Raw genomic sequence first — 115,343 nt, 5'->3', positions numbered from 1 at the left:
GCTGAAGCGGCTTAACGACGACGCTGCTGTGGGATCCTTCAGTTTAAGTTGATAAATATCGTCTTGTATGTGAGAATATAATCAGGACGGCACTGCTAGTGGGCCATCCAGTAAGGTCCTACCCGGTCACGTAGCGAGTCTCACGGCAGACACGAGGAGGGGAGCACTCCGCTGCCAAGAGTCGCCCCCATCTATCAGTTCCCTAACTGGGTGCGGATTGACTGGATCGTCCACTAGGGACGAAGTATCGAAAAGTGAATCGTCACTGCTCCCTTGACGGAAGGGTTACACGGAGTTCGTCATCGACCACGTAGAAGTATCCACGTTCAAGCAGGCGTGTGATCGCGTAGTTTGCATCCTCTGGTTCGAGCGCCAGCTCGTCTGACGCATTGAGTACGTCTACCGCCTTCTCACGGCTGATGGTTGGAACGCGACACTGGCTGTCACCGGTCTCCGTGTCTGCCATGTGGGTGGAGAGGATGGTGTCGGCATCGGTCACCCAGTCGGGAAGTGGGGGCGTGGATCGTCGACCAATGGCATCTATCATTTCATCCGTATGTCTATAGCTCAATACCATACTGCTTAATTGTATCCCCGAGAGGAGGTCGCAGTCTGCCTAGAGTCAGGCGATTAGTAAGTACGATTAGTCAGCCGATTGACTATGACTGGACGAAGTTGAATGGTCTTCCGTTCGGAAGTCGGTCATGAGTCGGCGGACTCGCCGGGAGAGATCGTTGAGGAAGTGCGGGATGTTGACGGGCCGTCGTGTGGGCTGGGCGAGCGGTAGCAGACTATCAGCGACCACATGATGGCGACGGCGGCCGAGCCGAGCACCGAGAACCGCATCCTCAGCGTGGCGGACGTGATAGTATAGAGACTGCCGATGGTCATGGACGGCATACTCGAGCCAAGCGGGATCTGTGCTGTTTTGTCTCGCAGTGTCGGAGCGAGGAAGACGATCGAGAGAACACTTCCACCAAGGAAGACGAGATCTTGCCACATCACCAGAATAGGGTACTCGAAAGTGAGTGGAAATCAACCAGTATCCAGACTGTATTCCGCATAACACCAAACTTTGCGAGGTACTGATAGTGGGTTCGGGCGGTACCCGACACGGAACGTCGGCGAAAGGTGAGAGACAAGCGCGAGAGGAATTAAAGATCGTTGCCCTGACTACTGGGTAGACACGGACGCCACGGGTCAGCCGACCCGTGGTACTTCACGAGTCTTTCCCGTGTATGTGTTCTTCTGAATACTCAGAGACTCGCTCATCACCCGCTTGCATCATCTCCTTCGTCGGATCATTTTCCTGCGAAAGATAACTGATCTCACGTTGCGGGAATGGAATATCGATATCGGCTTCGTCGAACTCTTCGTACACGAGACGGTTGATCTGATCGACGGCGCGGGGCTCGCTGAAGGGATGAGCAACGAAGGCCCAGAGCTCGAATACGAGTGCGGAATCGCCAAATTCCCGAAACAGCACTTGTGGTGCCGGATTGTCCAGTATTAGCGCGACTTCGTCACAGATCTTTAGAAGAATTTCTTCGACATCCTCATGGTCCGTTCCATAAGCAACCGTAACTGACACCCGAATTCGCTTTCGCCGCTGCGGAGCGGATTCGTTGATCACAGATGCAGAATTCAACACTGAGTTCGGGACCGTAATCAGGATGTTGTCGCGTGTGAGAACCGTCGTACTTCGTATCCCGATATCGGTGACCGTCCCACGACGACCGTCTTCAAGGAGGATAACGTCGCCCGTTTTATACGTATCGTCGAAGTAGAGCGAGACACCGCCGATCAAATTCCCGATTGTGTCCTGTGCGGCCAGGCCGAGTATAATACTAAGGACTCCTGCAGAGGCGAAAATCGGTGTAACGTTGATTTCCCAGATGACAAGGACGAATAGTAATGTTAGAATGAGAGAGGTGATAGTTAAAAAATTCTTGAATACAGGCGAGAATTCATACTCACTTTCGTTCGCATTCACGACTTCGATCCATTGAGATCCGAATCCGATAGTTGCCCTCATCCATAATATGATGAGTATAGAGAGGATCCCATTGACAAGATAATAGCTCGACTGGATAACTCCTAACGTATTCAGGCTAAGGTAGACGCCACCAAGGATGATAGAGGCGTGTAGCGGTGTGTGTAATTCGTTCAAAAAGACCTGACTCATTGAATCGTCCGGCCATCGATCCGACTGACTCAAGAAGTGATGTCCGATCCACTCTATGAACCGAGAGAGAAGATACGAGCCGACGAGAATGCCACCGACGAGTATCCATGGATGTTCAGTCAGCGGAATCTCCGGAATGTTTAGCGCGAAGATTATTTCCATATGGAGTGTATTAATCATGGATTGAACAATTATTCTGCGTTGATTTCAGACACTACGGTGAACAGGGGTAGCATCGATGTCAATCTTCATATTCTACGTCGAGCCCCCGCGAGGACGCCACTGTCTAGATGAACACCTCCTCGGCAGGAGTTCGTTCATCTAATGCCAAATTCGGACGTTCACGGTTACGACGTGGATCGATCGGTTCCATCAGATGTGGATAGTGGTGAGCCAGCGCTGGCTCGCCGCTTCGTCTACTATTCCAGTACACGACGACCGAATCAGACGCTCGACAACCGCACTCCCGCCGAGGAAGTGGTGAAACGATGACTAGACACTACCGTTGATTGGAATATATTACTCTGGCTTCCAGTCCATTTTAACTGTGATTGTTTCACGATTTCCTCGCAAAATTGAGGAGCTTTCCCTGACTCCGACTTCATACGCAATAGTTGATGGTGGAGAGAGGGAGACAGTCTTATTCCCTATTTGGACATCTGCTGGTCCGTCCCCTTCAATTTCATCGGCAAGTGTTCTGAGTTCTTCTGCAGCCTCATCTCGCGCCAGTTTTTCCTCCTTGAGTGTTTTCTCTGCCATCGTCAGATCACAATTTCGAGGGAATATATAAAATGTCGGCTTGATATTTCAATTATATTGCTAGGTTCGCGACCAGCGACGTAATCGGGATCAAGGGCTTTGCAGCGCTCAAAGAACACGACGTGAAGGCACTGACGCAGTACCTTCATCATCCTGAACAGTATCGGTCGTGTGAAGGGCTCTGTCGTCCTCTATCTGGTCGTGAGCCAGGGCGGGAAGAAGTATATGGTGGTCCTCCAAGGGGTAGAGACGAGCAATATGGGGAGGAGCATCTCGAGGAGTTGAAAACCGATGAAATGGAGGAAGTTCGGTGACCGCGTTCAAAGAACTGGAGCGAGGCGACATTGTCTGGGGGGCTGATCCGCTCTCGGATAAAGGTCGCCCGATGCTCGTTCTGGAAACACCTCAGTCCGAACCACGGCGTGCAACTCATCTCGGTCCTGATCTCCACGAGGACCTACTACGAAGAATCACTCCCGCTTCGAGACGACGACTACGAGGGCGACCCACTCGGAGAACGCAGTGACGTCCTTCCGTGGTCGCTCGCGACCCTCAATAGTGCTGCAGAGGTCGATCTCCATATGACCTCCCTCGTCGACGAACGCGCCGAGGACGTGGCAAGACAATCGATCGGCTACATCTCCTCCTGAGCAACCCTTGCTAGTGTCAACGATGATACCGGATCCGGTACAGCGCAAACCGGGGAACAGAACAACCCCGTCTCCCGCTCGATTTGCGTTGCCTGTGCCGTCCAGGCGTGCCTGGATCTCGACTATCGCGACCATCACGTCTGCGACGCGGCTGTGGACTCGTCGTTGACGCGCTCACGGCATCGCGGGCGTTTCACGCCGGCTTCTAGCGGACCGAAGGTCCCGCCCGGCTCACGCGGTTTCGGGTGGAACTCGGTCACTTCGAATGGGGTGAGCGAATCGCGAACACACCTCGTTTAGCGTATCGTCTTCGGACAGGTCGCTATTCGATGACCGCCACGTCGAACTTCCCTCGCCACCGGTATCGCCGGCCGCCCCAGACGAACGTCCGGCGGGCGAGCGCGTAGAAGAGAAGTGGGACGAACACGAACAGCGACGGATACGCCAGCACGGCCGTCCACCGGCGGATGCCCAGGACCTCGTAGACGGCGAAATGTGCCACCGTGAGGATTGCCGCCGCAGGGAGCGGGGCCAGAACCGCCCCTGCGAGTACGAGCAGCGAGACGAGACAGATCCCGGCGACGGTACCGGGGAAGTGCCACCGAAGGATCTGCGTCCAGCGAACCGGGCGCTCAACCGCCTCGCGAACGCTCCCTCCGATGGGGACGATTCGCGTCCGGCCGACCGTCGTCACCTCGAGGTACTCCATGAGGAGGCCGTCGTCGCTGACGGTGCGCCGGAGTTCGTCGAGGAACGCTGCCTCGTCGATGTCCCCTCGCTCGAACACGACCGAACCACCCCAGATTTGGTCGCCGAGGTAGAGGCCGAGCGAGCCCCCCGAAGCGTACAGCGGTTCGAGCACCACCGAGAGGGGGTCCTGGCCGACAAAGTACGGCACCTCCGACACCGGGCCGTGTTCCTCGTAGTCCGCGTTCATCGTCGCCAGCCAGTCCGGGGGATGGTGGTAGTCGTCGTCCGTCCAGACGATGCGGTCGTGGCGCGCGGCCTCCATCCCGGCGACGATGGCGTTGGCCTTCCCCGAGCAGCCCTCGGGTTCACCGGCGGCGATGAGCCTGACGCCCTCGTGGCTCTCTTTCTGCTCGGTGACGGGGTCCTCCGCGCCGTCGTGGATGACCAATAACTCGTCGCCGTCTCCGAGCTGGACAGTGACCTCCGCGCATGCGTCGGTCCACTTCGTCGTCGGGAGGAGAATACTCGTCGGCGGCCGCTCAGACATGGGTATCCCTCCTCTCCCGGGGGCGATGAGCGCGCTGCCGGTGATCCATGGACGCTTATGGTCAACGTCTTTGTCGGTCGCAGTCAATCACGAACGTATGCGTTACGTCACATTCGTGGGCTATCCCGAGGACGGTGGGATCAACCGGCTCGACCGGCAGGTCAACGAACTCGGCCTGGCGTACCGAGCCATCCACCGAATGGAACTCCTCGACGACGACACCGTCGCGATGTTCGCCGAGGGTCGTGGCGACGTGGAGGAACTCCGCGGAATCCTGTCGGAGTCGCCCGACGTCTTCGAGTTCTCGATCACCGGCGACGATTCCGGGTTCTTCTCATATACGCGCTATGCGGTGGACGATCTGAGCCGGATGCTCATGGAGAACCGGCGCGAGTCGTCCTCCCTGATCGACATGCCGATCGAGTACACCGAAGACGGTGGCCTCCGGGTGACCTACATCGGGACGGAGGCAGCCTTCGCTGACACCCTCTTCGAGCAGCCGGAGGGCATCAGGGTCGAGATCGAACGGACTGGCCCGTACACGCCCGGCCCCCGCCACGTCGTCTCTCGGCTGACCGAGCGCCAGCGCGAGGTGCTGGAAGCGGCGGTCGACCTCGGGTACTACCAGGAGCCCCGCGAGGCGACCCACGACGAGATCGGGGCGGCGATCGGCCTGGCCGAGACGACCGTCGGCGAGCACCTCCGGAAGATCGAGGCGACCGTGTTCTCGTCGCTCCACGTCGGCGCCACCAGTCGCTGAATCTATGCAGCATAAGCGGGCGGCCCGACTCCGAACACAACCGCACGACGGTGGAGATCCGTTGCCTAGGCAAATTGACGGTAACGAGAAGTCTGTTGATGTAATCGAGAAGGCATCTTATATATCTCGACGTTCGAACAGGATCTGACTCACGATGAGTAAGCTCAGGAACGTAGCAATCAAAATCCCTATATCAACCAGTTCGTACGACCCATCAATGAGAACCGGCGTCGGAGAGTAATAGTGGGTCGGACTAATATTTTGTATCCACGCGAAGCCCTCTGCCGCACCAACAGCAGACTCAACGAGCCAGAGCACGAATATCAGCCCGATGGCAGCTCGTTCTGCAACTGCTGCCCGATCCACAAGAACGGAGAGAACCATACCAATTGCTGCACAGACGAGGAGATACGGAATCGAGAGGAGGTGAGCCAACGCGAGATGCATCGGATCAATCGTCTCACCGATCGCCAACACGAGGCCGTACGTGACACCGCCCACAACCACGTTTAGCGAAATTACCGGGAGGAGAAACGATGCAAACTTCTCGGCGAGTAACTGGCTTCGAGAAACGGGGAACGAAAGCAACAGATCCATTCGATCACTCTCAATATCACCCGCGATCACTCCCGCCGATGCGTACGCGAAGTATATCCCGAGTCCCAGCAACCACAGGAACGTATAGATCTGTCCTCCGAGCCACCCCTCAATGGAACCGATTGACTGCATACCGAATGCATCTAACATCGCTGGCGGCAACGACTCCGCTATCTGCTCATATGCTGACGGGTCCAAGAGGGAGAAGTACCAGATGATGAAGGCCACGTAGAGACTGAGACCGACAGTCAGAATTACTGTTCCACGGACTCGACGGCTCATCTCATACCTGGTGGTTTCAAACATCGGATTGCACCCCCTGACTGGTTTCGACTGCACCGTCTGTCCCGTAGTAGTGCATAAAGATATCCTCCAGCGGTGGTTCGCTAATTTCTATCTCACGGACATCATGGGTCGCAAGCTCACGGAGCAGCGCGTTATATTCTCCAGTGTAGATGAACTGGATTCCCTCCGCGAACGTCTGAACGTCTATTACCCCGTCGATCTCTGCGAGATCCGCTCTGGCCCCGTCCGTCGTCTGGAGTTGCACCCGCTTTCCGCCTTGCTGAAGCAGCGTCTCGATGTCTTCCAGACCAACAAGCGTCCCTTCACGGAGGATACCAACGCGGTCACACACGCGGCGAACTTCGCTCAGCACGTGTGATGAAAAGAATAGCGTCTTGCCACGCTCGCGCTCGTTCCTGATGAACTCGTTGAACTCTTCTTGTTTGAGGGGGTCGAGGCCGGAGGTTGGCTCGTCCATGATTACGAGTTCGGGATCGTGCATAAATGCCTGGACGATACCAAGCATACGCTTGTTCCCGGTTGAATACTCGCGGATCCGACGCTCAACTGGAGGGGTAAATATCTCGAGGAGTTCGTCCCGACGGGACCCCCCTTTCACTGATTCGTGATAGTCGAGGACGCCTTCACCCGTCTCTTCCTCGTCGAATCCGAGATGCGCAGGCAGATATCCGATTCGTTGTTTTGCCCCGATGAGCGCGCCCTCATCATGGATATCTGCGCCGAGGACGGACGCAGTGCCAGCTGTTGGTTCGAGTAACCCGAGAAGCGATCGAATCGTCGTTGTCTTGCCGGCTCCGTTTGGACCGAGAAAGCCGAATACCTCCCCGCTTTCTACGGTGAACGAAAGGGAGTCTACCGCACGGACACTCCCGTAGTCTTTTGTTAGGTCGTTCACTTCGATTGTCGCCATACTCTAACGTACATACTATGACTAAATATCTATTTTGGTTATGGAGTAATAACCGAAAACCAATTTAGTTATGAGTTTTCAAGCCCGACGGATAGATATGCGAAAGTTCAGTGATGAAGACCGGGAGCGGATACGAGCGGAACTTCTTGAAACTGCGCGTGAGCTGTTGTTGAAGTACGGGCCTGCGAAGACAACGGTGAAGGATATTACTGAACCAGTTGGTATTGCTAAACCCACATTCTACCAATTTTTCGACGCCAAGTCTGATCTCTATGTGGAGATATTCGAACAGGAATTAGACGAGTTTGCGAAGACACTGCAGTCGGAACTGGAGGGGAGTAACGATGCCCAAGAACGGCTTGAGCAATTCTTCTGCTGTTATGTTGAATTTGGTGAAGGAAATGAGTTCATCCAGGAGGTGTTCATTAAACGGGACTATCAAGAGGTTCTTGGGAATGTCTCGTCTGATCAGCTTACCGAGATAGAGCGGAAAGAGATGGAAGTATTGGTTCCCCCTATCAAAGATATCCAAGCACGAAGCGAAGGCCCGATCTCAGAGATGGAGCCAATAACCGTACTTGGGCTTATGGGATCGTCTCTCGGTTTGCTAATCCTTCATAAGGACGAGTACGACGAAATCGGTGCTAATCTTGAGGAGATCCAAGACGGGATCTATTATCATCTGCAAGAGGAAATGATAGCTACCCTTTCGAGAGGCCTCACCGTAGAAAACTAACGACCGTCACGCTGAGCACAGTTGGTGTGTGGAACGTTCTACGACACCCTCTGATTGGTCGGCCTGAAGTTCAAGTGCCGGTACCGCCGACGATGAGCGTCCTCCCCTCTCCGCGGTTAGATTCCATGCACGCTACTGATAGCACCGGTGTCGGAAATCGGCATGAGCATTTCCCCCGGATGTCGATAGCGCTGTGAAACGACACGGCGATCGGTCCGATAACCGACTCCCGCTTCGCACGGCCGTGCCGCGTCTCCTGCGAACTCCTATATATGTCTACGGGCACAGTCGTCGGCCGAGCGACTCGCGGATACGGATTACCTGCGGCGCCGACCTCTGGATTCACGAACAGTATGAGTCAACTCCGTGCGAAACGCGTCCCGAACGCCGTACGTTCGACCAGAAACTGGCAGCTCGGCTCGCTTCTCGGCGGCTTCGCCCTCGTCATGCCGCTTCTGAGCGTCTTCGGCGTTTCAGATGGCCGGCCCTGGGTACCGGTTCTAACGATGGTCGTGATCACGATCCTCTGGATCGGCGTCGTCGTCCTGGTCGGCGACCGACGACCTATCCCGACGCTGGCGATTGCGGGCGGGACGTACGGCGTCCTCGCGATCGGCGTGAGTATCGTTCTCCAGGGCGGGCTCTCGGCCCCCGTCTTTGCGATCCCGGCTATCATCCTAACCAACGCCGTGTGGGGTGTGCTCGCCGGTATCGCCGCTGCTGGAATCGACCGATCGCGAGCCGACTGACGTCCGAACGTGACGCGTCCACCGATGACACTCAACCTCGAACGCCGTCGGTTCCGGCCACTCCCTCCGGCCACTGACGACCGCTCCCGTCATCAGGTATCTCATCGTCAGCGCTTCGGACGAGCGATCGGACCCGAAACTCCGCGAGCGAAATCGCGTTTCGCGGATTGGGAGTACGCACCGATGCCGATCGCGGTGTTTACAACGCTCGTTTTATGTCCGCCGCGGATCGATACTGCACATCGCATGGCCGCCTCGATCACCGCACGGAGCACTCCCGAGGGCACCGATCGATTTCGGCACCGACGTGCGGAATGACCGGGGACAGTGATGTTCGAGAGATCGCCGCCCTCCTGGAGGACGAATACGCCCACGACATACTCATCCAGACCAGCGAACGAGAAATGTCCGTACCTGAACTGAGCGAAGCGTGCGATGCGTCCGTGTCCACGATCTACCGGCGCATCGAACGCCTCCAGAAGCACGATCTCGTCGATGAGCGGTTGCAAATCGATCAGGACGGCCACCACTATCACACGTACGCCGCACGGCTCGAACGGATCGAGATCGAACTTGTCGACGGGTCGTTCGAGCTCCGAGTCACGTACCGAGAGGAAACCGCCGCCGACCGATTCACCGATCTCTTCGAGGGGTTGCGCTAACATGCGTTCGTTCGTGCTCCTTCAAGTGACGACGGGCGGCCAGAGGATCCTCGTCCTCCTCACGCTCCTTGGGTTGGTCGTCACCGCCGTTCTGTCGCTCGGGATAGCATATCTGGTCGCTCGTCGATACAGCGACTCCCGAGATCGGGGACGGCTCTACCTGGCGCTCGGGCTCGTCCTTCTCACGACCGGACCGATCTTGATCCAGTTCGTGCTCGCGAACCTGACCGACGTCTCCGCGCTCGGTCGGTCGGCAGCCGCGAATACGAGTAAACTCCTCGGACTCGCTGCCACGCTGTACGCGATATATGGGGTTTCGCGCAACCGAGCGTCCGGCGATTCTCCGCGATCGAAACGGGTGAGAAAATGATCGGCCTACTCCTGTACGGCGTCGGCCCGATCGCGAACGCGGAAGCGACGATCGCCGCGTTCGCGGCAGCGGTCGCCATCGTCGGATCGTTCGTCGCGTTCCTCGCCTACCACGGCTACCGGCGCAACGGGAGCCGACCGATGCTGTACCTCGCCGTCGGCATCGCCTTCCTGACCGCGGTTCCGGTCGTCATTGACTACGGGGTGGGGGCGCTGCTTCCGGCGACGGACGCGGAGATCCTCTTCGCCATCACCATCGCCCACCTCGCTGGCGTGCTCGCGATCCTGTACGCACTGACGAAGGCGTAGGCGCCGTCGCCGCGGCCGATACTCGAACTTCGACCACGGTTAGTCCGCTAACCGCCGCCAGTATCGCGGAACGGTGAGCATGACCCGGGCGTACCGGCCCCACACCGAGGCGAGTACGTTGACGAGCGGCAACGTCACGAGAAACAGGAGGGCGAGTCCGAGACAGGCGACGAACAGCGCACCGGGAAGGGTGTCTACCTGCCACGAACCGAGGCGAAACGTCGTTCGCAGTCCGACCAGTAACGTATCCCAGCCGAACAGGATGTCGAGCGCAAAATCGCCGCGCGGAATCGGCCCGTACGCGACGACTGGCGCGTCCTCGTAGTATAGCGGCGCGGAGAGAAAGCTCCACGATGTCGCCACCAGCGACGCGATCACGCCGAACGCGACGGACCCGAATACGAACACGCTGACGAGATACGCGACGGCCATCCACGTTCGGAGATCGGTTACGAGCCGTTTTACGATCGTCCACAGCCCCCGGTCGTTCGGAACGCGTTCGACGGGAACCTCGACGTCCAACAAGACGCGGACGAGCGTCCGTTCGAAGCCGGCCAACCCGGTCGCGACCGCGAGCACGCCGACGACTATTGGGACGCCGACGAGAACGATCGTGAGTCCGAGCCCGGTGGTGAACCCGATAATGAGAACGTTGAAATACGCGATACCCAGCGGGAACATCGACAGTACGTACAGGAGGTTTCGATACGTCTGGAGCCTCGCGGGGGCGCCGATCCAGCGGCCGAGGAATCCGCCGAGAGAGTGTGTTTCCGGGGGGTTTTTCGTAGACATGAGTACGACGGTTACGTCTGCGATGGGAGAGACCCGCGCGTTACGGTACGCGTCTCCGTCGGTTGCACCTCCCTGCGGACGGACGCCGCGACGGCTGCGAACCGCGAGAGGATCGGGGCCTCGTTCGGGACATACGTCGATACCCCGTGGGAGCGGTATAAACATTTACGCACGGTCGCCGCTCCAGCGACTGTGCTATCCGGATTAATCCCCCACCGTTCCTCCGGGTCGCCTAGTGACCATGGTTCCGATTACTGCGATCGATGGAACGGCGCTGACAACTCGAATTCCGACGGGTGCAGCGAGTACAGCAGGGGAGAACTACTTTCTGTACGCGTGGACCGACGGGGTGATCGGATGACGGCGTCCGAACGGCCGTGGGGACGCTACGGCTACTGCACTTTGGCGGGACTGTTCGCCGCGTGCGTCCTCGTCCAGACCTACATCGCCGGCATGGCGATCTTCGTCGATCCGGCGAACTGGGGACTTCACAGGACGTTCATCCACCTCTTCGAGATCGTTCCTATTCTCATGGTACTCGTCGCCTTTCTGGGGCGGCTCTCCTGGCCGTTGCGGCTGTTCCCCATCGGGCTGTTCGCGCTCATCAGTGTCCAGTACGCGACGGCCCACGCGTTCGGGTCGATGGCCACCGCGATTCACCCGGTCGTCGCCGTCGTAATCTTCTGGCTCGCGGTCGTCGCGACGAAGCGCTCGTGGCCCCGATCGGACGGTGCGGTGAGTCGGGCGGTGCGGCGAACCGCTGACTGATACCGAATGGATTCCGCTGTAGTCGTTCAACGACGAACGCGCTCGTTTCGATCGCGTCAGCACGATTTCGTATCGACGCATAATTGCTGCCGACGAGGCTCGGTGACGGTGCAGCCACTTCCCCTTATAATCGTTTCGCACGAATGCCGCCCTGGAGATCGTGCTGGACGTCTTATTCTCGTCTCACTCCTCCGTTTCCTCGTGAAGCTACGATGACGACTGTACGAACCAGCGTGCCGTGGATGGCCCAGACGCGGACGTTCGCGCGCCGACAGTTACAGCAACTGCGTCGAAACAAGATGATCGTCTTCCTCACCGTCGCGTGGCCGGTCTTGTGGTACTTCCTGACGATCGAATTTTTCGTCGACCTCCCGCCGGGAACCGATCTCGGGCCGATGAAAGCGGTAAACGGGATCAACTACGGGCTGTTCGGTGCCTTCACCGTCACCGTCGCCGTTTTCGCGGGCGCGTTCGCCCGCGACCTCGAGGGGAACCGGTATCGAAAACTCCGTTCGATGCCGATCGCACCGACGGCCGATCTCGCCGGTCGGTTCGTTGCTGGCGCGGTACTCGGCGTCGCGTCGTACCTCGTGACGATCCTCGTCGCGTACGCCCACGGCGGGGCGTTCGGACCGCTGACGATCGAGACGGTGGCAATCCTCGCGCTGACGCTCGGTTCCTTCTGCCTGATCGCGATGGCGCTCGCGATGATGATCGCGCTCGTCGTCACGAAACCCGAACAGATGACGACGATCGCCATCGTGATGGCGCTGATGGCTTACTTCGTGACCGGCTTCAACGGCTCGTCGCCGGAGATGCTCGCCGAGGGCGCGGAGATGGTGAACTACCTGCCGAACTCGCTCGCGACGCGGCTGCAGATCGCCCACTGGGTCGGCGCCGAAAACTTCGGGTCGATGACGCCGCCGGAAGCGCCCGACTCGATCGAGTACGTCGGAATTCTCCTCGGCTACGCCACCGCCTCGCTGGCGGTCTCGATCGCGGTCATTCGACGAATCGCGTACGGAGGTGACTGACGATGGCGCAATCCGTACGCGAAACGACGGCGTCGACGTCGATCGTCGACGCGTCGAACGTGACGAAACGCTTCGGGAGCCACGAGGTCCTCACCGGAATCGACCTATCGATCGCGGAGGGCGAGATACTGCTCCTGATGGGGCCGAACGGCGCGGGCAAATCCGTGTTCCTGTCGTGTCTCTCGGGCAGCGCTCATCCGAGCAGCGGCGAGATTCGACTCTTCGATGGACTACCCCCCGTCGACGCCCAGTCTTCGATGAGCGTGATGTTTCAGGGCGCGATGGCCGATCCGGAACTCACCGGTGAGGAGAACCTGCGGTTCTACGAGGACCTCCATCCCAACGGAACGAATCGGTGGCGCGATCTCGTAGAACGGCTCGAAATCGGGGACGAGATCGATCGACTCGTCGGGGAGTACTCGGGCGGAATGCGCCGGAAAATCGAGATCGCGATCACGCTCACGATCGACGTCCCGTTCTACGTTCTCGACGAACCGACCGTCGAACTCGACCTCGCGACCATTCGAGAACTTCACGATATCCTCCTGGAACTGCGCGCCGACGGGAAAACGTTCCTCGTCACGAGTCACGCGCCGCTTGACGCGCAGATAGCCGATCGGATCGCGTTCCTTCGGGACGGGGACATCATCGCGAACGGCTATCCCGACGACCTCTTCGAGCGACTCCCGCCGGTGTTGCGAGTGCGCGGCGCGGTTCCTTCCGAAAACCTCCTCGTTGGAAACAGACTGTTTCGACGTGGAGACGAGATCCGCGGATTTCTCCCGGCCGACGTCGACGTGAAGCGTGTAGAGTTGGCGCTACGAGACCGATCGGGAACGCCGCTCGTCGACACGGATGAACCGTCGTACACGGATCTGTTCAACTACTACACCTACATCCACCCGCTCGACGGGAGCGAGTAATGCTTTGCGCGACGAACGCATTGCAGTGTCTCACACCTCGTCGTCCGATGTGACCGGTCAGAGCCGTATTTGACCGATCAGATACCGACCGTTTCCGACATGGAGTTGCTGCATGAGCCCACTCAAATCCGGACGCGTCAATGCCGGTGACACCGTTGACCGGCAAATCCGCGAGCGAGACGTTCAGTAACACCCGCCAGACAGCCATCTCCAAACGGTCGAACGCCTTACAGAGTGTCGAGGGTGCAGGGATCGAGTCAAGATCAAGGACGCCACGGATACGAGGCATCTTGATGAGTTCGTCAACGAGGCCACTCGCTTGCAAACCTCGAATTTGAGATCGATCATCCCGGTGGGAGGCGCTGTTCAGAGTAGGGTTTGAAGGTATGAGGCGAGGTCAATGCAATCGGAACGACATGGAGAAAAACGCTACTACGAGACGATGACGACCGAAGATCATCAACACGAGACGTACCTCGAGCAGGTCACTGAAACGGTTTCATCGTGGCCGGGAATCGTAACGGATGAAGGTCGGTTCAGCTCGACGACCTTCCGGGTGGAGGACAGAGACATCGGCCACATTCACTCGTGGGGCCCGGTGGACATCGGGTATCCACAAGCACTCCGAAAGCAGTTGATTGCAGAAGGTGAAACCGGGGAACACCACGTCGTGTCGGACCGCGCGACCACCTTCCACGTCGAAGCAGCGGCCGATGTCGAGCAGGCAGTCACACTGTTTCGGCTCTCATATCTCTACCAAGTGTTGGTGCTCCAGAGCCACGGCGGCGTTGACGCCGAACTCGCCGCAATCGACGTGAGCGACGAGCTTGCGAGCATGGATGTGAGTGAGGATATCCGAGCGATTCTCGAGGACATCCGCAGCCGATAACGAGCAAAGAAGACGCAGCAGTCGCTCGAGTCGACTGAGAGGCGTTTACATCGATAGATTATGGGACTATACTGGACGGGGTCACCACGAATCAGACCGACGATCCCTCACAGCCGTCGTTTGTTGTTCTCATCGTATACTGTCAGATTTTGCGCCGCGAGTTCTACAGTCCGCTCGATTCGTCTCTCTTTCGTCTCGGCCGTTTTCGCGTCCTCGACCGCCGCGATGAACGCATGCTGATCCGAGTTCGAGAAGTTCTGGAAGTTTTCCCAGGCATCCTCGTTTTCGTTCAGCGCAGCCTCCAGTTCGTCGGGAATCTCGTGGTCGTCGCCCAGTCGGTACGCCTCGTTCCACTCACCGGATGCCTTCGCGGCCTCCACCAGCTCCATCCCGGCCGGGGTCATCTGCCCCGTTTCGATCATCGTCAGGGCACGCTCTCTGTTGGCCTTCGACCACTTGCTATCCGGGTTGCGGGGAGTGAACCGGCGCTTGTACGTCTCGTCGTCGATCCCGTTGATCAGGCCGTCAATCCAGCCGAAGCAGATCGCCTGTTCGACCGATTCACCGTAGCTGATACCTGTTTCCTCGGCGTCTTTCTTGTAATAGCCGACCCACAGCTCTTCGGTCGTGTCGTGGTTCTCCTCGAGCCACGAGCGGAAGGCATCCATCGACGTGAAGAACGTCGGTTCCATCTCGTTCATATCATTCACTGTTTCGCGGAGGACCACTAATAGCCGTCCGGTCAGGTGACGAGTGGCGCTCCGTTCTGAATATCCCTCATCGGAGGAGTGGCGACCGATTTCAAATGTGGGATGACGAACGACGAAACGTGAGACCACCGTAACTTATCCACATTCACTGATCGTGGCGAGAGCGCTAACAGGATCCGTCATCGATTCGCGCGTCGCAGACCCGCCCGGACAGTGACGATTCCCACCAATAGGGCTATCACACCGATGACCGTCCACTGCACCGATCTTCCAGTGATCGGTTCGCAGTCTGCGACGCACAAGATGGGATCAATCTGGATGATTCCAAGGCCTTGCACTATCCATAACATTCCGAGAAGCGCCACGAGGACGCCGAGGATCATCGATACGGTCGATCTCGCGTTCATGTTTCAGGACACCTCCTGAAATCTGTCATCACTCGAGGATCTCACGATGGCCGAAGAGACGGACGTCCTCCTCTCGATTTGGTCGTCAGTCTCGGTATGACCCACTGGCGTAGCAATTCCCCGCACGAATGGTCTGACAGGGGTAATACCGAAACTCAGCGTTTCGATTTCGTCGAGAGCGAAGGGACCTGCTGCGATCCAGTCGTCCGTTCGACGGTCGAGATGGCAGCCGTTATCGACCCGTTTCCAGAGTGGTGTCAATGCGTCCTGGACGTAGCCACGTAGTCCGTCCGACCGAACGTGTTCGAAAAATCGGAATTCACCATCCGGCTTCACGACGCGATGGACTTCCTCGAGGGCACGAGAGGGATCCTGTACCGTACAGAACACCGCGGAGGCGATGACCACGTCGAACGTATCGTCCGCATAGGGAAGGGATTCAACCCGTCCTGATCGCAGATCTACATCTAACTCGTGCGTGCTGGCTGTTTGCTTCGCCTGCCGCCGCCTGTCGGGATCTGGTTCGATTGCATGCAGATGAAGCGCTGGTTGCTGTTGAGCGGCTGTTCGTAGGTATGGAAACATCGCACCGCTCCCCGCGCCGAGATCCAGTATCACCCCTTCGAGGTCGCGCGCGAGATACCGCCGGTGCTCGGCAAGGTCGAAGCGCTCATCGAGCGCGGCGATGACCCGATGACAGGGAGTTGATGGTCTCGATTCCGTCCGGTTCGCGTTGGGTTTTTCAGCTTTTCTGTTCGACATGCGTTGGTGATATAGACGGTCCGCCGATGCATGCGAACAGCGCCATACATCTGAGGCGGGTTTAAATACGTATACCGCGTACTCTTCCAGTGATGCACCACTGCCATCAGAGCCAACCCGATCAACTCGTCACTAGACGGAGCGACCGGATACAGTCATCCGAGGGCCCTGTGGACAAAAAGGCGGATCGATAGTGTGAGATATATTACGTTCGTCATTCCGCAGGTCGACGATGAACGCTGTCCTAGCGGTGAGTCCGCCACCGATCAAGCAGTGAAAGGGGAAGCGATTCACTACATCAATCTCCTGGATGACGGAACCGGCGTCGCATTGTATCAACTCCGTGGTGACCTGAAACAGAGTACGGAAGTATTAGAGGCGGATCCAGAGGTGCTATCAGTTGAGCGGTCTGAGGCATCGGAAGGGCTAGTCTACCTCCATTTTCGAGCAAATGCCCTCATGACCGACCTCCTCAGTATATTCCGACGATATGAGATCGTTGTGGACTGGCCGATGGAATACACCGCTCAGGGTGGGCTTCGGGTAACAATGATCGGAGAGGACAAGAAGATCCGAGAGGCGATCACGGAAATCCCAGACGAGATTCGGATTACGCTCGAAGCGATCGGCGAGTATCACCCAGACATGCGCCAGCTTGCGTCGCTACTGACGGATCGGCAACAAGAACTGTTGGAACTAGCGATCAATGAGGGCTATTACGAGATGCCGCGGCGTGCGACCCTCCGCGACCTCGCAGAGCGCGCGAATATCTCTGCCGGGACGGTTGGTGAACACCTGCGGAAAATCGAATCGAAGGTCATCATGGAACTCGTTTGATACCGCCCATTGTTCAACTAGGTATCAAAAATTATTGGTAGTAACGTCGAGCACGAGTGGACGTTCACGCCCGCCATCTCACTGTACGTGAACTGTGAGACGGAAGCGGAGAGAGGCGAGCTCTTCGCCGAACTATCCGACGGCGGAGACGTCTTCATACCACTCGACTCGTATCCGTTCAGCGAGAAATTCGGCTGGGTTGCCGACGAGTTCGGGGTTTCCTGGCAGTTGAACCTCGATGACGACCACCAAGCATAATAGCTCCCGTCTATCCCGAGCTCCGCTGACGTTCGCGCCACTCGAGAGGACCGCGTCGTGCGAGACAGTGATACCCCCTAAGAAGCGGGCGCCGAGTACGTTCTCGGAAGCCGAGAAACGCCGTGAGAACGAACGTCTGAACCGACCGGCCGTTCTCGAGCAACTTCGGCTTCGGTCAACTGTGTACTTGCTTGTAACTGCGAGAACGGTACGACCCGATCGAATCGGAACGGGTAAACTACGAGTAAGCCATTCTCGCGTATGAGCCAAGTCGTACTCTATATCGCCGCCAGTCTCGACGGGTACATCGCCGACGAAGACGGTGGCATCAAGTGGTTAGAGACGTTCGAGGACACGTACGACGCCGGCGAACCTGGCGGGAGCTTCGAGGGATTTTTCGAGGGCGTCGACTGCATCGTCATGGGTGCGAACACGTACGAGCAAGTGCTGGGGTTCGAAGCGTGGCCGTATGGAGACACACCCACGGTCGTCACGACGCACCGAGACCTGCCCCGCGTGACCGAACACGTCGAGTTCGATGAGAGGGAGGTCGAGCAACTCGTCCAGGACGTAACCGGCAGGCACGATTTCGTCTGGCTCGTCGGTGGGGCGGCGCTGGCACGAAGCTTTCTGAGCGAGGACTTGATCGACGAAGTCCGGTTATCGATTATCCCGACACTGCTGGGTACCGGCATCGAGCTGTTCGGCGGATCAGGTATCGAACGGGCGCTTCATCTGCGGAACGAAACCGCCTACGACAACGGAATCGTCGAGCTCCAGTACGAGATTCGATCGGCGTGAGTGGAAATCACGTGAGAGTGAAAGAAGTACTGTTCCGGATCCAGCCTCGTCGACCGTCCTGATCGGACTCATTGCCGAGCTCTTCTTCGCCTCCTCTGTGAGCGTGGTGCTGGCGCTCGCTGTCGCGGATCACCGTTAGACCGAGCGATCCTCGGGGATGGCAGCTGATCGGTTTCGGAACCGCTCCCAGTTTCTATCGGCCCTTCCGAGCAAATACGCGACGACAAGCAGAATTGCGAGTCCGGCGTCGAGGGCGGCCGTGGCTGCTGCTTCCGGAACATCGCTGGTAACGGCAAATAGGTACGTCGCCGTTGCGGCCTTATGGAAGATTGCGAGTTCCCAAATGCCCGGGTACAGTTTCGGACGAGCGGCGAGCAATAGAAAAATCCCGGCAAAAACGAGGAGTCCGAAGAGTCGCCAGCTTTCGGCGATCACCGTCCCGGGACCCGCTGTTCTGACTGCTGTGAGAGACGTCGCGAATGCGAACACTGCACCGAGCGAGGCGAAGAGTAAGAGGCCACTGGCGGTCCACCGCCGCCAACGGCTCACTCCATTTGAAGCACTTTTATTGGGCATGAATCATACGTGAATTCGACGGCAGATGCGAAATACTTCCTGAACGGCGAGGAATTACCGGTGAACTTGAAAACATCTCCGTCGCACCTCTGTAGACTCCGCGAGACGTGATTCCAGACGTTCGCGTTCGTCCGAAACCAGTTACTCGAAACGATGCCACGAGTGCGAGAAATATTTCAAAAACACCTCGTGCTCACTCAGAACAACCCAGCCACCGACAGGTATACGTGGCATAGAAATCATCTTCGTACGTCGATTCGAGAATCTCGAACCCGACCCGCTCGAGAAGGGCTTCGAGCACGAACCCGTACGTACTGTACTCCTCTCGAAAGTGAACGTACAGCTCTTCGTCGGTAAATGTCGTCGATCGCTTCTTCTCCTCGAGCCACGACTCGATTTCGGGCCGGCTCTCGTGTGGATCGAACGAGAAGACGAAGTCGCGCAAGCGAAAGATTCCGCCCGATTCGAGCGTCCGCCCGACGTTTTTCAACGCTTCGGCTTTCCAGAAATCGGGGAGGTGGTGGAGAGCGTCCTTCGAGAAGACGAACGACGCAGGCTCGCCCCGATGGTCGTAGCTCAGGAATCCATCGTGGACGGTCTCGACGTTCCGGATGCCACGCGCTTCGGCCTTCTCGTCGACCGCCGCGAGCATGGTTTCGGAGATGTCGACGGCCACGACGCGATCACAGTGTTCGGCGACGGCGAGTGGAACCACCCCCGTTCCGGCCCCGAAATCGACGACTGTATCCTCACGACAGAGACCGGACTCCCGTAGCACGCCGATCTCCCCGGCGGGATCGAACGGCATCTTCTCGTCGAAGCGGGCAACCTCCTCGGGATCCAGGTGTTCCGTGCCTGCGTGTCGTTTTTCGTCTATCGTCCAGTTCGGTTCCATACTGCTAGTACCGACGAGTCACGCTGTCAATATCCTACCGGTGGTGTGAGAAGCCGTATACGAGCCGTGGAACGCACGACTCCTCGCCGAAGAACGTGACCGCCAACCCGTCAGCAGTCTCCCAACACGGCCAGTCGATACGGAAGGCTTTCGTATCGATCAACTCGAGCAAGGCTCGCTGTAACCCGTCGGATTCGTAACGAAGGGACGCCAGCCAGTCTCCCCTCCCGTCACCGACACGATTTGATCTCCGGAAATTCGTCCTCGATGATCGCGAGCCGATCGGAATCCTCTCAGAATCGTGCGATCCCAACGGCGCTCCCGTCGGCGAGCAGATTGACGTTCTGGACCTCTTCCTATGTCGCGACGAGCGTGTCGTCGATCCAGATTTCCCTCGGATCGGGAAATCGTCGGCCAGCATCTGTCCACGTGCGTACAACCGAGGGCTTCTCGACAGAGGCGGCAGTCACATCGACAGTCGTCAATCCGTGACTTCGCGCGTGAACGCCGACGCGGCTTGCGCGGGTGCTTGGGCCTGCACTCCGACGCCGTTGTGGGCAACGTCCTCGACAGTTCTCGCGGTTCCACGGCGGCCATCGAGACCAGCCCGCGTTCCGATTAATGTCGTTCCGACCAGTATCGAGTGGCTGCTTGCGAGAGGAGCAGCTATCACTTTCAGTCTGCTAGGCGAACGTACTTGCTGGTACGCGGCGTCGGTACAGGTGGAGGAAATCGTGATCGAAAAGCTCCGTCTTACCACCCGTTTCGTCGATGACCAGGACGAAGCACTGCGCTTCTACACTGAGAAGCTCGGCCTCGTGAAGAAAGCGGACGAATCGTTCGGACCCGATAACCGCTGGGTCACTGTCGCCCCCGAACAGGACGAGACCGTGGAAATCGTCCTCGAACTCCCCGACTGGTCCGAGGACGAGGAAGAGGCAGACCGTCGAGCCGCGTTGGTCGGTGAACAACCGGCACTCGCCTTTACCGTGGACGATTGCCACGCGACCTACGAAATCCTGCGCGAGCGCGGGGTTGAGTTCACGTCCGAGCCCCAAGAACAGCCCTACGGTATCGAGGCCGTCGCACGTGACCTCTATGGGAACGGCGTCGTCCTCGTCGAACGCCCATCAGAGACAGAAACAACGTAATCAAGTGACTTACCCCGCCCTACTCGCCTGCTTCGCAGGCTCCGTGAGAGCGGGGCTTCCTGTTTATGTGTCATGCACGTTCTCTCCCGTTCGCAACTGAACACAACCGAGCCGGTCATTCTGGCTCTACTTCGTCCAAAAACTGGCGCAGTTCCTGCAGGTAAGTCTGGAACGTTGAGACACCGCTCGAGGTGATTCGATAGCGGGTTTCGAAGCCACTCTGGGTCCATGCTCGACGGGTTTCGATGTACCCTGCATCTTCGAGGTTCTCCGCGTGAGAGGCGAGGTTACCATCAGTTAGGTCCAACAAATCACGGATTCGCGTATACGAGACGTCACGATGCCTGTACAGAAATCCCATGATTCGAAGTCGGGTGGGTTGGTGGACGAGTGCAAGATCCGGTGGAAGGTCCATGTGTCACCCTCTAATTGAGATAGCCCAGCCAGTGATAAAATACACTGTTCCCTGGAGGAATCCGGTCGTAAAGCCCGCACCGGTGGGGGTGAGGTCGATAGTAGAAAGAAAGATATTACCGAGAACGATCGCACTACCGGCCACAACCAAGGGAAGCAATACCCATTTTGCTTGGTATATGTGGGAGAAAATGACACCGAGAAGAATCGTGAAGAGCCCTCCCGAAACCCCCATCACAATGAAGATGGTAATGTTGGAGCCGAGTGCAATCAAGACAACAGTTGCAATCAGAAAGAACACAATCGTAAATCCGATGCCCAGTAACCAATCATCGGCGGTCGTAGAGTTCCTTCCAAGGGAAATCGAATGAGTGGTCCAGATTGCCGATGTAACAGCGACAGCCGCTACAATCCAGGGCAGCCAGAGAACCGACAGCACGAACGAGCCATACTCGTGTGCAGTGAGCCACGAATCGGCTGCCGCATAGGAAATCGGAATCGCTGCAATAGCGAACGCGAACACCATGAGAGTGAGACCAAACGTCCGAGCAGTCAGTTTTTCGTCGTACCCCTCAATCTCTGTGAGAGCCTGTACAGCCTCGATAGGGGGCAAGTCATCAGTCGTATCTTTTGTCATCGGTTTTCATTGGCGCTATGTAGATATATTCGATTCGACCCTTTGCCCTGCAAAGGGCCATGCCTAGCCGTCTCTGACTAACCGACCGCAGACACCGTTGGTTTCATCACGTGCTACATGATTCGAGGGGTAGCGAGCATGCGGAATCCTTCAAGGGCGCCCACACGCTCCGGGCCGTCGATCGACTGTTCGAGGATTGATCGACGTATCGGGAGAGAGTGCGTGGAAGACCCGTCGAGGTCCAGATCGCCTGGCTTCTGTGCAACCATCCGGTTGAGTATACGACCTCTCTTAGTTGACTTTCTGGTTAAGTGTCCGTTCAAAGTAGTATGAAGCGAGGTGTAAGGATCTGCGGCCACAGCGGCAAGGATCGCTTGGCGAGTAAGCTCCCGTGAAGCCCCGTTATCCTTTCCCAGAGGAGGAATTCGGCTCGTCGCACCCTTGAGGACCGCAGAAATATTGATGCACCTATACCGCATATTGGTGAGTGATTATGAGTGTGTCCGGCTCACTTACGACCCAGCGGGTCTCCGAACTCGTGATGGCGAACCGAACAATCAGAGCACCCTACTACCACACCGAGCATGACGAGGGGGTTCGTTTCACGGATCTGGAACGGGGGCTCCAGTGGGGTGCCGACGCCATTCCGGCCTTGCAGGGTCTGTTCCGGGTCGAGCAAGACAACCGGGATGACCACCCCGACGGCTGGGTGGGCTTTGCTCGCCACTGGCGAGGAGAGACGTTGCGGCTGGACTTCGAGCTGTTTTCTGAACCCGAAGAGCCAGACCCGATCTTGGTCGTGACTTCGATATCAGGCCGAGAGGGGGAGAATACAATCGGGGACGAGGACTTCGGGGAAATCGAACTGTCGGACCAGGTTCCGACGGAGGAAGAATGGGAGGAACGAAGTAAACGATACCAGTCGGCGCGGAGGAATGATGATACTGATGGATCGACAGCGGTGAAGGCGTACATTGCAGCGCTGCCGGGGTGGAAGCGTGAGGTTGCGACACGATTCGACGAGATCATTCAAGACGAAGTGCACCAGGTGCGCCGTGCCGTGAAGTATCACCAGCCGTTCTATGGCGTCGAGGACCAGGGATGGTTCGCGTCATTCAGCGCGTTCTCGAAACACGTGAAACTGACATTTGTGTGCGAATCGTACCTTGAGCCAGAGCCGCCCAGCGGGACAGGTCCTAACAGACAGGCACTGGACGTGGAGGAGACGGACACGCTGGATGAGGAGCAGGTCGCTTCTTGGGTCCGGCAAGCCGCCAACGATCCGGGGATGGGCTGGTGAGGAAACCCGAACCAGTGCGATAGCCGTAAGCGGCCCCGAACCTACCCGCGGGCGTACATGATAGCTGCCACCTCTGTACTGACCGATGTTAGGAAGCAAGTTCGACATTTCTCACAGCTGCTTTCAGAACGAGTTCTCGGAACTGACCGAACCACGTCCGTGTCCGGAGCGTGTCACCGTACCGTTGCTCGAGTGCGAAGAACACAGCTTCGATGATTGACCGTCGGTGATAGGTGTCCTCGTCATGGCGAGCGGTATGTGCCACATCCGGCGGGTAGAACACTCGGTGTTTGATTACTGCAAAGCGCGTCTTAGAAACAGGAAGCCTCGTCCTCAGCGAGGCCGTCAGGTCGAGCAGGGCGGGGTAGTTCACCGATCTGAAGGTGAGTCTGTCCGGTTTGCGTACTGGCGTCTGACAGAGTGTCGGTCGAAGCCAGTCGCGGCGATGACCTGTACATCACCAGTATCGTGATCAAGGAGCCGTCGATCTGGAAGGTCACGGTACTCGCGGAGCCCGTGGACTTCCAATGATCACCCAGTCAGAGTAGCCACCGTCGATTTTCTTGGTTGATGGTTCAGGATTGCCAGAGACAGACCGTCTCGCCACCGTTATGAGGTTATCCGTGAATTGAAAGAATCGACTATTGATAGCGGGAAGAAACGGCTGAAAACACTTCGATAGAGGTGCGCGGACACTTCGATAGAGGTGTGGTGATTACCGCGTGGGATTGCAGTTTCTGAGAGATTCAATAGGATATATACGGGATGATGGGTGAAAGAAGCACTCCAAACGTCGGTATGGATACAACTCCATAAATTCCGCACTACACACCCTCTTTCGATCGATCACACATCGATAGAGGTGTGTGGTGTAGTATCCAAACGGATAACTCTCGATAGTACCGGAAGCTCAGTTCTCGTTTCGAACCTGTGCTTTGACGACGGTCGATACTTCGTCCCCGGAGACCATGTCGATACGCGAGTCCTCGCGAAGCGTTTCGAGGATCGTCTCGGGGCGCTCGCCGAACTGGAACTCGAGGAACATTCCCGAACTCGGTCCGTGGCTTCGTCGTTCGAAGTCGACGAGGGAATACGTCGTCATCTCCTTCATCTTGTTCACGTAGGTCTCCTGGTGATATTGGTCGGCCTCGATCGCGTCAGTGAGGAACTGATACACCCTGTAGCCGGTCGTGCTACGTGCAGATTCATCGTCCGTTTCGGCAGCGACAGCTGCTGTCGCATAGAGACAGAGCTTCTTCTGTGTGCTGATTCCTCGAACGACCTCGAGGACGCGGTTTTTCTCGACTTTGTCCTGCGCTTCGCGAACGTGCGCTTCACGAACACCCCCGTCGCCTTCGCGTTCAGCGAGTTCACCGGCGACGCGCATTAGATCGATCGCTTTGCGAGCATCGCCGTGGGTCTGCGCTGCGAAGGCAGCCGCCAGCGGAATGACGTCCTCGTCGAGAACGTCGTCGTAGAAGGCGTCCTGTCGACGACGAAGAATCGACTGCAACTGATTCGCATCGTAATCGTCGAAGTGGACGTCTTCGGGGGTGAAGGAGCTCAGGGCCCGACTCCCCACGGATTCCATCATCTTCGTATCGTTAGAGATCGCGACGACTGAGACGTGCGCAGTGAGTTCATTATTTGCGCCGGCTCGAGACAGTTGATAGAGGAGGCGGGAGAACGCCGGCTCCTGTTTGTCTCGTCGACCGACGAGCATATCGAGTTCATCGAGGACGAACACTGCTGAATCGAAGTTCTCGTTGACGATCCGATAGAGCTCGTCCCACTTTTCCTTCGTCGCAACGCCGTGTTTCGGAACCTCGACCTCGACGAGAGCTTCGTCCGCAGCGCGATTCGCTAGTTCGTAGACTGCAACGCCGAGGGTGTCGAGATCCTGGCAGTTGACTTCGATCGTCCCGAACCGGATATCACGCGATTCGCAGATCGCGCTAATGTTCTTGCAGACAGCTTTGGTGATGAGGGATTTACCGGTCCCCGAGGGACCATAGAGAAAGAGATTCGGCGGACGGTTGTCACCGAGGGCGACGCGGAGCATCTTCGTAACTTCTTGGAGTTGCTTGTCGCGACCGACGATTCGATCCTCTTCGACGATGTGATTCGGGTCGAGGAGCGACCGATCACGAATGAGCCCTTCTTGCTGGTCGAATTCCAGCAACATATCTTCGATCGACTGTGAATCATTGGACGACTGCGGGTCACTCGAGGATGAAGATGTCTCAGGCGCAGAAGACTCGAATGAGGAAATGTCCTCCTCCATCGTTTCGTCCTTCGATGTCCCCGCCTCATCTCGAGGATCCTCGAAGTCATCCATACGGTGACCCATACAGGGCGGGACCAAAAGTGTTGCCCACCTTTGTCGATGTGTATTTCTCCGATTAGACGGATGATCCTCAACGATTTAACCCGGTTCGGACAGCGAACCCTCGAAATAGTAAAAACGACCGACGATGTGTTATGAGAAAGGGGAGTGTTGAGACAGACACCCCTCTATCGATGTGTTTGACGCCTCGAAGGGGAGGGGGTCGATCGACGGAATAGAATCAGCGAGAACAGTAATACAGCGCAATATCACGGGAGAGAGCCGATTACCGGGCTACTCAATGGAATGTAAATGGGTGTTTTTCTTTCTCTTCTTCTAGCTTTCTAGAACACACACTCACACACACCCCTATCGAAGTGTTCGATGTGTTCTGAACTCCACTCGTATGATCTGTGGATCTTTCTCGAGGGAGAGACCACCAAATCCCCTCTATGATACGGTCTATAGTCGGAAATTCACGTCCATGCTCTCTTCCTTTCCAATCTCTCGTCTTTTTTTATCAGCCCTTTCCCAGAGAGAACACATCGATAGAGGGGTGTCTGTGCCGTGACGGCCGTACTCCTTCGTGGATACACTTGAATACACTTGGAAATATCATTCCTTCCAGTAGAGAGTACGTAGTGTCGAAGCAGACCGTGGAAGACACTTCGATAACGGTGTGTCTTGTCACGAACTTCTTGGTCAACTTGTCTCGAAGCGGTTTTCCCGCGGTGAAAGTGACCATTTCCCACAAACACTTCGATAGAGGGGTGTCCGGAACCGACTCACCAGAACGAACGGTCGATCGAATTATCTGAATTGCAGGCGCTAAAATCCCGCCCTCGAGGGCGGGGATACAGTGCCGTCATCGACTGTTTTTCGCGTAAATCGGCATGAATACAGTCCAACGCGGTGTACCGAGGACTGTACGTGGAAAACTGGGAGTTGATCCGGTGTTTGTCACGGCGAGAGCCGAAATCAAAGACATGAGCCGACCGCGCGGACCGATATAAAACAAAATACCTCGAAGGCCCACACGGGGTACGAGTACCGGCTTCGGGGCAGAGCCAGCGCCATCGGTCGCAACCCGTAGATCCCCACCCTTCCGAATTGACGGGGACCGCCACCTGTGTGGTCCGGGAGGTAGTGTTCAGATAGCTGGTTCCATGCGAAGGCGAACGATCTTACCCACTCGTCGGCAGTTTCTGCTTTGGGGTTGCTAAAACAACTCGAGAAAGAGATAACTCGTCACTTTCCCTCTCGGAAAATACGCTCTACGCTATTCCGATCTCCGTGGCGTTCGTCTCTGAAATCGAGACCGTGTCGAGAGCAGGCGTCTTGGAGTGGTGTCGCTCCATCGACGAGAAACACGACGTCGATGACGCCGTGCTTCTCGCGTCGCTCGGCGAAGAACGCGCGAGGAAAAGCGTTCGTTCTCACCGGTTCGAGCATTGTATGGTACAAATCGTTTTTGGCTCAATCGACTCGACACCGACGAGCCGTTTGGGCAGGCTGTTATTGATGCTCACCGATCTGGGAGAAAACGAAAAATACCAGAAAAGAGAAACAAGAATTCGAAGAAACTGTCCACGAATCGTCCGGAGGTACTGTCCTCACCCGTCGCAACTTCTCTGATTTCCATCGCCGCATCGGCGAGTCGTTTTTCGTTCCGTCCGTTGATGACGACGTTAACGCCTTCCCGTGCGAGTGCCTTGGCCGATGCCTTGCCCAGTCCACTGCTCGATGTAGTGATCAGTGCTGCGTTCCCATCGATCTGTAGGTTCATACCGATCACTCTATGCTGAGATATCTTAAGAGTCGGTCGGATACACGCGTGAGTGTATCCATGTTTCGCCACAGAATAGCTTCGAGTGACACCCCTCGGTACGGCCCCCTCAGTACGGCCGTGTTCAGAGTAGCTGATTCCATGCGTACGCGTCGCTCTGGAGCCAGATTTCGGCAGTGTTCTGTTCGGCGTTTCTGAAGCAAATTCTACACTGGTAGGTTCGTCATTTTACTTCCTAAAAGACACGTTCGACGGCGTTCCGATTTCCGTGTGTCTCGTGTCGAAATCGGAGGCCGTATCGGTGGAGCGCAGCTTTCAGCCAGGGTCCGGAATCGACGAGAACCACGGCATCATCGACATCGTGTTTCTCGGTGAGTTCGGAGCGGAAGATCGAAGTAACACTCTCGTTCCGCGTCGAAAACAGCCTGACATCGAGGAATCCGTTCGTTTCGGGATGACAGCAGCGTACAGCCAGTAGCGCTGATCGTCGAGGTTGATCACGGTCTCGTCAAGTGCGATGTGATCCGGCCGGGCACCGTCTGTCGGTTGTAAGCGGCTTTCTGGATCCAGTTATGAACAGTCGAGCGCGCCCGTTCGATACCGAACCATCCAAAATAGATACAGTATATAAAAATGATAATCCGAACAACTGGAGCGGGATACTGAGCGCCAGTAGTTCGCGCGGTGTCTGCTCGCGCTCCACAAAATCCAACTCGATTCCGCTGCTCGCTCCGTCGAGGCGGTTGGATTCGTGCAGACCCACCTCGAACTCTACTGCCTCACTCTTTCAAACCCTGCTCTGAACAGCGTCTGAGCGGACGGCGAACGCCCTGACGCAATCGCCGTCCGCTCGTTTTCCCAAGATTCTTCTAAATTCATCCTCAATCTGGTTCAACTAGACGGTACCTGATAGTCGATGTTTTTGATTCGCTCGAGGTACCGTTCGACGCGGTTTCGGTCATCATTCGAGAGTTCGACGAGGGGAACGCGGACGGGGCCGCCGTACAATCCCTGAAGATCCATCCCGCGTTTTACGACCGGGACGTTTTTCGCCGATGCAAATGCTGCCCCACCCCCGGCCTCCTCGCGGAACGCTTCGTACGGTCGGAGCGCATCTCGAATCTCTTTTGCGCGAGACCAGTCGTCGGCCGACAAGGCGCGCGATAGCGCCAGAACCGGTCGTGGAACGAAGTTCCCGATGCCCGTCGTGAATCCGTCTGCGCCTTCGAGGGCATAGGAGAGGGCGTAGCGTTCGGCGACGCCGTTGAGCCAGACGACATCCGCCGAGACGGTTTCGGTCAATCGTGAGAACTCCTTTACGTCGTTGACGGCGTACTTAACGGCCACGACGTTTTCGAATGCTGTAACGGTATCGAGGACAGCCTCGCTAAGAAGTGGACCGCGTTTGTAGACGACGATGCCGAGATCAGTTGCGTCTGCGAGCGTTTGATAATAGTCGATCAGCCCCTGTTCGTGGACGTACGTGTGCCGAGGGTACATGATCATTGCCGCGTCCGCGCCGATATCCTCGTACGCTTCGAGCAGTTCGATCGCGTTCTTAGTGCTCCCTCCGGCCCCGCCGACAACCGTGGCATCGTCGGGGACGGCGTTGACCGTCGAGCGGACGACGTCGATCCGTTCCTTCTGTGACAGCGAATAGTATTCGCCCGTATTTCCACACGGGATGAAGACGCGTGCGCCTTCATCATATATCGCTTTGATATTGGCTTCGAGTTTCTCGTGTCGGATCTGGTCGCAATTGTCGTTGAACGGCGTCGTCGTCGTGAAGGCAACGCTTCGCAGACTTTCGGATACCTTGTCGTGTCCCATCGTCTCTACAACCACTGTTCACAGGCACCAAGCATTATAGTTTTGGGTAGCTGCTCTCGGTAAAGCGAAAACGCGGTGAAACCCGACGACGGTAGCCGTGGCTGTTCGGTACGAGATACCGTACTCAGTTTCTCACCGCAACGACGGACGGCGAGTTCCTACTCTTGTCACACTGGCTCGACGGACAGGGAACAAATCGAGACGTCGAATTCACCCACTTACGGGCCACCGAACGGCGATCGAAGTAGCCAGATCCTGCTGACCGTCGTTTCACTCTCCCAAACCTCTGAGCCTCGATCTCGAACGCTCGTGACGGTATCGGTGCTGCGTGAGCGATATTTTTACATTTGTAGCGTTGTAATGGCATCCTGATCGCTGTCGGTTGCGCATAACGGGTCTTGCAGTATACCTTGGGAGCGGCCGACTCTCGAGCGAATGCTGTTTCGTTTTGCAGTACAAAACAAATTTCTCCCGTATTACCGTCGTTCGAGGGTAACGAGAAGCGCTCTTCTCTCAGATCGGTTACTGACGAGAATGCGTTTCATGCGCCCAAACGAACGCTCGCGGTCGGTCACGCCGTAGTTTTCACTGCGCCAGTCGATATGAGGGTGGATACCTCATCACAAATTACATAATGAACGGGCTCGTTAGGGATACCTAGTACCATGGTAATTCGTCGTGCGAACCGTAGAGGGGTGAATTCGCCGTGAAGTTCGGTGTATTCTTGAATCAATACTACACGCCTGATAGTGAGTTCGAAGTGACAGACGTATACGAACAAGTCGACCTGCTGGAGCGGCTCGGATTTGACGGTGTGGCTCTCGGCGAGCGACACGTCCATGAGGAGGGTTTCATCGAACCGATCACTGCGCTCTCCGCGATCGCCGCACGAACGGAGACGCTCGATCTGGCGACCATGGCCGTGTTGCCGATGCTCCGCAATCCACTCTCTCTCGCGGAGCAGGTTTCGATGATTGATCGTCTCTCCAACGGACGAATGCACTTCGGTGCAGCGATCGGCTATCGGGAGCGAGAACTCGAACCGTTCGATGTCGCGATGGACGAACGGTCGAAGGCATTTATCGAATCGATCACCGTTCTCGAGCGCCTTTGGAACGAAGACAGCGTCACTCACGACGGCGAACGCTGGTCGTTCGACGACGTGTTCGTCAGTCCGCGGCCCGAAAACGACCTCCCGATCTGGATCGGTGGCCACGCCGATATCGCCATCAAGCGGGCCGCCTACCGCGGGAACGGCTGGATCGCCAGCGCCTCCTCGACGTCGGACGATCTCGAACAGCAGATCACCGTCTACGAGGATGCACTCGAGGAGTTCGGCGAGGATCGTTCCGAGCACGATATCGTCCTGATGCGCGATTGCTTCGTCGCCGACTCCGTCGAGGAGGCACGCGAGACCATCGAACCGCACCTCCTGCAGCTGTACGAGTGGTACGCCCGCTGGGGCCAGACATACCTGGACGAACACGAGGTAGAAGTCGACTACGACGCACTCGAGGAGAAGTTCGTGCTCGGGTCGCCCGACGAGTGCATCGAGCAGCTCCGCGAGTACGAGGATCTCGGCGTCGATCAGATCTATCTACGGTGTCAGTTTCCCGGTCAACCGCAGGACGTGACGCTCGAGACCCTCGAACGGTTCGGCGAGGAAGTCATGCCACCGTTTTCGAACCAATGACGGATCGAAATATCGGCTACGTCGGGCTGGATCACCACCACGCGGAGCCGTACTTGCGCACGCTCGAGACGGTATCGGGGACGGTAACGAGCGCGTGCGAGCCGAATCCGGAATTCGACGCAGCGTCGGTATCCGCCCTCGGAGACGTGCCGGTGTACGGCAATCTCGAGGAATTGTTATCGTCGGAACCGCTCGACGCCGTGTTCGTGACGCTCTCGAACCGGGAAACGCCAGCGGCCATCGAACGGGCACTCGATGCGGGGATCGACGTGTATACCGAGAAGCCGGCCGCTCGTACCGCCGCCGACCTCGAACCCCTCGTATCGCGCGCCGAGCGGTCAGATTCGACCGTCTGCGTGTCCTATCCGTGGCAGTTTCATCCGATCACGGACGAACTCCGAACGCTCATCGACGATGGATTCTTCGGTGACGTTCGATCGTTCGACGCGCGGTACGTCGCGTCCCAACTTCGCTTCCGGGACACGTCCCACTTCCTCTTCGACGAGGACGCGAGCCGCGGCGGCATTCTGCAGTGGCTTGGCATCCACTGGCTCCAGTTGTTCGCCTGGCTCCTCGACGAACGCATTACTCGCGTCAACGCCAGTACGACCGCGGGGACCGACGGCGTCGAGGTCGAAGACGCGGCGACGCTCCAGCTGGAGACTGCAGCCGGTGCCCTCGGGTCGCTTCAGTGCGGGTACTACCTCGGCGAGGGTCTCTACGATACACACCTCGAGATTTACGGAAGCGATGGCCGGAGTAGCTGGGATCCGATGGGGCGGGAGTTCGGATTCAACGACGAGACGACACTCGAACTCGACGACGCGAGCGGTGACTGGGCCAGTACGCCCCATCGGACGATCACGCACGAGTACGAGTCGGAAACGGGATACGGCGGCTCGTGGGGGAAGGAGTTCGTCGAGGCGTTCTTCGACGCCTGCAACAGTGATGGCGAGGCGCCGGTCACGCTCGGCGATGCACTCGGCGTGCTTCACATCCTCGATGCCGCCTACGAATCGGCGGAAACCGGCGAGTGGGTCACCGTCGACGGTGTTAATCGCTGCTAGTTCCGCTCGTTCGCGCCTCCGTCTCGAGCACGGTCCCTGCGCTCGGATGCGCCTCGTTCACCGGCAGTATTATGGTTGATTCACGACAACTCCGCATCAACTCAACATGAGTGATCGTACAGTCGGAATCGTCGGCACGGGACCACACCCTGATAAATCGGATCACGAGGGGTTCTCCATGGGATACCGCCATGCGCGGAGTTACGAAACCGTCGACGGGTGTCGGCTGACCGCGTGTTCGGACGTCGATCCCGAACGCGCCGCCGACTTCGGTGACGCGTTCGATCTTCCGAACGATCGCGTCTTTACGGATCTCGAGGCGATGCTCGATGCTGCCGCGCCCGACATCGTCAGCATCTGTACGCCGCCGTCCGCACACGTCGACCTGATCGAGACCTGCGCCAGCCACGATGTCGTGCATGCGATTCACTGCGAGAAGCCGATGGCACCGACGCTCGCGGCGAGTCGGCGTCTCGTCGATGTGTGCGATGACTGTGGCGTCCAGTTGACGATCAACCTACAGAACCGCTGTCGCGATACCGCCGCCGAGATCAAATCGGTCATCGACGATGGCGCTATCGGCGACCTCGAACGAATCGAATTCGGGCGTCGAGACCTGCTTCAGACGGGCCTTCACCATATTGACCTCGCGAATTATATAATGGACGACGAACCGGTCGAGTGGGTACTGGGCCAGATCGACTATCCGGAAGAACACGTCTGGTACACGAACATGCACGTGGAGGCACAGAGCCTCGGTACGTGGGCGTACGAATCGGGGGTTCATGCGCTCTGTTCGACCGGGGCGGCGATGGACATGGTCGGGGCGCAGACGAATCGATTCGTTGGAACCGACGGCGAGATCGAGTACCAACTCGCCGACGAGTACCGGATCCGAACCGACGAGACGGGCGAGTGGCGGACGGTCGACGTCGGCGACGATCCCGCACAGGACAGGGCGATGGCGAACGTCGTGAGCGCTCTCTCGAACGGCGAAGAACCAATCAGCAGCGGCGAGACGGCGCTCGCGGCCACCGAAATCGTTTTCGGTATCTGGGAGTCAGCTCGTCGCCGCGGTCGCGTGGAACTGCCGCTAGAGCTCGAGGATAACCCACTGGAAGCGCTGGTCGAATCCGGTGAACTGCCGCCGGACTCTCGATAACAGCAGACGACTCGTCCCGCTGGGGCCTGGCGCCTCGAGCGATCGATCGGTGGCCGCCACGAGCGTCGGACCGCGAGCCTCGAGGATCCACACAGGACGATGGCGGCGAACGGCAAAACGTTGATGCCGTTGGTGCTGACATAGGGAGTATGGACGCGTTCGATGAGAACCTCGACGGGTTCTACGATGTCGAGAACCAGTTGCCGCGCTACCTCCGGAAACGGGCGACCGACCACTTCGATGCGGAGCGAGCACACAAAGAGACGATCCGGACGGTCGGCGGTCACGAACGCCACGTCGAGAACGTGCGCGAGGCGTTCCTCGACGGGCTCGGCGGACTGCCGGACGACCGGACGCCGCTAAACGCGCGGACGACCGGAACGCTCGAGCGCGACGGGTACTCGATAGAGAAGGTCGTCTTCGAGAGCCTGCCGGCGTTCCACGTGACGGGAAATCTCTACCAACCGGCGGGCGAGGGTCCGTTTCCGGCCGTCCTCTTCCTGTGTGGACATACTGCTACCGGGAAGGCTGCGGCGGGATACCAGCGGGCCTGCGTCGAACTCGCTCGAAACGGGTTCGTCGCGCTCTCGATCGATCCGATCGGCCAAGGTGAGCGGATCCAGAGTTACGACCCCGAAACGGGCGACGTCGATCGATTGAGCGTCATCGAACACACGTACCTCGGTCAGCAGTGCGCGGTCGCGGGGACGAATCTGGCACGGTATTTCGTCTGGGACATGATCCGCGCGCTCGACTACCTGGAGGGACGATCCGACGTCGACGACTCGCGTCTCGGTGCCACTGGGAACTCGGGGGGCGGCATGCAGACCGGGTTCTTGATGCTGGTCGACGACCGACTCGACGCGGCGGTGCCGTGCTGCTTCGTCACCTCCCGTGAGGAGTACATGAAGACCGGGCAGGCCCAGGACGGCGAACAGATCGTCTACCGCGCGATCGAACGCGGTCTCAACTACGACGACTTCGTCTCGTCGTTCGCGCCGAAACCCGTACTCGTCGGCGCAGCTCAGTCGGACTTCCTCTGTATCGAGGGGAGTCGAAAGAGCGTCGAACGGGCGCGATCCGTCTACGAACTGTACGACCGGCCCGAGAACGTCGATCTCGCGGTGGCCGAGCGGACGCACGGGCTGACGCCGCCGCTCCGAGAAGCAATGATCAACTGGTTCCGGGAGCACCTCCGCGGCGTCGATCCGACGTTCGAGACCGGCGACCCGCCCGTCGAAGACGAGGCCGACCTCCTGTGTACCGACGCCGGACAGGTCCACGGCGAGTACCCCGACGAAACGCACGTCGTCGACCGCAACCGAGCGTACGTTCACGATCGATACGACGCCGCGGGACGTGTGCCTTCGGTCGAGGACACGGATGCGTACGCGAACTCGATCCGCGAGACGGTGATCGACGAACTTTCTCTTGGGAAACCCCGTCAGGAACTCCACCCACGTCGAATCGAGACGGACATCGACGAGGCGGCGGGTGTTCGCTGGGAGAAGGTGTTCTTCTTCAGCGAACCCGATATCGTCGTCGCCGGGATCCTCGCTCGCTCGCTCGAGCGACCGACGCGATCTCTTCCGACGGTCGTGTTGCCGGATCACGGGACCGACGACTTCGACGAGTGCAACGATCGGATCGCGGCGCTCGCCCGTGAGCGCGGTGCGGCGATGGCGTTCGATCCCCGCGGCGTCGGCGCCGTTCGGGCACGGGACGTGAACACACCGCTGGCCAACGGCGGAACGTACTTCGACTATCACGGGACGGAGTACAAACTCGGCAGCGACGCGCTCATGCTCGGCACCTCGCTGTTCGGGATGCGGGTATACGACGTCCTCCGCGCACGTGAATATCTCGCACACCGCGTCGAGGACGCCGACGCGTTCGCGCTCGAGGGAACCGGCGCCGGCGCGCTCCACGCACTGTACGCCGCCGTAGCGGAACCACAGTTTCGCTCGATCCGCCTCAAGGAGCTTCCGTATTCGTTCCACGAGGTCGCCACGAACCGCGAGTTCGAGATCGACTTCAGGTTACGGGTTCACGGCCTCGTCGGTGTCTGCGATGTTCCGCAGTTGCTCCCTGCACTCGCCGACCGTGACGTCGTGTGGGACGGGACCGATCCGAACCGGTTCCGGTAGTCGTCACGTGCGAGGGTTCTGCCGTATCCCCCATCGCTTTACCGCTGAAGCGACAGGACGAATACATGGAGCACCGACGACTCGGCGCGATAGCCCTGAGCCTGAGAGTCCCATCTCTCTCTCATATCGAAGTGGAGAACGACGAATGAACGTCGGACTGTGTACCGTTTCCGCCAAAGAGCGTCCCGTCGAGGAAATCGTCGAACTCGCGAGCGAGGTCGGGTACGACGGCGTCGAGATCTGGGGACGAGACCACGTCGGCGACGGCTCCGAGCCAGTCTGCACCCGAATCGTCGAGGCGGCGGCCGCACACGGGATTGACATCGCCGCCTACGGCTCCTACCTACGGTGCGGAACCGAGGCCTTCGACGACGAGCTCGAGCACGAACTCGCGATCGCGGATCGGCTCGGAACCGAGACGATTCGCGTCTGGGCGGGGAACCAGGAGTACGACGGCCGCGACGATGAACACTGGGAGCGGGTCGTCGCCGACCTCCGACGGGTGACCGACAGGGCGGCCGACCACGAAATCGAGGTTACCGTCGAGAAGCACGATAACACGGTGACAAACTGTCTCGAGGGCGCGAAAGCCCTGATCGAGGCGATAGGAGACGAGCGTTGCGGACTCAACTACCAGCCGGGATTCTCGATCCCCGCGGCGGAACTCGAGCGCGAGGCGGCGGCCCTCGCTCCGCTCTCGAACCAGTTACACCTGCAGACGACGCGCGAGCGGACCGGACGCGATCGGGCGGCGCTCGCCGAGTCGTACTACGACCTCGCGGCGATCCTCAACCCGTTCCTCGAGCACGGGTTCGACGGCTACGCGAACGTCGAATTCGTGTCCGACGAGCGGCCGTACCGCGAGGCCATCGAGGCTGACGTAGCGTGCGTCCGATCGATCCTCGAGTAGCGGACTCACGAGACCCCTGAGGTGCATCCATTTTCCGCGAACGAGGGCGACGTTCTCGACGGGTGCGACCGGGCGACCGCGGGACGGACCACCCGCGGAAAAGACCTGCTCGGCGACTGCATCTGCGATGTGCCAAACGTCCCAGCGGACTGCGAACCCCGTCGCGATCCGTCGGTGGATTTAGGGTGGCGGCCGGGAACGGATAGGTCATGAGCCTCGACTTGCTCGTCGAGAATGCGCGCATCGTCGACGGTACGGGAGCGCCCTGGTTTCGCGGCGCAGTCGGTGTCACCGACGGCACGATACGCCGCGTCTGTCGGGCCCCCGATCACGGACTCGACGCGGCGACGACGATAGACGCCGACGGCAGTGTCGTCTGTCCGGGGTTTATCGACGCGCACTCGCACTCGGACCTCGAGTTGTTCGCCGATCCCGCGCTCGCGCCGAAAACGCGGCAGGGGATCACCACGGAAATCCTCGGTCAGGACGGGTTTTCGATGGCACCGCTCTACTGCGGGGATGACATCGAATCGTGGCAGGAATATCTCAGCGGCCTGGCGGGCCGACTCGAGCGCGAGTGGACGTGGTCCTCCGTCGATGAGTACCTAGACGAGATCGACGCCGCGGGAATCGCGCCGAACGTCGCGACGCTCGTCGGCCACGGCACTGCCAGATACGAGGTGCTCGGGATGGAAGACGTCGAACCGACCGATCGCGAACTCGAGGAGATGGCGGCGCTCGTCGCGGAGGGACTCGAGGACGGTGCGATCGGCTTCTCGACGGGTCTCGTCTATACGCCACAGGTGTACTCGAGTACCGAAGAAGTGTCCCGACTCGCGGCCGAACTCGAGCCCTACGGCCGCCCCTTCGTCGCGCACATCCGGAGCGAAGGGCGGTGGATCTGGGAGGCACTCGACGAATTCATCGATATCGGTGCCGAACGCGGGATCCCGCTACACATCTCCCACTTCAAACTCACCGGCGGCGAACAGCGGGGGAAGGCCGATCGTCTGCTCGCACAGGTCGAGATCGCCCGCGAACGCGGCGTCGACGTGACCGCCGACCAGTACCCCTATACTGCGGGAAGCAGCATGCTGACGTCGTTGTTGCCTCCGTGGGTGCAGTCGGACGACGCCGACGCGGTTCGGGAGCTACTCGCCGATCCCGAACAGCGCGAGACGGTCCGCAAGGACATCGAAGAGTGGCGAATCGACGGCTGGGAGAACGTCGGCGGGAAGACCGGTTGGGACCGGATCGACGTGACGAACCTCACGTCCGACGAATTCCGCGACCAGGAGGGTCGGGACATCGCGACGATCGCGAGCGAGCGAGACAGCACGCCCGTCGACGTCCTCTGTGACGTGTTGCTGGCGGAGGATCTCGACGCGTCGATGATCGCCCACGGGTTGATCGAGTCCGACGTCCGGACGATCATGGGGAGCGACCGCGTCGCGGTCGGCACGGACGGACTGTTCGGTTCACGACCCCACCCCCGCGTCTACGGGTCGTTCCCCCGCGTGCTCGCTCGGTACGTCCGCGAGGAGAACCTGCTCTCGCTCGAGGAGGCCGTCCAAAAGATGACGTCGCTGCCCGCTCGAGCGATGGGGTTCGACTCGAAGGGCGTGCTCCGGCCCGGACTCGACGCTGATCTAGTCGTCTTCGATCCCGCTGTCGTCACCGACCGTGCGACGTTCGACGAGCCGCAGCGTCACCCGATCGGTATTGAACACGTGTTCGTCGACGGAACGGCCATCGTCCGCGACGGGGAGGACACCAACGCGCGTCCGGGAACCGCGATCCGGGCCTGAGAGCGGGTCCGCCAGTCGAGGATGAGCGGCTGTCACCGAACCGGTGGGGAGAGGCGAGTGTAACGAGACGACCGAAAGAACGTTATCGTCTCGCGAAAACAGTTGGGGCGTAATGCGAATGGTACGATTCAGCGACTCCACCGGATACACTCGACGCGGCGAGTGGACCGATGACGGAATCGTTGCGAACGAGCGGACGTATAATCCCGACGAGGTGGACGTTCTCCCGCCGACCGACCCGACGAAAATCGTCTGTCAGGCGGGCGGATACACGGACCACCGGGAAGAGTCCGGGTTCGAAGAGCGACCCGAGCGCCCCGAACTGTTCCTGAAGACGCCGAACTGCGTCGTCGGCCACGGCGACACCATCGAACTGCCGCCGGGACGGGATGTCGTCGAGTTCGAAGCGGAGTTCGGGATCGTCATCGGCGAACAGTGTCGCAGCGTTCCGGAGGCGGACGCCATGGACGTCGTCGCCGGGTTCACGTGCGTCAACGATATCTCGAACCGCGACGATCAGGAGCGAGAGCGCAACTGGGTGCGCGGCAAAGCCTTCGACGCCTCGCTTCCGATGGGGCCGGTCGTCGCGGCCCCTGACGAAGTTCCCGCCGACGCGACGCTCACGCTCCGCCTGAACGGCGAGACGAAACAGGAGACCACCCGCGAGCGCATGATTTTCTCCGTCCCCGAACTCGTCGCGGACGTCACGGAGTTGATCACGCTCGAACCGGGTGACGTCATCGCGACCGGCACGCCGTTCGGTCCCGATCGACTCAGCGACGGCGACACCGTCGAGGTCGAGTTCGACGGCGTCGGCTCCCTCAAAAATCACGTGATCGCCCGATGACGGCGGATCGAGACACGATCTACGACGACCTCGGGATACCGTCAGTGATCAACGCGACCGGGACCAAGACCCGGATCGGCGGGACTCTCGTCCGCGAGGAAGCCCTCGAGGCGATGAACCGCGCCGCCGAGGCGTTCGTCCGCATCTCGGATCTGCAGGCGGCCGCCTCGGAACGGATCGCGGCGGTAACCGGCGCCGAGTCGGGATACGTTACCAACGGCGCGAGCTCGGCGCTCACGCTTGCTGCGGCGGCGTGCATCGCTGGTGACGACCTCGGCGTTATGGCACGACTCCCCGATACCGACGGGATTCCGAGCGAAATCGTCATGCCGCGCACCCATCGGAACGGGTACGATCATGCGCTCCGGGCTGCGGGCGCCGACATCGTCGACGTCGGCGGCAACGACTACCACCTCGGAACCGGTTCGGAGAACACGCAACCGTGGCAGATCGCGGACGCGATCACCGAGGAGACGATCGCGGTTGCATACATGGAGAAACCCTTCACGCAACCGCCGTTACCGAAAGTCGTCGAAATCGCCCACGAACACGATGTGCCAGTCATCGTCGACGCTGCGGCCGAGCTGCCGCCGACGGAGAACCTCTCGAAATACGTCGACCAAGGTGTGGATCTCGTCGCGTTCAGTGGCGGCAAGGCGATCCGAGGGCCGCAGTCGTCGGGCATTCTCGCGGGTCGCGAAGACCTGATCACGTCCGTCGCGCGTCAGCACCTCGACATGCACGCCGCTGAACCGGTGTACGAGCCGCCCGAGGACCTCGTCGACGTTGCGACTCTCCCTGGCGTCCCCCTTCAGGGGATCGGTCGATCGATGAAAGTCGGCAAGGAGGAACTTGCCGGCCTCATCGCGGCGCTCGACGCGTTCGTCGAGCAGGACGACGAGGCCGTTCTCGCGGAGTGGCACGGCCGTGCCGAACGGATTGCCGCCGACCTCGAGGGGGTCGACGGCCTCGACGCGGAACTCGAGAACGCCGGGAAGACCGACGCCGTCACGACGGTCGCCGTCACGGTAGACGAGACACGGTCACCGGTCGACGCCGGGGAACTCGTGCTGGCGCTGCGCCGAGAGAACCCGCGGGTGTTCGTCGGTGCCGACGACGTTCACCGCTCGCAGTTCACGATTAATCCTCGATGTCTTCCCGACGATGAGGTCGACTACGTCATCGAGCGGATCGCGGCGCAGGTCGACACCGAATAGGCACCGTTTCGGGTTTCTCGGTCCGAGCCGAGTTTCGACGCACGTGTTCGAGCGGCTCGTTCCCACTCGGCGAGCGACTCGTACTCGGCAGAACTGTTATGATCGGTGAGCAAGACCTGTTAGAATATGCGGATACTGTACATCGACTGCGACTCGTTGCGACCGGACCATCTCGGCTGCTACGGGTATCATCGGGACACGTCGCCGAGCATCGACGAGATCGCTGCGGACGGACGCCGATTCACGAACGTCTATACGTCGGATGCACCGTGTCTCCCGTCGAGAACGGCGTTTTACACGGGCCGGTTCGGGATCCACACCGGCGTCGTCAACCATGGCGGCCGCAACGCGGATCCGCGTCGATACGGCGCCACCCGCGGCGAGCGCTACCCGCGTCGCTTCAGGACTCTCGCGACGATCCTCGACGAACAGGGGTTCGACACTGCAATGATCAGTCCGTTTCCCGCCCGCCACGACGCCTGGCAGGTCGTCGAGGGATTCGGCGAACTGCACGACACCGGCGGCGGTGGTACCGAAACCGCCGACGAGGTGTATTCCTACGCCCGCGATTGGCTCGTCGAGCACGCCGCCGAGGACGATTGGTACCTCCACGTCAACTTCTGGGACCCGCACACGGAGTACACGACACCGCTCGAGTACGGCACCCCGTTCGAAGACGATCCCGCTCCGGAGTGGGTGACCGACGACCTGATCGATCGGCACTACCAGGAAACCGGAGCACAAAGCGCACAGGACCTGTGCGGATGGGGCGGCAAGCGAGATGCGCCCCGGATGCCGCCCGACATCTCCTCTCGTGACGACTTCGTGACGATGATCGACGGCTACGACGCGGGTATCCACTATATGGACGCTCACATCGGGAAGCTGTTCGACCGCCTGCGCGAGGCGGGCGTCTTCGAGGAGACGCTGATCATCGTGAGCGCCGACCACGGCGAGAACCTCGGCGAGTTCAACGTCTACGGTGACCACCAGACGGCCGACGACAAGACCTGCAACGTCCCGCTGATCGTCCGCGGTCCCACCGTCGAACCGGGCGTAGACGAGGCCCTCCGGTACCAGCTCGATCTGCCGCCGACCCTCGTCGATCTCGCCGGCGGCGACGCCCCTGAGGGCTGGGACGGACGGTCGTTCGCCGAGACGGTCACCGACGGAACCGAGAGTGGCCGTGATCACCTGGTGCTCAGTCACGCCGCCTGGACGTGCCAGCGGGCGGTTCGCTGGAACGACTGGCTGCTGCTCAAGACCTACCACGACGCGTTCAAGAGTAATCTCGAGGAGGTCATGCTGTTCGATCTCGCAGACGATCCACACGAGGCGACGGACCTCGCCGACGAACGACCCGAGATCGTGCGCGAAGGGCTGAGCACGCTCCAGCGGTGGGTCGACGAGCGACTGCTCGAGGCCGCTCGCGGTGAGCGCGGCGGAAACCCCGATGCCGAGAACGGCGTTACCGACCCGATGTGGGAGGTCCTCCGCGAGAACGGACCGTACTACACGTGGGACGCGCTCGAGGAGTACGTCGAGCACCTCCGGCACACGGGCCGGAGCGAGCACGCGGCGGAGCTGCTCGAGCGACACGGGTGACAGCACCAGTAGTCGCGTTCGGCGCGGTCTCGAGGTTTAGCGAGACCGAGTCGAAAAGAACGATGCGAAATCGATCGGGCCGTCACAGAACCGACGATCAGGGCGCAAAGAGACCCCCAGCGAGCTCGGACGTGAGATCGCCACCGTACTCGGAGACTTCGAACGCTTCGGCGTACTCGATTTCTCGGCCGCGTTTCACTCCGTATCGTTCGATCAACTGCTCGCGGAACCGATCGGCCGTGTTCCCCATCTCTTCGAGCCCCGAAATCGGATCCGTCGTCAACCACTCGCGGTGCTCGTCAGGATCGTCGGGAACCGCCGCGAGTTTGTCCTCGGTGTACGGCAGCCACTCGTACATCTGAGACTCGTGGCAATCAAGCATATCGTACTTCCGTTCGAGCATCTCCTCGTCGATCGGGACGATTATGTCCGGCGAGAACGGATACGGTCGCTTGAAGGTATCCAGTAGATAGGCGAAAACGGGGTTGGAGTCGAGGGCCGGAGCGTCAGGACAGACGTTTGGGACGGTGACCATGTACGCCGCGTCGCGAACGAGTTGCGAAGTGTACCGATGGTCGGGATGGTAATCGTTCGGCCGGTGGGTTAGCACGACGTCGGGGTTGTACTCACGGATCAGTCGAATCACCTCCACTCGGTTCTCCAGCGTCGGTCTGAGTCGGCCGTCCGGATTCTCGAGGATCCGGTACTCGATCCCGCCAGCCGCCGCCGCTGCAGCAGCCTCTTCGCGACGCCGGTCGACGAGTTCCGGTCCGTGTTGTTCGTGGTGCCCCCCGCGCCCGTCGGTTAGCGAGACGAATCGGACGTCGTGGCCGGCCGCCGCACACGAGCACGCGAGTCCGCCGGCTCGAATGTCGGGGTCGTCGGGGTGTGCACCGATTACTAACAGTCTGTGCGACACGAGCGCACATTGATTTCGGTCGCGCAAAAACGTTCCGCCCGCTTGCATTCCCGTACAACGCGAGATTCGATGTCTTTCGGTCGTCGGTCCGCGTCACTCCGCTCGAGCGACCACAGAGCGACGATCACGCCAGCGCGTCCGCGATCCACTCGAGGTGCGTTTCGGTCGCCAGCGAATGGTGGTAGATCGAGAGGGAGCCGTCGGTAACCGATCGAACGCCGTCGACGAGGTCGCACAGCTGTTCGCGTCGATCGACGACGTTCGGATCGAGCGTGATGCCGGTATCGACTGGGAGGTCACCGGTGTGGTCGAGGGTCCGGATCCGCTCGCGAGCGAGTTCGGGATCGGAGACGTAACAAATCGCCGTCACCCGGTCGAGATGCTCCTCGAGGTCCGCAAGTCGCACACCGGAGAGAGCCAGATCGGACGGGTCCGAGCCGTACGCTTCCATCGCGTAATAGTTGAGCGGCGCTGAGCCCGCGGCGTCGGCGAGGCGTTCGAGCAGTCGTTCGACGACGGTCGCTCGAAAGTCGAAGAGATTGCCGAGCACCGGCTCGCGTTCGACGATGGCATCGAAAGAGGACGGCGACGCGGTCGGATCGGCGAGCGATCTGCGAACGAGCGCCCGCACGCTCGTCTGGGCCCGCTCGAGGTCGACCGGGTGTGACGCCGCCGCCGCTCGACAGCCGTCACAGAAGCACTGCGAGAGGAGCGCCGCTTCGACGTCGGTCGTCACCGTCTGGTGTTTGTCGTGACCGAACTGCGAACCGTGATCGTGATAGGCGCTCGGAAACCCGATCGACTCGAGCTGAATTTCGTCGACGCCGCGCTCGCGAATCGAGTCGACGACCGCGGCGAAGTACGCCCGGACCTCGGGATGGGACGGACAAAGCGAGTGATCGTGCGCATCGCCGAACGCGCTTTCGATCCGATATTCGGGATTCGTCGCTCCGAGCCGAGAGTTGTGCAAACAGACCGTCCACGCATTAACGGCCATGCCGCGATCGTGGACACCGTCGACGATTTCGGCCAGCGGATCGTCCCACGATCCGACGCGATTGACGGTGGGGTCGATCGGGAGGCGATCGAACGCCTCGTCCGGTTCGAAGTAACAACCGCCGGCGTAGGTCCGAAACAGGTCGGCCGGAAACCGGGGCTGCATCGACCGAACCGAGTGGTAGTGACTGGCGACGTTCACCGCGTCGATGCCGCATTCCGTGAGACGCTCGCACGCGTCAGCGATTCCTTCGCGGGAGAGCGTCCACGGGTACGTCCACACTGCAGGCATACGAGTACAGTCACTGATGAACGGTAAAAGTATTCGGTCCCCGAACAATCGGAAATGAAGACGACAGTTCATCGTTTACCACTATGAAACACGAAGGGAATTAAATCGGATACCCGCTTCGAGAAGGCGAATAGGGGTCGTGGTTCTTCGATGGTGGCCACTGAAACGATTCACACGCTGATCGCACAGCTGTCGTGCGGTCAGGTGTTCAGTGACTTTCAGCGGCCGCTAGAGCCCGAGACTGTTTTCCGATAGATCGGACGGCGATTGATTCGAATTTCCGTCGATCGAACCGTGGTTCGTTTTACCATTCCAAAACAGTACCGTGACGTTTGCAGCAGTCGTTCATCCCCCCGGGGCGCTCGAGTTCGATACGCGAAAACGGGATTGATCGGCTTTCGAGCCAGATATCGGCCGATTCCGTGAAGTGAGTAAGCGATTTCGGAACGAAAATACGATCACTCGACGAGAGTCAATTACGTGCCTATGGGTGTAATCAAAGAGAGCGGGTTTGGTTTTACGGTGGAGGGCAACGGCGCCGATGCGTTCTCGCAGCTATCATCGTTTGACAGCACAAAACGACTGTGCAGCAGGCCCGCTGCCGCGTACTCGTCCCGAAAACGCGGACAACGTCATTGTTCCCAGGGACGATCGATCACGCCCCGTCCGTCGCGTTCGGCCACCTCGACGAGCCACTCGAGACAGTCGACGTACGCGTCGGCGGTTTCCGGATACACCGTCTCTTCGGCCTCGCGGAGCGCGGAGAGCGTCTCGATCGCCGCCTCGTACTCGGCCACCGCCTCTCGTGGCGTTCGATCGCCAAGCGAGCGATTCGCGTGTGCGGGCAGACTGGGGTCGGACCGCTTCCAGTCCGTCGGCAGAATCGTTCCGCCGAGTTCGCGGTAGATATCGAATCCGTCGGGCAGGTATGGCCCAAGTGTATGTCGCGTCAACGCCCGTGAGAACGACGAGTGGTCCGTGATCGGAGCCCCGTTCCAGAGCCGATCGGCAAAGACGGGAATTGCCGACGGAAGTGCGCGCTCGAAGTACTCGCGAGCCGGTTCGTCGGACGGTTCCCAGGCGAGGAGCTCGCCGCCCAGAACCCGTTCCTCGCGGTTCTCGGGAACCGACGGTCGCCGTTTCGGTTCCCAGCCGAGGACGTACTCCTCGGTGATCCACCCGTTGACGTAGGCCGCGTGAACGTACGAGTTGACGACATCGAACTCTTCCTCCAGAAATCGCGCCATGCTACACCCCTCGATTGGACCGCGACCCGGTCCCGCGACGCGCCAAAACTGGATCGTGACGTCTCGCGGCAGGTCCGGTGATTCGGAGATGTCGATCTGGTCGTTCCAGAGCGTCGTCCGCCGGTCGTGCTCCTCGAGGAACTCGTGAATGTGGCGAACGAACGCGTAGAAGTGTTCGGTGGCCGTCTCGGACCCATCCGCTGCCATCTTCGCTCGACAGTCGACGCACTCGTCCCACGAGTGGCCCAGCATCTCCCACTCGTCGCCGCCGATGTGGACCACGTCGAACGGGAACCGTTCGATCACCTCCTCGAGTAACGTTTCGACGAACTCGATCGTCTCGCGGTTGCCGAGACATATCGTCCGCTCGCTGGCGTCGCCGTCCTCGACGGTACACTGGAGTTCGGGATACGTCTCGAGGATGTGGCGCGCGTGGGCCGGCATGTCGATTTCGGGGACGATTTTAATTCCGCGACGCCCCGCGTAGTCGACCAGTTCGGCGACGTCCGCCGACGAGTACGCCGGATGTTCGGTTCCGTCCGAATCCCGATTCAACTCGGGATGTGCCTCGGACTCGAGCGCGTAGGACTCGTCGTCGAGCAGGTGGAGATGAAGCCGGTTCAGTTTCGCCCGCGCGGCCTGATCGATCCGGCGCTTCACCCGGTCGACCGGCAGAAAGCCACGCGCCGGGTCGAGCATGAATCCCCGCCAGCTCGTCGCCGGCCAGTCGTGGATCTCGCCGGCCGGGAACACTGGTCGATCGTGGTCGTCTCGAACCGTGAGCGCTGTGACGACCGTCTGGCAGCCGTATCGGAGCCCGTCGACAGTCGACGCGCGAATCGTGACGGTATCGTCGTCGGTTTCGAGGACGTACCCCTCGGGGTCGTCGAACTCCGAAGAGGGACGGTCGTCGATCGTGAGCCGAACGTCCGGCTCCGTGCCCTCATCGGCCCGGACGACCCGATCGTCGATCTCTCGCTCGAGGAGCGTCTCGAACAGACCGACCACCGGTGTCGCTTTCTCTTCAGTCGTCCCGATCACGACGGGAGCGTCGAACTGGACGACACCCTCCGTCGTGTCGACTCGGCGCGGTCGCGGAACGGCGCGTCGCTCTGTCGCTGTCATGCGTTATCGGGCACCAATACGGGCGGTCGTCTTAATCGTTTTCACCGCTTCGGAATCGACGCCACGCTCGAGTCGCCGTCACGGACTCGCGTCGTGGGGTACCGCCCACCAGTATTTATGATGTTCCGCAGAGAGAATACGACAAATGGTGATCCAGTCAGTGTTATTCGGCGAGGATTCGACCAACTCGACGATGCCACCGGCCGACTCGCGTTGCGGCCGCGAACGGAAGACGGGGAGCAAAGCATGACCGACCCCGACGGACCGCGGCTCGCAACGCCGGACGAGTTCCCGGAGCTGATGGCGCTCCTGGATCGGTACTTCTCCAACGAGCGCGGTGGCATGGCGGCACGACTCCCGTTCGCCTACGATCGAGATCACAGCGACCGGCATGCGATTATCGTCGAAGACGGGCGGATCGTAAGTCACATCGCGGCAATCCCCCAGACGCTCTCGATCGGAACGGGAACGATCGAGTGTTGGGGCATCGGCGGCGTCGCGACTGACCGACGGTATCGGGGCAACGGCTACATGAGTCAACTCCTCGAGTTCTGGTTCGACAGGATGGATGAACGCGGCGTTCCGCTCTCGGATCTCAGTGGGAACCGACAGCGCTACGGTCACTTCGGCTACGAGCTGTCGGGGAACGAGCACCGGTACGTTCTCGATGACCGGTCGTTCGACGGCGAACCGATCGCCTCCGAATCGGTTGTCGGCTACGACACTGACGAACAGCTCGAGACGCTCCACGGGATCCACGAGGCTGAACCGTATCGCGTCGTCCGTGACCGGACGGACGCTCGGACCGTCTTCGGTCAGCGCGGTCTGGAGACGCTCGTCTACGAGGATGACGGCGGTGACGACGACCCGGCGTACGTGAGCTTCACTCGCGAGAGTCCGAAGCGAACGATCGAAGAGTTCGGTGGTTCGGAAGCCGGCCTCGAGGCGCTGCTCTCGCACGTGCTGGCTGTGTACGACCTGACCGAACTGACAGCTCGCGTGCCACCGTGGCACCCCCTCGAGCCCGTGTTCGCTCGCCACAGTAGAATCTGGTCGGCCCATCCGCATCGGAAGCTCCGCATCTGTGACCTCCACGGGCTCCTCGAAGCGTTCCGCGGTCAGCTCGAAGACCGGTGGATCCAGAGCGGTCGAACGGAACAGGGATCGATTGAGTTCGGGATCGTGGACGGCGAGTCGGTCCGCGTCGCCTACGGACCTGCGTCGGTGTCGATCGAACCGGAGACGGGAGCGCCGGATCTCGAACTCGAGCGGACGACGCTGACGTCGCTGTTGTTCGGCCTGCCGAACCGGTGTGAAGCCCTGCGAGCGACCGATCCGTTCCTCGAGACGGTCCTCCCGCTCAGGTTCTTCGTGTGGGCGACGGAGCACGTCTGATAAGGGGGGACCCGCCCTCTCTCTGACGGAAATGCGCTCACCGCTTGCTGGGCCGAGTCGGCCGTTCCTCGCTCTGGAAGATCTGGCGTTGGAAGCTCCAGTCCAGTCCGGCTGTCAGTCCGCCGTCGACGACGAGGCTGGTTCCGTTGACGAACGAGGACATCTCGGAGGCGAGAAAGAGCGCCGCAGCAGCCACTTCGTCCGGGGTCCCGAATCGCCCGGCGGGATACTGGTCGATCCACTGATCGCGCTGGGTCCACTCGCCGTCGTGTTCGGCGGAATCACGGCTCTCACCGACCTCGTTCATGGCTCTGTCGCGGCGATCCGTCTCGATGGTTCCCGGACAGACGACGTTCGAACGGATGCCGTGATGACCGTACTGCGTCGCGATGAGCCGCGAGAGGCCGAGGACGCCGCTCCGGGCCGACGAATAGGCGATCTGGCCGATACCGTCGATGCCGTTAACCGAGGACATGTGGACGATCGAACCGCCGCCGCTTTCGACCATCGCCGGGGCTACCTCGCGCGACACCAGAAACAGCGATTTGAGATTGAGTTCGACGGTTCGGTCCCACGCTTCCTCGTCGATCCGGTGAAGGTTGTCGTCGTCGATCGAGCCGCCGGCATTACTGACGAGGACGTCGATGCCGTCGAACCGCTCGAGAGTTGCGTCGACCATCGCTTCGATCTCGTCGGTGGCTGTGACGTCGCACGGAAGGCCGATAGCGTCGACGCCGTGGTCGACACGCAACTGTTCTGCGACCGTCGTTACGTCGTCTTCGCTTCGCGAGCAGACGACGAGGTTCGCGCGCTCCGCTGCGAACCGCTCGGCGATCGCTCTCCCGATTCCGCGAGTGGCACCGGTGACGATCACCGTTTTCTCCGTGAGCAATGCGGACATTACGCTCGGGATATACGTGGCTTTCGTCTTAATTGATCGGGTTACCGATCACGATGCGACGAGAATCGAGTACGGTCGTCGTACGGGGGCAGAATTATATGGGATGCCAAATCACTTATCATAGATGATCGAGACCGGAATGCTCGGGTTAGACACCAGTCATCCCAAAAAGTTTGCGTCGGTTCTCACTGACCGCGACGATACCACCGTCGGCGCAGTCTGGGATAGCGGGGACAGACGAAACGATACGTACATAGACGAGTTTTGTACCGATCACGATGCGACCCGGTACGACGACTCCCGCGCGATGATCGACGCGGTCGACGCCGTGATGGTCCTGACCGTCGACTGGTGTACGCATCGGCCGCTCGCCGTCCCCTTCCTCGAGGCGGGCGTGCCGACGATGATCGACAAACCACTCGCTGGTTCCGTTTCCGACGTCGACGCGATCGCCGCCGCGGCCAAGCGGGGAGACGCCCCGTTGTACGGCGGTTCGGCGGTTCCGTTTCATCCGGCCGTTTCGGCGTTGCCCGAGACGAATCCGGAGACGCTGTTCTGTTCGGGCTACGGCGATCCGTTTTACTACGGCGTCCACCTGATCGACGCCGCTCGATCGGTGCTCGGCGTCGACTGGATCCGGATCGAACCGGTCGACAGCGACGGTCACGTGACGGCGGTCCACTTCGAGGACGGATCGACCGTCACGTTCGATTTCGACGGGTCAGAACAGGACGGCACGTTCGCCTTCCTTTCCGTCGGTGACAGGACGGATACCGTGACGATCGAGAGTACAGTTCCGGAACTCGAGCGGATGTACGACCCGTTCCTCGACGGGTTCGTCGCGGCGGCGCGCGGTGAGCGCGACGATCGGCATCGACTGATCGACGGTGCGCGGATGCATCTCGGTGTGCAGACGGCCATCGAGGAGGGGACGCCGGTCTCGTCCGAGGCGGACGTGATACCCGCGGCGACATCGGTCGACAGTACACCGTTTCTGGCCGACTACGAACCGTACTACTGAGCCGGACCGACGTGCGCGAGTTCGATTCGCTCGAGAGTCACTCGGCTCGTCGCTGCTCGCGACTCCTACAGTCGAGGACGCCGATAGTCCGGACGACGTCACCGGACCACCGCCGCGGAGGTCGTGGGAATCACGAACGAAACCCCGCGCAAGCGAGGGAGATCACGCTCGACCGCACACCGTCTCTCACAGCGCTCTCTACGGTCCGATCGGCTCACGCGACCGGTAGAATATTGACACCACACCGCACAGGAAGACTATGGACGATTCGACAGCGACGATCGAAGCGTTATCGCTGGAAGCGAAGGTGGGACAGTTGCTCCACGTGGGAATCGGCCTCGGTCACCTCGAGACGGAAACGGGGTGGCCCGACGAGGAGATGAAAACCGTCATCGAGGAGATTCAGCCTGGAGCGGTCCGGGTGTACGGTTCGCACGCGGTGACTCCGCACTTCATGGCGCAGTACGCGAACCGGCTCCAGCAGTGGGCGACGCGGACATCCCACGGAATCCCTCTGTTACTCTCCTGTGACTGCGAGTACGGGGCCGTGGACATCGTCGAACACGGTACTCGAGCGTATCCGGCACTCATGGGTCGAACCGCGGCGGGCGATCTCGACCTCGCGAGAGACGTTTCCGCCGCCGTCGCGCGCGATATGCTGGCGATGGGACTGAACACGAGCCACCAACCGGTCGTCGACGTCAACACGAACCCCGACAACCCGGTGATCGGCGTCCGATCGCCCGGGAGTGATCCCGAGACGGTCTCCGAGTACGCAACGGCGGCGCTCGACGGAATTCACGCCACGAACCAGATCGCGGTGGCGAAACACTTCCCCGGCCACGGCGACACCGCCGAGGACTCCCACCACGAGTTGCCCCACGTCACCTACGACCGGGAAACGCTGGAACGGGTACACCTCCCGCCGTTCGAGACGATGATCGAGGAAGGCGTCGACTGTCTCATGACCTCGCACATCGTCGTCGACTGTCTTGATCCGGATCTGCCGGCGACTCTCTCTCGGCCGGTTCTCACGGACCTGCTTCGGGATGACCTCGGCTTCGACGGCGTCGTCATCACCGACGCGATGATGATGGACGCGATCGCCGACAACTACGGCGTCGGCGAGGCCGCGGTCCGAGCCCTCGACGCCGGCGTCGATCTCCTCCTCACCGGGTACGTCCCCGCCACCGACCTCCGCGAGATGCGCGACGCGATCGTCGACGCGGTCACGTCCGGCGACATCCGCGAGTCGCGCATCGACGAGTCGGTCGAGCGGATCCTGGCGCTAAAGGACGCGTATGACCTCTCCGAGCGGCGGCGCGTCGATCCGCTCGAGGCGCTTGAAACGACCGGAAGCCGTGCGCACGAATCGATCGCTGCGGCCGCGTACGAACGGTCCTACACTGTTCTCGACGGCGGGGACGTCCTGCCGCTGCCCGACGACGTGGACGTCCTCCTGACCGGTATCAGGGGCGTTCGCTCACTCGAACCGCGGTTCGACGCCGCGTTCGGCGACGTCGTCGGCCGTTCGCTCGCTCCGAGCGACGGACGGACGCTCGCCGATCCAAAACCCCCGATCGAACCCGAATCGCTCGATACCCGCCTCGAAACCCTTCGATCGATCGCCGATACCGTCGACATCGCGGTCGTCACGACGTACACCCGGGAGGAATTCCCGGACGGACAGCGACGAGTCGTCGACACGCTGTCCGACGCGCTTCCGGTCGTCGTCGTCTCGCTCGGGCTGCCCAACGAGTACGAGCGGTTGCCCGACGACATCGCGTACGTCGCGACATACGTCCAGGACAGACTCGGCATGCCAGAACCGATCCCTGAAACGGCCGGCCGGGCTCTCGTAACGGTTCTCGGTCGGGAGACGAAACCGCTCGAGTCGCTCCCTCTCGAACGCCAGATCGAGTGAGTTGATCACACGAAACCGACGGGATCGAATCGCATTTACTCGCGAGACCAGGTCGCCGTCAACGGGATCCTGACATCGTCGTCCTCGTCGATAATGTAATTATAACCGCCCGCTTCGAGTTGTTCGGAATCGACGAAGTCGCGGGTGAAGGTTTTATCGCCGACGTCGACCGTTACGATGTTCCCCCCGCCGTCGCCGATCGCTTCGATCGGATACGCGCCGTTGCCTCGGCCGCGCTGGTCGCGACCTTCGATCGGGTTCGTCGGGTCAGGCTCGCCGCGCCAGGGATCCGAGTTGTCGTTGTCGACGTAGACGAAGCCGGCGTGCCGCTCGAGTTCCGGTGGGTGGCCGCTGCCGATCCGAACCGCGAGTTCGTTCTCGAGCGACATTCCCTCCGTGAAGTCCTCGACGAACCCCTTGATTTCGCTGTACGCCTCCTGGACTATCGGCCCGCTACCGAGGGGAGCCAGCCGTCTGCCGTCGTGGACGTAGGCGTATTCGGGGTCGTCGTCTTCGACCGAGTAGACGCCGAAGAACCCCTTGAACTCGAACGTCTCGTCGACGACGAGGGTGGCGTTCTCGTCGAACGCACAGACGATGTAGTCGGTCCGCCCGCTCGTGAGTTCCACCCTGACCGCGTGGGCCTCGCCGCCGGTGACGTCGACTTTCTCGACGGAGTCGACGACGCGTTCACCCTCGTAGTGCTCGATCGTCGAAACGAACGTGCTCTCGAGGTCCGACCCGCTGCGGTTGAGGAACGCGTACCGGATGCTGGGCTCGGGCTCAGCGCTGCTGGAGCTCTGTGGCGGATAGCCGTCCGCGAGTGCGACATCGTCGAAGTCGCCGAAGGAGGTCAGCCGCATGCGGACGGCCTCGGCGTCGTCGTCGCGGACATCGAAGTGATCCTCCACGTCCCATTCCACCGCGATTTTTTCGCCGGGATCGCGATCGCGTTCGACGTTGTCGAAGTAGTTGAAGCCAGCACCCGCCGTGCGCGCGCCGTCCGCATCGTACATCGCTTCGTCGTACGTGCCGTCCCCGAAGGGGACGTCCTCGCCGGCCAGAGTACCGCCCTCCTGGGCGACGAGATGGAGCCCCTCGGTCGACACGTCCGCCTTCGTTCCGTGGAAGCTAAAGCGGTGATCGTCACCGCCCTCGACCGTGAAGAAGTCGACCGCGTAGGAGTGCTCGTCGTCGACGGTGATCATGGCGGTCGTCCGGCGGTATTCGTCGGTTTGGTCGTAGACGTTCGGTGCCTCGACGTCGATCAGGTTCACGCGCTCGTCGTTCCCCTCGAAGTGTCGCGGCTCACCGACCCAGTGGTGTTTCTGGCCCCCTTCGTCGACCACGACCGTGTTGTGACTGAGCGTGTTGTCCGTGAAGAACTGCCGGGGCGCGTAGGTTCCGGTCCGTTCGGGGTATCCGAGGTCCCGCGCGAGTTCCATCTCGTTGGCCGCGATCCCGATGTTCAGCGCGTCGCGGTGGCCGTGTGGGGTACCGCCGCCGCCGATCCCGTTCCGTCCGTAGTACAGCCAGACCGCGCGTTTGGCGTTGCCCAGTTCGGCGGCGTCGTCTCTCCGGGCCCGGTCTTCCTCGTCGAGCAACGTAAGGGAGTACAGGGCCATTTTGTAGCCGCTCGAGTCCGCGTTCTTGCCGACGTTCACCCACCGTATTGTGTTCGTGCCTTCCGGCAGCGCTTCGACGGACGACAGGACGTCGCGACCGCTCCCACCGGCCATGAAATCGACAGTATCGACGTGTTCGCCGTTGAGGTACAGCTCGTAGATGCCGTAGCTGGAGGTGAACAGCGCCTCGTGTTCGAGTTCGTACTCACCGGCCACGTCGACATCGAACGTGAAGGACCACTGTTCACCTTCCTGCTCGGCCTCGAGCTGGATCGCCTCCTCGAAGCTATCGTTGATCGCTGTCGAGGCATCGTTGAATAGTATGGACGTGTCGAAGACCGTCCCGAACTGCTGATTCATGTAGTTCTCTCCGTCGCGAAGCGCCGCGAATCCGTAGCCCGCGAGGTTCTGACTCGGCAGATCCAGCGGCCCTTCGGCGTTGACGATCGACTGGATTTCGTCACCGAGTCGATCGGGATCGGCGTCGTAGATGGAGCCGCGGATCCCCGTCGTCGAGTACCCGTTCACGAAGTGCCATAACTGTGCGAATCGGGAATCCCCGGTCACTTCGTAGCCGTCTTCGATCCCCGACTGGCTTACCCAGTTGTCACCGCTGTAGGCGTGGGTGTCGCCGATCTCGGGGACCAGAGTATCGAGCAGAATGAGGTCGGAATTGATCCCGAGCGCCTGTTGCATCTTCGGGTGTTGGTAGAGATCCGCCCCGTCGAAGCCGTCGTAGCCCTTGAGAACCTCGGCCACCTGGCGGATCGACGCCATCTGGATCCGGTTGTACAGCGGCGCAGCCTCGTGCCAGTATCCGTCTCGATCACACTGATTGATCAGCGGGGTCAGGACCTCGCCACCGGTCGTGACCCAGTTCTCCGGCTCTTCGTTCCAGACGTCGCCGACGAACTGCTCGCCGCCGGGCTGGAAGAGCCACTCGAGCGCCTCTCGAGTGTATCCGTTTTCTCGGACATCGTCTTGAACACGTGCCGAGAGGGCGACCGCCGGGCGCTGTCCTCTGGACGGGACGAGATCGGACTCTTTCGCGGCCGGAAGCATCTCCTGGATGAAGTTCTCCTCGATGTTCTCGCGGATCTGTCGGACCGAGCCCTTGCCGTCCAATCCCGGAAACTCTTCGGTCTTCCGTTCGAGGAACCCGATCACCTCGTTGCTGACCTCGTCGTCCTCGAGCGCGGGGAAGAACGCGTCGTAGGCAGGCATGAGATCGCGGACGAGGTTCGTCTCCCACGACCCCCCGAGGATGCGTCCGGTCTGGCGGCCGCCGTGGTTATTCATGAAGCCGTCGCTCTGTTTATACTCCCAGATCGACATCTCCGGGTAGACGTCCGCGATGCGATCGAGTACGACCAGACCGGCAACGGCGTATGTCGGATCGCCGGTCAACAAGTACGCGTCCTGAAGTGCGACGACGAGTCGACGGACTCCACCGGGTCGCCAGACGAACCAGTGGTTGTAGTAGGCGACGAAGTTCCAGCGGTTGCCCTCGCCGGCGCCGAGATCGTCGTCTTCGTCGACCCACCCCCAGCCGTCGTCGACGCCCCATCCGTCGCCCATCTCGGGGTGTTCCTCGTTGACCAGCAGCGAGTCGTCGGCTAGTTCGGGATCGAACATGCCCCGTTCGTCCAGACCGCTCTGGCGATAGGCTCCGAAGTCGTTCGTCGGGACGACCAAGTTCCCGTCCCCGTTCGGGTTCTCGACCGTCGTCTCGATCTTCCAGCGTCGGTCAGTGCCGGGATCGGAATAGCCACCCAGGATATTGCGTTCGGCCGAGACGCCTCCTCCTCGAGGGATGTCCTGGGACGTGATCAGGCTCCAGAGACTGTCGAGATCCGGCCCCCACCGATCCAGGAGCCCATTTGCCGTCTCGACAGCGGAGTCTCGTCTGCTTTCAGCCCAGTCGTACTCAGTGACGTTTTGACGGGCGTTCTGGCGCATCTCCGCCGTCCAGACCGTTGGCCGAGTCTTCCGGTGAGACGCGTCGTCTTCGGCGGCTCGCGTCGTTTCGGATCCGGCGAGCAGCCCGCCGACGATTCCCGCTCCCGTTGTGGCGAGAAACGACCGACGGAGAACGTCGATATCCGGTGATCGATCAATTACGGTACAGAGACCGTCGTGTTGCCACCTGGGTGTGCTAGTAGTTGGATTGTCACTCGCCATCACCATGCATAACAGTATCCGCGAACATATATGCTTGGTTGAGTATCACTGACCGATTACTATCCAAACTACAATCGTCTCGAGAAGGAGAGAAATCGGGAGGTGCCGTCGTCGAAGACGAAGCGCAGCGGGGCGTGACAGCAACCGACGCGAGCGTTCGACCGTACGATGCGCACAGCACAGTCGGTTCCATCGATTTCCGGGTTCGATCGGACGGACGTCGCATTCAATCGTGGAGCGAATGCGTGCTCGTGGCCGGCGTTACTTCGGTGAGATATACCCTCGCTTCGCGGCGCGGAACCCGCCGCGGTACGCTTTCCACTCGTCATTGACGTCGAACTCCCAGTTATTGGTGTTCCCCCACGAACCGCCCATCATCTCGAACAGGTCGATCCCCGGCAGATAGAAGTTCCAGTACCGGGCGAACGTCTGTACGAGTTCTTGATTCCGTTCTTCGGACTGCGTGGTCATCCACTCCTGATAGAGTTCGTAGAGATTGACTTCTTCTGTCGACCCGGAGAGGTCCTCTTGACCGATTTCCGTCGGAATCTCGACGATCAACTCTTTGCCGTTGTACGGCGACCGGTCCTGACCGTCTTCGAGCGCACCCTCGATGACGTTCGCATCGCCGAGATCGTTGCCGTGTTTGTGAGTGGGCCGGAAATAGTAGGACGGATGTGCGATCAGCGCTCCGTGATTGCCCATCGTCAGGTCGAAATCGACGCTATCCTCCGTCCGATCGTTGTATGTCGCACCCTCTAGAACGGATAGATCCACTTCGAATCCGAACTGTGAGAGCTGGTCCGTAACGGTCCGAGCGGGATTGTCGGCCCACTGTGGGACGGCTATCTCGAGCCCGACCGTGTCCCCGCCGTCGTCCAGCCAGCTCTCACCGTCGTGTTCGTATCCCGCCGATTCCATCAGTTCGGTCGCCCCCTCTTCGTCCGCTTCCGTGGGGTAATCGATGAAGTCGTCGACGGAGTCACCGAGCTTGTCTTCCGTCACGAGCTCCGGAAGTCCGGTCTGTCGGGATCGGACCGTACTCTCCGGAGTGAAGTTCGTGGAGACGTGCTCGAGATTAATCACGTGAGCGATCGCGCGACGGACTTCCAACGTGCGCATGTGCTCGGCGGCAGGCCCTTGCATCATGAACTCGAGCTTGCGCATGAACGTATCCTGGTACGGGGCGAGCATTTCCACGTTGTTCGTATTCTGATCGCCGATCCAGTTTGATAACCGACCGAACCCGAAGTCGAGATCGCCGCCCATGATCTGCTGGGCAACCGCCTCGTCCGCCGCGAGAACGTACTCGAGCTTGTCGATATTTATCTGGTCGGCGTACGGGTGCTCGTCGTACAGTTCGCAGTGGATCCCCTGTTCGTCGAAGTCGACGATTTCGAACGGACCCATACCGAGGCCCTCGTCGGCGACCGTCGAAATGTGTAGCGGCATTTCCTCGACCATCCGTTTCTCTATATCGACTCGTTCCTCTTCTGTCGAAGCGTCTTGGAGTTCCTCGGCCCACGGGCGGAACTTGTCGCGGTGACCACGCATCATTGCGCCGAGATACCCGCCAAGATTGTACTCGACGAGCTGTGGATTCTGCGGCTCCTTGTACTCCCGAATGATCGTTTGACCGTTGTTTTCGAGGGAAAGCTGTTCGTAGTTGCTGGACCCGGGGTTGAGGAGGCGGGCGACTTCACCGTACCAGTACTTGTCCGCGGCGTTGACCACGTCACCGTTCCACCAGTAGAACTCGTCGTTGTGGTGGACCGTTAGTTCCTGTGAATTCTCGTCGTACTCCCAGTCTTCAATCATCTCGTGCGAGATCGATCCGTCGGAGTAGTACCGAAGAACTGGCTCGAGTAGTAACCACGTCGGGTTCCACGGGTAGCTGGGGGCCCACGTGTTGAAATTCATCTCGGTCGGGATCGACGAGTGGAACGTCGTGATTGTGCCGTCGTTATCGGAGCTCCCACCGAGACAGCCGGCGACTCCACCCGTCACCGCCGCCGCGCCCGCGGCCATCATCTTCCGCCGTGTGATGAACTCACTGGCCGAATCGATGGAGTCATGTCTGTTATAATCTGGCATACGCTAACTGTATTCACATGCAGAGAATAAATACCATTTTATATTAAATCCGATAATACTGTTCCCTGATCATACTCTCCCTGCTCTAGATTGCCGCTACGAGCGGAAGAACTGAAACGGTTTCCACATCGATTGCACAGTCCGCGGTTCTCGCTCACTCTGTTCGCTCCGAACCGCGCCGCTCCGAACCGCGCTCCCGTCGTGCGATCGGTGCGCACTGACTATCAGCGGCTACTCGAGAGAATTTGTCTCGTCGAACGATTGGTGAGCGTGAGGGGATCGCACACGTCTAGTAGCGACTGATGAGTACCAGGAGGACATAGAATGTACCCCCGAGAGCGATCGCTGAGAGACCGAATACGCCGAGCATCCCGGCAATGACCCCGTCCTGTTGTGTGAGCGAGATGCTATCGAAGATCCCCCCCACGAGCAACATCACAACGCCTATCACCACGATCGATAGCAGGAACGATCCCCGGAGCATCGTGAGGACACGATAGAGGCGTTCGCTCGATGTATTCGGATCTGAATCAGTTTGTGTTGACAGCACGCTTTATCCGTAGATCACTGGCTAATACCATAAATGTTGGCCTCAGTCCCCTGCTGGATCGGATTCCAGCCGCAATCGAATCGGATGAACGCCGAGCAACAACCCACGCATCGATCGGGACTGTTGACCGTTCAGCGGTGACTAGCGGTGAATGCGTCAGCAATAGAATTACACCGAATTGGAGGAAGTGCGTCAACAGACGGGACGGCAACTGCGGAGTCAGTTAGGTATCTCCTCCTCGTCAGCACCGGCTTTCTTCGCGTGCCGTGCCCTGATACGGGGATTGAAGACTCGATCCATCCCCTGTGAAAACAGGATGAACCCGAACGAAATGACGATGATCGCCGTCATCGGCCACAACAGCTGGTAGAAGTTACTGAGATTGACGAGGGCGTATCCGTCGGTATAGGCAGTGTCCATCATGATCCCCCAGTTAGCAGTGGTGAACGGGAGTACCCCGAGGAAGTACAGCGCGACGGACTCGAAGATTACCTTTCTCCCGGCCTGCGCCGCGTTAATGAGGATGTACGGCATCAGTTGCGGCGTGATATCTCGTGAGAGGATCGTCCTCGAGGGGAGTCCCATTGTTCGCGAGGCCTCGACGTACGACTCCTCGCGAAGCGTCAGGACTTGTGACCGCAGTGCGCGCGCGAGGCCCGGCCACGCGTCGATTGCGAGGACGACCCCGACCAACCACGCTTGGCGCGGCGGATAAATCGCCGCGATGACGATGACCAGCGGGAGTCCAGGCATCGTCATTACGATGTCCGTGACGGACATGAGGACCGAATCTACTTTCCCGCCCTTGTACCCGGCCGTGACTCCGATGAGAACCGCGAATCCGACGGAAACGATCGCACCGGCGATGACCAACTCGAGCATATCCGGCGTCGCATGGACGAGTTGGCGTCCGATCGGCGAGCCGTAGTTGTCGGCCCCCAGCGGATACTGGAACGAGAGCCACGGGATCGAAATGTATCCGAACGACGCTTGCGTGACGTCGATCCATCCGCCCTGCTCGGTGATGGCGGAGAGACCGCCGTAAAACGGTGGATGATTCACCGGTGCCTGGTTCGTGGCCGGGCTCTTCACTAGCTGCGGTGCCACGGTCCCGGTAAAGGCGAACAGCGCGATGACCACGATTCCGAACCGCGTTCGCCAGTCGTTCCACGCAACGCGCCCGGGAGCGAGCACATAGGCATCCAGCGTGCGATCGAAACGCTCCCACTTCGAGAGGTGGACGCTGTCGGCCTCTGCAAGTTGCCCGAACAACTGGTCGTCGCTGAGTTGTGCGCCACCATCCGTGGATGTTTCGTCAGTATGACTCACTTTGACCACCTGACCCTGCTCGCGGGTCGACGATTCCGTACGTGAACTCGGCGAGGAGAATACCAATGAGTGTGATAATGGTGAAAAACAGGAACGAGCCCATTAGGAGGGGATAATCGCGCATGTTGATCGCGTCGAACGTATACCAGCCGACGCCCGGATACGTGAAGATGTATTCGAGGACGACGCTGCTCGAGAACACGGCGGCGATGCCGATCATCATCTGTGTGTACAGCGGCAGGATGGCATTCCGAGCGACATATCTCGTCGCAATTCGGGTCGAACTGATCCCTCGGAGCCGGGCGACACGGAGGTAATCCTCCCCCAGAATCCGAACGGAGTTTCCGCGCATTGCGAGCGCACCGCCACCGAACCCGACGATGAAACTCGACATGATCGGCAGCGTGCCGTGGTGAACGATGCTCGACATGAACTCGATAGTGAGCCCCGGCTCGAGGCTCGTATCGTATCGACCGCCGCCGGGGAACCATCTGAGCTCGTACGCGAAGAAGGCGAGAAAGAGGATGGCACCGACGTAGTACGGGATCGAGTTCAGAAACGTTGCGACGACGGTCATGGAGTTGTCGAACCGAGACCCCTCTGTGTACGCCATCGCGGCACCGAGGAGAATGTTTGCCGTATATCCCAGTGCCAAACCGTAGACGCTGATGAACACTGACCACGGCATCGCCGCGAACAAGATGTCGAACACCGGTTCGCCGTACTGGATCGACTGACCGAAGTCCTGGTACAGGATGATATCTCTCATATATTCAAAGTACTGTAGGTACATCGGTTGATTCGGATCGAAGCCGGTGTGGACCTGTACCATCTGATCGATAACTTCGGGGTCGGCGGCCTGTCCACGTCCCCCCAGCTGTTCCTCGAACTGCGCGCGCATCGCCTGCGCCGGGTTTCCCGGCATCATCCGAAACAGGACGAACGTGATCGTTGTCACGCTAATGAGCGTTACGAACGCGTGTCCGATTCGTTTCCAGTAGTACCCGAATCCGGCCAAAACCCCGATCAGGGTGACTATTACGTTCCAAGATCGTGCTACATACTGTCGCATTAGATGATATTGAATGCTTTCCCATTCCTCATATAGTTTATCCCGTTGGTGGGCTGGCATCGTTCGGAGTAGCTGTTTCCAGTTGCGTACATAATCCTGACAGGTACCCCGTAGTTGAGAACATCGTCACTGTTCCGACCGTCTCCGAACGGTACCGAGCGATCGGAGAACCACGGACTCGAACCCGTTTGAATCCCCGCGATGGCGACTGGACCGCTCGCTCATCTGCACCGAGAGAGGACGAATCCGCTGACGAGGGCGAGAACGGTGAGACCGAACAGGTTCAGTATCGTGACGACGTACGCCGCGGACCCGGTATCGAGAGAGACGAACCACAGCAACGAGAGGCCCAGAAACCCCACGGAAAACGTAAACAGCAACTGCCATCCCTGCTCGTAGTCGCAAAGGTGATCGAGGTAACTTTTATCGTATTTGCCAGCCATGTCTCTCTCCACTCCCTCGGTCGCAAAAATCCTTTGGTACCCATTCTCGAGGTAGCAACCGGCGAGTCCGTCACAGTCGAAGAGTAGACCATCGAACGTCCCAAATCGTGGATCGGTGCCCTGCTATCAGGCCAGCTCGTCGATAGAAGCGGTTTCTTCGGCGTCGTCAAGCGGCTCGCTCTCCCAGTATTCGTGGGACTCGTCCTCCCGGAAGCAGGCGACGAACGAGCCATCGTCCGTATCGACCATGGACGGCATCTCTCGTCGACAGACGTCGCGGGCCTCCGGACACCGAGTATGGAACGGACAGCCGCTCGGCGGATCCGTCGGGTCCGGGATGTCAATCTCCCGAACCGGCGGTTTCGTCTTCTGGGCTTCCCTCGCCGCGTCCGGATCGAGCGGCGGCGTCGCCCACCGCAGCACCTTCGTGTAGGGATGTTTCGGATCGTGGATAATCTCCTTCGCTGGCCCGATCTCGACGAGATTGCCCAGGTACATGATTCCGATACGACCCCCGGACTTTTCGGCGAGATACCGTGCGTTCGCGAAGTCGTGAGAGATAAACAGGTACGACGTATCGAACATCTCCTGCAAGTTGAGCATGAGATCCATCATCTCGACACGCAACGAGACGTCGAGCGCGCTGACCGCCTCGTCCGCGAGGATGAGGTCCGGACTCATCAGCAGCGATCGCAGGAGGACGACGCGTTGTTTTTCGCCGCCGGACAGCTGGTGCGGAAACCGAACCGCGTAGTCCTCAGCGGGTTTCATCCCGACCCGCTCGAGGAGATTTGAGATCACCGTTTCGCGGTCGCTGGAGTTCAGATCCGGGCGCCATCGCTTGAGCGGGGCGGCAAGACTCGTCCGCACGGTTCGACTCGGGTTCAGGGAACTGCCCGGATCCTGATGAACGATCTGTAAGGCTCGGCGGACCTCGTCAGGGTCGATGTCGGCGTTCCCCCGTTTCGCCTCCCAGATGTCCATTCCTCGGTAGGTCACCGTCCCCGATGTCGGCTCCTGGATACCGATCGCGGTTTTGCCGAGGGTCGTTTTTCCGCAGCCGGATTCGCCGACGAGCGCGATGACCTCGTTCTCTTTGATGTCGAGCGAAACATCGTCGACCGCGCGAACCGTCATGTCCTTGTTGAATACCTTGTCGATGAAACTGGCCTGATCGAAGTGGACGTCGACATTGGTCAACGACATGAGAGTCTCGGTATCGGAACGGTCGGCTGGCGACATCGACTCCGATTCGAGCTCTTCGACACCGAGGTCGTACTGGACGGCATCGGCCGATTCCTCCCAGTGGAAACACGTGACTTCTTGTCCGTCGTCAACGCTGTGATACCCGGGGTCTTCCTGGACGCACTTCTCGGTCGATATCGGACATCGGGGATGATACGAACAACCGGACGGCGTGTCGACCGGGTCCGGACTTTCGCCGTCGATCGGATTCATATTCTCTAGCGGAGCGTCGACGCTCGGCACCGACTTCAACAACGCCCTCGTATACGGATGGGACGCGTTCCGGACGACGTGATCGCTGGGACCAAACTCGACGAATTCGAACGCGTACATCACCGCGAGACGGTCGGCCAATCCCGCAACCAGCGGTAGATCGTGCGTGATGAAAACGATCGTGAGATCGTACTCGTTCTGGAGGGTCTCGAGAAGGTTCATAATCGACCGCTGCATGAGCAAGTCGAGTGCGGCCGTCGGCTCGTCCATGACGAGCACCTCGGGGTCGAGAACGAGGCTCAGCGCGATCAGCGCTCGCTGTTTCATACCGCCGGAGAGCTCGTGCGGGTACGAGGAGAGCACCCGGTCTGGATCGAGATAGAGGTCGGTGAGGAGCTGACGAGCGTGGGCCATTCGCTCGTCCATGTCTTTCCCGTGGGCCCGGATCGTCTCCTCGAAGTGTTCCCTGATCTTCATTGTCGGATTGAACGAACTCATCGCCCCCTGGAACACCATCGAAATCTCTTCCCAGCGGAACTGCTCGAGTTGGTCGTCGGTCAGCGAGAGAACGTCGACGGGATCACCATCTGTGGGGTGAAACCATATTTCACCCGACGCTTCGCCGGGATCGACGACCGCGTTGAGCAACGACGCCGCAAACATGGACTTCCCGCTGCCGCTCTCGCCGACGATTCCGAGCATCTCATTGCGGTTAACGTCGAAGCTCACGCTGTCGAGGACGCGTGACGTGCCGCGGTCCATATCAAAGGTTACACTCACGTCGCGGACCTCGAGGATCGTCTGCTGATTGTTCTCGGTATAGGATTCGTACTCCTGTTTACTCTGTGTCATTCTACTGTCATAGATCTTCGTTTGCTTGGCGGTAATTCACGCGCCATCCGGTCGTTCGCTTCGTAAGGTACGTGTTGACACACGGTCATATAAACCTTTTCGGCGGGAGCCCGGGACGGACGCGTCGGGGCTGATCGACCGAACAGTCGCGACGCTCACAGGCAGTACGCCCCTATCCGTCAGTTGCCTCTGTCCGTCTGAGTCTATCGAGCGAACGGTCAGCAGCGTCTCTCACATCCGCATTGGGATCGCTTTCGGCGAGTTCAGCGATGGTTGCATAAGCGGTGACGTCGCCGGCGAAACCGAGTGCAAGCGCTGCATTCGCTCGAACGGACGGATCGTCGTCCTCGAGTCGCGCTCGAAGCTTCGGAATCATCGATTCGACGGCCTTCGGTTGCGCGTTCGCAGCGTCTGCAAGAAGGGTAATACCGTTCGTCCGCCGTTCAGCGTTGCGCGACTCGACGAACTTCGACAGATCGTCGACGATCGGCGCAACGGCGTGACCGACCCGCTCCGGACATGCGTCCCCGACGGCCACGAGCGTGTCCGCTGCTCGCCACGGAACCGGATGTTTTCCGTCCGACGCGATCCGCGTCGCGAGAGCTGACACGAACGGTTCCACCTCTCGAGGGAACTCCAATGCGATAGCCTCGAGTACCTCACAGGCGCCCGCCCGAACGAGAGTATTGTCGTCCTCGAGCAGGTCAGCCACGTCGGAGACGGACCCCCGAATCGTGGCCGGATCCGCAGCCGCGATTCGTGTGAGCCCCGCGATCGCGTGAACGCGTACCTCGTCTCGGTTTTTTCGTTCCTGTTTCAGCGCGGCACCCCTGTGCGGTCCGGCGTCCGGAATACCGTCGGGCGTCGAATCGTCGACTGGTATGACCGGTTCGTGACAGATCGCGAGCAACGAATCGACGGCGGGGACCACAGCGGTCGGTCGTTCGAGAGCGAGTTTCGCCAAGGCGAGGATGGCCGGTTCACGACCGGGGGTCGATCGATCGTCGGCGATCGCCCGGAGTTCGGGAACGACACGTTCGAACGGTTCGGGATGCCGCTCGACGAGCGCCTCGGTCGTCAGTACGGCCCGTCGACGGATGTCGGTGACGTCGGTAGTGAGATGCTCCTCGAGACGAGCCACGGTGGCGTCGACGGCCGCCGATCGAACCGCCGCGAGTTCCGTGAATGCCTCGAACGCAATCGATCGTGTTTGCTGATCGCCGTCAACGAGAAGATCGACGACGTCGTCGACATCGACCGACGACGGCTCCGTTTTGGCCGCTTCCTGCAGCGCTGACGCGTGTTCGATCTCGTCCTCCGAGGGGCCGGCCATGGCACAGACGATACTATCCAGGTATATATTTGCTGTCCAACGGGAGAGAATAGAGACGCACCTCCATCGCCGCTCGCAGCTACTGTTCATATCCAGTGGGTAGCTCGACCACGAGCAGTTTACTGCGAATATCGACTGCCCGCATCGTCCGTGAACTCCGGAGAACGTGACGCTTCTTCCCTCGGTGGTATGTCAGGGCCGGAGAACGGCCTTGATAACACCATCGCGACGTTCGCGGACGCACTCGAGTGCATCGTCGTACGCTGCGAGGTCGAACTCGTGGGTGACGATACCGTCGATGGTGAGTTCCCCCCGCTCGAACAGTTCGATTACGTCGTCGATTGCATGGGAGGCGGTAACACCACCGACGACCGACAATTCCTTGGCGACGATATCGTTCGGATCGATCTCTCGGGGACCGTTAAAGACGCCCGTTAGTGCGATCTGGCCCTGTTTAGCGGCGATTTTCAGACATGTGTTCACCACGTCCCCAGCACCCGCCGCCTCGACACAGACCTCGACCCCGTGTCCGTCGGTGTACTCGTCGACCACCGACACCGGATCCGCCTCGTGAACGTTGACCGTCTTCGTCGCGCCAAGGGTGCGGCCGACATTGAGTCGTTCCTCACGCGTGCCGGTAAGAATCACATCCTCGACTCCCCTGGCACGGAGTAACTGAACGCCAAACAACCCCAGCGATCCCGGCCCGAGGACCGCAGCAGTATCCGAAACTGACGTCTCGATGCGTTTCATCGCGTGGAGCGTACACGCCGCAGAATCGATCTGACAGGCTTCGAGATCCGAGATGCTGTCGGGGAGCGGGTTCAACGTGTCGACAGGGAAGGCGGCATACTCTCGATAGCCGCCGTCGACTGTGAATCCGATTTCGCGAAGGTCATCACACTGGTAGTACCGACCTTCCCGACAGGGAGTACAAGTGCCACAGTAGATGAACCCATGGAGGGCGACTCGATCACCCACCGAAAGCGAATCGATATCCTCGCCGAGTTCGACGACCTCCGCACAGACCTCGTGTCCTGGAACGAGCGGATACTGGGTCCAGGGCGGCCCTTCGCCACTGATTAATCCGATATCACTCCCACAGATTCCGACTGTACGAATCTTCACGACCGCTTCGCCCGGATTCGGTTCGGGTCGTTCGCGCGTCTCCTCCCATACGTTTCCCTCTCCGTCAGTGGCTATCGTTCGCATTCAGAGATCACTCCAACCTTCGAACAATAGATACTATCCAACTGGTATAAATCATTGGGAAAATAGACCACCAACCGATAGCTCCAAAACGCCGTATGGTTGCCACTGAACGTCACTGCACACCTGATCGCATGACAGCGATACGATCAGCGTGTAACTCGTTTCAGTGGCTACTATCGGTTACAATCGGGACTGAACTCGATCTCTGTGACCGCAAGGACGACTCGTCGGTACGGTCTCCCGCACTCGCCGGGATACCCCGCGTCGTTTGGTATGGCGAAATAGGTGGACGTGTCTCCGAGAGGGCGACAATCCAAGACAGGTGCGGGTAGTATATCGTAGATATTGCTGTGCAACGGACATGGAATTCAGTATATCTGGCGGTACAGGCCTAATTAATCGGTATATCTGGGATCACTGTCGTCGGACGAGAACTGTTTAACAGGACCAAACATTTATGGGGCGTGTTATTGCATACCAGTATAAGAAATGGTGAACGCGAAAAACCCGGTACAGGCGGTCCAACGATCGCTCGATATCGTCGACATCCTTACCGAGAGAGAGGGAGCGCGCGTTACCGAAATCGCGAATGAGGTCGGCATCTCGAAGGGCACGGTCCACTGTCACTTAGCGACCCTCGAGGAGAACGGCTACGTCATCAACGAAGGCGACGGGTACAAACTCGGATTGCGGTTCATCGATATCGCACACCACGCGAAAAACCGGATCGACATCCACGATATTGCGACAAAGGAAGTAGACACACTCGCCGAAGAGTCCGGAGAAATGGCACTGTTCACCGTCGAAGAACGCGGCGAAGGCGTCTGCCTTCACACTGCCGAAGGAGAAAACGCCGTCCAGACGGAGGTGTACGTCGGCTATCGAAACGAACTCTATCATACCGCCGTCGGAAAGGCGATGCTCGCGTTCATGCCTCCCGCAAAACGCGATCGGATCATCGAAGAGACTGAGTTCGAGGCCATCTCGCCGAACACGATCACTGACGAAGCAGAGTTACGGAACGAGCTCGAGCAGATCCGCGAAGAGGGTATCGCATACAATCACGGTGAAACCATTCCGGGATTGGTCGGCGTCGGTACTCCGATCCACGACCAAGATGGCGGTCTGTACGGTGCGATCAGCATTATCGGTCCGGGTAGACGAATGAACGAAGAACGCCTTACTGGTGAACTTCCAGAAATGATCCGCCAGGCGGTCAATATTATCGAAATCAATTCCACATCGCTCTGATCGATTCATGTCATTCATATACTCTCGGTATAACTGATTGTGCGATTCACCGTTATCAGTCGGCGAATCTCCACACTGGTTGGAAGCCAGAATATACTCGCCTTCGTTGTACGCCACTGCGGTACAAGTAGTAACACTTGAACGACAGATGAACTCATCCCGCGGCAGTATCGTGGATACGTGCTGTTTAGTATGAGAAAACAATAGCTGATGAGCAGACCATCCGATCAAACCGATGATTCAGACCTTGATACACTCGAATGCATTCGACCCTGAAACTGCACAACGCACGAGTGCCGATCGCAGTCGTGAGATCGTATTGCACGGCGCGCAAATCACACCCCTATGTATGTAACATATCCATAGAATCAGTATATTTGGTACCGTCTCGGTAGCGTGGTTTGAGAAGCGAGCAGGTCAGAGAGCTCGTTTGTCCATGTTGGTCGCAGACCTGCTCAGCGAGCGCTACGCAGCGGAATTTGATGACTGTTGGGAGCGTGAGCGGAGGCGCTCGTTCAGAGTAGCGCGTGAAGGAGTGAGGCGGTGGAACTCGTTGTGCCATGCCAGAATTCGACCGCCTCGACGGCGCTAGCATCGAGATCGGGTGAGACTTTCTGGAGCGCGAGCAGACACCGCGCGAACTACTGGCGCTCAGTATCCAGCTTCAGTTGTGCGGGTTATCACTTTCAGAGACTGTCTCTGTCTTGGAATGGTTCGGTATCAAACGGGCGCGTTCGACTGTTCATAACTGGATCCAGAAAGCCGACTTACAGCCGCAGACGGTGCCCGGCCGGATCACATCGCGCTCGACGATCAGCGCTACTGGCTGCACGCTGCTGTCGATCCCGAAACGAACGAGTTCCCCCATGTCAGGCTGTTTCCGGCGAGGAACGAAGGTGTTCCCTCGATCATCCGCTCCGAACGCTTCGAGAAACACGATGTCGACGATGCCGTGGTTCTCGTCGATTCCGGATCCTGGCTGAAAGATGTACTCAACCGATACGATCTCCGATTTCGATACGAAAAACACGGAAATCGGAACGCCATCGAACGTCTCTTTCAAGAAGTAAAATAACGAACCTACCAGTTCGGAAATTATTTCAGAAACGCCGAATCGAATACCGCCGAAACCTGGCTCCAGAGTACGCGTACGTAGGGAATCAACTGCTCTGAACACGGCCCGTGTAACCGATGACCGCGGGATCATAGCTTATATGTGCGTTTATTCACTACTAGTGATGTGTTATTCCATCTGTTACCATATTCTCCCGTAGCGTGATCTCACACGTTGTTTGTTATATGCAAACCGAGGCCATTTATTCAGTGTTCTGAGTCCCGCATTTACGAGCATAGGGTTGTAATAGCAGAGTCTGGTAAACCCCTACTTTGTCAATACCAATCCGTCTGATTGTGAATGCTATCCAGTTCGGTCTTTCGAATGTCTAGTATCCTCGATTTCATTCGCTGCCTCTTTTATTCTCCCAGGTGTCTTCTCGCTGCCTGTTTTGTCTGCCCCGAGCTGTCTAGTTGCTCGATTCGAAGCGCTCCGACGATGTCGAACTGCTTCTGTTCGGAGAAATACGCGTCTAGATCGGTCTGATTAGTACTTCACGGCCACTGAGTGATTTCTTGAATAGATATTCCAATTTCGTGAGATTCATACGGAATATAATTTCTCTCCAGAGGGAGGCTGCTCAGTTACGAACGTGTGTCGAACGAGCCCGGTAGCTACCTCGTAATCGGGGACAGAAAACCGATAGATGAACACAGTCGGATCATGCGACCGATGTAACAGCAATCCAACTATATGAGTAGCGCTACTGGATGTGTGCTGTTTCGATATTTAAAACGAGCGTATTTCTCCACGTTGGGATCGCTTTAACACGTACAACTACACATACTGAGATGTTTCTAAACGACCTCACTGAGAAATACGATGTCGAAGACGCCGTGTTTCTCGCCGACTCAACGCCAGGAAGCCACTGAGAGCAATCGTCCCAGTCTTCGTGAAGGGTGTATTCTGATATCACCACATCCTACTGATGAGATACAAACCGCCTCAGCGGCTTACTATAGCAGCTACTACAAGTCAATGCACACCTGACCGCACGACAGCTGTGCGATCAGTGTGTAAATAGTTGCAATTGCTGCTATAGCAGGACTGTCGTTCAGTAAGACCCAGTTTTCACAAATGTATTTCTGTAAATAGTCGTCTATCGAAGGGGGTTCTTGTATGAAATATCCAAACGATTTATCACCCAATACCATCCTATATCGGTGCATGAACGATTCCAACCATCAACTCGCCACGGTTCGTCGCACGTTCGAAATCCTTGAACTCCTCTGGGAAAACGATTCTCTCGGCGTTACCGAACTCGCCGACCATCTCGACACTCATCGGAGCACTGTCCATGCATATCTCCGCACGCTCGAAGCCACTGGGTTCGTCATTAACGTCGATGGACGATACCGACTCGGGTTCCGTTTCCTCGAGTTCGGTGGACGTGTGAAATATCGAAATCGGCTATTCCGAGCGTCTCAGACTGAGCTTACCCACCTTGCAGATGATACCGGATTTACCGCAGTGCTCACGATCGAGGAAAACGGTGAACTCGTCATCGCACATATCGAAGACGGACAACGTTCGCTACAGCTCGGATTATACACCGGGATGCGTAACCCCCTGCACGCCAATGCCTCGGGCAAGGCGATTCTCGCCTACTCTTCTACCGAGGAGATCGATCAATTCTTCGCCACTCGTACCCTTGAGGCGCCCACCGAACACACGAAGACGGATCCCGACGCGATCCGAGACGAGCTCGCTGCTATTCGGGAAACTGGCTACGCTTGCGATTGGGACGAACAGGTCATCGGGATGGGGCTTCTCGGCGCCCCGATCATAGTCGCAGGATCCGTCCTCGGGGCTATCGGACTGGTCTGTCCGACGAACCAAGTTACGGATGAGGATCAGCGTTCTGATCTCGCGAAGCGAGTAAAGCAGTCAGCGGATATTATCTCGGTCAACTATCAATACGGATAGTGACGGGGTAGTTGAGGAAGCTCCGCGACGAATGCGGTTGATCTTGCGCTCGCGACCGCCCGCTCGACGTGACGGAAGCCGAGTTTATCGAGACCGAGACGGACGATGCGATACTGGACGCGAACGATCCGACCGAGGCGTCCGTACAGATGGCGATGTGGTCTTCGACAGCAAACGCGGCACTATCTCGAACAGAACCGCTTCATACTCGAGCGAACGAGTCAGTCGCTTCAATGAGGGCCCGTCCGCGTTTTTCGAGAACGGTCAGCCAGCGTAGAAATAACGGGCTCCACGTTTTCACCTCGGTCGAGCCGACTTAGCAGGGCTGCAGGAGAAGCCGCCGTACCGGAGGTCGCTCTCACGGGCACAGAGCGCAGTCGTACGGGCCGAGCGTTGCCACGAGAAACCGGTCGCATCTCGTCCGCCACTCCATCATAGACGTTGGTGCACAATCTATTTATAACCCTATTCCATTTATACGCTTGTTCCACCATGATGGACATTGACAGACGTGATCTACTTCGGGGGGCAGGTGCAACTATAACCATCGGTACAACTGGACTTGCGGGTTGTCTCGGTGGGGATGAAAGCGATTTAGGAGACGAAATCATTATCGGGTGTCCGACAGCGCTCAGCGGAGCGTTCGCTCCGTACGGAGAGGCTGAGCGTGACGGCGGCCAACTCGCAGCAGAACATCTCGAGGAGGAATTCGACATTTCGATAGAGATCGTCCCTGGTGACACCGCGGCGGACCCGAACGAAGCGGTCGATCAGATAGAAGGAATGGTGGTCGACGAGGGCGCCCACGTGGCATACGGCGGCGTCAGTTCCGCCGTCGGGCTCGCGGTGGGTAACTGGGGGACCGAAAATCAAGTCCCCGTTTGCGTCCACGGCGGCTCTGACGATATCACAGGGGCGCAGTGCTCGTCGTATATGTTCAGTACGTATATGTCGAACACGATGCAGGTCGCGCCGACGGCACCCGCGATGGCGGACCTCGAGGACAATTGGTATCTCCTCTACTCGGACTATACGTGGGGCGATACGGCCCAGGAGGCATACACCGAGGCGCTCGAGGCGGAGGGTGCAAACATCGTTGGCAAGGAGGCAGTGCCGTTCCCTACGCAGGAGTACAATCCGTATCTCAACAGTGCGGAAGACTCCGGTGCAGACGGGATCGCACTGCTCGTCGCTGGGCTTGACCAGCGAGCGTCGACCAGCCAAATACTGAACCGCGAGATGCAGGACGACTATTCGTTCATGATGCACCAGACCGAGGACGTCGGACTCTGGGGAATCGACTCAGAAGCAGCTTCTATTCTCGATGTCAACAGTCAGGGATGGAGTCCAGCACTCGATGTCCCCGAAGAGTGGTTAGAGGAACTCGCCGAGTTCTCGGACCACGACCCGTTCGTCCGCCATTTCTTCGGCTACGCCTCCGTCGACCAGCTAGTCCGCGCGTCGATACGGGCGGATTCGGTCGAGGGCGAGGCGATTCGAGACGAACTCAGCGGTCACGAAGTCGAAAACGAGACGATTTACGACCTCCAGCCGACCGAGGAAACGATTTACTGGCGGGAGGACGATCATCAGCTCATCCAGCCCACGTACGTGACTAGCGGGAGGGCTGTTAGCGACCAACAAAACGACCCGTACAATGTCTGGTTCGACGTCGATCATACAATGGAAGATGAGGAGGCGTCCCCCGAACCATCCGACGCGTGTGAACTGTAACACAGATGGCTACGGCTACACTCGAACGATTCACGCTCGGATCGCGGTCGACGGCTGCTCGAGCGCTGCTAGTCCTCACCATCGCGCTCCTCCTCGTTACGCTGGCAGTTCGGCCTCGGCTGTTCGTACAGAACCTCATTGGGGGAATCGCATACGGGATGGTCCTGGCGTTGATCGCGCTCGGATTGGCACTCATTCTGGGCCTCCTCGGGGTCGTGAACTTCGCCCACGGGGGACTGTTTATGTTAGGCGCCTACGGTGCCTACGAAGTCGTCGCACTACAGGCGCTTCCGTTCTGGGCAGCGCTCGTCATTGTCCCGGTCGCCGTTGGGCTACTCGGCGTTGCAATGGAAGTCAGCGTTCTCCGTCGACTCTACGGCGAAAATCCGATTATCGGACTTCTGGCGACGTTCGGCATTTTCGTGATGATCGAAGAGGCTGCGAGGGCCAGATGGGGCGGAACGCCGCTCACGTTCGGGGTTCCACCCGTCCTCCGAGGATCCGTGCCGATCGGCTTCGGCCAGATCGCGACGCTGCGACTCGTCACGGTCCTGATCGCGTCTCTCATTATCGTCGGTACCTACCTGCTCATGTATCGGACCGATTTCGGACTTACCATTCGGGCCGGACTACAGGACAGAGAGATGGCCGAATTCATCGGAATCGATATTCCGACACGGTTCACCATCGTCTTTTTCCTGGGGGCCGCCATGGCCGGGTTGGCAGGCGTTCTCAGGGGCGCTGAAGTCGGAATGGATCTCACGATCGGATTCGAGTACGTCCTCCTGGCGTTCGTTATCGTTATCGTCGGCGGTGTCGGGAGCATCTTCGGTAGCGTCGTCAGCGGTCTCCTGATCGGAATCGGCGTGTTCGTCGGACCGACCGTGGTTCGCGCTCTGGGGACCGTAACCGGTATCGAGGCGCTCAACGTCTCCGGGATCGGGAGCGTCGTTCCGTACATCATCATGCTCGTCGTGCTGCTGGTCAGGCCGCGCGGCCTCTTCGGTGAGGAGGGGTTACTCGAATGAGCTACTCGTCACACATCGAGAGGGTATACGGTATCGTGAACGCGGAGACCGTTCGGTCGCTTCGAGTTCCGATCGGTCTCGTCCTGGTTGCGCTCTTGATCAGACCGTTCCTCGGGCTCACGATCGGCAGTGCACACATCGCGACCACGATCCTCATCTGGATGCTGTTCGCTGCCTCGTTCAACCTCCTGTTCGGCTACGTGGGACTACTCTCGTTCGGTCACGCGATATTCCTCGGAACCGGCGTGTACGTGACCGCCATCGGAATCTCCGAGTTCGACCTTCCGTTCTCGCTCCTGACGATCCTCGGTATCGCCATCGCGAGTGCGCTCGCGTACGTGATCGGTCGGATTACTGTTCACTACGGCGAGATATATTTCGCCATGCTCACGCTGGCGTTCGCAATGGGCGTCCACTTCATCGTCGATTCTAACCCGTACGGCCTGACGGGCGGCTCCGACGGGCTCCGTTCGGGAACGACGCCGGACTGGATTACCAGTTTTCGCGGCGAACGGATCGTCGACATCGGCTGGTTCGCCGATCTGCTTTCGCTCATCGGGCTCGAGCCCAGCTACTACTGGTTCGTCGCGCTCGTGTTCGTCGTGACGATGATCTTGTTGTGGCAGGTCGTGCGGTCTCCGTTCGGCCGGACGCTCGTCGCCATTCGGGACAACGAGGATCTCGCACGAGCGATGGGGATCTCGGCGAACCGGTACAAGGTGTGGGCGTTCACGCTGTCGGGTGCGTTCTCCGCCGTCGCGGGAGCGCTCCTGATGATTAGTAATTACGGTGCGGCCGTCGCAAACTTCGGCCCCGAAACCAGCGCTAACGTGCTCCTGATGACGATCTTCGGCGGCGCGAACTTCTTCTTCGGGCCGCTTATCGGTGCGCTCAGCTGGTTCGGGATCCGAGAGTTCCTGCAGTCACTCGACGTGCTACAGCTACCGATCGTCGGCGCGGTCGAAGTCGGTGCAATTCTCAGTTACTGGCAGTTCTTCTTCGGACTCGCGTTCGTCCTCGTTATTCTGGTGTCTCCCCGCAACGGGCTCTGGGGATTCATCCGAAGCGACGGCCGTGACGTGATCGCTGCTGTCCGGAGGTGGGGCCGATGACCGAGCCTCGCTCCGATCGTGGCGCCGTGAGACCGAGTTCAGAGACAACTATGAGTGATACGGATATGATACAGCCGGAAGACGATCCGTCGGAAGCGGCACTGGGGGCCAGCGGACTCACCCGTACGTTCGGTGGATTCGTCGCCGTCGATCGCGTCGATATTGCCGTTCGAGAGGGTGAACTACGGTCGATTATCGGTCCGAACGGGGCCGGCAAAACGACACTGTTCAACATTCTCACGAACGCGCTCTCACCGTCGGCGGGAGAAGTCTACTACGACGGGACCGAGATTACCGACGTTCCCCAGCACGAACGACCCCACATGGGACTCGTCCGGTCGTTTCAGTCGAACCAGCTATTCGAAGAGCAAACGACGCTCGAGAACGTCCGGATCGTCGCCCAGACGATCGAGCAAGGGTCGTTCTCGTTCGACCTGTTTCGCCGGGGGCAGCGCGTCGCCGAGGAAACGGCCTACGAGATACTCGACCGCGTCGGCCTCGCGCCACTGGCGGAGGAAGAAGCGACGAACCTCTCTCACGGCGACCAGCGACGACTTAGTATCGCGATGGCGCTGGCGACGGACCCGTCAGTCTTGCTGCTGGACGAACCGACCAGCGGCATGGGACCCACCGAAACCGAAGAGACCGCGGCCATGATCGAGTCGATCCAGTCCGAGTTCGATCTCACGCTGCTGCTGATCGAACACGATATGAGCATCGTGCTCTCGATGAGCGACCGGATCACCGTCCTTAATCGCGGCGAGGTGCTCGCGACTGGAACGCCGGACGAGATTCAGGAAAATGCTCAGGTACAGGACGCGTACCTCGGCGGAATGAGGGACGAACTATGACGCTGCTCGCAATCGACGGACTCGAAGCCGGCTACGAAACCGGCCAGGTGCTGTTCGACGTGGACCTGGAGATCGCGGAGGGTGAGATCGTCTCCCTGCTCGGGCGAAACGGCGCCGGGAAAACGACGACTATGCGGTCGATCGTCGGCGCAGATATGCCCCACGTTTCCGCCGGGACGATCACGTTCCGAGAGCAGAACCTCCTCGAGCGACGGAGCCACGAGATCGCGGAGCTGGGACTCAGCTACGTCCCCGAGGCGCGACGCTGTTTTCCCCGATTAACCGTCACCGAAAACATTCACGTCGCGGCGACCGCCGTGAACGATCCGCTCCCGGAATCAGACATGTTCGAGGTCTTCCCCGAACTCGATGAGATACGCGATCGGCAAGCGAAGAATCTGAGCGGTGGGCAACAGCAGATGGTCGCGATCGCTCGCGCGCTCGTCGCGAACCCGGACCTGATGTTACTCGACGAGCCCTGCGAGGGACTCGCGCCGATGATCGTTCGGCAGGTCGAGTCGGCCATCCAGCGGATCAACGACGAGCGTGACGTCACCGTCCTCATGGTCGAGCAGAACGTCGCCGCGGCGATGGCGATCGCGGATCGCCACTACATCCTCGAAGAGGGACATCTCGTCGACGAGGTAACGACGGAGCGTCTCAGAGCGGACGACGAGCTGCGACAAGCGTATCTCGGCGTCTGATCAACCGGAACTCGAGACACCGTTCCGCCTTACTCGTTCTCGTCTACCCGGTGACCACCCACGTATAACGACTCCGGCGGTAACCCCTGACTCTCGGGATAGTGGTCGGAATACTCCATCAGTTGGAACAGCGTGCCGGCCGGCGTCCGCGGGGAAACGAACGCCTCCGTCCACTCGTCGTACTCCTGGTAGTCGACGACGGGGAAATCGGTGGCTTCTAGCGTCTCGATGACCGCATCGATATCCGCTACCTCGAGGGTCACGTGGTGAAGCCCGGGGCCGTGTTCGTCGAGATACGCCGTCAGGAACGACTCCTCGGAGACGGGTTCGATGAGCTCGATTCGCGACGCATCCCCGAGGGAGTAGTATACCCATCGGAATCGATCGTCGACGACGTCGTCAGTGATCTTGTCACAACCGAGCGCGAAGAGCAGCGGTTCGGCGTCGCTCACGGACTCGACGGCGATTCCGATGTGATCGACGCGGATCGAACTGTCGTGCGATGACATGCCACTACTGAGTGGGATCGTCTGGATGAAATAGCTACCGGATCCGAGCAATTCCCGTTACAACCGGATCGGGTGCGAGCCGAGAAAACCGAACGACTCGTAGAGACCGCCGGCCACACGACCGGTACGTCAGTTGACTCCGTCTTCGCCGTCGCCCCAGTACTCGTCGCGAAGTTCGAACTTCTGAATTTTACCCGTCGACGTCTGCGGGAGGTCGTCACGGAACTCCACACTCGTCGGGCACTTGTAGTGAGCGAGCCGTTCGCGCGTGAATTCGATGAGTTCCTCCTCGGTGAGCTCCGACCCCTCGTCCGTGACCACGATGGCTCTGGGTGTCTCGCCCCACTTCTCGTGTGGAACACCGATAATCGCCGCGACTTTGATGTCCGGATGATCGTAGATCACGTCCTGCACTTCGATGGACGAGATGTTTTCACCGCCCGAGATGATGATATCCTTCTTCCGATCGACGATGGTTATCATCTTGTTCTCGTCCATCGTCGCGATGTCGCCAGTGTGGAACCACCCCTCAACGCGATCGTTGAACACTTCATCGGTCTGTTTCGGCTTATTCCAGTAGCGGTCGAGCACTTGGTTCCCTCGCGTGATCACTTCGCCTTTGGTTTCGCCGTCTAACGAAACGTCGTTCCCGTCCTCATCGACGACGCGGACCTCCGTGTTCAGCGTCTCGAATCCGGGTTTGTTGATGATATCGTACTTGTCGCCGTCCTGAATCCGGCGTCGCGAATTGCTCGTCGTGATGAGCGGTCCCGTCTCCGTGGCACCGTACGCGTGAATGATTCGCCAGCCGAGTTCGTCTTCGGTCCGCCGGATCGTTTGCTTCGGCGGCGGGCTGGCCGCGGTTTCGACGCGAATCGGGTTCTCGCCGCTGGTCGGTACGTCGTGGTTTTCGTGGTGCTCCAAGAGCATGTTGAGCACCGTCGGCGCACCGCCCATGAACGAGATATCGTACTCGTCGATGCGCTCGAAGACGGTCGCGGGATCGAAGTCGCGAACGATGACGTGTTTCCCGCCGATACCGGTGAGACCGTAGATGTGTCCCCAGCCGTTGATGTGGAACATCGGCGACGTCCACAACAGCACGTCGTCGTCCTCGAGTTCCACGTGATGGGAGTGGATCATTGAGTGGTAGTGCTGGCTTCGGTGTGTGTGAACGACGCCCTTCGGATCGCCCGTGGTACCGGACGTGTAGAGAATCGTCGCCTCGTCGTCCTCCGAGATGTCGGGGCGGTCCGGCGACTCGGCCGACGCCGCCTCGAGGACTCGCTCGTAGTCCTCCCAGTCTCCGTCGGCGTTTTCGGCATCGTACGCGATCCACTCGGTGACGTCGTTATCCCCTCGCAGGTGGGTGACATTGCCAGCATGTTCGGCGTCCGTAATGAACACTGTCGGATCGCAGTCATCGACGAGATAGTCGTACTCCTCGGGCTGGAGCCGAAAGTTCAGCGGGACGAACAGCGCACCCAACTGCATCGTCGCGTACAGCGTTTCGATGAAATAGTGCGAGTTCTTCGACAGCAGTGCGACTCGGTCCCCCTTCTCGATCCCCCGTTCGCGGAGCGCGTTCGATAGTCGGTCGATCCGTTCGCCGACTTCGTTGTACGTAAATTCCGTTCCATCGTTGGCGACGATACCGATATCGTCGCCGTACAGGTTGACAGCGCGGTCCAGGAAATCCGTGGTGAGTAGTGGCTGTTTCATGGGTAAACTCGGGTGTCAACACGCCGCCACAGCGTGATATGTAGTAACATCATACACGGCGCATTTCAATTTTTCGGTCTTCACAGCAGTAACGTGGCGCTCTCGCAGCGCTCCGTGTTCTCGTACCGATGAGATATCTCCGTTACTCACCACACGTACTGCAGTTGACGCTATGACTCGGAACGTTGCCTCGTGATTTTCGATCTGTCTCATCGGATTCGCCCGTTTTATGGGGCTGTGAAGGCACCGAACGGACGGATGAGTGTCCGCCTCGACGGAAAGCTGTGTATCGTCGCCGGCGGCAGTGACCTCGGCCGAGCCACGGCGGAGTAACTCACTACGAACGGCGCGCGAGCGACTCCTGTCGTGGGAGAAGCCGGTGTTCGTGCTGTTCTCCGATGGCGATCCGATCACTCGGTCGGCGCGTGACGAACTTCGGGTGCGACTGCCCGACGCCGGTGTGAGGAGGCCGGTAACCGCAGTGGGCGACAGAATCTGGTCGTTTTATCCTTTCCGACCTCGAGCGTTCACGTGATGTCGTACATCTACTTCGAAGACATCGAGGACGGGACCGTCAGAGACCTCGGTAGCTACACGGTTCCGAAAGACGAGATGATCGCGTTCTCCGAGCGATACGACCCCCAACCGATACACGTCGACGAGGCGGCCGCGGAAGCGTCCGTGTTCGGCGAGATAATCGCCAGCGGCTGGTACACTGCGAGCGTCTGTATGCGACTGCTCGTCGACGAATTCCTCGGCAAGGCGGCGAGTATCGGTTCGCCGGGGCTGGACGAACTTTCCTGGTTGACACCCGTGTACGCCGGCGACACCCTGATCGTCGAGAACGAAATCCTCGAAACGCGACCGTCGGGAAGCCGCGACGACCGGGGCTACGCGCGCAATCAGACCCGCGCGTACAATCAGGACGGTGACGAGGTGCTCACTTGGACCGGAACGAATATCATTCTCCGTCGCAACGCCGACTGATCCGGTCCTGATACACGGGTACAGTTTGGCATTCCCTGCAAGTGGCCGCCCGTTCGCGAGTCCCGTCTACGACCATTTCGTCGGTTGTCAGTCACCGTAACGGATCGTCGGCCGCTCTCGGCGAGCCCTCCATCCAGAACGGCCGATAGAATAACTCCGTGAGCGCTCCGCTCTTTTCGCTGACCTGACGGCCTGAATACCGATGCTACTACAAGGATGCATGTTCCTCTTCTATCTGAACATGACGACTGGAGACATCGAAACCGTAGCCGTGCTCGGTGCCGGAAGCATGGGACACGGTATCGCGGAGGTTGCAGCGATAGCTGGCTACAGCGTAACGGTTCGCGACCTCGAGGAGGAACTCGTCGAGGACGGGATCGGCAATATCGAGTGGAGCCTAAACAAGCTCGCGGAAAAGGGACAGATCGACGAATCCGCCGACGAGGTCCTCGCTCGAGTCGAGGGGACGACCGACCTCAAGACGGCCGTCGAAGACGCAGATCTCGTTGTGGAGGCCGTGCCCGAAGTAATGGAGATCAAAAAGGACACGTTCGAGGAAGTCGATCAGTACACCTCGGACGATGCGATCCTCGCATCGAACACCTCCGGACTGTCTATCACCGAAATGGCGACGGCGACCGATCACCCTGAACAAGTCATCGGCACCCACTATTTCAATCCGCCACTCCGGATGGACCTCGTCGAGGTCGTCCACGGGGAACGGACGAGCGAGGAAACAGTCGAACGCGTCCACGAGTACGTCGAATCGATCGACAAGACGCCGATCGACGTCAAAAAGGATATCCACGGGTTCGCCGTCAACAACGTCCTCGTCCCGTTCATGGAAGAGGCGGCGTGGATGCTCGAGGAGGGTGAGACGACGATCGAACAGGCCGACGCCGCGATGGTGTACCAGCGCGGGTACCCCATGGGTCCGTTCGAGCTCGCGGACTACACCGGAATCGACATCAGCTATCACTTCCGCGAGGACTCCGAGTACGAAGCACCGCCGCCGATCGTCGAAAAGACCGAAGCGGACGAGCTCGGGCGGAAGTCCGGGACAGGGTTCTACGACTACGAGGACGGTCCCGGCATCACGTACGAGCCGGACGACAGTGAGGGATTCGACACGCTTCGCGTCGAGGCCAGGATGATCAATGAGGCGGCCCGTCTCGTCGGTGAGGCCGTCGCGACGCCGGCAGATATCGACCTCGGAATGCGTCTGGGCGGTCGGTTCCCGATCGGGACGTGCCGCACCGCCGACAAGATCGGCCTCGATACCGTCCTCGAGAAACTCGAGTCGCTCCACGAGGAGTACGGCGAGGACCGCTACGAACCCCATCCGTACCTCGTCGAACTCGTCGACGACGGTCGGACGGGCGAAGACGCCGGCGAGGGCTTTTACGACTACACCGGCGAGTGGCCCTACCAGTTCCTCGAGATCGAACTCACCGACGACGGCGTCCTCGAGATCGAGTTCGACCGCACCGAGCGGTTGAACGCGTTCTCCGAGGAGATGTTCACCGAGGTCGAGCGTGCGCTGACCGAGGCGAATACGGACGAGGTTTCCTGTGTCGTCTTCTCCGGGGCGGGGGACCGCGCCTTCTCGGCCGGGGCCGACGTCACCGGATTCCTGACGCAGGAGCCAACCGAGATGATGGACGTCGAGGAGTCGATCGAAACCGTGTACAACTTCGAACGCCCGACCATCGCGAAGATCGACGGCTTCTGTCTCGGTGGCGGGTTCGAACTCGCGCTCGCGACGGACATCCGGATCGCGACCGAGGGGTCGCGCTTCGGGAGTCCGGAGATCGATCTCGGGCTCATCCCTGGCGCCGGCGGCACCCAGCGACTCGTCAGGATCGTCGGTGCGCCGCGCACGAAGGAACTCGTCTTTGCCGGGAACCAGATCTCCGCCGAGAAGGCGGCCGACTGGGGGATCATCAACCGTGCCGTCCCCGAAGACGAGTTCGAAGCGACCGTGTCGGAGTTCGTCGACGGAATCGCCAACGGTCCGAAGACGGCGTTAAAGGTCGCCAAGAGAGTTATCAACGAGGGCCAGGACGTCTCGCTCGACGCCGGCATCGCCATGGAGAGTCAAGGCTTTGGTCTTCTAATGACTACTGACGATATGGTCGAAGGTGTCCAGGCGTTCCAACGGGATCGAGATCCGGAGTTCGAATAACGATGACACGAAATGCCGCAATCGTCGGCGGAGGAACCAGCGAGTGGGGAGAACGGGACGCGACGTGGAAGGATCTCGCTCAGGAGGCGGGAAAAGCGACGTTCGACGACGTCCCGGATCTCGCGCCGGGGGATGTCGAGGGACTGTTCGTCGGTGCCGTCCAACCGGAACGCTTCGCCTTCCAGAGCCACGTTGCCCCGGTCGTCGCGGAGCTGCTCGGTATCGACGCGAGCATGATCTCGCGGACGGAGCTGGCCTGTGCGAGCGGCCAGGCCGCACTCCGATACGCGTGGCTGGCAATCGCCGCCGGCCAGCTCGACATCGCGCTCGTCATCGGCGTCGAGAAAATGAATCTCGGGACGGAGTACATGCCGGAGATGCAGTCGAACATGACCAACGTCCTCGATCGAGAGTTCGACGGTGTCAACGGGTTGAACGGGCCGTCCCACTTCGCGCAGTTCGCACAGCGCCACATGCACGAACACGGGACGACGCGCGAGCAACTCGCGATGGTGAGCGCGAAGAACAAGCGCCACGCCGCCGAAACCGACTTCGCGCAATATCAGCAGAAAGTCGACGTGGACGACGTTCTCGACTCGTATCCGATCGCTCCGCCACTCAACCTGCTCGACTGCAGTGGAATCACTGACGGCGCGACCGGCCTCCTGTTAGTCAGCGATGAGAAGGCCCGCGAACTCACCGATACGGCCGCATATATCACCGGGAGTGGACAGTCGTGTCTGAGCAGCAACTCCATCAACAACCTTCCCTCGCTGACGACGTGGCCACAGGCCGGGGAAGCGTCACGGAAGGCCTATGATCAGGCCGGTATCGAGGACCCCCTGGACGAGATAGACGTCGCGGAAGTCCACGACTGCTTCTCGATCAGCGAGATCATCGAGTACGAACAGCTCGGCTTCGCCGAGGAAGGCAAAGGTGGCCAGTTCGTCGAGGACGGCCGGAGCCAACTCGACGGCGACGTCGCCGTGAACCCGCGAGGCGGCCTGCTCGGCTGCGGCCACCCGCTCGGGGCGACGGGCGTCAACCAAGCGCTCGAGATCTATCGACAGTTCGCCGGTGACGTTCCCGACGCGCGGGCAGTTCCTGACAGCCCGGAGACGGGACTTATCCACAACCTCAGTGGCAGCGGTTCGGTGCACAGCGTCATGACGCTTGCGAGGGATCCACAATGACAAACGACGACCCACCACGTGAAACGGTATCGATTCCGGAGGAGATCGAACTTCCGCGGTTGCTCGATTTCTACGAGCTACAGGACTCAGAACACACTCAGATCCACGAGTTCTACGATAACCTCCGTGCGGGAGAGTTCACGACGACTCGTTGCGAAGAGTGCAAGTCGACCCACTTCCCGCCGCGAATCGTCTGTCCGGAGTGTCTATCGGACGGTCTCGAGTACATCTCACTGCCCCATACGGGAGAGGTGTACTCGTTCACCGAAGTCCGGGGGACTGCTGCGATCGGGATGAACGAAGACACGCCGTTCGTCGCCGGAACGGTCGACCTCGGTGACGTACTCCTCTCAGCGCGGATCGATGATGCCGGCTACGACGACCTCTCGATCGGCGATACGGTTCGACTGAAGATCGTCGAGATTGATGACACGATCGATCAAGACCGGGTCTTCTATCGGTTCGAACCGGTCTGATCGGTTAATCGACTCGTTCGTTTCGCACTGGATTCCATCAGCAAAGGAGAGATAGAAATCCGGTGTTGTCTGATCGTTCCGGTGACTGGGTTTTGCGCTCCCGTCCGCCGAACCATTCTCGTATTTAATCATGTAACCGTCTTTCAGATTATAAATGAACTGTGGTAGAGACAACGGTGCGGCATGTATACCACACTCATGATATGAAACAGACACTTCCAATACTATTGACGCCACCGGCTTCGCAGTCTCCAGAAGGGGATGACCACGTACGGTAGGGAGTACTGCAGACCCTGTTTCGTTTACGGTTTATGTATACACAGTATGAACGCCAATCTATCAACAGGGGGTCAGTAGCTGAAAAAAGGTGACGAAGCGTGGAGGAACCGGCCATGCGCAGCCCATCGGAGGCGACGGTTATGACGCTAAACAGGCCCCTGATGAGTAACAGTCCGATGGGACCAACTCTAGCAGCCACTGAAGTCACTGTACACCTGATCGCGTGACAGCGATACGATGAGCGTGTAATTCGTTTCAGTGGCTACTAGCGGAATCACCTCGATCTAGTATTTGCGCGAGTACTGTTCACACGCGACTAACTCGAGCCGATCTGAATTACACTTGTACGTCTGTAAACAATCGCTGTTTCGGAGACGGTCCCCGTCTATGCCGCTCGCGGAAAGCTATAGTAGCCGCTGCAAGTCAATGCACACCTAATCGCACGACAGCTGTGCGATCAGCGTGTAAATAGTTGCAGTTGTTACTATAGTCGTTCTACCGGAGCGTGAACGCGAAGGACACTGGTCAGGGCGATCCTTTGGGCAGTCTTCTCGCCGACGGCTTGTCATCGTATACTGACTCCGTATACGGTGGTTCATAACTCGAAGAGCGACTGTGCGTTCTCTCGAAGAAGGCGGTCGATCGTCCGATACAAAAATCTCCGGACCGCTATCGAAACGCACCGCAGCCAGAACCGGACGGGATGAGCTGTTCTCGGCACACTACACTCGATTTACGGACCGAAATCGAACTCAAACGGCCCGGGTCAGAGTACCGCTACAATCCCAAGGCTTCGCTCGCGGCAGTTGTCTTCTGGATCTCCGTCGTCCCGCCGATGATACTCAGAATTTTCGCGTCGCGATAGTATCGTTCGAGGGGAAGATCGGTTCGGTACCCCTTTCCGCCATGGACCTGAATCGCGTTTCGGGTCACGAACTCGGCCGCATCGCTCGCTACGTACTTCGCCTTGCTCGATTGTCGCGTACTGCCGTTTCCGTCGGCGATCGCCGTCGCGGAATCGTAGACGAGGTGACGCGCGGCGTCGAGTTGCGCATCCATGTCGGCGATCAGCACCTGGACCGCTTGGTATTCTCCGACCGGCTGGCCGCCCTGTTCGCGATCCCCGGCATAGTCGACTGCCTCCTCGAACGCGGCGGTGGCGATCCCGATCCCGATCGCTCCCAGACCCGTCCGAGCCATATCGATCGTTCCCATCGCGATTCGGAACCCCTGACCGACCTCGCCGAGCAGTGACGATTCGTCGACGCCGACGTTCTCGAGCGTGGAGTCGCCCGTTACGTGCCCCTTCATTCCCATGAACTCGGTTCGATCGAACGTGAATCCCTCTCGTTCGTCGGCACCGGGGGTCACGAAGACGCTCACACCGTGCCCGCCCTCGGGCGCGGGTCGCTTGCGAGCGACGACGAGGTGGACGTCCGCGACGCCGGCGTTCGTCCCGAACGCCTTCTCACCGCTGAGGGCGTACCCGTCCTCGTCGGCCTCGGCGACCGTCGACAGTTCGGTCGGCGAACTCCCGGCGTCGGGTTCCGTCAGTAGCATCGCACCGACGGTATCGCCGCTGGCCATCGACTCGAGGTACTCCTCTTTCTGTGCGGTCGTCCCGAAGTTGGCGATGGGAAGCGCCGCGAACGTGTGTCCCTGTATCGTCTCGGCGACGGCACCGCTCGCCTGTGCAATCCGTTCGACCGCCAGACAGTAAGAGACGAAGTCCGATCCCTCGCCGCCGTACTCCTCGGGAAGCAAAATCCCCAACAGTCCCCGTTCGCCCGCCGCTTCGATTACCGCTCGCGGAAACTCGTCTTCTCGTTCGATTCGGTCGGCTTCCGGTTCGACGACTTCCTCCGCGAACGTCGCCGCTCGGTCGCGAAACTCGCGGTGCTCGTCGGTAAGCGCGTTCTCGATGAGGCTCATTACAGTACTACAACCGGGATACACCACTATAAAAGTTCTCGAGCGGGAACAACTCTCGCCCGCCGCCATCGGCCGTCCGTCGCTACTCGAGATTGACGTTGACGTTTTTCGTCTGCGTGTACTCGTGGAGCGCTTCGGTGCCCTGCTCGCGGCCGTGGCCGCTTTGTTTGAAGCCGCCGAAGGGCGTCTGGGGCTGAGTCACGGGGAACTCGTTGATGCTGACCATCCCGTAGTCGAGGTACTCGGCGGTCGTGTGGGCCGTCTTCAGGTCGGCCGTCCAGATTCCCGCCATGAGACCGTACGGCGAGTCGTTTGCGATCTCGATCGCTTCCTCCCGATCGGAGAACTCGATAACTGACAGGACGGGGCCGAAGATCTCCTCCTGTGCGATCGTCATGTCGTTCGTCACGTCGGTGAAGACGGTCGGCTCGACGTAGTAGCCACCGTCCTTGTCAGCGGGAACGTCCCCGCCGGTCGCAACGGTCGCGCCTTCGACTTTGCCGGTCTCGATGTAGTCGAGGACCTCCTGCTGCTGGCTCTCGCTGACCGTCGGTCCCATCTGGCCGTCGTCGTCGATACCGCTTCCGAGCGGTATCGATTCGGCTCGTTCGACGACTCGATCGACGACCTCGTCGTGGACCGACTCGTGGACGAGCAGTCGCGACCCCGCCCAGCACATCTGGCCGGCGTTCATGAAGATGCCGTAGTGGCAGCCGGCGGCCGCGGCGTCGAGGTCGGCGTCCGGGAAGACGATGTTCGGTCCCTTCCCGCCGAGCTCGAGCGTGACGCCGGTAACGTTCTGCGACGCTCGTTCCATGACGCCCTTGCCGACGCCCGTACTTCCGGTGAACGCGACGTGATCGACATCGGGATGTTCAGCGAGCCTGTTTCCGGCAGTGCTTCCGCGACCTGGCACGACGTTCACCACGCCGTCGGGAAGTCCCGCCTCTTTGGCGGCGATCGCGTAATACAGCGCCGAGAGTGGCGTCGTACTCGAGGGCTTGAGAACCGCCGTGTTCCCGCAGGCCAGCGCCGGCGCGAGGCTCCGTCCGGCGAGCTGGAACGGATAGTTCCAGGGGATGATGTGTCCGGTGACGCCGACCGGTTCACGGACGGTGTAGTTTAACCTGTCTCCGGGAACCGGCACTTCATCGCCCTCGATTTTGTCGGTCCAGCCGGCGTAGTAGCGGAACGTGTCGATGACCATGTCCACGTCGATGGTCGCCTCGAACGGCGTCTTCCCGTTGTCGCGGGATTCGACGCGAACGATCTCGTCTTTCCGTTCCTCGATCGCGTCCGCCATGGCGTCGAGAGACGAGCCTCGTTCTCGTGGATCGAGCGATCGCCAGTCGCTATCGCGCTTGACCGCCTCGGATGCCGCGTCGACTGCACGATCGATGTCCTCCTCCGTCGCTTCCGCGACTTCTGCATAGACATCTTCTGTCGCCGGATCTTCGGTCGCGAACGTTTCGCCGTTCGTGGCGGCAGTCCATTCGCCGTCGATATACAGGTCTGTCGGACCGGTGTAACTCATGCAACTGCGTTTTCTCGACGTACCGGTAAAAAGTGTTTGATACCGGCCACATTAGAGGCGACTGTCGAGGGTCGTCTATAAGTTTCCCGTAGCGGGACGGCGCCTAGCCGTCGCGATCGTCGCGCTCGGTCGCACGACGGGCGTTCCGATACCGACGGCAGCGGCGCCTACATGCTGAAGCGGCTGTTCGGTGACGAAGACGCCGAGGAGCGGTGACGTAACCGAGACGGATCGATTGCGGCTCGTTTTCCGTCAGCGTTCGCTTTCTCCGATCAACCGCACCCCGCTGTCGCTTCGACCGCTCCTTGTCCAGTGTTCACAGGAGGTCCAGTTACATTCATATATGGAATTGTTGACATACACAATGGATGCCGTCCACGAGCGTACAGCAGTTCGTGATACCGACCGATCTCGAATCGCCACGGGCCAAACTCGTCTCCCTCTCCCTTCGCCGGACGAACGCGTCGACGGCGTCCGAACTCCGGCGACTACTGGGGACGTCCAAACTCGCGCTGTTCCCGCTCCTCTCGTCGCTCGCCGGAAACGACTACGTTCCCGGACGGAGGACGATATATCTGCCAGTGAGGACGCGTCCCCCACTGCGTCGACAGATCGCGTGGCGGTCATCGGCGCGTCGATGACGAAGTTCGGCCAGCGTGCGGGAGAGTGGATCACGGACCTCCTCGCGAGGCGAGTGCTGACGGTGCCCACTGTCACAGAGGGGCAGCAAATCGACTCGTTCACGCCAGCTGAAGATTTCGCTCACACCTTCCCGTTCGTCCTGTAAGGTATGTCCCGCCGAACCAGCAATTTTATATGTGACAGCACACTTTCACGATACGCGACTCGCGCTGAACGCATAGCCGTTCGAACGGTGGAGCATTCGATCGCTGCGACGTTCTCCCGTTCGAATAGCGGCGTGACAACCGAAACCGATGCCGAACGAGCGCGAAGGCTGAACCAGGCTCGGGAAGAGAACACCAATGAATGACAACGACTTCGATAGCGACGAAAGCACGGCGGACGGACAGTGTGAGACGACTGACCTCGAGAATGCGCTCTCGACGGGTGCGAGGCCCGAACTGCTGGCCCATCCCTACCGGCGGGGGATCCTACAGTACTTCGTCGACGCCGCCGACGAGACCTCGTCAGTCGGCGATGTGACGACGCATCTTGTCGACCGGGAACGCAACCGAACGGGTGACCGGCCGGACCGCGACCGGATCGAGATCGCGCTCTCCCACGTTCACCTGCCGAAGTTAGCCGAAGCGGGGATCGTCGAGTACGACGTTCGGTCGAGGGGGATCCGATATCGGCGTGACGGCTGCCTCGAGGAACTGCTCGAGCGACTCCGTTGTGACCGTCCGGTGGACGAGTAACTCTCGCACTCCCTCGGGGAGCGCACGCGATCGGTTCATTGGTGCGACAGTTCCGGTCCGAGACTTCCCGCTAGCGAACACCGACGAACCGGCGGACCGGTACTCGAGGGGCGTCGATACAAACACTTTTGATCAGTCCTCGAGTCGTCCCGTGTATGCAGGTCACAGTACTCGGAGCCGGGAGCATGGGCCACGGAATCGCACAAGTATCGGCAATGGCGGGCCACGAGGTCGTCCTGCGGGACATCGAGGAGGACCTCGTCGAGGACGGTCTCGAGGGCATTCGGAACAACTTGCAGGGCGGGGTCGACCGGGACAAACTCACGGAAGAGGAGATGGAGACGACCCTCGAGCGCATCGAGGGGGCGACCGACCTCGGGGACGCCGTCGCGAACGCCGATCTGGTCGTCGAGGCGGTGCCCGAGGACATGGACCTCAAACAGACGGTCTTCGCGGACGTTGAGGACGCGACCGGCGAGGACACCGTCATCGCCTCGAACACCTCCTCGCTGTCGGTGACCGAGATGGCCAGCGCCCTCGAGCGCCCCGAACGCGCCGTCGGACTGCACTTCTTCAACCCGCCCCACATCATGGATCTGGTCGAGATCGTGATCGCCGAGCAGACCGACGAGCGCACGGAAGCGTTCGCCGTCGACTACGTGCAGGGTATCGAGAAGGAGGACGTCGTCGTCCGCGACACGGCCGGCTTCGCCACCTCGCGACTCGGACTGGCGCTGGGTCTCGAGGCGATCCGGATGGTCGAGCAGGGCGTCGCTAGCCCGGCCGACATCGACGAGGGGATGGAGATCGGGTACGGCCACCCGATGGGGCCGATCGAACTGACCGACCACGTTGGACTCGACGTCCGCCTACACATCGCCGAACACCTCCGCGAGGAACTCGGCGAGCGGTTCAAGCCGCCGCAGTCGCTGCGCCGGAAGGTCCGCGCGGGCAAACTCGGCAAGAAGACCGGCGAGGGCTACTACGTCTGGGAGGACGGCGAACGCGTCGGCACGAGCGGTGACTGGAGCGAGTAGTCTCGGGACCGAACTCGATCCGCTATCGATCGAGGCCGACGTCGTCGATCGGCCGCAGTACGCGCCGCTCACCCCAAACCGGCAGCGATCCGTCGTTCGCACCGACTCGAAGGCGCGACGGGTGCCGATGGCTCCGCCGGGGAACCGCAGCCCCACCGAGACGAGGTGGATCCGCGTTCGTCACGCCTAGAGGAACGACCCCGCCGAGTCCCGGTGTTCGTCAGCGGTCGCCCAATCAAATCGGGAACCGCTCTGGCATGTGTATGCTACACTATACCAAAAGGTATAACTGCTCCCTCGGAGAGTCCTCATTCGGGCGTTAGCTAATGGATATTCAAGCTGCAGTGATACGCGAAGAGGGCGGGTCGTTCGAAATAGAAGACGTGACTCTCGAGGAACCACAGGAAGACGAAGTGCTCGTCCGCGTCGTCGGATCCGGGGTTTGTCACACGGATATGATCGTTCGAGACCAGCTGTATCCGACGCCGCTTCCGGCAGCACTCGGACACGAGGGTTCCGGCGTCGTCGAGGCGGTCGGATCGAACGTGACGAGCGTCGAGCCTGGCGACCACGTCGTCATGAGTTTCGACTACGACGACACCTGCCCGAGTTGTCGGGACGGCCATCCCGCGTTCTGTGAGTCGTTCTTCGAGCACAACTTCAGCGGCGCTCGACCGACAGACGAGACGTCCCCAATCTCCCAGGATGGGGACCGGATCAGCGGCCGGTTCTTCGGTCAGTCCTCGTTCGCCACGCACTCGATCGCGACCGAACGGAACGTCGTCCCCGTCGCCGACGACGTTCCGCTGGAGTTGCTCGGCCCGCTGGGATGTGGCATCCAGACCGGTGCCGGCGGCGTGATCAACTCGTTAGACCCGCAGGCGGGCTCGTCGATCGCCGCCTTTGGCGCGGGCTCCGTCGGCCTTTCGGCCGTTATGGCCGCCGACGTCAAGGGATGTACCGAGATCCTCTCCGTCGATCTCAAGGAGAATCGGCTGGAGAAGGCGCGGGAACTCGGCGCTACCGCGACGATAAATCCCGATGACGTCGACGACGTGGTCGAAACGGTCCGCGAGCGTACCGGTGGCGGCGTCGAGTACGCGTTGGAGACGACCGGCGTGCCGGCCGTCGCCGAGCAGGCGACCGAATCCCTTACCCAGCGGGGGACGCTCGGTGTCATCGGCGCCCCGGCACTCGGTACCGAGGCCAGCTACGACGTTAACAACCTCATCTTGAACGGACGCACTATCACCGGAATCGTCGAAGGCGATGCCGATCCGCAGCGATTCATCCCGGACCTCATCGAACTGTATCGACAGGGGGACTTCCCCTTCGACGAGCTCGTCACGTACTACGATTTCGAGGAGATCGAACAGGCGGTCGAGGACTCAGAGAACGGAGAGACGATCAAACCCGTTCTCCGAATGAGCGACGTCTGAATCGGCGGAGACGATCAACGATCGTCCCGTTTCGACGAAGTCCCCGCGACGACGGTTATCGGCCGCCAACGAAACATGTTCGCGGAGACCGTTATGAGTCTGCTGCAGTAACGAATACGGATGAGGACTCGTTCCGATTCGGCGGGGACCGCCTGTACCGTCTGGGACAACTCGGAGTGTGAGGGCACGCCCTACTGTCTCCCGCGGTGTCCGCGGTTCGAGGGGAAAGACGGCGCGCCGCTGCTGGTCCGGCCGTACGAGTCCGACGATCGGGACGCACTCGTCTCGATGTACGGCGATCTGGATCAGTACAGTCGACCGATGGGGCTACGCCGGCGACGGTCCCGCAGATCGACGACTGGCTCGAGCGGCTGTGCACGAACAGGTGGAACCTGATCGCCCTCGACGGCGATCGGGTGATCGGCCACGTCGCAGTCATCCCCGCCGACGCGAGCGCACCGGAGTTCCTGATCTCCGTCCACCAGGCGTATCAGAACGACGGGGTCGGGACCGAACTGATCAAGCAGCTCATCGCGTACGCGGCCGATCGGGATCACAGCGGGCTCACGCTGGAGGTCTCGAAGGGGAACAAGCGAGCGAGCACTGTCTACCAGAACGGCGGCTTCGACGTCGCGAAGCGGAAGCTCTCCGAACTCGAGATGGAACTCGACCTCGAGCACTCGCTCGTCGAGCGGCTCCGGCGGCCCGCCGAACGCGACTGACGCCGTTACGATCCGTCCGTGTTCGGCCTGCCGGCGATGAGAACCGGTAGATCCGTGCTCAGAATCACGTCCTGCGTGATGCTGCCGAACAGCGCTTTCCCCGTCGGCGATCGTTTCCGGCCGGCCAGACAGATCGTATCCGCGTCGATCTCCTCGGCAGACGCGAGTATTTCCCGCGACGGATCGCCGCTCCGCTCGGCCAAATCGACATCGATCCCCGCGGCCTCGAGTCGCTCTTCGGCGATCCGCGCCGTCTGGAGTTGCGAAATCGATGCGCCGGTCGGATCGTCCGAGAAGACGTGCAGCACCGTCACGGAGACGATATCGGTCTCGATCGGTAGCTCCAGGACCGTTTGGATCTGTCGTTCCACGCGACGCTCGTCGTCGATTGCGAGCAGTATCTCGGTCATAGCGACCAGTTAGCATTCGAACCGTGAATAGTCCGATGGTTCTTCTCAGCGTGTCGGCAGAATCGAATCCGGGGTCGCCGACGCGACGCGTCGGTCGAGCGATCCGAAGCGGTCGACGCTACTCGCCGGTGAACTCCGGATCGCGGTTCTCGCGGAAGGCCTCGATCCCTTCCCGGTGATCGTTCGTCTCGAGGAGCGTACTCTGGGCGAGTGATTCCAGCAGCCCCGCGGTCTGCGTGTCGGTATCGCGGGCGGCGTTGACGACGCGCTTCGCGAGGCCCAGCGCCTGCGGGGGTTGCTCGAGGAGATCCTCGGCGTACGCTCGAGCGGCGGCCTCCGGATCGTCCTCGACGCGCTCGACGAGACCGATCTCGCGGCCGCGCTCGCCGGTGACGAGTTCGCCGCTGAAGATGAGGTCCTTCGCCGTCCCGGGACCGACGAGGTGGACGAACCGGGAACAGCCCCCCAATCCGGGAATGAGACCGATGTTGTGCTCCGGGAAGCCGAGCGTCGCGTCGGGGCTCGCGATCCGAACGTCACAGGCCAGCGCGAGTTCGAGGCCGCCGCCGACGCACGTGCCGTCGATGGCGGCCAGCATCGGCTTCTCCATGGTTTCGATCGCATCGAACGCGCCGCCCAGGATCCGCGAGTTCGAACGGAACTCGTCGGTGGTCCACTCCTGGGCCTCTTCGAAGAGGCCGACATCGGCACCGACCGAGAACACGTCGGGGCGTCCGGTAACGAGCCCGACGCGGACCCGATCCTCGCGGAGGATGTCGACCGCGTCGGCGAGTTCGTGGCGCATCTGCTGATCGATCGCGTTGACGGGATCGTTATTGATTCGAACAGTCGCGATGCCGTCGTCGACGGAAACCTCGAGCGTTTCGAACGTCATGAGCGGGGGAACGGCGGGAAGTATCTTGGTTCTTTCTCACTGTGGGACCGTTGACTTCCGTAGCATCCCCCTAAATTCGGGAACTGTTAGTGGGTTTAGTAGGATTTATTATCGTCTACGGGGAAGGATCAGTCGGCAGGGAAACGCGATCACTCGCATCGGTGAGATCGACCCCCAGAGCGGTAGTTGACCTGCCAGTGACAAGACGATACTCCATCCCGCGACCGGCCCGGCGCTCAGCCATATCACTCACCCTGGGCATCGGTCGCTCTGCAGTGAGGGTGAGACGTCCGACTCGTTCGGAGCCGACCACCACCTCACGAGGGATCGATCGTTCACTCCGCTCGTCCCGATCAGCTCCGACGGACGGTCGCAGCATCGCACGATGGTCTCTGCCACGCGCGGCGCTCTGCGACCTCACGCACCCTGCCGCAACGATTCCCAGATCACCCGAGGCGGGCGATCCGCTCTCGACCGTCGTTTTCGAAACCTGGCGACGAAATCACCGTTCAGCGGTCAACGTATCGGACTCGACTGCTAATTCCGACGTCGAACGATACCGAACGAACGGCTCCGCCGTCGTCGTCTCGCTCGTCCGTCCGACGCTGCCGTCCCGGTCGCTACTTCCACTCCGGTTGGCGCTTCTCGAAAAACGCCGAGATACCCTCGTCGAACGTATCGGAATCGCTCATTCGCTTGATCGTCGACCGTTCCTCCTCGAGGTGATCGTCGAGTCCTCCCTCGAAGGCGGTATCGAGGAGTCCTTTCGTCTGCGCGTACGTTTCGGTCGGCCCGTTTGCGTACCGTATCGCGTCTTCGGTCACGGCCTCGAGGAACGCCGATTCCGTGCCCTCGTATCGATCGTTCGCCAGTCCGAGGTCGACCGCCTCCCTCGCGGAGATCGGTTCGGGATCGAACAGCAACTCCCTGGCCCGGTACGGACCGACCGTCCGCACGAGGAAAAACGGCGTCGCGTTGTCCGGCGTGAGCCCGATCCGGGCATACGCGGTATCGAACTCCGCGTCCTCGTGCATGCTGATCAGATCTGACGCGAGCGCGAACCCGAGTCCACCGCCGGCTGCGACACCGGTAACCGCAGAAAGAACCGGGATCGGCGCGCTCCTGACCGACCGAATGAACCGGTTCGACGCGGCGGCGATGGTGTCGATCTTCGCCGAGCGCATCTCCTGTGGCATCTGCTTGACCGAGCTGAGATCCGCGCCCGCGGAGAAGATCGGTTCGCCGTACAGGACGAGGGAGTTGACCTCTTTCGCGAGTGATTCCACCGCGGTCGCCATCGCTTCGACTCCCGCCGGCTGAAAGACATTCATGGCGTCGTCACCCCTTTCCATCACGAGTCTGGCGACGGACTCGTCGGTGAGGAACTCGACGCGAACCTGATCGTGGATCCGTTCGGTCTCTACGTCCACGTCGTCTCGCCTCCGTCGGTGTGAACGCTCACGTACCACATAGACATCCGAAGGTGGTACTTCCGTCCAGTTAGGCGTTCGGGTCGTCTCTGGTCGTTCGCTGGCCTCCTGCTTCGCGTCGCGGTCCGCGACAGACTGACACGTGTGGAACTCATTTTACGCCGAGATACCCCTCCATCGTTTCGCGGTCGTCGAGTAGGTCCGCGGCGGCCGATTCGTGGACGATCTCGCCGGTCTCGAGGATGTACGCCCGATCCGCCAGCTCGAGCGCCATTTCGGCGTTCTGTTCGACGAGGAGGATCGTGACGCCGCTCTCGTTCAGTTCCCGAATGATATCGACGACGTCGTCGACGATTTGCGGGGCCAGCCCCTCGCTCGGTTCGTCCAGCAGGAGCAGGTCCGTTTCGGGTCCCAAGAGCGCGCGAGCGATCGCGAGCATCTGTTGTTCGCCGCCGCTCATCGTCCCCGCTTTCTGCGTTCGCCGTTCGTCGAGGCGCGGGAACTGTTCGTAGATCTCTTCGAACGTGTCCGACTGATCGCCCGCTCCGCTGTGAGCCGCCAGTCGGAGGTTCTCTTCGACGGTCAGACTCCCGAACACGCGCCGTTCCTCGGGAATCCACGAGAGTCCCCGTTTCCGAATTTCGTGTGGGTCAAGGTCGTGGATCGGATCGCCGTTCTTCGTGATCGTTCCGTCCGTGGCCGGCGTCAGGCCCATGATACTGCGAAGCGTCGTCGTCTTCCCGGCGCCGTTTCGCCCGACTAACGCGACGATTTCGTCGCTATCGACGGCGAGCGAGAGATCGAAGAGGATGTGGCTCTCCCCGTAGTGGGTGTTGATCGAATCGACCGTGAGCAGTCGATCCGCTGCTCGCCGATCAGTCATGGCCACCACCCTGCAGGTAGGCCCGCTGAACGCGTTCATCCCGTTTGATCTCCGCCGGCTCGCCCTGTGCGAGCACCGATCCTTCGTTCAACACCGCGATCTGATCAGAGATCCCCATGACGATTTCCATGTCGTGCTCGATGATAACAACCGACGTGTCCGTCGCGATGTCTTCGATCAACTCGACCGTCTCCCGCGTTTCCTCGGGACTCATCCCGGCCGTCGGCTCGTCCATCAACAGGAGGTCCGGCTCCGCCGCGAGTGCGATCGCGATCTCGAGGTGCCGTCGCTGGCCGTACGAGAGGCTCGACGCGGGTTCGTGGCTGGCATCGGCCAGGTGAACCCGTTCGAGAACGCGCCTTGCATCGGCGATCGGTTCCTCGAGCGACTCGTGATGTCTGAGGAAGTCCGACGGTCTGAAGCCGGTATAGCGCGCCTGTGATGCGAGCCGGACGTTTTCGATCGTCGTAAGCTCGCTGAAGAAGTTCGTGATCTGGTACGACCGAACGATTCCCTGTCGAACGATTTCGTACGGTTCGTTGCCCCCGATCGACTGGCCTCGAAAGAGGATCTGCCCGTCGGTGGGCTCGTATTTCCCGGTGAACAGGTTGAACAGCGTCGTCTTGCCGGCCCCGTTCGGACCGATGATCGAAGTGATCCCGTCAGCCAGGATATCGAGTGAGATGTTGTCGGTCGCGGTCAGCGGACCGAACTTTTTCGTCAGGCCTTCGGTTCGAAGGATCACGTCACTCGACGGGGTCTCTTGAGCCACAGCCGTATTCTCGAGTTCGTCTGCGTTTTTGCTCATTGTTAGCCTCTCACCTTTTCGACGTAGTTTTTGAGCGCCTTCTTCGCGTTCTCGAGCGCGGCGCGAGGATCGTTCCGCACGGCGATGATCATCCCGGCGAGTCCGCGCGGGGCGAAGATGACGACGGCGACGAACAGACCGCCGAGGATGACCTCCCAGCTCGCAACGCCGCCGAGTCGGTCCTCAAGGAAAACGATGAGTCCGGCCCCGAGCATCGGACCCCAGAACGTTCCCATGCCGCCGAGCAACACCATGACGACGAGTTCACCGCTGACCGTCCAATGGAGCATTTCGGGGTTGGCGACGCTCTGGAACGGAACGTACAGTCCGCCGGCGAGGCCGGCGAATCCGCCGCTGATCGAGAACGCGATGACTTTGTATCGCTGGACGTCGTACCCGATGAACTTGACTCGCTCCTCGTTCTCGCGGATCCCCTGAAGGACGCGTCCGAATGGGGAGTTCGCGAGGCGAACCAACCCGGCCAGCGAAAGTGCGACCATCCCGAGCGTGAGATAGTAGTAATTGAGCCGGTCTCGGAAATCAATCCCGAACAGTTCGTACAGCTGAATCCCGTAGAGGCCGTTGTCGCCGCCGGTGACTGTCTCCACGTCGACGATCATCGCCGGGAGGTCCGTGAACGCGATGACGTACATCATCTGTGCGAACGCCAGCGTCAGCATGGCGAAGTAGATCCCACGGGCTCGAACGCTGAGCCAGCCGATCAGCGCGGCCGTAATTACGCCGGTAATGACCGCGACTGGCAACACGACGAGTGCGCTCGTGGTCACCTCCGTGGTCAGTATCGCGGCGACGTATCCGCCGGCACCGTACATCGCGGCGTGGCCGAACGACAGGAGTCCCGCGTAGCCGAAGATGAAGTCGAGACTGAGCGCCAGGAGGGCGAAGACCAGCATTCGGACCAGTAGATTGATCCAGAACGGCTGGATCGACTGGACGACCGGTCCCAGCAGGGCGAGCACGCCGACGGCCAGCACCAGGACGAGCCGACCGCTTCTGGACAGGATCTGGTTGCCGGTCCGTGAGGGCGTCCGGTCTCGGATGAAGTCGAGTACTGGCTGCATTTATGCTGCCTCCGTCGCGCCGAATAGGCCGTTCGGTTTGATCATCAGTACCACTGCCATCAGTCCGAAGAGGAACAGTTCAGTGAGCGTCGGCGCGATCAGCGCCCCGTAAGCGGTGACGAGGCCGATCAGGAGCGCGGTATAGACTGCACCGCGGAAGCTCCCCAGACCGCCGATGACGACGATAACGAACGCCTCGATAATCACGCCCATCCCCATGCCGGGGTCGACCGAGCGCGTCGCACCGAGTAGCACTCCGGCGACCCCGGCCAACACTGCACCGAACACGAAGACGCCGGTGAACACCTTCGAGACGTCAATCCCGAGCGCGTTCACCATCTCCGTATCGTGCGCGCTGGCTCGCATGAGGATACCGAGATTGCTCCGGTCGATCGCGAGCCACACGGTCGCGATCAAGAGCGTGCTCACGGCGAGGACGAACAGCCGGTAAATCGGGTAGTTGAGTAATCCGAGGTCCACCGTCCCGGTGAGTAGTGCCGGTCTAGCGATCTGTTTGGCCTGTCCGCCCCAGATCTCCACGACCGCGCCCTGTATCATGATCGCGAACCCGAAGGTCAGCAGGATGTGATAGAGGGGGTTGCGGCCGTAGAGTGGTCGAAGCGACAAGACCTCAATCGCGATCCCGACGACACCGACGAGCAACGGTGCGAGCAACAGGGCGAGCCAGAAGCTGCCGAACGCCGCACCGATAACGGCCCCGAAATACGCCCCGAGCATATAGAGCGCGCCGTGAGCGAAGTTGATGACGTCGAGCATCCCGAAGATCAGCGTCAGTCCCGCGGCGATCAGCGCGAGCGTCATGCCGGACTGGATCCCCAGCAGCGTCGCTCGAACGATCGTCTCAACCATGGTGTGTCCGTTCCTCGTTCTGTTTCTCGGCTCGGCTCTGCCGTTCCGTTCGGACGAAGACTCGAGTCGGCGTTGGACTGTCCATACTGATCACAGGCTGCATCCCCAGCTGGGGCCTTCGACTTGTTCGATGGTGGAGACGACCTGGTTTTCGACCGGGGTTTCCCCGTCGCTCTCGACGACTTCGCGAACGTACATGTTCTGAATCGCCTCGTGTGTCTCGGGGTTGAACTGGAAGTTCCCGCGGGGGCTATCGATCTCCATCCCGCTGAGCGCGTCCGCCATCTCGTCGGGATCCGACCCGCCCGATTCTTCGATTGCAGCGGCGAACGCCTGTGCGGAATCGTACCCCTGACAGGCGTAGACGTTGGCCGAGCCATCGTACGCGTTGCGGTAGTTCTCGACGAACTCCTGGTTCCGGTCCTCCTCTTGAGCCGGCGTGTAATGAAGCAACGAGTACATTCCGAGTCCCGCCTCGCCCTGTGCAGGAAGCGTGTCTTCCGACAGCAAGAAGCCACTGCCGGTCTGGACCATTTCGTCGTTGAGCCCGTAATCGGCGAAGTCGGAGATGTAGTTGACGGCGTCACTTCCCGCGAAGAACGAGAACACCGCATCAGCACCGCTGCTCTCGATATCGCCGAGATACGACGAGTAATCACTGGTACCGAGCGGTGCACCGACTTCTCCGACGACCTCGCCGCCAGCCTCGGTGAATGCCTCTTCGAAGAAGTTCTTCGAGTTCTGTCCGAACGCGTAATCGGCGTACGACAGAAACACATTGTCGGCGACGTTCTCGTAGACCCACTCCGCCATCGGTGCGCTCGTTTGCCAGTCGTTGAACGACGTTCGGAAGTGGTAGTTCAGACAGCCTTCCTCCGTCACGCGGTAGTCGCCCGCGTTCGCGTTCAGCCAGATCGCGCTTCCTTCCCGTTCGATCGTTTGCATCATCGCGATTGCGACGGCACTGGAGACGGGGCCGACGATCGCGTCCGCCTGTTCCTCGACGAGCAGTTCCCGCGTCACGTCCACACCTCGGTTCGTATCCGCTTCCGTATCCCGTTCGATGGTTTCGACTTCTTGCCCGTCGATCTCCCCGTCGTTCTGCTCGAGGTACATCTCGAACCCGTTGACGATGCTGTCACCGAGCATTGCGTACGTCCCTGTGAACGGAAGTGCGTAGCCGACCGTCAGCGTATCCTCACCGCCCCCGAGGCAGCCGCCGAGTGCTGCCCCCGCGCCGACCGCTGCACCGCTCGCGAGATATCGCCGCCTCGACAGTGTCAGCGTCGAATCTCTATCGCTACTGCTGCGATTGGTACTCCCACCCGTGGATTTGCGAACCATACACACCTGTGGAGTATTACCATATATATAAATTCCGGTCATATGCCGTGGACGGTGGATTCGTGTCCTGACGGAACTAGGTTTTATATATGCCCCTCACGATTCGGGGCTGTATGGGTGTAAGCACGGAACCGCTTGACGTTGCAGTCTCTCGTATCGACGCCGGAAGCTCGATCGCCGCTGGCCTCGCGCTGGAACACTCGATCCCGTTCGCAGCGGGACACGAACTGCTCCGGCAGGGGATCGACGACCTGACGATGATCGGTCCGATTAGCGACCTCCTCTTCGATCAACTGATCGGCGGCGGCGCGATCTCCGAAATACGTGCCGCGTGGGTCGGAAACGTCAGCGCCGGGACCGGATACCGGTTTCGGGAAGCCGTCGAGAGCGGGGAGATCAGCGTCGAGAATCACTCCAACTTCAGTATCGCACTCGCGCTACAGGCCGGCGCGATGGGCGTCCCGTACCTCCCGACGCGGTCCCTCCTCGGCAGCGATATCTTCGAGCAGAGCGATCTGTTCGTGGAGACGACCGATCCGTTCGACGGAGACCGGATCGCGCTCGTTCCGGCTATCGAGCCCGACTGGACGATCGTCCACGCCCAGCGGGCGAGTCCACACGGTGACGTCCACCTGTGGGGGAACACCGGAATCGTTGAGCCCGCGGTCGGCGCGGCCGAAAACGTTCTCGTTACCGCGGAGGAAATCGTCGAACCGGACGTACTCAAGAGCGATCCGAGCAGGGTCGCGATCACTCGAGACCAGGTCACCAGCATCGTTGAGTGTCCGTTCGGCGCGCATCCGTCACCGGTGGCCGGCCACTACAATCGGGACAACGAGTATTACCTACGGTATAGCCGTCGAACGGAGACACAGGATGATTTCGACGAGTGGGCCAGCGAGTGGGTGGACGGCGTCGCCGACCGCGACGAGTACGCGACGCTCGTCGAATCGGATCTCGAGATCACCGAGCCGACCGTCGCCGCGGAGGTCAACTATGGCCAGTGAGCGATACACGGCCCGCGAACTGATGGTCACGACCGCTGCGCGCGAGATCGACGACGGCGATACCGCGTTCGTCGGAATGCGTCTCCCGCTGATCGCGTTTCAGGTCGCGGTCAGCACCCATGCGCCGGAGGCGATGGCGGTCTACGAGAGCGGCGTCGTGCGGGATTCGCCCGCCGACGGGTTCATTCACACGATGTGCGATCTCCCAAACCTAAATCGCGCCGTCGCGACGACCGGAATGATCGATATCATGTCCCGTCTCCAGCGCGGTGACATCGATGTCGGCTTCCTCGGGGGGGCCGAAATCGACCGGTACGGGAACCTGAATACGACCGAGGTAACGGCCGGTGATCGAGAGATCCGCCTGCCGGGGAGCGGCGGTGCGTGCGATATCGCGTGCATGGCCGAGCGGACCGTCCTGCTCATGCCACACGAACCGCGTCGGTTCGCCGAAGAAGTGAACTACGTGACGAGCCCCGGATACGCCACCGACGGCAACGGCCGCGACGATCATCCCGCACCCGGCGGCGGACCGAGCGCGCTCGTCACTTCCAAAGCGACGTTCGGCTTCGACGAGCGCGGCGAGCTCTATCTCCGTAGCGTCCACCCCGGTACCGATACGGCGGACGTGCTCGCGGCCTTCCCGTGGGAAGTACAGACGGCCGATGACATCGGCGAGGGTGCCGTGGAGACGACGGCCGAGCCGACTGACGAGGAACTGGAGCTGGTTCGGACGTTCGATCCGGACGGGTTCTGGACGTAACCCGGCACCTCGCAACCCGACTGATTAAGTTCGATTCACTCATTGAATGACACATGGCTGATCGAAACGAGCCGGACGACCCCGAAGCGTTCGCGATGGACGTCCCCCTGACGGACGTCTTCGGATCGCACCCGAAGACGCTACTCATCAGTGCACTGCTTGCCGAACCGTCGGACCCGACGACTCATTTCACCGTGAACGAACTCGCGCGTATCACCGGCCTCGAGGAATCGCCCGTCGAAACCCACGCTGACGAGCTCGCGTCGGTCGGCGTCATCACTGAAACGGACGACCTCGAGGAGACGAAGACGTACGTTCTCGCCGAGGGGACTGATATCGTCGACGCCATCCGTCAGCTATCCGACGAACTCTTCGAAGCCCAAGAGGACTAAGACGCTCGCGAGTCGTCGATCGATCGGTCCCGCCCATTATATGTGATTGATTCTATCACTATACGGGCAGAAGGAACCGATAGGTATATAATTTAAAGCTATGATGGATTAGCCATATGCAGGACAGTATCACAGAGGGATATCTGCCAGACGATTCGAACGCTCCGGATTACATCCACGCGCTTCCGGAGGTCCACTATCCGGAACAGCTCAACGTCGTCGACGAACTGGTCGACCGGCACGTCCGCGAGGGGCGCGGCGACAACGTCGCGATCTACTTCGAGGACTGGACGCTAACCTACGAGGAGTTACAGGAGCAAGTGAACAGAATGGGGAACGCGCTTCACGATCTGGGCGTCGGAGCCGGCGATCGGGTCGTCGTTCGATTCCCCAACCGGCCGGAGGCGATCGTTTCGTGTCTCGCAGTCCAGAAGATCGGTGGCGTCGCCCTCCCATCGATGAAGCTACTGCGAGCGAAGGAACTCGAGTACATCATCAACAACGCCGAAGCGTCGGCCGTCATCGTCTACGACGATCTCCTCGACGAAGTCGAGAACGCATTACCTGACTTGGAGACCGTCGACGATATCGTCGTCGCCGAACGCAACGGGATCGATCACAGCTATCACAGCTACGACGAACTGCTCGACGATGCCAGCGACGAACTCGAGGCGTCCGAGACCGCTCGCGACGATCTCGCGTTAATGCTGTATACGAGCGGGACGACGGGTCGACCGAAAGGGGCAATTCACACCCACCGGAACGTACTGGCGACGGCCGACTCGTACGCCCGGTACTGCCTCGAGCCGACCGAAGACGACGTGTTCGGCGGCAATCCGCCGCTTCCCTTCGCGTACGGATACGGTGACCTCGTGACGTTCCCGCTCCGATTCGGCGCGAGTACGAGCCTCGTCGAGGACGCCGAACCCGCGGACCTGCTCGAAGCGGTCGATACCCACGGAGTTTCGGTCCTCTGTTCAATCCCGACGGGATTCAACCAGATCCTCTCTCGACATCCGGACGGGCCCGAGGAGTACGACGTCTCGTCGCTTCGGCTCGGACTCAGCGCGGGTGAGCCGTTGACGCCCACGACGTTCGAGAACTTCAAATCCGAATACGGCATCGACCTGCTCGACGGGATCGGAACGACGGAGATGCTCCACATCTTCATCAGTCACCGTCACGACGAGGAGATCGATCCGAGTGCCACCGGCTTCCCGGTCCCCGGATACGAGTGCAAGATCATCGATCCGGACACCGGTGAGGACCTCGAGCGGGGTGAACCGGGACTCCTCGCCGTTCGCGGTCCGACCGGAATCGCGTACTGGGACCGGCCGGAAAAGCAAATCGAGGTAAACGAAGACGGCTGGTCGATCCCCGGCGATATCTTCGTTCAGCGCGAGGACGGACGGCTGGAATACAAGTCCCGGAGCGACGACCTCATCATCTCGAGCGGCTACAACATTCCCGGCCCCGAGGTCGAGGCGGTCATCGAAGAACACGAATCGGTCTCCGAGGTCGCCGTCGTTGGCAGTCCGGACGACCAGCGCGGGGAAGTCGTGAAGGCGTTTGTCGTCCTCCGAGACGATGCCTCGGCCAGCGATGAACTCGTTACTGAACTGCAAAATCACGTGAAGAACACGCTTGCACCGTACAAGTACCCACGAGAGGTCGAGTTCTCGGAGAACCTCCCTCGAACGGAGACCGGGAAGATCCGCCGGACGGAACTGCGAGAGCAGGAGCACTGATAGGAGCGCCTGTCAAAAGAGTCGCTTTGCGTCGATCGTTCGCAATCGTTTCGGTGGGAGCCTCCGTGGCCGACTCGTGCCCGATCCGTGTCGGTTGACCGTTGTTTCGCATGGGAGCAGTGATTCTGCCAAACCGCCAGTCCAAACTGTTGTGCTCGGCGTGAGTTATAGGGAATGACATGTGTTATCATGAGTCGTATACCTGGGACGTTTACGGGGAGTGTATACTGCTCTATCGGCTCCTTCTCTCTCCACCGTGGGCGCACAGGTCACGTACCGAACGAATCACGGATCTCGTTCGTAACCTGCTGCAGTGATGCGGAACGGACTCATTAGGAGTTACAAACATAGGGATGTAACCCATACGGGCTGACCGGAGCGATTACGGCGAGGAGAGAGCGGAGACCTGTCGCACCCACAATTACATCGACACGATTGTAATTCGATGTTGTGAGTGAGCTAGGCGGAGTATACGTTTAACGTATACATGCTGTGTGAACGAACCGGCGATATGTTGTCACCTAGTCCTCTTCCGAGAGATGTCGCTCGGACATACCCGTCATTGACGGCGACGATCACGATTTCGTGATCGCCTTCACAGTGCCCCTTCCAGTGGGACATCGCTGAAAGAGATCCCACGCTCGAGCGCAGGCTGGCCGCGTCTTCGCGATCGAGTCCAGTAATTCCACGACGACTGAGTGATCGGACCGTATCGGTGAGCGGAAAACGAGTTGTATCCGGATCGCGCTAGCTCAGGGGCTTTCGTCCGTTCGGATGCGAAGATCCGACCGCGGCTTCGCGATACAGTTCAGGACATATCCCTCCTCCTTCTCGTTGTCGGAGAGGAACATCCCTTCCGTCTGATCGACTTCGCCGTCCTCGACGATCATGGCACAGCAGACCCCGCAGACGCCCATTCGACACTGATAGGGCGGGGTCAGGCCCGCTTCTTCTGCGGCCTCGAGAATCGGTTTGTTGGCCGGCACTTCGATCTCCCGTCCCTCGTCGACAAACTCGACGGTGTAACTTTCGACCATCGCTCACTGCTCCTGGTCGGTGGACCGTTCGAACACGTGTTCGACCGGTTCAAAGTCGTTCGTCTCGTAGAACGTTTCGGAGTACTCGTCGCCGTGGATCACATCGACGCGGTAGAAGTCGATGTCCTTCGATGATTCGGTGAACCAGTTATGGACTTCGTCCAGCAACGCACTGCCGACGCCGTTGCCTCGGTGCTCTTCCGCGACGAAGTGACCGTTGATGTAGCCGTGATCCTGAAGTCGGAAGATCGGATGGTTGCCCATGATACGCGCCTCGAGAACGCCCACGAGTTCGTCGGACGCCTCATCTTCGGCGACGATCACGGTCCCGTATTTCGAGTCGATAAGCTGATTTTCGAAGTATTGCAGCCAGCGATCGTCGGCGCTCTCCTTGTGTTCGTACCGATCGTCGTGTTTCGAGAGGTGATCCGTAAATCCGTGCCACAGTTCCAGCAGTTCGTCACCGTCATCGAGGGTCGCCTCTCGTATCTCGTACGTCATACAGTACCATCAGAGTTGGATTACCAAAAAATGCACCGGTAAGTCGAGTCGTTCTGCTGACAGCTTGGCCGGGATAGCGCCGATAGTTCGGCCGTGCGAGCGAGGAGATAACATACGTCACGCACGCCATGACTCAGACGTTCGCATCCCGAGGCGGGAGAGATCGTCGGACAACATCGTGAACTGACGCTCTATCGATGCTCCATCGGGGCGGGAAACAGGACTGTTCAGCTGGGAATACTCCGACGAGACGTATCTGGCAGGAATACCGCTCCGTTTTCGGAGATGAGCATCGGTAACCCGGGCGGTAAATACACGAAGCGTATACAGAAAACAATTATAACCTTGGAGTGGAAAGGACCTACTGGAAGATCAGAGCTATGCCCACAGAGAAGCAATTTAAAGAAGACCTGCAGAACGGGAAGATGATCGAATTGACCGAAGAGATGACCGACGGCTACAAGAAGGCCCTCAAACAGATTCTGGTTGTCTCGGGTGACACGGAGCTGATGAGTGCCCCGGCGTACTACGATCAGTCGCTCAACGCCCCGTCGCTCGACGCACGCGCGTCGTGTATCAGCGTCATTCAGGACGAACTCGGCCACGGTCACATCGCCTACCGCCTACTCGAGGATCTGGGCGAGGACCGGAAGGAACTGATCTACGAGCGCGAACCCCACGAGTTCCGGAACACCTACGGCTTCGATCAGCACCTCGAGAACTTCGCCGAACTGGTGTCGGCTCACGGAATGTTCGACCGAGCGGGTATCGTTCTCCTCAGCGACATTCACGAGAACACTTCGTACGCGCCCTGGAAGCGAGCGCTCACGAAAGTGAGCAAGGAAGAGCAGTTCCACCTCCGTCACGGGGAGACGTGGATGCGCCGGCTCGCGAACAACAGCGAGAAAACGAGAGCACAGCTGCAGGAAGCGGTCGATTGGATGTTCCCGATGGGTGTCGAGTGGTTCGGGATGCCCGACGACAAGAAGAAACACGACGACCAGCTCGAGTATCGAATCAAGGGCAAGTCCAACGACGAACTTCGCCAGGACTGGCTCTCGCGGACGCTCCCGCTCATGAACGAGCTCGACCTCGACGTACCCGCCCACTACGACGAGGAGCAAGACGAGTACGTCCTCGAGTACGACCTGCCCGTCGCGTTCGATGCGGACAACAAGGAGTGGCGGTTCGACGAATCGATCTCGTGGTCGGACGTCATGGACCGATGGCGGTCCCGGGGCCCGGCGAACGAGAAGTACGTCAACATGATCCAGTCCGGAACAGTCGACGTCGAGGTCTAACATGTCGAGTGCACGCTCGGAGACCAACGGATCGACGGATGCATCCCTGAGTAGCGAGTTCGTCGAGCAACGACGGGCCGATGCATCGCCGTTCGAACAGGAACTGTGGGACATCCTCGACGAGATTCCCGACCCCCACATCCCGGTCAGCCTCGTTGAGATGGCCATGATTTACGGCGTCGACGCAGACGACGGTCACGTCACCGTCGAGATGTCGTTCCCGTGTATGGGCTGTCCGGCCTACGACATGATCCACAACGATATCGAAAGCTGTCTGGCAGTGACCGAGGGCGTCGACGAGGTTGAGGTCGATGTCGTCTGGGACCCCGTCTGGTCCAAAGACTTTCTCACCCAGGAGGTCCGAGAGAAGATGAACGAGTCCGGAATTAGTCTCTAACCACCATGAAATACGAAGTATTCGCACGAGTCAACCAAGGTGACGATACTATCCATATCGGTACTGTCACTGCGAAGTCGGATAGATTAGCGAAGATGTACGCACACAACACGTTCGACGAGGAAGATTGGGACCGACTCATCGTCGTCAACGAAGAGAACGTCCTGGAAGTGACCGGTGGCTCCAAACCGCAACTCGAGGTGGCGACCAGTGAGTGAGTGGCCCGAGCCCGCGGTCGACTACGTGCAGGCGATCACCGATACGAAGCTCATACTCGGCCACCGGTACGCTGAGTGGAGTCTCTCGGGCCCGTCGCTCGAGGACGATATCGGCGGTGCGAGCGCCGCACAGGAGGAGATCGGCCACGTACGCCAGCTCATGCGCGAACTGGAAGCGCAGGGTCGAGACGCCGACTGGCTCAACGGCGCACGAGAACTGGACGAGTTCGCCAACGCCGCGTGTCTCGATCGTCTCGACGGCGAGTGGCCGTCGTACATCGCCTCGGTCGCCCCTGCGGATCGCGCAGCGTGGTATCTGCTCGATGCGATCGACCGGGACGATATGGACGGGCTGATTACCAAGATGGGCGAAGACGAGTACTTCCACCTCGAGTATCACGACGCTCGGCTCGAGACCCTCGCCGAGGAGGATCCCGAAACGATCCAGCAGACCCTCGAACAGACGTTGCCCCAGGCGCTCGCGCTCATCGGTCCAGTGGCGTACGACGAGGATGCGGATCCGCTGTTCGATGCCGGCTTCACGGATCGGCCGATCGCCGAAATCCGCGAGTCGTACATCCAGCACTACCGCGACCTGTTCGCGGACACGGACGTCTCGCTCGAGGGCGTCGACTGGGACGCTCCTGCACTCGACGAGTGGGACGAAACGCGCCGACGCGTCGGTACCGACTCGATCAGTGAGAACGACGCCAGACAGCTTCGTGGCGAGGAGAACGAACTGTTCGCGATGAACTGACCGCAATGAACAATCAAACCCCGGAGCCGACCGCGGTGTGCCCGTTCTGTGAGTCGACGGACACGAAGCAGGAGTCTGCCTTCGGAAGCGAGATTTCGAAGACGCAGTACTACTGTAACAGCTGTAACACGGTGTTCGAACGGATCAAGTACGACGGTTCGAACCCGGACACCGGTCGATAACCGATCCGTCACTGACCCATAGTACGCCCCCGGTCCCATAGCATTCGGTATACTCACCGTCTCTCTCCGCCGATTTGGGGACAATTCGGAAAGCTTCTTATAGTCGGATATCGATTATCGTCCTGTATGCAACTCCGACCGTTCGATGAGCTTGAACTAGAGTTCTTCACGACGGAAGTAGACAGCCACGTCGGTGTGCTCCGGCTCGACCGGCCACCGGCGAACGCACACGATATCGACGTCCTGCTCGAACTCCAGCGCGCCGTCGAGTCCATCCGATTCGACGAGAACGTCCGGGCCGTGCTCTTCGGGAGCGAGAACGACACGTTCTTCTCGACCGGGTTCGACATTCAGGAACTGAACGACGAATCCGGCCGTCAGGTCGGCTACGCGAGCCAGACGAGCAAGGAGGTCATGATGAAGATCCGTTCGACAGACACCATCTTCATCGCGATGGTCAACGGGCACTGCATGGGCGGCGGGCTCGAGCTCGCGCTCGCCTGTGACTTCCGATACATCGGCAACGACGAGAGCTACAACATCGGAATGCCCGAAATCAGCCTCGGCCTCATCGCCGGCGAGGCGGGGACCCAGCTGCTCCCCCGATACATCGACCGCTCCGAGGCGCTCGAGATGATGCTCACCGGCGAGACGTTCACTCCGGAAGAGGCGACCGAGAAGGGCATCTTCGACAAGATCTTCGCGCCGGAAGAGATCGAAGACGCCGCCTTCGAATTCGCCGAAGAGATTGTCCAGAAGCCGAGCGTCGCGGTCGGCAACAACAAGCTGGCAGTCAACGAAGGGCTCGAGATGCCACTGCAGGACGCGCTGGTCCACGAGCGAGAACTGCAGAACCGACTGCTCGGATCCGATGTCGCGAAAGAGGGCGTCAGCGCGTTCCTCAACGACCGCGAGCCGGACTTCCTGGGCGTCGAACTCGGGGAGAAAGAGCCGGGCGCTGACGAGTAACGGATCAATCACCCGAGGCCGGGTTTCACGTCAGCCATGACCGTTGCAGTCCGGCCGGTTCGCCGTTGGGAGACCGCGGCACGATTCGCCTCCGCTATTCTATTTGCAGATCGCCGATCGACGGACGAATCCGAACCCTGACCGGCGTCTCGGTCCCTCGAGCGAACGCTGACTCACGCCGATCTGAACGACGGCGTCAACGGAACGTCGGCCGGGTACGAATCAGCCACGGGACGGTATCGAACCGTCTCCCCATCGAGGCGCTCGACGATCCCGACTGCAGTGAGTCGCTGAAGATGCGCGGCCGCCTCACCCGCGCCGAACTTCGCGTGAACCCCCGTCATCTCTCCGAACAATCGTTTCGCGACCTCCCACGGGGTGCTCGCTGCCGATTCCGCACTCGAGATCGCTCGAAACGCCGCCTCGGCTCGTTCCCGGTGGTGGCGTCTCACGCCGTCGCTGGCGTCCGGAATACACATTTCGGTGCCGTGTCCCGGATTCCCGCACTCCCGCGTCGATTCAAGGCGGGTCACCGACGAGAGGTACTGGCCGAGCGGATCGCGAAGCCGGGTATCACTCCCGCCGACGTTCGGCGTGTAAGTCGGTAACAGGAGATCGCCGAGGAATACGTCCGCGTCCGTTTTCAGCGAGACGTGCCCGCTCGTGTGCCCCGGCGTGTGGACGAATTCGACGCCGGCGACGACGTCGCCGTCTTCGCGCCGAGCGACCGGAAACGAGTCGGGAAGCGGGGACGGGGTGTCGCGATCGATAACGTCGGCCCGAATCGACGTCGGAAGCCCCCACCGTGCGAGTGTCCGTCGATCGCGACGAAGCCGCTCGTCTCGGGCGGTCGCGTACGAACCGACCAGCGGTGCATCGTTCCGGTGGACGTGTAGCGACGCATCGGCGCGCTCCGCGAGGCGACACGCCAGGCCGGCGTGATCGATATGCCAGTGCGTGACGATGACGTGGTCGATCCCCTCGAGGGCGAGGCCGGCGTCAGTGATCCCGTCTCGAAGTGCTGTCCACGCCGAAGCGGATGGCGGTCCGGGATCGATGACGACGCCGCGCTCCGGAAGGACGTACGCGCTGTTCGTCCCCTCTAGCGTCCCCTCGCCGACCGAGAGGCGGATCGACTCACTCATGGAGGTCGCTCACCCGTTGGTCGCCGAGCAGGTCGTCGAGTCCGAGTTCGTCCCATCGCTCGACGAGCGACTCGAGAATGCTCGCCGAAAACGCCGTCTCGAAGGTGACCCGCGGAGCGATATACTCCTCGTCCCATCGCGGATCCCACGTGGCGTTGATATACAGTCGGGAGCCGTTCGTATCGTCGGACCGGTAGAACGGTGCAGTCGCGTTCGACGCGTTCGGTTCGCTGAACGTCCAGTCGTTGGCCGGATGGGCCTTGACCCACATGTCGTCGATCGCTCGAGCGAGGTTCGTCGGATCGGCCTGCTCGTCCAACACGAGCACCTTGTCGAACAGATTCGAGAACGAGAAGAGCGTGTTCGCGAGTTGCCATTCGAACCCCGCGTACAGGATTTCACTCGATACGATACACAGGCCGAGTCGGCCTTCGACCGGAATTTGGATCCACTTGACCGGGGAGACGCCCCAGTAGTTGTTCACCCTGCGAAAGAGTTTCGCCGTTTCGACGAGGCTCATGAGGTGCAGGTCGTCGGTTAACGGCTCGTCGAGCGGTGTGAACGGGACGATCGGTTGCTCGCGGTGAGCGATCTCTTCGGTTTCGATGTCGACAGTCGCCGTCTCACACGCCAGTTCCCACGCCGCTTTTTGGTCGTGTTCGTCGGTCTCGGGTTCCGTTTCGACGACGTTCAGTCGCCCGTCGATGCGAACTTCGGCGTCCGCCGGGACGGTCCGTGATCCGACTTCGGTCATCGAGACGTCGGCCAATCCCGCCGCCAACTCCGGAACAGCGGGCGTCGTCTGAACTTGTGTCCATCCCTGAAGTGCCGCGATGAGGGGTGCAACTGAGACGCCGAGAACGACGCTCACGTCCGCCTGTGGCGGACACCACTCGGCAACTGACTGCGGGACGGACAGTCGCAACTTCGTGCTCCGCTGTGCCTCGCCTCTGATCGGTGCCCAGGTCGTGACACCGTCTTTCTCGACGATGAGGAGACCGAGCGAAACGAGCGGCGTCCCGGTACTGGTCGTCGGTAGTCCGAGGGAGTACAGATCAGTGTCGTCGCGAACGGTCGACGCCGCCTCGTCGGTCAACTGATCGTCGACGGAAGTCGATTCCCACCGCGCCAGCCGTTCGATCAGCGTCCCGTACGAGCAGTCCGTCCCGAGATCGAGCGCCTGCGAGATCCGCTGCCACGGTTGCTGGTCGATACTGGCGAACTGATCGGGGCCACCGTAGATTCCACTCGCCGGCCGAACCGCTCCGGCCGTGTTCTCGAACAGCGTGACGGGGCAGTTGTGTCGTATCGCTTCGCTCGCGACCTCGGCGACCATCCCGTCCCAGTGGACGTGCTCCGTCACAGTAATCAGCCCGTCCGTTTCACGGAGTCGATCGAGGTGGCGTCGTACTGCTGCCATTACGCTTCCTCCCCCGGATCGATGAACGGGAACTCGTCCGACTCCACGCCCGCCCGCTCGAGTATCTGCTGCGCCCGATACTTCCGTTCGACATCATCCGATGTCCGTTTTTTCTCCACCGTGTCCGAACTCGTTGCGTCGATGTACGCCTTCGCCGTCTTCGCTTTCGACGTTCCGGTCTGAACGTCGCCCTTCTCGGTCGGCGTCTGATAGATATTCAGCGGGACCTTCGGCATCGTTTCGACACCGAACTGGTGGAAGTCCGTATCGGGATCCGCGTGCAACGCGAGCGACTCGAGCACCTCCCGCTGATTGAGCGGGTTGACGTCGTCGTCGACGAAGACGAAGAAGTCGACGTGGAGCATTCCCCACGTCGTGAAGATGAAGTTCGCCATATCGTGCAGGTAGCTCGGGTTGGTCCGTTCGGTCGAGATGGCGTAGACCGTCCTCGGCGTCGACTTCCAGGGGGCACAGCACTCGACGTCGAATCCGGCCGTCCGCAGTCCGAGCGTCGCATCGGGACCGACACACCCGATTTCCATTGAACTGGTCGCGTTCTCCGAATGCCCCACGCCGGTCCCCTCGACACAGAAGGGGAGTATCGGATCCTCCTGATGGGTGATGCCCGTCGCTCGAAAGAGCGGCATCGACCGTCTGGGACCGTGCATGTAGCCGAAATAGTCGCCGAACGGTCCTTCGTCGCGACGCTCGTTGGGGAGTATTTCGCCTTCGATAACGAGTTCAGCCGTCGACGGGACCAGCAGGTCATTCGTTTCACAGGGAACGAGTTCAACCGGTTCCTGTTTCAGTCCGCCCGCGTACTCCGCCTCGTTCCGCCCCGTCGGTATCCACATCACGGAGGTGTACTGAACGGCGGGCTCAACCCCGACCGCGATCGCGACCGGCATCGGCTCGTTGCGCCGCTCGTACTTGTAGTAGTACAGATTCGGCGTTTGCTCGCCCGCCAGTAGGAGGACGCTACTCGTCTCGCTATCGTGGATCATCGATCGATGGTACGACCAGTCGACCCACTCGGAATCGGGGTCCGGCGCGATGAGCGTGTGGAGATTCGAATACCGTCCGCCGTCGCCTGCGTGAATGTACGGCCACGGGAAATCCAGTAAGTCCACGTCGTCACCCGTCTGCACGACGTCCTTACAGGGCGCGTCATCCGCGGAAACGGTCTCCGGTTCGATCGGATTCTTTAACCGCTCGATCACCGATTCGTAGTACTCTCTGTACGAGAGGTCCGGCGGCAGTCCCAGTCCGAGCGCGATCCGATCCCAGGGCCTGCGCTGGGACCCCCGGTACGGATCGCCAACGAGCCGCGCCGATTCGACGTTTTCGAACAGCGGCACCTGACTGTCTTCTTCGTTCAACAGCGTCGTGACCGCGCTGGCTTCCAGATTCCACGAAACGGGCTCAGTAATTCGATGGAGATCGTCCTGCGATTCGAGCGTCTGGAGATACTGGCGGAGGCTGCTGATCGTCATTGCTGATCGTGTAACTCGCCGGCCAGTTCGCTGCGCTCAGACTCCACTTTGAGATCGATGTACTCGCTGACGAGTTCTGGATGCGTGTCGGAGAGATACTCGAGCATGATGGTCCGACTCGCCTCGGAGACTGACTCGTACTCCCCCTTCTCCGTGAGATACTGGAGCAGCGTCTTTACTTCCTTCGAGCGCGTGTTGATGACGGTCGATTGGTCCTCGAGTGCCGTCATCGTCGATTCCAATAACTCGGTGTCGATGGGATCGCCGTTATCCGTCTCGAGGACATCGAGATACCACTCCTCTTCGGTGTTCTCGTGCGGTCCCTTGACGACGGTTAGCGTGTCCGGATCGGTGAGGTTGTCCGGATTCCGATCGATCCTGGCACGGATATCGAAGATTTCTTTCGTCTCTTCGTCACTCACCTGTAACTGGATCTCTTCCCCCTCCGGATCGTCCGGTAGGTTGCTTTCGGACGTGATATATTTCCCTGCCATGCCCATTGTCGACCATTGGGATGTCCTCCAAATAAAAACCCTATCTAATACATTCGACAGGTTTTGCGTGTTTCGAGAGTAGTACTGAGACGATTGTGTCACACCAATCGAAATCACCGTTCAGCCCGACTAGCAGCGGATGTGTTTCTCGTCTCCGACGTGTCCGTCGAATAGCAAAAGGGATTTGGCCGGCGTGGTTACCCGGACGTATGTCCGATACTGACCAGGGGGTGCGCTACCTCGAGGATATCGACGCGCAAACGACGATAGAGTGCGGCGAGATCACCGTATCCGCGGACGATATCGTCGACTTCGCGGAGCAATTCGACCCGCTCGAGATGCATACTGATCCGGCTGCCGCGTCGGAGAGCCAGTACGGCGGCCTCATCGCGAGCGGCTACCACACGCTGTCCCTTTCGGTTCGGCTGCTTGTTGAGGAAGCTCGAAGCAAGCGGGCCGTCGTCGCCGGACTCGGTATCGACGACGTCCGATGGCACGAGCCGGTCCGTCCGGGCGACACCCTGGCAGTGACGACCACGGTTACCGAAACGCGACCCTCCGAGAGCGATCCAAACACCGGTATCATCCGCGAGCAGATCTCGGTAACCAATCAGTCCGGGAACGAAGTGCTCTCGCTCGAGAACCACGAGCTAGTCGAACGGCGCAGTTCGGTGGAGTGAAGCCAGTTGAACGGATTCGATCGCTCCCGACTCGGGAGCTGGGGCGATCGGTTTGGATCGATCGGGTACCGACGACGGCGTGGAATTCCGTCGCGGGTGCTGTCGACCGTCGGTCGTCTCACAGCGACCAGTCGGATCGACTCGCCGGAGTATCGAGCACAGCCTCGAGTCGACGGGCGGCCGGCAGCCGTCTCGATATCACCGCTCCAGGAACGCGTTCACGCCGTCTTCGTGCTCCGGCGTGCCGTACGCGAGCGATTGCGTGAGGAGCTCGTGGTCGAGCGCCTCCCGCCAGTACCGACCCATGTTTTCGTGGATTGCACGTTTCGTCAGTCCCAGCGTCGCCGTCGGCCGCTTTCGAAGCGTCTCGAGGAGGTCGTCGACGGCCGCCTCGAGGTCGTCGTCCGGGACGGCCTCGTTTATCAGCCCGATATCCGCGGCGTCGGCCGCGGAAATGAATTCGGCGGTCAACGCCAGCCGTTTGGCGGTTCGGAGGCCGATGAGCTGCGGGAGCAGGAACGTTCCACCGGTATCCGGCACGAGCCCGACTCGAGCGAACGCACAGCTAAACGACGCGGAATCGGCGGCGTACGCGAAGTCGCAGACGGCGGTTACCGCGAGCCCGGCACCGACGGCGTCGCCGTTGACTTTCGCGACGATCGGGACTTCAGACGTGAGTGCCGCTTCGACCACTCGGCCGAGCGTCTCGCTGAGTCGGTCGAGTGATTCTTTCGGCGTCTCGTCGCGTTCGGCCATCGCCTCGAGGTCACCGCCGGCACTAAACGCATCGCCCTCACCGGTGAGAACGATCGCGTCGTACCCGTCAGGATCGACCCCATCGATGGCGTCGGCTAACGATTTGGCCGCATCGACCGTAAACGCGTTCAGTGATTCCGGCCGGTCGAACGTGACCGTCCGCACGCCGTTCTCGTCTTCGACGATCATACGCTACCAATTCCGCCGCTGCTGTTAAATTTTGCTAGACGGTACCACTCTCGGACGCGTCGTCAACGCCGCGTCATACGCACGATTTTGGAGTCTCCGATCGGGCGGCTTCGGTATCGAGGCAGAACATGTTTATTCGGTGAAGATCCAGTACGCAGTGTGACACAGATTCGGGATCACGTCATCCGGGTCGACCTCTCGACGCGGACGGTCCGTCGCGAGCGCGTTCCGGAGCGCTGGCGACGGCAGTTCCTCGGCGGGAAAGGGCTCGGCGCTCGCTACCTGTACGAGGACCTCGAGGCGAACACGGATCCCCTGGGCCCGGCAAACGTCCTCGGCTTCATGCTCGGACCGCTCTCCGGCTATCTTCCCGGCGAAACGCGGTACGCCGCGGTCACGAAATCGCCGCTCACCGGCGGTTTTCTCGACTCTTACGCCGGCGGACAGTTCCCCGTTCGTCTCGCGGGTGCCCGTCCGAACTGTCTCGGGATCCTCGTGACGGGACGGGCCAACTCACCAGTTTCGATTCGAATAGACGAGAACGGGGTCGAGATCGTCGATGCAAACGATATCGCCGGTATTGAGACCGATGCCGTCGGAGATGCGTTTCCCGACGCCGCGGTCGCGTGTATCGGCCCGGCGGGCGAAGCGATGGTCAGGTACGCGACGATCGCGTCCGACGCTGGCGATCACCACGCCGGTCGAGGCGGCGCAGGCGCCGTGATGGGGTCGAAAAACCTGAAGGCGATCGTCGTCCGCGGGAAACCGATTCAACCGACGGGAGAGCTTGCGAGACTCCACCGAGAGTACGCCGAGGCCTATCAGGAACACGAGACCGGCCGCTGGCTGCGTGCAGGGGCGACGATCGAGAGCCTCGACTTCGCCGACGAGACCGGGCTGCTCGCGACTCGAGGCTGGCAAGAGATGGGGTTCGACGAGAGCGACGCGATCGGCGTCGAAGCCGCTACGGAGTCCGCCCTCGAGCGGGAGTATCCCGACGGCGACCATCCCGGCGGGTTCCGCGTCGAAACCGACGACGGCGATACCGTTCCGCGGGGCGGGACGGCAATGACTCTCGGTGCGGGGCTCGGTATCGACGACTTCGCGGATGTCGCGAGGCTCGGTTCGCTCTGTGATCGGCTCGGAACGGACGTGATCAGCGTCGGAAACGCCGTCGCATGGGCGATCCGTGCGGCCGACGCGGGCCACGTGGACCTCGATCTCTCGTTCGGCGACGTCGACGCCGCCGCGGCGCTGATCGAACGGATCGCGACGCGAGATGGCCCGATCGCCGACACGCTGGCCGAC

At 60.1% G+C, this 115,343-nt stretch carries 105 protein-coding genes and 9 pseudogenes (1 of these 114 running past the window's edge); 62 read left to right on the top strand and 52 right to left on the bottom strand.

Translation table 11 applies throughout. The features are described from left to right. Positions 1-15, top strand: the 3' end of a protein-coding gene (locus PGX04_RS01745; protein ID WP_273736938.1) for a mechanosensitive ion channel family protein. Its footprint begins 867 nt before the window's first position; 15 of the gene's 882 nt are visible here — the last part of the coding sequence; its start codon lies off the left edge, out of view; the stop codon is at positions 13-15. A 247-nt stretch (positions 16-262) separates the two neighbouring features. Here PGX04_RS01745 and PGX04_RS01740 read toward each other — a convergent pair whose 3' ends face one another. The 4 genes and pseudogenes from PGX04_RS01740 to PGX04_RS01725 form a co-directional block, all read right to left on the bottom strand. Then, positions 263-577, bottom strand: coding sequence for a hypothetical protein (locus PGX04_RS01740; RefSeq protein ID WP_273736937.1), 315 nt, complete (start codon positions 575-577; stop codon positions 263-265). A gap of 66 nt (positions 578-643) precedes the next feature. Further along, positions 644-1,002: pseudogene (locus tag PGX04_RS01735) on the bottom strand (hypothetical protein). Between the two features lie 217 nt (positions 1,003-1,219). Continuing rightward, positions 1,220-2,347, bottom strand: coding sequence for a mechanosensitive ion channel family protein (locus tag PGX04_RS01730; protein ID WP_273736935.1), 1,128 nt, complete (start codon positions 2,345-2,347; stop codon positions 1,220-1,222). Positions 2,348-2,704: 357 nt separating this feature from the next. Beyond that, positions 2,705-2,944 (bottom strand): amphi-Trp domain-containing protein, encoded by a 240-nt coding sequence (locus PGX04_RS01725; RefSeq protein ID WP_273736934.1) that lies wholly within the window; start codon positions 2,942-2,944, stop codon positions 2,705-2,707. A gap of 310 nt (positions 2,945-3,254) precedes the next feature. Here PGX04_RS01725 and PGX04_RS01720 point away from each other — a divergent pair. Continuing rightward, positions 3,255-3,594 (top strand): annotated as a pseudogene (locus PGX04_RS01720) (PemK-like protein). Positions 3,595-3,675: 81 nt separating this feature from the next. Then, entirely contained in the window at positions 3,676-3,894 is a 219-nt protein-coding gene (locus PGX04_RS34310) for a hypothetical protein (protein ID WP_425498423.1), read from the top strand. A 22-nt stretch (positions 3,895-3,916) separates the two neighbouring features. Here PGX04_RS34310 and PGX04_RS01715 read toward each other — a convergent pair whose 3' ends face one another. Continuing rightward, the gene (locus tag PGX04_RS01715; RefSeq protein ID WP_273736932.1) at positions 3,917-4,831 is read right to left on the bottom strand and encodes a glycosyltransferase; all 915 of its coding nucleotides are present in this window, start codon (positions 4,829-4,831) and stop codon (positions 3,917-3,919) included. A gap of 97 nt (positions 4,832-4,928) precedes the next feature. On the opposite strand from PGX04_RS01715, the gene PGX04_RS01710 reads away from it, so the two are divergent. Continuing rightward, positions 4,929-5,591 carry a helix-turn-helix domain-containing protein gene (locus PGX04_RS01710; protein WP_273736931.1) on the top strand — a complete coding sequence of 221 codons (663 nt, stop codon included), beginning with the start codon at positions 4,929-4,931 and terminating at the stop codon, positions 5,589-5,591. A 117-nt stretch (positions 5,592-5,708) separates the two neighbouring features. On the opposite strand, the gene PGX04_RS01705 is transcribed toward PGX04_RS01710, so the two are convergent. Together PGX04_RS01705 and PGX04_RS01700 are read right to left on the bottom strand one after the other, a co-directional pair. Beyond that, positions 5,709-6,494 (bottom strand): ABC transporter permease subunit, encoded by a 786-nt coding sequence (locus PGX04_RS01705; protein ID WP_377042253.1) that lies wholly within the window; start codon positions 6,492-6,494, stop codon positions 5,709-5,711. Then, the gene (locus PGX04_RS01700) at positions 6,487-7,404 is read right to left on the bottom strand and encodes an ABC transporter ATP-binding protein (protein WP_273736930.1); all 918 of its coding nucleotides are present in this window, start codon (positions 7,402-7,404) and stop codon (positions 6,487-6,489) included. The genes PGX04_RS01705 and PGX04_RS01700 overlap by 8 nt, the downstream gene beginning before the upstream one ends. Positions 7,405-7,501: 97 nt before the next feature. On the opposite strand from PGX04_RS01700, the gene PGX04_RS01695 reads away from it, so the two are divergent. The 5 genes from PGX04_RS01695 (at position 7,502) to PGX04_RS01675 (ending at position 10,229) form a co-directional block, all read left to right on the top strand. Continuing rightward, positions 7,502-8,140: a TetR/AcrR family transcriptional regulator gene (locus PGX04_RS01695; protein WP_273736928.1), complete on the top strand. Its 639-nt coding sequence runs from the start codon at positions 7,502-7,504 to the stop codon at positions 8,138-8,140. A 353-nt stretch (positions 8,141-8,493) separates the two neighbouring features. Next, positions 8,494-8,889, top strand: coding sequence for a hypothetical protein (locus tag PGX04_RS01690; protein WP_273736927.1), 396 nt, complete (start codon positions 8,494-8,496; stop codon positions 8,887-8,889). A 314-nt stretch (positions 8,890-9,203) separates the two neighbouring features. Next, positions 9,204-9,551: an ArsR/SmtB family transcription factor gene (locus PGX04_RS01685; protein ID WP_273736926.1), complete on the top strand. Its 348-nt coding sequence runs from the start codon at positions 9,204-9,206 to the stop codon at positions 9,549-9,551. A 1-nt stretch (position 9,552) separates the two neighbouring features. Next, positions 9,553-9,921 (top strand): hypothetical protein, encoded by a 369-nt coding sequence (locus tag PGX04_RS01680; protein ID WP_273736925.1) that lies wholly within the window; start codon positions 9,553-9,555, stop codon positions 9,919-9,921. Continuing rightward, a complete protein-coding gene (locus PGX04_RS01675; RefSeq protein WP_273736924.1) occupies positions 9,918-10,229 on the top strand; it encodes a DUF7521 family protein in 312 nt (103 codons plus the stop codon). The genes PGX04_RS01680 and PGX04_RS01675 overlap by 4 nt, the downstream gene beginning before the upstream one ends. Positions 10,230-10,268: 39 nt before the next feature. On the opposite strand, the gene PGX04_RS01670 is transcribed toward PGX04_RS01675, so the two are convergent. After that, positions 10,269-11,021 (bottom strand): sensor domain-containing protein, encoded by a 753-nt coding sequence (locus PGX04_RS01670; RefSeq protein ID WP_273736923.1) that lies wholly within the window; start codon positions 11,019-11,021, stop codon positions 10,269-10,271. A gap of 357 nt (positions 11,022-11,378) precedes the next feature. Here PGX04_RS01670 and PGX04_RS01665 point away from each other — a divergent pair, with 357 nt between their 5' ends. From PGX04_RS01665 to PGX04_RS01655, 3 genes are all read left to right on the top strand, one after another. Then, the gene (locus tag PGX04_RS01665; protein ID WP_273736922.1) at positions 11,379-11,789 is read left to right on the top strand and encodes a DUF6220 domain-containing protein; all 411 of its coding nucleotides are present in this window, start codon (positions 11,379-11,381) and stop codon (positions 11,787-11,789) included. A 212-nt stretch (positions 11,790-12,001) separates the two neighbouring features. Next, positions 12,002-12,823 (top strand): ABC transporter permease, encoded by an 822-nt coding sequence (locus tag PGX04_RS01660; protein WP_273736921.1) that lies wholly within the window; start codon positions 12,002-12,004, stop codon positions 12,821-12,823. A gap of 2 nt (positions 12,824-12,825) precedes the next feature. Continuing rightward, a complete protein-coding gene (locus PGX04_RS01655; protein ID WP_273736920.1) occupies positions 12,826-13,746 on the top strand; it encodes an ABC transporter ATP-binding protein in 921 nt (306 codons plus the stop codon). 108 nt (positions 13,747-13,854) lie between these two features. On the opposite strand, the pseudogene PGX04_RS01650 reads toward PGX04_RS01655, so the two are convergent. After that, a pseudogene (locus PGX04_RS01650) lies at positions 13,855-14,056 on the bottom strand (IS5/IS1182 family transposase); the annotation flags it as partial. Positions 14,057-14,146: 90 nt separating this feature from the next. On the opposite strand from PGX04_RS01650, the gene PGX04_RS01645 reads away from it, so the two are divergent. Beyond that, complete coding sequence (locus PGX04_RS01645) at positions 14,147-14,635, top strand: luciferase domain-containing protein (RefSeq protein ID WP_273736919.1); 489 nt, start codon at positions 14,147-14,149, stop codon at positions 14,633-14,635. A 107-nt stretch (positions 14,636-14,742) separates the two neighbouring features. Here PGX04_RS01645 and PGX04_RS01640 read toward each other — a convergent pair whose 3' ends face one another. Together PGX04_RS01640 and PGX04_RS01635 are read right to left on the bottom strand one after the other, a co-directional pair. Next, complete coding sequence (locus tag PGX04_RS01640) at positions 14,743-15,336, bottom strand: YdeI/OmpD-associated family protein (RefSeq protein ID WP_273736918.1); 594 nt, start codon at positions 15,334-15,336, stop codon at positions 14,743-14,745. 419 nt (positions 15,337-15,755) lie between these two features. Further along, a complete protein-coding gene (locus PGX04_RS01635; RefSeq protein WP_273736917.1) occupies positions 15,756-16,514 on the bottom strand; it encodes a class I SAM-dependent methyltransferase in 759 nt (252 codons plus the stop codon). A gap of 195 nt (positions 16,515-16,709) precedes the next feature. On the opposite strand from PGX04_RS01635, the gene PGX04_RS01630 reads away from it, so the two are divergent. The 3 genes from PGX04_RS01630 (at position 16,710) to PGX04_RS01625 (ending at position 18,410) form a co-directional block, all read left to right on the top strand. Then, positions 16,710-17,351: a helix-turn-helix domain-containing protein gene (locus PGX04_RS01630; protein WP_273736916.1), complete on the top strand. Its 642-nt coding sequence runs from the start codon at positions 16,710-16,712 to the stop codon at positions 17,349-17,351. A 30-nt stretch (positions 17,352-17,381) separates the two neighbouring features. Then, positions 17,382-17,609, top strand: a complete 228-nt coding sequence (locus PGX04_RS34305) for a VOC family protein (RefSeq protein ID WP_377042254.1) — start codon at positions 17,382-17,384, stop codon at positions 17,607-17,609. Between the two features lie 261 nt (positions 17,610-17,870). Next, positions 17,871-18,410, top strand: coding sequence for a dihydrofolate reductase family protein (locus PGX04_RS01625; protein ID WP_273736915.1), 540 nt, complete (start codon positions 17,871-17,873; stop codon positions 18,408-18,410). A 135-nt stretch (positions 18,411-18,545) separates the two neighbouring features. Here the strand turns inward: PGX04_RS01625 and PGX04_RS01620 are convergent, their stop codons facing one another. Together PGX04_RS01620 and PGX04_RS01615 are read right to left on the bottom strand one after the other, a co-directional pair. Continuing rightward, positions 18,546-18,845 (bottom strand): hypothetical protein, encoded by a 300-nt coding sequence (locus tag PGX04_RS01620; protein ID WP_273736914.1) that lies wholly within the window; start codon positions 18,843-18,845, stop codon positions 18,546-18,548. A 334-nt stretch (positions 18,846-19,179) separates the two neighbouring features. After that, a complete protein-coding gene (locus PGX04_RS01615) occupies positions 19,180-19,881 on the bottom strand; it encodes a class I SAM-dependent methyltransferase (protein ID WP_273736913.1) in 702 nt (233 codons plus the stop codon). 734 nt (positions 19,882-20,615) lie between these two features. Here PGX04_RS01615 and PGX04_RS01610 point away from each other — a divergent pair. Further along, positions 20,616-21,032, top strand: coding sequence for a VOC family protein (locus tag PGX04_RS01610; RefSeq protein WP_273736912.1), 417 nt, complete (start codon positions 20,616-20,618; stop codon positions 21,030-21,032). Positions 21,033-21,147: 115 nt separating this feature from the next. Here the strand turns inward: PGX04_RS01610 and PGX04_RS34300 are convergent, their stop codons facing one another. Both PGX04_RS34300 and PGX04_RS01605 read right to left on the bottom strand, forming a co-directional pair. Beyond that, the gene (locus PGX04_RS34300; protein WP_377042252.1) at positions 21,148-21,447 is read right to left on the bottom strand and encodes a transcriptional regulator; all 300 of its coding nucleotides are present in this window, start codon (positions 21,445-21,447) and stop codon (positions 21,148-21,150) included. A 3-nt stretch (positions 21,448-21,450) separates the two neighbouring features. Continuing rightward, a complete protein-coding gene (locus PGX04_RS01605) occupies positions 21,451-22,083 on the bottom strand; it encodes a hypothetical protein (RefSeq protein WP_273736911.1) in 633 nt (210 codons plus the stop codon). Positions 22,084-22,624: 541 nt separating this feature from the next. Between PGX04_RS01605 and PGX04_RS01600 the strand changes: the two genes are divergently transcribed. Further along, entirely contained in the window at positions 22,625-23,383 is a 759-nt protein-coding gene (locus tag PGX04_RS01600) for a DUF1801 domain-containing protein (protein ID WP_273736910.1), read from the top strand. A gap of 88 nt (positions 23,384-23,471) precedes the next feature. Here the strand turns inward: PGX04_RS01600 and PGX04_RS34295 are convergent. From PGX04_RS34295 to PGX04_RS01585, 3 genes and pseudogenes are all read right to left on the bottom strand, one after another. Beyond that, positions 23,472-24,032, bottom strand: a pseudogene (locus tag PGX04_RS34295) (transposase). Positions 24,033-24,293: 261 nt separating this feature from the next. After that, entirely contained in the window at positions 24,294-25,721 is a 1,428-nt protein-coding gene (locus tag PGX04_RS01590; RefSeq protein WP_273736909.1) for an orc1/cdc6 family replication initiation protein, read from the bottom strand. A 1,143-nt stretch (positions 25,722-26,864) separates the two neighbouring features. Continuing rightward, a pseudogene (locus tag PGX04_RS01585) lies at positions 26,865-27,179 on the bottom strand (transposase domain-containing protein); the annotation flags it as partial. Between the two features lie 2 nt (positions 27,180-27,181). Here PGX04_RS01585 and PGX04_RS01580 point away from each other — a divergent pair. Further along, a pseudogene (locus PGX04_RS01580) lies at positions 27,182-27,306 on the top strand (IS630 family transposase); the annotation flags it as partial. 15 nt (positions 27,307-27,321) lie between these two features. Here PGX04_RS01580 and PGX04_RS01575 read toward each other — a convergent pair. The 3 genes and pseudogenes from PGX04_RS01575 to PGX04_RS01565 all read right to left on the bottom strand — a co-directional run. Next, a pseudogene (locus PGX04_RS01575) lies at positions 27,322-27,495 on the bottom strand (SDR family NAD(P)-dependent oxidoreductase); the annotation flags it as partial. Positions 27,496-27,619: 124 nt separating this feature from the next. Then, positions 27,620-28,252 (bottom strand): annotated as a pseudogene (locus PGX04_RS01570) (IS6 family transposase). A 134-nt stretch (positions 28,253-28,386) separates the two neighbouring features. Next, complete coding sequence (locus PGX04_RS01565) at positions 28,387-29,325, bottom strand: dihydrodipicolinate synthase family protein (protein WP_273736908.1); 939 nt, start codon at positions 29,323-29,325, stop codon at positions 28,387-28,389. A gap of 706 nt (positions 29,326-30,031) precedes the next feature. On the opposite strand from PGX04_RS01565, the gene PGX04_RS01560 reads away from it, so the two are divergent. The 9 genes from PGX04_RS01560 to PGX04_RS01520 all read left to right on the top strand — a co-directional run bounded on the left by PGX04_RS01560 (position 30,032) and on the right by PGX04_RS01520 (position 41,781). Beyond that, positions 30,032-31,018, top strand: coding sequence for an LLM class flavin-dependent oxidoreductase (locus PGX04_RS01560; protein WP_337959439.1), 987 nt, complete (start codon positions 30,032-30,034; stop codon positions 31,016-31,018). Next, positions 31,015-32,085, top strand: coding sequence for a Gfo/Idh/MocA family protein (locus tag PGX04_RS01555; RefSeq protein ID WP_273736906.1), 1,071 nt, complete (start codon positions 31,015-31,017; stop codon positions 32,083-32,085). Before PGX04_RS01560 ends, PGX04_RS01555 begins: the two co-directional genes overlap by 4 nt. Before the next feature lie 106 nt (positions 32,086-32,191). Continuing rightward, positions 32,192-33,247, top strand: a complete 1,056-nt coding sequence (locus tag PGX04_RS01550; protein ID WP_273736905.1) for a Gfo/Idh/MocA family protein — start codon at positions 32,192-32,194, stop codon at positions 33,245-33,247. Positions 33,248-33,396: 149 nt separating this feature from the next. After that, on the top strand, positions 33,397-35,394 hold the full coding sequence (locus PGX04_RS01545) for an alpha/beta hydrolase family protein (protein WP_273736904.1): 1,998 nt from the start codon (positions 33,397-33,399) through the stop codon (positions 35,392-35,394). A 145-nt stretch (positions 35,395-35,539) separates the two neighbouring features. Continuing rightward, complete coding sequence (locus PGX04_RS01540; RefSeq protein WP_273736903.1) at positions 35,540-36,304, top strand: sugar phosphate isomerase/epimerase family protein; 765 nt, start codon at positions 35,540-35,542, stop codon at positions 36,302-36,304. A gap of 209 nt (positions 36,305-36,513) precedes the next feature. Next, the gene (locus PGX04_RS01535; RefSeq protein ID WP_273736902.1) at positions 36,514-38,112 is read left to right on the top strand and encodes an N-acyl-D-amino-acid deacylase family protein; all 1,599 of its coding nucleotides are present in this window, start codon (positions 36,514-36,516) and stop codon (positions 38,110-38,112) included. Between the two features lie 112 nt (positions 38,113-38,224). Continuing rightward, a complete protein-coding gene (locus PGX04_RS01530; protein ID WP_273736901.1) occupies positions 38,225-38,959 on the top strand; it encodes a fumarylacetoacetate hydrolase family protein in 735 nt (244 codons plus the stop codon). Continuing rightward, entirely contained in the window at positions 38,956-40,176 is a 1,221-nt protein-coding gene (locus tag PGX04_RS01525) for an aminotransferase class V-fold PLP-dependent enzyme (protein ID WP_273736900.1), read from the top strand. Before PGX04_RS01530 ends, PGX04_RS01525 begins: the two co-directional genes overlap by 4 nt. A 126-nt stretch (positions 40,177-40,302) precedes the next feature. Continuing rightward, positions 40,303-41,781 (top strand): sulfatase family protein, encoded by a 1,479-nt coding sequence (locus tag PGX04_RS01520; RefSeq protein ID WP_273736899.1) that lies wholly within the window; start codon positions 40,303-40,305, stop codon positions 41,779-41,781. 97 nt (positions 41,782-41,878) lie between these two features. Here the strand turns inward: PGX04_RS01520 and PGX04_RS01515 are convergent, their stop codons facing one another. From PGX04_RS01515 to PGX04_RS01505, 3 genes are all read right to left on the bottom strand, one after another. Next, a complete protein-coding gene (locus PGX04_RS01515) occupies positions 41,879-42,700 on the bottom strand; it encodes a PIG-L deacetylase family protein (protein WP_273736898.1) in 822 nt (273 codons plus the stop codon). A gap of 124 nt (positions 42,701-42,824) precedes the next feature. After that, on the bottom strand, positions 42,825-43,988 hold the full coding sequence (locus tag PGX04_RS01510) for a glycoside hydrolase family protein (RefSeq protein WP_273736897.1): 1,164 nt from the start codon (positions 43,986-43,988) through the stop codon (positions 42,825-42,827). A 632-nt stretch (positions 43,989-44,620) separates the two neighbouring features. Beyond that, on the bottom strand, positions 44,621-46,360 hold the full coding sequence (locus PGX04_RS01505; RefSeq protein ID WP_273736896.1) for a family 20 glycosylhydrolase: 1,740 nt from the start codon (positions 46,358-46,360) through the stop codon (positions 44,621-44,623). A gap of 246 nt (positions 46,361-46,606) precedes the next feature. On the opposite strand from PGX04_RS01505, the gene PGX04_RS01500 reads away from it, so the two are divergent. Further along, positions 46,607-47,755: a GNAT family N-acetyltransferase gene (locus PGX04_RS01500; protein WP_273736895.1), complete on the top strand. Its 1,149-nt coding sequence runs from the start codon at positions 46,607-46,609 to the stop codon at positions 47,753-47,755. Positions 47,756-47,792: 37 nt separating this feature from the next. On the opposite strand, the gene PGX04_RS01495 is transcribed toward PGX04_RS01500, so the two are convergent. Next, positions 47,793-48,656 (bottom strand): SDR family NAD(P)-dependent oxidoreductase, encoded by an 864-nt coding sequence (locus tag PGX04_RS01495; protein WP_273736894.1) that lies wholly within the window; start codon positions 48,654-48,656, stop codon positions 47,793-47,795. A gap of 124 nt (positions 48,657-48,780) precedes the next feature. On the opposite strand from PGX04_RS01495, the gene PGX04_RS01490 reads away from it, so the two are divergent. Together PGX04_RS01490 and PGX04_RS01485 are read left to right on the top strand one after the other, a co-directional pair. Beyond that, positions 48,781-49,677 (top strand): Gfo/Idh/MocA family protein, encoded by an 897-nt coding sequence (locus PGX04_RS01490; RefSeq protein ID WP_273736893.1) that lies wholly within the window; start codon positions 48,781-48,783, stop codon positions 49,675-49,677. A 259-nt stretch (positions 49,678-49,936) separates the two neighbouring features. Next, positions 49,937-51,601, top strand: coding sequence for a glycoside hydrolase family 3 protein (locus tag PGX04_RS01485; RefSeq protein ID WP_273736892.1), 1,665 nt, complete (start codon positions 49,937-49,939; stop codon positions 51,599-51,601). Between the two features lie 35 nt (positions 51,602-51,636). On the opposite strand, the gene PGX04_RS01480 is transcribed toward PGX04_RS01485, so the two are convergent. The 8 genes from PGX04_RS01480 to PGX04_RS01445 form a co-directional block, all read right to left on the bottom strand. Next, complete coding sequence (locus PGX04_RS01480; RefSeq protein WP_273736891.1) at positions 51,637-55,407, bottom strand: heparinase II/III domain-containing protein; 3,771 nt, start codon at positions 55,405-55,407, stop codon at positions 51,637-51,639. 261 nt (positions 55,408-55,668) lie between these two features. After that, positions 55,669-57,501 carry an ABC transporter substrate-binding protein gene (locus PGX04_RS01475; RefSeq protein ID WP_273736890.1) on the bottom strand — a complete coding sequence of 611 codons (1,833 nt, stop codon included), beginning with the start codon at positions 57,499-57,501 and terminating at the stop codon, positions 55,669-55,671. 769 nt (positions 57,502-58,270) lie between these two features. Then, positions 58,271-59,380 (bottom strand): ABC transporter permease, encoded by a 1,110-nt coding sequence (locus PGX04_RS01470; protein ID WP_273736889.1) that lies wholly within the window; start codon positions 59,378-59,380, stop codon positions 58,271-58,273. Then, the gene (locus PGX04_RS01465) at positions 59,367-60,398 is read right to left on the bottom strand and encodes an ABC transporter permease (protein WP_273736888.1); all 1,032 of its coding nucleotides are present in this window, start codon (positions 60,396-60,398) and stop codon (positions 59,367-59,369) included. Before PGX04_RS01465 ends, PGX04_RS01470 begins: the two co-directional genes overlap by 14 nt. A gap of 275 nt (positions 60,399-60,673) precedes the next feature. Next, positions 60,674-60,895, bottom strand: coding sequence for a hypothetical protein (locus tag PGX04_RS01460; RefSeq protein WP_273736887.1), 222 nt, complete (start codon positions 60,893-60,895; stop codon positions 60,674-60,676). Positions 60,896-61,021: 126 nt separating this feature from the next. Further along, positions 61,022-63,205: an ABC transporter ATP-binding protein gene (locus PGX04_RS01455; RefSeq protein ID WP_273736886.1), complete on the bottom strand. Its 2,184-nt coding sequence runs from the start codon at positions 63,203-63,205 to the stop codon at positions 61,022-61,024. Between the two features lie 172 nt (positions 63,206-63,377). Beyond that, on the bottom strand, positions 63,378-64,538 hold the full coding sequence (locus PGX04_RS01450) for a HEAT repeat domain-containing protein (protein WP_273736885.1): 1,161 nt from the start codon (positions 64,536-64,538) through the stop codon (positions 63,378-63,380). Between the two features lie 192 nt (positions 64,539-64,730). Then, on the bottom strand, positions 64,731-65,750 hold the full coding sequence (locus PGX04_RS01445) for a zinc-dependent alcohol dehydrogenase (RefSeq protein ID WP_273736884.1): 1,020 nt from the start codon (positions 65,748-65,750) through the stop codon (positions 64,731-64,733). A gap of 489 nt (positions 65,751-66,239) precedes the next feature. On the opposite strand from PGX04_RS01445, the gene PGX04_RS01440 reads away from it, so the two are divergent. From PGX04_RS01440 to PGX04_RS01405, 8 genes and pseudogenes are all read left to right on the top strand, one after another. Beyond that, complete coding sequence (locus PGX04_RS01440) at positions 66,240-67,001, top strand: IclR family transcriptional regulator (RefSeq protein WP_273736883.1); 762 nt, start codon at positions 66,240-66,242, stop codon at positions 66,999-67,001. Between the two features lie 614 nt (positions 67,002-67,615). After that, positions 67,616-68,174 (top strand): annotated as a pseudogene (locus PGX04_RS01435) (transposase domain-containing protein). A 1,108-nt stretch (positions 68,175-69,282) separates the two neighbouring features. Continuing rightward, a complete protein-coding gene (locus tag PGX04_RS01430) occupies positions 69,283-70,041 on the top strand; it encodes an IclR family transcriptional regulator (RefSeq protein ID WP_273736882.1) in 759 nt (252 codons plus the stop codon). A gap of 495 nt (positions 70,042-70,536) precedes the next feature. Continuing rightward, the gene (locus tag PGX04_RS01425; protein ID WP_273736881.1) at positions 70,537-71,775 is read left to right on the top strand and encodes an ABC transporter substrate-binding protein; all 1,239 of its coding nucleotides are present in this window, start codon (positions 70,537-70,539) and stop codon (positions 71,773-71,775) included. A gap of 5 nt (positions 71,776-71,780) precedes the next feature. Then, a complete protein-coding gene (locus tag PGX04_RS01420) occupies positions 71,781-72,803 on the top strand; it encodes a branched-chain amino acid ABC transporter permease (protein WP_273736880.1) in 1,023 nt (340 codons plus the stop codon). Then, positions 72,800-73,915 carry a branched-chain amino acid ABC transporter permease gene (locus tag PGX04_RS01415; protein ID WP_273736879.1) on the top strand — a complete coding sequence of 372 codons (1,116 nt, stop codon included), beginning with the start codon at positions 72,800-72,802 and terminating at the stop codon, positions 73,913-73,915. The genes PGX04_RS01420 and PGX04_RS01415 overlap by 4 nt, the downstream gene beginning before the upstream one ends. 50 nt (positions 73,916-73,965) lie before the next feature. After that, positions 73,966-74,766, top strand: a complete 801-nt coding sequence (locus PGX04_RS01410) for an ABC transporter ATP-binding protein (RefSeq protein WP_273736878.1) — start codon at positions 73,966-73,968, stop codon at positions 74,764-74,766. Further along, on the top strand, positions 74,763-75,470 hold the full coding sequence (locus tag PGX04_RS01405; protein WP_273736877.1) for an ABC transporter ATP-binding protein: 708 nt from the start codon (positions 74,763-74,765) through the stop codon (positions 75,468-75,470). Before PGX04_RS01410 ends, PGX04_RS01405 begins: the two co-directional genes overlap by 4 nt. Positions 75,471-75,499: 29 nt before the next feature. Here PGX04_RS01405 and PGX04_RS01400 read toward each other — a convergent pair whose 3' ends face one another. Together PGX04_RS01400 and PGX04_RS01395 are read right to left on the bottom strand one after the other, a co-directional pair. Further along, positions 75,500-75,979, bottom strand: coding sequence for a VOC family protein (locus tag PGX04_RS01400; RefSeq protein ID WP_273736876.1), 480 nt, complete (start codon positions 75,977-75,979; stop codon positions 75,500-75,502). 129 nt (positions 75,980-76,108) lie between these two features. Then, the gene (locus tag PGX04_RS01395) at positions 76,109-77,701 is read right to left on the bottom strand and encodes a long-chain-fatty-acid--CoA ligase (protein ID WP_273736875.1); all 1,593 of its coding nucleotides are present in this window, start codon (positions 77,699-77,701) and stop codon (positions 76,109-76,111) included. A gap of 534 nt (positions 77,702-78,235) precedes the next feature. Between PGX04_RS01395 and PGX04_RS01390 the strand changes: the two genes are divergently transcribed. From PGX04_RS01390 to PGX04_RS01375, 4 genes are all read left to right on the top strand, one after another. Next, complete coding sequence (locus PGX04_RS01390; RefSeq protein WP_273736874.1) at positions 78,236-78,688, top strand: MaoC family dehydratase; 453 nt, start codon at positions 78,236-78,238, stop codon at positions 78,686-78,688. A 241-nt stretch (positions 78,689-78,929) separates the two neighbouring features. Next, positions 78,930-80,873 carry a 3-hydroxyacyl-CoA dehydrogenase/enoyl-CoA hydratase family protein gene (locus PGX04_RS01385; protein ID WP_273736972.1) on the top strand — a complete coding sequence of 648 codons (1,944 nt, stop codon included), beginning with the start codon at positions 78,930-78,932 and terminating at the stop codon, positions 80,871-80,873. 2 nt (positions 80,874-80,875) lie between these two features. Continuing rightward, positions 80,876-82,066 (top strand): thiolase C-terminal domain-containing protein, encoded by a 1,191-nt coding sequence (locus tag PGX04_RS01380; protein WP_273736873.1) that lies wholly within the window; start codon positions 80,876-80,878, stop codon positions 82,064-82,066. Further along, entirely contained in the window at positions 82,063-82,542 is a 480-nt protein-coding gene (locus PGX04_RS01375; protein ID WP_273736872.1) for a Zn-ribbon domain-containing OB-fold protein, read from the top strand. The genes PGX04_RS01380 and PGX04_RS01375 overlap by 4 nt, the downstream gene beginning before the upstream one ends. A 1,056-nt stretch (positions 82,543-83,598) precedes the next feature. Here PGX04_RS01375 and PGX04_RS01370 read toward each other — a convergent pair. Together PGX04_RS01370 and PGX04_RS01365 are read right to left on the bottom strand one after the other, a co-directional pair. Next, positions 83,599-84,753 (bottom strand): acyl-CoA dehydrogenase family protein, encoded by a 1,155-nt coding sequence (locus tag PGX04_RS01370; RefSeq protein WP_273736871.1) that lies wholly within the window; start codon positions 84,751-84,753, stop codon positions 83,599-83,601. An 82-nt stretch (positions 84,754-84,835) separates the two neighbouring features. Further along, positions 84,836-86,287, bottom strand: a complete 1,452-nt coding sequence (locus PGX04_RS01365) for an aldehyde dehydrogenase family protein (protein WP_273736870.1) — start codon at positions 86,285-86,287, stop codon at positions 84,836-84,838. Between the two features lie 616 nt (positions 86,288-86,903). Between PGX04_RS01365 and PGX04_RS01360 the strand changes: the two genes are divergently transcribed. The 7 genes from PGX04_RS01360 to PGX04_RS01330 all read left to right on the top strand — a co-directional run bounded on the left by PGX04_RS01360 (position 86,904) and on the right by PGX04_RS01330 (position 90,864). Beyond that, positions 86,904-87,074, top strand: coding sequence for a hypothetical protein (locus PGX04_RS01360; RefSeq protein ID WP_273736975.1), 171 nt, complete (start codon positions 86,904-86,906; stop codon positions 87,072-87,074). A gap of 196 nt (positions 87,075-87,270) precedes the next feature. Further along, complete coding sequence (locus PGX04_RS01355; protein ID WP_273736869.1) at positions 87,271-87,666, top strand: DUF7344 domain-containing protein; 396 nt, start codon at positions 87,271-87,273, stop codon at positions 87,664-87,666. A 155-nt stretch (positions 87,667-87,821) separates the two neighbouring features. Continuing rightward, a complete protein-coding gene (locus PGX04_RS01350) occupies positions 87,822-88,703 on the top strand; it encodes a 3-hydroxyacyl-CoA dehydrogenase family protein (protein ID WP_273736868.1) in 882 nt (293 codons plus the stop codon). Then, positions 88,687-88,893 carry a hypothetical protein gene (locus tag PGX04_RS01345; RefSeq protein ID WP_273736867.1) on the top strand — a complete coding sequence of 69 codons (207 nt, stop codon included), beginning with the start codon at positions 88,687-88,689 and terminating at the stop codon, positions 88,891-88,893. Before PGX04_RS01350 ends, PGX04_RS01345 begins: the two co-directional genes overlap by 17 nt. Positions 88,894-89,029: 136 nt before the next feature. Beyond that, positions 89,030-90,142 (top strand): NAD(P)-dependent alcohol dehydrogenase, encoded by a 1,113-nt coding sequence (locus tag PGX04_RS01340; protein WP_273736866.1) that lies wholly within the window; start codon positions 89,030-89,032, stop codon positions 90,140-90,142. Positions 90,143-90,262: 120 nt separating this feature from the next. Continuing rightward, complete coding sequence (locus PGX04_RS01335; protein WP_273736974.1) at positions 90,263-90,538, top strand: hypothetical protein; 276 nt, start codon at positions 90,263-90,265, stop codon at positions 90,536-90,538. Further along, positions 90,493-90,864 (top strand): GNAT family N-acetyltransferase, encoded by a 372-nt coding sequence (locus PGX04_RS01330; protein ID WP_273736971.1) that lies wholly within the window; start codon positions 90,493-90,495, stop codon positions 90,862-90,864. Before PGX04_RS01335 ends, PGX04_RS01330 begins: the two co-directional genes overlap by 46 nt. Positions 90,865-90,869: 5 nt before the next feature. On the opposite strand, the gene PGX04_RS01325 is transcribed toward PGX04_RS01330, so the two are convergent. The 8 genes from PGX04_RS01325 to PGX04_RS01290 all read right to left on the bottom strand — a co-directional run bounded on the left by PGX04_RS01325 (position 90,870) and on the right by PGX04_RS01290 (position 98,586). Further along, the gene (locus PGX04_RS01325; protein ID WP_273736865.1) at positions 90,870-91,274 is read right to left on the bottom strand and encodes a universal stress protein; all 405 of its coding nucleotides are present in this window, start codon (positions 91,272-91,274) and stop codon (positions 90,870-90,872) included. 118 nt (positions 91,275-91,392) lie between these two features. Beyond that, the gene (locus PGX04_RS01320) at positions 91,393-92,169 is read right to left on the bottom strand and encodes an enoyl-CoA hydratase/isomerase family protein (protein ID WP_273736864.1); all 777 of its coding nucleotides are present in this window, start codon (positions 92,167-92,169) and stop codon (positions 91,393-91,395) included. Between the two features lie 620 nt (positions 92,170-92,789). Further along, a complete protein-coding gene (locus PGX04_RS01315) occupies positions 92,790-93,599 on the bottom strand; it encodes an enoyl-CoA hydratase/isomerase family protein (protein ID WP_273736863.1) in 810 nt (269 codons plus the stop codon). 151 nt (positions 93,600-93,750) lie between these two features. After that, positions 93,751-94,482 carry an ABC transporter ATP-binding protein gene (locus PGX04_RS01310; RefSeq protein ID WP_273736862.1) on the bottom strand — a complete coding sequence of 244 codons (732 nt, stop codon included), beginning with the start codon at positions 94,480-94,482 and terminating at the stop codon, positions 93,751-93,753. After that, positions 94,475-95,290 carry an ABC transporter ATP-binding protein gene (locus PGX04_RS01305; RefSeq protein ID WP_273736861.1) on the bottom strand — a complete coding sequence of 272 codons (816 nt, stop codon included), beginning with the start codon at positions 95,288-95,290 and terminating at the stop codon, positions 94,475-94,477. The genes PGX04_RS01310 and PGX04_RS01305 overlap by 8 nt, the downstream gene beginning before the upstream one ends. Positions 95,291-95,292: 2 nt before the next feature. Next, positions 95,293-96,372, bottom strand: coding sequence for a branched-chain amino acid ABC transporter permease (locus PGX04_RS01300; RefSeq protein ID WP_273736860.1), 1,080 nt, complete (start codon positions 96,370-96,372; stop codon positions 95,293-95,295). Then, positions 96,373-97,242: a branched-chain amino acid ABC transporter permease gene (locus PGX04_RS01295; RefSeq protein ID WP_273736859.1), complete on the bottom strand. Its 870-nt coding sequence runs from the start codon at positions 97,240-97,242 to the stop codon at positions 96,373-96,375. A 90-nt stretch (positions 97,243-97,332) separates the two neighbouring features. Further along, a complete protein-coding gene (locus PGX04_RS01290; protein ID WP_273736858.1) occupies positions 97,333-98,586 on the bottom strand; it encodes an ABC transporter substrate-binding protein in 1,254 nt (417 codons plus the stop codon). Between the two features lie 113 nt (positions 98,587-98,699). Between PGX04_RS01290 and PGX04_RS01285 the strand changes: the two genes are divergently transcribed. From PGX04_RS01285 to PGX04_RS01270, 4 genes are all read left to right on the top strand, one after another. Next, complete coding sequence (locus tag PGX04_RS01285; RefSeq protein ID WP_273736857.1) at positions 98,700-99,593, top strand: CoA transferase subunit A; 894 nt, start codon at positions 98,700-98,702, stop codon at positions 99,591-99,593. Next, positions 99,583-100,356, top strand: coding sequence for a CoA-transferase subunit beta (locus PGX04_RS01280; protein ID WP_273736856.1), 774 nt, complete (start codon positions 99,583-99,585; stop codon positions 100,354-100,356). The genes PGX04_RS01285 and PGX04_RS01280 overlap by 11 nt, the downstream gene beginning before the upstream one ends. A 53-nt stretch (positions 100,357-100,409) precedes the next feature. Beyond that, on the top strand, positions 100,410-100,748 hold the full coding sequence (locus PGX04_RS01275) for a helix-turn-helix domain-containing protein (protein WP_273736855.1): 339 nt from the start codon (positions 100,410-100,412) through the stop codon (positions 100,746-100,748). 116 nt (positions 100,749-100,864) lie between these two features. Beyond that, the gene (locus tag PGX04_RS01270; RefSeq protein WP_273736854.1) at positions 100,865-102,496 is read left to right on the top strand and encodes an acetate--CoA ligase; all 1,632 of its coding nucleotides are present in this window, start codon (positions 100,865-100,867) and stop codon (positions 102,494-102,496) included. A gap of 752 nt (positions 102,497-103,248) precedes the next feature. Here PGX04_RS01270 and PGX04_RS01265 read toward each other — a convergent pair. Together PGX04_RS01265 and PGX04_RS01260 are read right to left on the bottom strand one after the other, a co-directional pair. Then, entirely contained in the window at positions 103,249-103,533 is a 285-nt protein-coding gene (locus PGX04_RS01265; RefSeq protein WP_273736853.1) for a 2Fe-2S iron-sulfur cluster-binding protein, read from the bottom strand. 3 nt (positions 103,534-103,536) lie between these two features. Further along, positions 103,537-104,034, bottom strand: a complete 498-nt coding sequence (locus tag PGX04_RS01260) for a GNAT family N-acetyltransferase (RefSeq protein WP_273736852.1) — start codon at positions 104,032-104,034, stop codon at positions 103,537-103,539. Positions 104,035-104,414: 380 nt separating this feature from the next. Between PGX04_RS01260 and PGX04_RS01255 the strand changes: the two genes are divergently transcribed. The 6 genes from PGX04_RS01255 (at position 104,415) to PGX04_RS01230 (ending at position 107,858) form a co-directional block, all read left to right on the top strand. Then, complete coding sequence (locus PGX04_RS01255; RefSeq protein ID WP_273736851.1) at positions 104,415-105,335, top strand: Phenylacetic acid catabolic protein; 921 nt, start codon at positions 104,415-104,417, stop codon at positions 105,333-105,335. A gap of 1 nt (position 105,336) precedes the next feature. Then, positions 105,337-105,732, top strand: coding sequence for a metal-sulfur cluster assembly factor (locus PGX04_RS01250; RefSeq protein ID WP_273736850.1), 396 nt, complete (start codon positions 105,337-105,339; stop codon positions 105,730-105,732). Positions 105,733-105,827: 95 nt separating this feature from the next. Continuing rightward, the gene (locus PGX04_RS34060; RefSeq protein ID WP_337959438.1) at positions 105,828-105,950 is read left to right on the top strand and encodes a hypothetical protein; all 123 of its coding nucleotides are present in this window, start codon (positions 105,828-105,830) and stop codon (positions 105,948-105,950) included. Then, positions 105,943-106,707 carry a Phenylacetic acid catabolic protein gene (locus PGX04_RS01240; protein WP_273736848.1) on the top strand — a complete coding sequence of 255 codons (765 nt, stop codon included), beginning with the start codon at positions 105,943-105,945 and terminating at the stop codon, positions 106,705-106,707. The genes PGX04_RS34060 and PGX04_RS01240 overlap by 8 nt, the downstream gene beginning before the upstream one ends. A 5-nt stretch (positions 106,708-106,712) precedes the next feature. Further along, positions 106,713-106,889, top strand: a complete 177-nt coding sequence (locus PGX04_RS01235; RefSeq protein ID WP_273736847.1) for a PaaD-like zinc ribbon domain-containing protein — start codon at positions 106,713-106,715, stop codon at positions 106,887-106,889. Between the two features lie 126 nt (positions 106,890-107,015). Then, on the top strand, positions 107,016-107,858 hold the full coding sequence (locus PGX04_RS01230) for an enoyl-CoA hydratase/isomerase family protein (protein ID WP_273736846.1): 843 nt from the start codon (positions 107,016-107,018) through the stop codon (positions 107,856-107,858). 173 nt (positions 107,859-108,031) lie between these two features. Here PGX04_RS01230 and PGX04_RS01225 read toward each other — a convergent pair whose 3' ends face one another. From PGX04_RS01225 to PGX04_RS01210, 4 genes are read right to left on the bottom strand one after another with little or no spacing between them, the layout of a single operon-like run. Beyond that, complete coding sequence (locus tag PGX04_RS01225; protein ID WP_273736845.1) at positions 108,032-109,003, bottom strand: MBL fold metallo-hydrolase; 972 nt, start codon at positions 109,001-109,003, stop codon at positions 108,032-108,034. Further along, a complete protein-coding gene (locus tag PGX04_RS01220; RefSeq protein ID WP_273736844.1) occupies positions 108,996-110,423 on the bottom strand; it encodes a UbiD family decarboxylase in 1,428 nt (475 codons plus the stop codon). Before PGX04_RS01220 ends, PGX04_RS01225 begins: the two co-directional genes overlap by 8 nt. Continuing rightward, on the bottom strand, positions 110,423-111,916 hold the full coding sequence (locus tag PGX04_RS01215) for a UbiD family decarboxylase (RefSeq protein ID WP_273736843.1): 1,494 nt from the start codon (positions 111,914-111,916) through the stop codon (positions 110,423-110,425). The genes PGX04_RS01220 and PGX04_RS01215 overlap by 1 nt, the downstream gene beginning before the upstream one ends. Then, positions 111,913-112,410, bottom strand: a complete 498-nt coding sequence (locus tag PGX04_RS01210; RefSeq protein WP_273736842.1) for a hypothetical protein — start codon at positions 112,408-112,410, stop codon at positions 111,913-111,915. Before PGX04_RS01210 ends, PGX04_RS01215 begins: the two co-directional genes overlap by 4 nt. Positions 112,411-112,619: 209 nt before the next feature. Between PGX04_RS01210 and PGX04_RS01205 the strand changes: the two genes are divergently transcribed. Further along, a complete protein-coding gene (locus tag PGX04_RS01205) occupies positions 112,620-113,090 on the top strand; it encodes a MaoC family dehydratase (RefSeq protein WP_273736841.1) in 471 nt (156 codons plus the stop codon). Between the two features lie 198 nt (positions 113,091-113,288). Here the strand turns inward: PGX04_RS01205 and PGX04_RS01200 are convergent, their stop codons facing one another. Beyond that, positions 113,289-114,035 (bottom strand): enoyl-CoA hydratase/isomerase family protein, encoded by a 747-nt coding sequence (locus PGX04_RS01200; protein ID WP_273736840.1) that lies wholly within the window; start codon positions 114,033-114,035, stop codon positions 113,289-113,291. 159 nt (positions 114,036-114,194) lie between these two features. Here PGX04_RS01200 and PGX04_RS01195 point away from each other — a divergent pair. Continuing rightward, the coding region (locus tag PGX04_RS01195) for an aldehyde ferredoxin oxidoreductase N-terminal domain-containing protein (RefSeq protein WP_273736839.1) at positions 114,195-115,343 on the top strand (1,149 nt) is incomplete at its 3' end.

The organism is Natrinema soli (genome assembly GCF_028618695.1).
Note: the sequence above shows the minus strand (reverse complement) of the source record. Positions and strands in the feature narration are given on the sequence as shown.

What these genes read in the sequence shown, in the direction of transcription:
- PGX04_RS01740 (WP_273736937.1), bottom strand. Translation starts at nt 577, where the DNA reads ATGGTATTGAGCTATAGACATACGGATGAAATGATAGATGCCATTGGT.
- PGX04_RS01730 (WP_273736935.1), bottom strand. Translation starts at nt 2,347, where the DNA reads ATGGAAATAATCTTCGCGCTAAACATTCCGGAGATTCCGCTGACTGAA.
- PGX04_RS01725 (WP_273736934.1), bottom strand. Translation starts at nt 2,944, where the DNA reads ATGGCAGAGAAAACACTCAAGGAGGAAAAACTGGCGCGAGATGAGGCT.
- PGX04_RS01715 (WP_273736932.1), bottom strand. Translation starts at nt 4,831, where the DNA reads ATGTCTGAGCGGCCGCCGACGAGTATTCTCCTCCCGACGACGAAGTGG.
- PGX04_RS01710 (WP_273736931.1), top strand. Translation starts at nt 4,929, where the DNA reads ATGCGTTACGTCACATTCGTGGGCTATCCCGAGGACGGTGGGATCAAC.
- PGX04_RS01705 (WP_377042253.1), bottom strand. Translation starts at nt 6,494, where the DNA reads ATGTTTGAAACCACCAGGTATGAGATGAGCCGTCGAGTCCGTGGAACA.
- PGX04_RS01700 (WP_273736930.1), bottom strand. Translation starts at nt 7,404, where the DNA reads ATGGCGACAATCGAAGTGAACGACCTAACAAAAGACTACGGGAGTGTC.
- PGX04_RS01695 (WP_273736928.1), top strand. Translation starts at nt 7,502, where the DNA reads ATGCGAAAGTTCAGTGATGAAGACCGGGAGCGGATACGAGCGGAACTT.
- PGX04_RS01690 (WP_273736927.1), top strand. Translation starts at nt 8,494, where the DNA reads ATGAGTCAACTCCGTGCGAAACGCGTCCCGAACGCCGTACGTTCGACC.
- PGX04_RS01685 (WP_273736926.1), top strand. Translation starts at nt 9,204, where the DNA reads ATGACCGGGGACAGTGATGTTCGAGAGATCGCCGCCCTCCTGGAGGAC.
- PGX04_RS01680 (WP_273736925.1), top strand. Translation starts at nt 9,553, where the DNA reads ATGCGTTCGTTCGTGCTCCTTCAAGTGACGACGGGCGGCCAGAGGATC.
- PGX04_RS01675 (WP_273736924.1), top strand. Translation starts at nt 9,918, where the DNA reads ATGATCGGCCTACTCCTGTACGGCGTCGGCCCGATCGCGAACGCGGAA.
- PGX04_RS01670 (WP_273736923.1), bottom strand. Translation starts at nt 11,021, where the DNA reads ATGTCTACGAAAAACCCCCCGGAAACACACTCTCTCGGCGGATTCCTC.
- PGX04_RS01665 (WP_273736922.1), top strand. Translation starts at nt 11,379, where the DNA reads ATGACGGCGTCCGAACGGCCGTGGGGACGCTACGGCTACTGCACTTTG.
- PGX04_RS01660 (WP_273736921.1), top strand. Translation starts at nt 12,002, where the DNA reads ATGACGACTGTACGAACCAGCGTGCCGTGGATGGCCCAGACGCGGACG.
- PGX04_RS01655 (WP_273736920.1), top strand. Translation starts at nt 12,826, where the DNA reads ATGGCGCAATCCGTACGCGAAACGACGGCGTCGACGTCGATCGTCGAC.
- PGX04_RS01645 (WP_273736919.1), top strand. Translation starts at nt 14,147, where the DNA reads ATGCAATCGGAACGACATGGAGAAAAACGCTACTACGAGACGATGACG.
- PGX04_RS01640 (WP_273736918.1), bottom strand. Translation starts at nt 15,336, where the DNA reads ATGAACGAGATGGAACCGACGTTCTTCACGTCGATGGATGCCTTCCGC.
- PGX04_RS01635 (WP_273736917.1), bottom strand. Translation starts at nt 16,514, where the DNA reads ATGTCGAACAGAAAAGCTGAAAAACCCAACGCGAACCGGACGGAATCG.
- PGX04_RS01625 (WP_273736915.1), top strand. Translation starts at nt 17,871, where the DNA reads ATGAGCCAAGTCGTACTCTATATCGCCGCCAGTCTCGACGGGTACATC.
- PGX04_RS01615 (WP_273736913.1), bottom strand. Translation starts at nt 19,881, where the DNA reads ATGGAACCGAACTGGACGATAGACGAAAAACGACACGCAGGCACGGAA.
- PGX04_RS34300 (WP_377042252.1), bottom strand. Translation starts at nt 21,447, where the DNA reads ATGGACCTTCCACCGGATCTTGCACTCGTCCACCAACCCACCCGACTT.
- PGX04_RS01605 (WP_273736911.1), bottom strand. Translation starts at nt 22,083, where the DNA reads ATGACAAAAGATACGACTGATGACTTGCCCCCTATCGAGGCTGTACAG.
- PGX04_RS01600 (WP_273736910.1), top strand. Translation starts at nt 22,625, where the DNA reads ATGGCGAACCGAACAATCAGAGCACCCTACTACCACACCGAGCATGAC.
- PGX04_RS01590 (WP_273736909.1), bottom strand. Translation starts at nt 25,721, where the DNA reads ATGGATGACTTCGAGGATCCTCGAGATGAGGCGGGGACATCGAAGGAC.
- PGX04_RS01565 (WP_273736908.1), bottom strand. Translation starts at nt 29,325, where the DNA reads ATGGGACACGACAAGGTATCCGAAAGTCTGCGAAGCGTTGCCTTCACG.
- PGX04_RS01555 (WP_273736906.1), top strand. Translation starts at nt 31,015, where the DNA reads ATGACGGATCGAAATATCGGCTACGTCGGGCTGGATCACCACCACGCG.
- PGX04_RS01550 (WP_273736905.1), top strand. Translation starts at nt 32,192, where the DNA reads ATGAGTGATCGTACAGTCGGAATCGTCGGCACGGGACCACACCCTGAT.
- PGX04_RS01545 (WP_273736904.1), top strand. Translation starts at nt 33,397, where the DNA reads ATGGACGCGTTCGATGAGAACCTCGACGGGTTCTACGATGTCGAGAAC.
- PGX04_RS01540 (WP_273736903.1), top strand. Translation starts at nt 35,540, where the DNA reads ATGAACGTCGGACTGTGTACCGTTTCCGCCAAAGAGCGTCCCGTCGAG.
- PGX04_RS01535 (WP_273736902.1), top strand. Translation starts at nt 36,514, where the DNA reads ATGAGCCTCGACTTGCTCGTCGAGAATGCGCGCATCGTCGACGGTACG.
- PGX04_RS01530 (WP_273736901.1), top strand. Translation starts at nt 38,225, where the DNA reads ATGCGAATGGTACGATTCAGCGACTCCACCGGATACACTCGACGCGGC.
- PGX04_RS01525 (WP_273736900.1), top strand. Translation starts at nt 38,956, where the DNA reads ATGACGGCGGATCGAGACACGATCTACGACGACCTCGGGATACCGTCA.
- PGX04_RS01520 (WP_273736899.1), top strand. Translation starts at nt 40,303, where the DNA reads ATGCGGATACTGTACATCGACTGCGACTCGTTGCGACCGGACCATCTC.
- PGX04_RS01510 (WP_273736897.1), bottom strand. Translation starts at nt 43,988, where the DNA reads ATGCCTGCAGTGTGGACGTACCCGTGGACGCTCTCCCGCGAAGGAATC.
- PGX04_RS01505 (WP_273736896.1), bottom strand. Translation starts at nt 46,360, where the DNA reads ATGACAGCGACAGAGCGACGCGCCGTTCCGCGACCGCGCCGAGTCGAC.
- PGX04_RS01500 (WP_273736895.1), top strand. Translation starts at nt 46,607, where the DNA reads ATGACCGACCCCGACGGACCGCGGCTCGCAACGCCGGACGAGTTCCCG.
- PGX04_RS01495 (WP_273736894.1), bottom strand. Translation starts at nt 48,656, where the DNA reads ATGTCCGCATTGCTCACGGAGAAAACGGTGATCGTCACCGGTGCCACT.
- PGX04_RS01490 (WP_273736893.1), top strand. Translation starts at nt 48,781, where the DNA reads ATGATCGAGACCGGAATGCTCGGGTTAGACACCAGTCATCCCAAAAAG.
- PGX04_RS01485 (WP_273736892.1), top strand. Translation starts at nt 49,937, where the DNA reads ATGGACGATTCGACAGCGACGATCGAAGCGTTATCGCTGGAAGCGAAG.
- PGX04_RS01480 (WP_273736891.1), bottom strand. Translation starts at nt 55,407, where the DNA reads ATGGCGAGTGACAATCCAACTACTAGCACACCCAGGTGGCAACACGAC.
- PGX04_RS01475 (WP_273736890.1), bottom strand. Translation starts at nt 57,501, where the DNA reads ATGCCAGATTATAACAGACATGACTCCATCGATTCGGCCAGTGAGTTC.
- PGX04_RS01460 (WP_273736887.1), bottom strand. Translation starts at nt 60,895, where the DNA reads ATGGCTGGCAAATACGATAAAAGTTACCTCGATCACCTTTGCGACTAC.
- PGX04_RS01455 (WP_273736886.1), bottom strand. Translation starts at nt 63,205, where the DNA reads ATGACACAGAGTAAACAGGAGTACGAATCCTATACCGAGAACAATCAG.
- PGX04_RS01450 (WP_273736885.1), bottom strand. Translation starts at nt 64,538, where the DNA reads ATGGCCGGCCCCTCGGAGGACGAGATCGAACACGCGTCAGCGCTGCAG.
- PGX04_RS01445 (WP_273736884.1), bottom strand. Translation starts at nt 65,750, where the DNA reads ATGCGAACGATAGCCACTGACGGAGAGGGAAACGTATGGGAGGAGACG.
- PGX04_RS01440 (WP_273736883.1), top strand. Translation starts at nt 66,240, where the DNA reads ATGGTGAACGCGAAAAACCCGGTACAGGCGGTCCAACGATCGCTCGAT.
- PGX04_RS01430 (WP_273736882.1), top strand. Translation starts at nt 69,283, where the DNA reads ATGAACGATTCCAACCATCAACTCGCCACGGTTCGTCGCACGTTCGAA.
- PGX04_RS01425 (WP_273736881.1), top strand. Translation starts at nt 70,537, where the DNA reads ATGGACATTGACAGACGTGATCTACTTCGGGGGGCAGGTGCAACTATA.
- PGX04_RS01420 (WP_273736880.1), top strand. Translation starts at nt 71,781, where the DNA reads ATGGCTACGGCTACACTCGAACGATTCACGCTCGGATCGCGGTCGACG.
- PGX04_RS01415 (WP_273736879.1), top strand. Translation starts at nt 72,800, where the DNA reads ATGAGCTACTCGTCACACATCGAGAGGGTATACGGTATCGTGAACGCG.
- PGX04_RS01410 (WP_273736878.1), top strand. Translation starts at nt 73,966, where the DNA reads ATGAGTGATACGGATATGATACAGCCGGAAGACGATCCGTCGGAAGCG.
- PGX04_RS01405 (WP_273736877.1), top strand. Translation starts at nt 74,763, where the DNA reads ATGACGCTGCTCGCAATCGACGGACTCGAAGCCGGCTACGAAACCGGC.
- PGX04_RS01400 (WP_273736876.1), bottom strand. Translation starts at nt 75,979, where the DNA reads ATGTCATCGCACGACAGTTCGATCCGCGTCGATCACATCGGAATCGCC.
- PGX04_RS01395 (WP_273736875.1), bottom strand. Translation starts at nt 77,701, where the DNA reads ATGAAACAGCCACTACTCACCACGGATTTCCTGGACCGCGCTGTCAAC.
- PGX04_RS01390 (WP_273736874.1), top strand. Translation starts at nt 78,236, where the DNA reads ATGTCGTACATCTACTTCGAAGACATCGAGGACGGGACCGTCAGAGAC.
- PGX04_RS01385 (WP_273736972.1), top strand. Translation starts at nt 78,930, where the DNA reads ATGACGACTGGAGACATCGAAACCGTAGCCGTGCTCGGTGCCGGAAGC.
- PGX04_RS01380 (WP_273736873.1), top strand. Translation starts at nt 80,876, where the DNA reads ATGACACGAAATGCCGCAATCGTCGGCGGAGGAACCAGCGAGTGGGGA.
- PGX04_RS01375 (WP_273736872.1), top strand. Translation starts at nt 82,063, where the DNA reads ATGACAAACGACGACCCACCACGTGAAACGGTATCGATTCCGGAGGAG.
- PGX04_RS01370 (WP_273736871.1), bottom strand. Translation starts at nt 84,753, where the DNA reads ATGAGCCTCATCGAGAACGCGCTTACCGACGAGCACCGCGAGTTTCGC.
- PGX04_RS01365 (WP_273736870.1), bottom strand. Translation starts at nt 86,287, where the DNA reads ATGAGTTACACCGGTCCGACAGACCTGTATATCGACGGCGAATGGACT.
- PGX04_RS01355 (WP_273736869.1), top strand. Translation starts at nt 87,271, where the DNA reads ATGAATGACAACGACTTCGATAGCGACGAAAGCACGGCGGACGGACAG.
- PGX04_RS01350 (WP_273736868.1), top strand. Translation starts at nt 87,822, where the DNA reads ATGCAGGTCACAGTACTCGGAGCCGGGAGCATGGGCCACGGAATCGCA.
- PGX04_RS01340 (WP_273736866.1), top strand. Translation starts at nt 89,030, where the DNA reads ATGGATATTCAAGCTGCAGTGATACGCGAAGAGGGCGGGTCGTTCGAA.
- PGX04_RS01335 (WP_273736974.1), top strand. Translation starts at nt 90,263, where the DNA reads ATGAGGACTCGTTCCGATTCGGCGGGGACCGCCTGTACCGTCTGGGAC.
- PGX04_RS01325 (WP_273736865.1), bottom strand. Translation starts at nt 91,274, where the DNA reads ATGACCGAGATACTGCTCGCAATCGACGACGAGCGTCGCGTGGAACGA.
- PGX04_RS01320 (WP_273736864.1), bottom strand. Translation starts at nt 92,169, where the DNA reads ATGACGTTCGAAACGCTCGAGGTTTCCGTCGACGACGGCATCGCGACT.
- PGX04_RS01310 (WP_273736862.1), bottom strand. Translation starts at nt 94,482, where the DNA reads ATGACTGATCGGCGAGCAGCGGATCGACTGCTCACGGTCGATTCGATC.
- PGX04_RS01305 (WP_273736861.1), bottom strand. Translation starts at nt 95,290, where the DNA reads ATGAGCAAAAACGCAGACGAACTCGAGAATACGGCTGTGGCTCAAGAG.
- PGX04_RS01300 (WP_273736860.1), bottom strand. Translation starts at nt 96,372, where the DNA reads ATGCAGCCAGTACTCGACTTCATCCGAGACCGGACGCCCTCACGGACC.
- PGX04_RS01295 (WP_273736859.1), bottom strand. Translation starts at nt 97,242, where the DNA reads ATGGTTGAGACGATCGTTCGAGCGACGCTGCTGGGGATCCAGTCCGGC.
- PGX04_RS01290 (WP_273736858.1), bottom strand. Translation starts at nt 98,586, where the DNA reads ATGGTTCGCAAATCCACGGGTGGGAGTACCAATCGCAGCAGTAGCGAT.
- PGX04_RS01285 (WP_273736857.1), top strand. Translation starts at nt 98,700, where the DNA reads ATGGGTGTAAGCACGGAACCGCTTGACGTTGCAGTCTCTCGTATCGAC.
- PGX04_RS01280 (WP_273736856.1), top strand. Translation starts at nt 99,583, where the DNA reads ATGGCCAGTGAGCGATACACGGCCCGCGAACTGATGGTCACGACCGCT.
- PGX04_RS01275 (WP_273736855.1), top strand. Translation starts at nt 100,410, where the DNA reads ATGGCTGATCGAAACGAGCCGGACGACCCCGAAGCGTTCGCGATGGAC.
- PGX04_RS01270 (WP_273736854.1), top strand. Translation starts at nt 100,865, where the DNA reads ATGCAGGACAGTATCACAGAGGGATATCTGCCAGACGATTCGAACGCT.
- PGX04_RS01265 (WP_273736853.1), bottom strand. Translation starts at nt 103,533, where the DNA reads ATGGTCGAAAGTTACACCGTCGAGTTTGTCGACGAGGGACGGGAGATC.
- PGX04_RS01260 (WP_273736852.1), bottom strand. Translation starts at nt 104,034, where the DNA reads ATGACGTACGAGATACGAGAGGCGACCCTCGATGACGGTGACGAACTG.
- PGX04_RS01255 (WP_273736851.1), top strand. Translation starts at nt 104,415, where the DNA reads ATGCCCACAGAGAAGCAATTTAAAGAAGACCTGCAGAACGGGAAGATG.
- PGX04_RS01250 (WP_273736850.1), top strand. Translation starts at nt 105,337, where the DNA reads ATGTCGAGTGCACGCTCGGAGACCAACGGATCGACGGATGCATCCCTG.
- PGX04_RS34060 (WP_337959438.1), top strand. Translation starts at nt 105,828, where the DNA reads ATGTACGCACACAACACGTTCGACGAGGAAGATTGGGACCGACTCATC.
- PGX04_RS01235 (WP_273736847.1), top strand. Translation starts at nt 106,713, where the DNA reads ATGAACAATCAAACCCCGGAGCCGACCGCGGTGTGCCCGTTCTGTGAG.
- PGX04_RS01230 (WP_273736846.1), top strand. Translation starts at nt 107,016, where the DNA reads ATGCAACTCCGACCGTTCGATGAGCTTGAACTAGAGTTCTTCACGACG.
- PGX04_RS01225 (WP_273736845.1), bottom strand. Translation starts at nt 109,003, where the DNA reads ATGAGTGAGTCGATCCGCCTCTCGGTCGGCGAGGGGACGCTAGAGGGG.
- PGX04_RS01220 (WP_273736844.1), bottom strand. Translation starts at nt 110,423, where the DNA reads ATGGCAGCAGTACGACGCCACCTCGATCGACTCCGTGAAACGGACGGG.
- PGX04_RS01215 (WP_273736843.1), bottom strand. Translation starts at nt 111,916, where the DNA reads ATGACGATCAGCAGCCTCCGCCAGTATCTCCAGACGCTCGAATCGCAG.
- PGX04_RS01210 (WP_273736842.1), bottom strand. Translation starts at nt 112,410, where the DNA reads ATGGCAGGGAAATATATCACGTCCGAAAGCAACCTACCGGACGATCCG.
- PGX04_RS01205 (WP_273736841.1), top strand. Translation starts at nt 112,620, where the DNA reads ATGTCCGATACTGACCAGGGGGTGCGCTACCTCGAGGATATCGACGCG.
- PGX04_RS01200 (WP_273736840.1), bottom strand. Translation starts at nt 114,035, where the DNA reads ATGATCGTCGAAGACGAGAACGGCGTGCGGACGGTCACGTTCGACCGG.